The organism is Candidatus Erwinia haradaeae (genome assembly GCF_900698885.1).
In the GTDB taxonomy this organism is placed as follows: Bacteria; Pseudomonadota; Gammaproteobacteria; order Enterobacterales; family Enterobacteriaceae; genus Erwinia_E; species Erwinia_E haradaeae_H.
Genome location: NZ_LR217705.1, coordinates 403,701 through 519,043, shown reverse-complemented (window position 1 = coordinate 519,043; position 115,343 = coordinate 403,701). Strand labels below are relative to the sequence as shown.

83 protein-coding genes, 5 tRNA genes and 1 pseudogene (2 of these 89 cut by a window edge) are annotated in these 115,343 nt (G+C 31.8%); 31 read left to right on the top strand and 58 right to left on the bottom strand.

The window, feature by feature from the left end:
- From purK to ERCISPPS3390_RS01585, 11 genes are all read left to right on the top strand, one after another.
- A protein-coding gene (gene purK / locus ERCISPPS3390_RS01635; RefSeq protein ID WP_197095111.1) for a 5-(carboxyamino)imidazole ribonucleotide synthase crosses the window boundary here: on the top strand, positions 1-445 show its 3' end. 626 nt of this gene lie to the left of the window's left edge; only the last 445 of its 1,071 coding nucleotides appear in the window; its start codon lies beyond the left edge, outside the window; its stop codon occupies positions 443-445.
- 1,295 nt (positions 446-1,740) lie between these two features.
- On the top strand, positions 1,741-2,085 hold the full coding sequence (gene erpA / locus ERCISPPS3390_RS01630) for an iron-sulfur cluster insertion protein ErpA (protein WP_197095397.1): 345 nt from the start codon (positions 1,741-1,743) through the stop codon (positions 2,083-2,085).
- Between the two features lie 795 nt (positions 2,086-2,880).
- On the top strand, positions 2,881-3,561 hold the full coding sequence (gene minC / locus ERCISPPS3390_RS01625; protein WP_197095110.1) for a septum site-determining protein MinC: 681 nt from the start codon (positions 2,881-2,883) through the stop codon (positions 3,559-3,561).
- 47 nt (positions 3,562-3,608) lie between these two features.
- On the top strand, positions 3,609-4,421 hold the full coding sequence (gene minD / locus ERCISPPS3390_RS01620; RefSeq protein WP_197095109.1) for a septum site-determining protein MinD: 813 nt from the start codon (positions 3,609-3,611) through the stop codon (positions 4,419-4,421).
- Positions 4,422-4,424: 3 nt separating this feature from the next.
- Positions 4,425-4,697: a cell division topological specificity factor MinE gene (gene minE, locus ERCISPPS3390_RS01615; protein ID WP_197095108.1), complete on the top strand. Its 273-nt coding sequence runs from the start codon at positions 4,425-4,427 to the stop codon at positions 4,695-4,697.
- 180 nt (positions 4,698-4,877) lie between these two features.
- Positions 4,878-4,954: transfer RNA gene (locus ERCISPPS3390_RS01610), tRNA-Arg, on the top strand.
- Between the two features lie 78 nt (positions 4,955-5,032).
- Positions 5,033-5,108: transfer RNA gene (locus tag ERCISPPS3390_RS01605), tRNA-His, on the top strand.
- A 14-nt stretch (positions 5,109-5,122) separates the two neighbouring features.
- Positions 5,123-5,209, top strand: a tRNA-Leu gene (locus ERCISPPS3390_RS01600).
- A 55-nt stretch (positions 5,210-5,264) separates the two neighbouring features.
- Positions 5,265-5,341 (top strand) — tRNA-Pro (locus ERCISPPS3390_RS01595).
- A 216-nt stretch (positions 5,342-5,557) separates the two neighbouring features.
- Complete coding sequence (gene mtnN / locus ERCISPPS3390_RS01590) at positions 5,558-6,250, top strand: 5'-methylthioadenosine/S-adenosylhomocysteine nucleosidase (RefSeq protein WP_197095107.1); 693 nt, start codon at positions 5,558-5,560, stop codon at positions 6,248-6,250.
- A 342-nt stretch (positions 6,251-6,592) separates the two neighbouring features.
- Positions 6,593-7,387 carry a TatD family hydrolase gene (locus tag ERCISPPS3390_RS01585; protein ID WP_197095106.1) on the top strand — a complete coding sequence of 265 codons (795 nt, stop codon included), beginning with the start codon at positions 6,593-6,595 and terminating at the stop codon, positions 7,385-7,387.
- 307 nt (positions 7,388-7,694) lie between these two features.
- Here ERCISPPS3390_RS01585 and ERCISPPS3390_RS01580 read toward each other — a convergent pair.
- Positions 7,695-7,771, bottom strand: a tRNA-Val gene (locus tag ERCISPPS3390_RS01580).
- Between the two features lie 1,234 nt (positions 7,772-9,005).
- On the opposite strand from ERCISPPS3390_RS01580, the pseudogene ERCISPPS3390_RS01575 reads away from it, so the two are divergent.
- Positions 9,006-10,009, top strand: a pseudogene (locus ERCISPPS3390_RS01575) (rod shape-determining protein).
- 2,911 nt (positions 10,010-12,920) lie between these two features.
- Here the strand turns inward: ERCISPPS3390_RS01575 and ERCISPPS3390_RS01570 are convergent.
- Complete coding sequence (locus ERCISPPS3390_RS01570) at positions 12,921-13,778, bottom strand: biotin--[acetyl-CoA-carboxylase] ligase (protein WP_197095105.1); 858 nt, start codon at positions 13,776-13,778, stop codon at positions 12,921-12,923.
- Positions 13,775-14,815 (bottom strand): UDP-N-acetylmuramate dehydrogenase, encoded by a 1,041-nt coding sequence (murB, locus tag ERCISPPS3390_RS01565; RefSeq protein ID WP_197095104.1) that lies wholly within the window; start codon positions 14,813-14,815, stop codon positions 13,775-13,777. The genes ERCISPPS3390_RS01570 and murB overlap by 4 nt, the downstream gene beginning before the upstream one ends.
- 876 nt (positions 14,816-15,691) lie before the next feature.
- Here murB and tkt point away from each other — a divergent pair.
- The 5 genes from tkt (at position 15,692) to hemD (ending at position 27,306) form a co-directional block, all read left to right on the top strand.
- The gene (gene tkt, locus ERCISPPS3390_RS01560; protein ID WP_197095103.1) at positions 15,692-17,692 is read left to right on the top strand and encodes a transketolase; all 2,001 of its coding nucleotides are present in this window, start codon (positions 15,692-15,694) and stop codon (positions 17,690-17,692) included.
- 1,127 nt (positions 17,693-18,819) lie between these two features.
- Positions 18,820-19,995 carry a phosphoglycerate kinase gene (locus ERCISPPS3390_RS01555; protein ID WP_197095102.1) on the top strand — a complete coding sequence of 392 codons (1,176 nt, stop codon included), beginning with the start codon at positions 18,820-18,822 and terminating at the stop codon, positions 19,993-19,995.
- Between the two features lie 89 nt (positions 19,996-20,084).
- On the top strand, positions 20,085-21,164 hold the full coding sequence (gene fbaA, locus ERCISPPS3390_RS01550; protein WP_197095101.1) for a class II fructose-bisphosphate aldolase: 1,080 nt from the start codon (positions 20,085-20,087) through the stop codon (positions 21,162-21,164).
- A 4,451-nt stretch (positions 21,165-25,615) separates the two neighbouring features.
- Entirely contained in the window at positions 25,616-26,557 is a 942-nt protein-coding gene (hemC, locus tag ERCISPPS3390_RS01545) for a hydroxymethylbilane synthase (RefSeq protein WP_197095100.1), read from the top strand.
- Positions 26,554-27,306, top strand: a complete 753-nt coding sequence (gene hemD / locus ERCISPPS3390_RS01540) for a uroporphyrinogen-III synthase (protein ID WP_197095099.1) — start codon at positions 26,554-26,556, stop codon at positions 27,304-27,306. The genes hemC and hemD overlap by 4 nt, the downstream gene beginning before the upstream one ends.
- 3,250 nt (positions 27,307-30,556) lie before the next feature.
- On the opposite strand, the gene fre is transcribed toward hemD, so the two are convergent.
- Positions 30,557-31,258, bottom strand: a complete 702-nt coding sequence (gene fre / locus ERCISPPS3390_RS01535; protein WP_197095098.1) for an NAD(P)H-flavin reductase — start codon at positions 31,256-31,258, stop codon at positions 30,557-30,559.
- A gap of 36 nt (positions 31,259-31,294) precedes the next feature.
- Positions 31,295-32,785, bottom strand: coding sequence for a 4-hydroxy-3-polyprenylbenzoate decarboxylase (ubiD, locus tag ERCISPPS3390_RS01530; RefSeq protein WP_197095097.1), 1,491 nt, complete (start codon positions 32,783-32,785; stop codon positions 31,295-31,297).
- A 1,582-nt stretch (positions 32,786-34,367) separates the two neighbouring features.
- On the opposite strand from ubiD, the gene aceE reads away from it, so the two are divergent.
- From aceE to argS, 5 genes are all read left to right on the top strand, one after another.
- Positions 34,368-37,031, top strand: a complete 2,664-nt coding sequence (gene aceE / locus ERCISPPS3390_RS01525; protein ID WP_197095096.1) for a pyruvate dehydrogenase (acetyl-transferring), homodimeric type — start codon at positions 34,368-34,370, stop codon at positions 37,029-37,031.
- An 18-nt stretch (positions 37,032-37,049) separates the two neighbouring features.
- Entirely contained in the window at positions 37,050-38,585 is a 1,536-nt protein-coding gene (locus ERCISPPS3390_RS01520) for a 2-oxo acid dehydrogenase subunit E2 (protein ID WP_197095095.1), read from the top strand.
- Positions 38,586-38,739: 154 nt separating this feature from the next.
- On the top strand, positions 38,740-40,173 hold the full coding sequence (gene lpdA / locus ERCISPPS3390_RS01515; protein WP_231517352.1) for a dihydrolipoyl dehydrogenase: 1,434 nt from the start codon (positions 38,740-38,742) through the stop codon (positions 40,171-40,173).
- 204 nt (positions 40,174-40,377) lie between these two features.
- Positions 40,378-41,331 (top strand): thioredoxin-disulfide reductase, encoded by a 954-nt coding sequence (gene trxB, locus ERCISPPS3390_RS01510; RefSeq protein WP_197095093.1) that lies wholly within the window; start codon positions 40,378-40,380, stop codon positions 41,329-41,331.
- 629 nt (positions 41,332-41,960) lie between these two features.
- A complete protein-coding gene (gene argS, locus ERCISPPS3390_RS01505) occupies positions 41,961-43,694 on the top strand; it encodes an arginine--tRNA ligase (protein WP_197095092.1) in 1,734 nt (577 codons plus the stop codon).
- A 243-nt stretch (positions 43,695-43,937) separates the two neighbouring features.
- On the opposite strand, the gene folB is transcribed toward argS, so the two are convergent.
- Both folB and tsaD read right to left on the bottom strand, forming a co-directional pair.
- On the bottom strand, positions 43,938-44,345 hold the full coding sequence (folB, locus tag ERCISPPS3390_RS01500; RefSeq protein WP_197095091.1) for a dihydroneopterin aldolase: 408 nt from the start codon (positions 44,343-44,345) through the stop codon (positions 43,938-43,940).
- 688 nt (positions 44,346-45,033) lie between these two features.
- Positions 45,034-46,032: a tRNA (adenosine(37)-N6)-threonylcarbamoyltransferase complex transferase subunit TsaD gene (tsaD, locus tag ERCISPPS3390_RS01495; protein WP_197095396.1), complete on the bottom strand. Its 999-nt coding sequence runs from the start codon at positions 46,030-46,032 to the stop codon at positions 45,034-45,036.
- Between the two features lie 365 nt (positions 46,033-46,397).
- Here tsaD and rpsU point away from each other — a divergent pair, with 365 nt between their 5' ends.
- The 3 genes from rpsU to rpoD all read left to right on the top strand — a co-directional run bounded on the left by rpsU (position 46,398) and on the right by rpoD (position 50,646).
- A complete protein-coding gene (gene rpsU, locus ERCISPPS3390_RS01490; protein ID WP_197095090.1) occupies positions 46,398-46,613 on the top strand; it encodes a 30S ribosomal protein S21 in 216 nt (71 codons plus the stop codon).
- A 159-nt stretch (positions 46,614-46,772) separates the two neighbouring features.
- Positions 46,773-48,527, top strand: coding sequence for a DNA primase (gene dnaG, locus ERCISPPS3390_RS01485; RefSeq protein WP_197095089.1), 1,755 nt, complete (start codon positions 46,773-46,775; stop codon positions 48,525-48,527).
- A gap of 268 nt (positions 48,528-48,795) precedes the next feature.
- The gene (gene rpoD / locus ERCISPPS3390_RS01480; RefSeq protein ID WP_197095088.1) at positions 48,796-50,646 is read left to right on the top strand and encodes an RNA polymerase sigma factor RpoD; all 1,851 of its coding nucleotides are present in this window, start codon (positions 48,796-48,798) and stop codon (positions 50,644-50,646) included.
- 294 nt (positions 50,647-50,940) lie between these two features.
- Here rpoD and lon read toward each other — a convergent pair whose 3' ends face one another.
- Both lon and ligA read right to left on the bottom strand, forming a co-directional pair.
- Complete coding sequence (lon, locus tag ERCISPPS3390_RS01475) at positions 50,941-53,289, bottom strand: endopeptidase La (RefSeq protein WP_197095087.1); 2,349 nt, start codon at positions 53,287-53,289, stop codon at positions 50,941-50,943.
- A 2,376-nt stretch (positions 53,290-55,665) separates the two neighbouring features.
- The gene (ligA, locus tag ERCISPPS3390_RS01470) at positions 55,666-57,429 is read right to left on the bottom strand and encodes an NAD-dependent DNA ligase LigA (RefSeq protein ID WP_197095086.1); all 1,764 of its coding nucleotides are present in this window, start codon (positions 57,427-57,429) and stop codon (positions 55,666-55,668) included.
- A 692-nt stretch (positions 57,430-58,121) separates the two neighbouring features.
- On the opposite strand from ligA, the gene leuS reads away from it, so the two are divergent.
- The 3 genes from leuS to holA are packed head-to-tail and all read left to right on the top strand — an operon-like array spanning position 58,122 to position 62,350.
- Positions 58,122-60,704, top strand: a complete 2,583-nt coding sequence (gene leuS, locus ERCISPPS3390_RS01465; RefSeq protein ID WP_197095085.1) for a leucine--tRNA ligase — start codon at positions 58,122-58,124, stop codon at positions 60,702-60,704.
- A gap of 14 nt (positions 60,705-60,718) precedes the next feature.
- The gene (gene lptE, locus ERCISPPS3390_RS01460) at positions 60,719-61,252 is read left to right on the top strand and encodes an LPS assembly lipoprotein LptE (protein ID WP_197095084.1); all 534 of its coding nucleotides are present in this window, start codon (positions 60,719-60,721) and stop codon (positions 61,250-61,252) included.
- Positions 61,253-61,312: 60 nt separating this feature from the next.
- Complete coding sequence (gene holA, locus ERCISPPS3390_RS01455; RefSeq protein WP_197095083.1) at positions 61,313-62,350, top strand: DNA polymerase III subunit delta; 1,038 nt, start codon at positions 61,313-61,315, stop codon at positions 62,348-62,350.
- Positions 62,351-63,138: 788 nt separating this feature from the next.
- On the opposite strand, the gene dapE is transcribed toward holA, so the two are convergent.
- The 4 genes from dapE to ERCISPPS3390_RS01435 form a co-directional block, all read right to left on the bottom strand.
- Positions 63,139-64,266: a succinyl-diaminopimelate desuccinylase gene (gene dapE, locus ERCISPPS3390_RS01450; protein WP_197095395.1), complete on the bottom strand. Its 1,128-nt coding sequence runs from the start codon at positions 64,264-64,266 to the stop codon at positions 63,139-63,141.
- Between the two features lie 524 nt (positions 64,267-64,790).
- Entirely contained in the window at positions 64,791-65,765 is a 975-nt protein-coding gene (gene lpxM / locus ERCISPPS3390_RS01445; RefSeq protein WP_197095082.1) for a lauroyl-Kdo(2)-lipid IV(A) myristoyltransferase, read from the bottom strand.
- Positions 65,766-67,371: 1,606 nt separating this feature from the next.
- Positions 67,372-69,972, bottom strand: coding sequence for a type I DNA topoisomerase (gene topA, locus ERCISPPS3390_RS01440; RefSeq protein ID WP_197095081.1), 2,601 nt, complete (start codon positions 69,970-69,972; stop codon positions 67,372-67,374).
- 1,420 nt (positions 69,973-71,392) lie between these two features.
- Positions 71,393-71,794, bottom strand: a complete 402-nt coding sequence (locus tag ERCISPPS3390_RS01435) for a DNA polymerase III subunit psi (RefSeq protein WP_197095080.1) — start codon at positions 71,792-71,794, stop codon at positions 71,393-71,395.
- Between the two features lie 312 nt (positions 71,795-72,106).
- On the opposite strand from ERCISPPS3390_RS01435, the gene rsmC reads away from it, so the two are divergent.
- Positions 72,107-73,123 carry a 16S rRNA (guanine(1207)-N(2))-methyltransferase RsmC gene (gene rsmC / locus ERCISPPS3390_RS01430; protein ID WP_197095079.1) on the top strand — a complete coding sequence of 339 codons (1,017 nt, stop codon included), beginning with the start codon at positions 72,107-72,109 and terminating at the stop codon, positions 73,121-73,123.
- Between the two features lie 1,470 nt (positions 73,124-74,593).
- Here rsmC and ERCISPPS3390_RS01425 read toward each other — a convergent pair.
- Entirely contained in the window at positions 74,594-75,871 is a 1,278-nt protein-coding gene (locus tag ERCISPPS3390_RS01425; RefSeq protein ID WP_197095078.1) for a multifunctional CCA addition/repair protein, read from the bottom strand.
- Positions 75,872-76,968: 1,097 nt separating this feature from the next.
- Between ERCISPPS3390_RS01425 and sohB the strand changes: the two genes are divergently transcribed.
- A complete protein-coding gene (gene sohB / locus ERCISPPS3390_RS01420) occupies positions 76,969-78,000 on the top strand; it encodes a protease SohB (RefSeq protein WP_197095077.1) in 1,032 nt (343 codons plus the stop codon).
- A 532-nt stretch (positions 78,001-78,532) separates the two neighbouring features.
- On the opposite strand, the gene orn is transcribed toward sohB, so the two are convergent.
- The 42 genes from orn to ERCISPPS3390_RS01210 form a co-directional block, all read right to left on the bottom strand.
- Positions 78,533-79,078, bottom strand: coding sequence for an oligoribonuclease (gene orn, locus ERCISPPS3390_RS01415; RefSeq protein ID WP_197095394.1), 546 nt, complete (start codon positions 79,076-79,078; stop codon positions 78,533-78,535).
- A gap of 700 nt (positions 79,079-79,778) precedes the next feature.
- Positions 79,779-80,534 (bottom strand): class I SAM-dependent methyltransferase, encoded by a 756-nt coding sequence (locus ERCISPPS3390_RS01410; RefSeq protein ID WP_197095076.1) that lies wholly within the window; start codon positions 80,532-80,534, stop codon positions 79,779-79,781.
- A 7-nt stretch (positions 80,535-80,541) separates the two neighbouring features.
- The gene (gene prlC, locus ERCISPPS3390_RS01405; RefSeq protein ID WP_197095075.1) at positions 80,542-82,602 is read right to left on the bottom strand and encodes an oligopeptidase A; all 2,061 of its coding nucleotides are present in this window, start codon (positions 82,600-82,602) and stop codon (positions 80,542-80,544) included.
- 1,216 nt (positions 82,603-83,818) lie between these two features.
- The gene (gene hldE / locus ERCISPPS3390_RS01400; protein ID WP_197095074.1) at positions 83,819-85,255 is read right to left on the bottom strand and encodes a bifunctional D-glycero-beta-D-manno-heptose-7-phosphate kinase/D-glycero-beta-D-manno-heptose 1-phosphate adenylyltransferase HldE; all 1,437 of its coding nucleotides are present in this window, start codon (positions 85,253-85,255) and stop codon (positions 83,819-83,821) included.
- Positions 85,256-86,337: 1,082 nt separating this feature from the next.
- Positions 86,338-86,679 carry a TusE/DsrC/DsvC family sulfur relay protein gene (locus tag ERCISPPS3390_RS01395; RefSeq protein ID WP_197095073.1) on the bottom strand — a complete coding sequence of 114 codons (342 nt, stop codon included), beginning with the start codon at positions 86,677-86,679 and terminating at the stop codon, positions 86,338-86,340.
- A gap of 121 nt (positions 86,680-86,800) precedes the next feature.
- A complete protein-coding gene (gene rplQ, locus ERCISPPS3390_RS01390; RefSeq protein WP_197095072.1) occupies positions 86,801-87,172 on the bottom strand; it encodes a 50S ribosomal protein L17 in 372 nt (123 codons plus the stop codon).
- 23 nt (positions 87,173-87,195) lie between these two features.
- Positions 87,196-88,197 (bottom strand): DNA-directed RNA polymerase subunit alpha, encoded by a 1,002-nt coding sequence (locus tag ERCISPPS3390_RS01385; RefSeq protein ID WP_197095071.1) that lies wholly within the window; start codon positions 88,195-88,197, stop codon positions 87,196-87,198.
- Between the two features lie 23 nt (positions 88,198-88,220).
- Positions 88,221-88,841: a 30S ribosomal protein S4 gene (gene rpsD / locus ERCISPPS3390_RS01380; protein ID WP_197095070.1), complete on the bottom strand. Its 621-nt coding sequence runs from the start codon at positions 88,839-88,841 to the stop codon at positions 88,221-88,223.
- A 32-nt stretch (positions 88,842-88,873) separates the two neighbouring features.
- Positions 88,874-89,263: a 30S ribosomal protein S11 gene (gene rpsK, locus ERCISPPS3390_RS01375; RefSeq protein WP_157990345.1), complete on the bottom strand. Its 390-nt coding sequence runs from the start codon at positions 89,261-89,263 to the stop codon at positions 88,874-88,876.
- Positions 89,264-89,279: 16 nt separating this feature from the next.
- Complete coding sequence (rpsM, locus tag ERCISPPS3390_RS01370) at positions 89,280-89,636, bottom strand: 30S ribosomal protein S13 (protein ID WP_197095069.1); 357 nt, start codon at positions 89,634-89,636, stop codon at positions 89,280-89,282.
- Positions 89,637-89,768: 132 nt separating this feature from the next.
- Positions 89,769-89,885, bottom strand: a complete 117-nt coding sequence (gene rpmJ, locus ERCISPPS3390_RS01365) for a 50S ribosomal protein L36 (protein WP_197095068.1) — start codon at positions 89,883-89,885, stop codon at positions 89,769-89,771.
- 9 nt (positions 89,886-89,894) lie between these two features.
- Positions 89,895-91,226, bottom strand: a complete 1,332-nt coding sequence (gene secY, locus ERCISPPS3390_RS01360) for a preprotein translocase subunit SecY (RefSeq protein ID WP_197095067.1) — start codon at positions 91,224-91,226, stop codon at positions 89,895-89,897.
- A 7-nt stretch (positions 91,227-91,233) separates the two neighbouring features.
- Positions 91,234-91,668, bottom strand: coding sequence for a 50S ribosomal protein L15 (gene rplO, locus ERCISPPS3390_RS01355; protein ID WP_197095066.1), 435 nt, complete (start codon positions 91,666-91,668; stop codon positions 91,234-91,236).
- The gene (gene rpmD, locus ERCISPPS3390_RS01350) at positions 91,669-91,857 is read right to left on the bottom strand and encodes a 50S ribosomal protein L30 (protein WP_197095065.1); all 189 of its coding nucleotides are present in this window, start codon (positions 91,855-91,857) and stop codon (positions 91,669-91,671) included.
- Complete coding sequence (gene rpsE, locus ERCISPPS3390_RS01345) at positions 91,847-92,365, bottom strand: 30S ribosomal protein S5 (RefSeq protein ID WP_197095064.1); 519 nt, start codon at positions 92,363-92,365, stop codon at positions 91,847-91,849. Before rpsE ends, rpmD begins: the two co-directional genes overlap by 11 nt.
- 15 nt (positions 92,366-92,380) lie before the next feature.
- Positions 92,381-92,734, bottom strand: coding sequence for a 50S ribosomal protein L18 (gene rplR / locus ERCISPPS3390_RS01340; RefSeq protein ID WP_197095063.1), 354 nt, complete (start codon positions 92,732-92,734; stop codon positions 92,381-92,383).
- A gap of 9 nt (positions 92,735-92,743) precedes the next feature.
- Positions 92,744-93,277 (bottom strand): 50S ribosomal protein L6, encoded by a 534-nt coding sequence (gene rplF, locus ERCISPPS3390_RS01335; RefSeq protein ID WP_197095062.1) that lies wholly within the window; start codon positions 93,275-93,277, stop codon positions 92,744-92,746.
- Between the two features lie 36 nt (positions 93,278-93,313).
- Positions 93,314-93,706 (bottom strand): 30S ribosomal protein S8, encoded by a 393-nt coding sequence (gene rpsH / locus ERCISPPS3390_RS01330; RefSeq protein ID WP_197095061.1) that lies wholly within the window; start codon positions 93,704-93,706, stop codon positions 93,314-93,316.
- 29 nt (positions 93,707-93,735) lie between these two features.
- On the bottom strand, positions 93,736-94,041 hold the full coding sequence (gene rpsN / locus ERCISPPS3390_RS01325; RefSeq protein ID WP_197095060.1) for a 30S ribosomal protein S14: 306 nt from the start codon (positions 94,039-94,041) through the stop codon (positions 93,736-93,738).
- A gap of 14 nt (positions 94,042-94,055) precedes the next feature.
- Positions 94,056-94,595, bottom strand: coding sequence for a 50S ribosomal protein L5 (gene rplE / locus ERCISPPS3390_RS01320; protein WP_197095059.1), 540 nt, complete (start codon positions 94,593-94,595; stop codon positions 94,056-94,058).
- Between the two features lie 4 nt (positions 94,596-94,599).
- Positions 94,600-94,923: a 50S ribosomal protein L24 gene (gene rplX, locus ERCISPPS3390_RS01315; RefSeq protein ID WP_197095058.1), complete on the bottom strand. Its 324-nt coding sequence runs from the start codon at positions 94,921-94,923 to the stop codon at positions 94,600-94,602.
- 10 nt (positions 94,924-94,933) lie between these two features.
- Positions 94,934-95,305, bottom strand: coding sequence for a 50S ribosomal protein L14 (rplN, locus tag ERCISPPS3390_RS01310; protein WP_197095057.1), 372 nt, complete (start codon positions 95,303-95,305; stop codon positions 94,934-94,936).
- Between the two features lie 178 nt (positions 95,306-95,483).
- Positions 95,484-95,738: a 30S ribosomal protein S17 gene (gene rpsQ, locus ERCISPPS3390_RS01305; protein ID WP_197095056.1), complete on the bottom strand. Its 255-nt coding sequence runs from the start codon at positions 95,736-95,738 to the stop codon at positions 95,484-95,486.
- Positions 95,735-95,929, bottom strand: coding sequence for a 50S ribosomal protein L29 (gene rpmC / locus ERCISPPS3390_RS01300; protein ID WP_197095055.1), 195 nt, complete (start codon positions 95,927-95,929; stop codon positions 95,735-95,737). The genes rpsQ and rpmC overlap by 4 nt, the downstream gene beginning before the upstream one ends.
- The gene (gene rplP / locus ERCISPPS3390_RS01295) at positions 95,929-96,339 is read right to left on the bottom strand and encodes a 50S ribosomal protein L16 (RefSeq protein WP_157989073.1); all 411 of its coding nucleotides are present in this window, start codon (positions 96,337-96,339) and stop codon (positions 95,929-95,931) included. The genes rpmC and rplP overlap by 1 nt, the downstream gene beginning before the upstream one ends.
- 12 nt (positions 96,340-96,351) lie before the next feature.
- Positions 96,352-97,050: a 30S ribosomal protein S3 gene (gene rpsC, locus ERCISPPS3390_RS01290; protein ID WP_197095054.1), complete on the bottom strand. Its 699-nt coding sequence runs from the start codon at positions 97,048-97,050 to the stop codon at positions 96,352-96,354.
- Between the two features lie 18 nt (positions 97,051-97,068).
- On the bottom strand, positions 97,069-97,401 hold the full coding sequence (gene rplV / locus ERCISPPS3390_RS01285) for a 50S ribosomal protein L22 (RefSeq protein ID WP_197095053.1): 333 nt from the start codon (positions 97,399-97,401) through the stop codon (positions 97,069-97,071).
- A gap of 15 nt (positions 97,402-97,416) precedes the next feature.
- Complete coding sequence (gene rpsS / locus ERCISPPS3390_RS01280) at positions 97,417-97,695, bottom strand: 30S ribosomal protein S19 (RefSeq protein WP_197095052.1); 279 nt, start codon at positions 97,693-97,695, stop codon at positions 97,417-97,419.
- A 16-nt stretch (positions 97,696-97,711) separates the two neighbouring features.
- A complete protein-coding gene (gene rplB / locus ERCISPPS3390_RS01275) occupies positions 97,712-98,533 on the bottom strand; it encodes a 50S ribosomal protein L2 (RefSeq protein ID WP_197095051.1) in 822 nt (273 codons plus the stop codon).
- A gap of 21 nt (positions 98,534-98,554) precedes the next feature.
- A complete protein-coding gene (gene rplW / locus ERCISPPS3390_RS01270; RefSeq protein ID WP_197095050.1) occupies positions 98,555-98,857 on the bottom strand; it encodes a 50S ribosomal protein L23 in 303 nt (100 codons plus the stop codon).
- Positions 98,854-99,459, bottom strand: a complete 606-nt coding sequence (gene rplD / locus ERCISPPS3390_RS01265) for a 50S ribosomal protein L4 (RefSeq protein WP_197095049.1) — start codon at positions 99,457-99,459, stop codon at positions 98,854-98,856. Before rplD ends, rplW begins: the two co-directional genes overlap by 4 nt.
- A 12-nt stretch (positions 99,460-99,471) precedes the next feature.
- Positions 99,472-100,107: a 50S ribosomal protein L3 gene (gene rplC, locus ERCISPPS3390_RS01260; protein ID WP_197095048.1), complete on the bottom strand. Its 636-nt coding sequence runs from the start codon at positions 100,105-100,107 to the stop codon at positions 99,472-99,474.
- A gap of 29 nt (positions 100,108-100,136) precedes the next feature.
- Positions 100,137-100,448 carry a 30S ribosomal protein S10 gene (gene rpsJ, locus ERCISPPS3390_RS01255; RefSeq protein WP_072666160.1) on the bottom strand — a complete coding sequence of 104 codons (312 nt, stop codon included), beginning with the start codon at positions 100,446-100,448 and terminating at the stop codon, positions 100,137-100,139.
- A 329-nt stretch (positions 100,449-100,777) separates the two neighbouring features.
- Entirely contained in the window at positions 100,778-101,962 is a 1,185-nt protein-coding gene (gene tuf / locus ERCISPPS3390_RS01250; RefSeq protein ID WP_197095393.1) for an elongation factor Tu, read from the bottom strand.
- Between the two features lie 81 nt (positions 101,963-102,043).
- A complete protein-coding gene (gene fusA, locus ERCISPPS3390_RS01245) occupies positions 102,044-104,152 on the bottom strand; it encodes an elongation factor G (protein ID WP_197095047.1) in 2,109 nt (702 codons plus the stop codon).
- Between the two features lie 107 nt (positions 104,153-104,259).
- On the bottom strand, positions 104,260-104,730 hold the full coding sequence (gene rpsG, locus ERCISPPS3390_RS01240; RefSeq protein ID WP_197095046.1) for a 30S ribosomal protein S7: 471 nt from the start codon (positions 104,728-104,730) through the stop codon (positions 104,260-104,262).
- A gap of 131 nt (positions 104,731-104,861) precedes the next feature.
- A complete protein-coding gene (gene rpsL, locus ERCISPPS3390_RS01235; RefSeq protein WP_197095045.1) occupies positions 104,862-105,236 on the bottom strand; it encodes a 30S ribosomal protein S12 in 375 nt (124 codons plus the stop codon).
- A 135-nt stretch (positions 105,237-105,371) separates the two neighbouring features.
- A complete protein-coding gene (gene tusB / locus ERCISPPS3390_RS01230) occupies positions 105,372-105,659 on the bottom strand; it encodes a sulfurtransferase complex subunit TusB (protein WP_197095044.1) in 288 nt (95 codons plus the stop codon).
- Between the two features lie 7 nt (positions 105,660-105,666).
- Positions 105,667-106,026 carry a sulfurtransferase complex subunit TusC gene (gene tusC, locus ERCISPPS3390_RS01225; RefSeq protein WP_197095043.1) on the bottom strand — a complete coding sequence of 120 codons (360 nt, stop codon included), beginning with the start codon at positions 106,024-106,026 and terminating at the stop codon, positions 105,667-105,669.
- Complete coding sequence (gene tusD, locus ERCISPPS3390_RS01220) at positions 106,026-106,412, bottom strand: sulfurtransferase complex subunit TusD (protein WP_197095042.1); 387 nt, start codon at positions 106,410-106,412, stop codon at positions 106,026-106,028. Before tusD ends, tusC begins: the two co-directional genes overlap by 1 nt.
- 983 nt (positions 106,413-107,395) lie before the next feature.
- Positions 107,396-108,325 carry a bifunctional riboflavin kinase/FAD synthetase gene (gene ribF, locus ERCISPPS3390_RS01215; protein ID WP_197095041.1) on the bottom strand — a complete coding sequence of 310 codons (930 nt, stop codon included), beginning with the start codon at positions 108,323-108,325 and terminating at the stop codon, positions 107,396-107,398.
- 372 nt (positions 108,326-108,697) lie between these two features.
- Positions 108,698-109,300 (bottom strand): peroxiredoxin C, encoded by a 603-nt coding sequence (locus tag ERCISPPS3390_RS01210; protein WP_197095040.1) that lies wholly within the window; start codon positions 109,298-109,300, stop codon positions 108,698-108,700.
- A 1,677-nt stretch (positions 109,301-110,977) separates the two neighbouring features.
- Here ERCISPPS3390_RS01210 and fumC point away from each other — a divergent pair.
- Positions 110,978-112,366 carry a class II fumarate hydratase gene (gene fumC, locus ERCISPPS3390_RS01205; protein WP_197095039.1) on the top strand — a complete coding sequence of 463 codons (1,389 nt, stop codon included), beginning with the start codon at positions 110,978-110,980 and terminating at the stop codon, positions 112,364-112,366.
- A 153-nt stretch (positions 112,367-112,519) separates the two neighbouring features.
- Here the strand turns inward: fumC and glmS are convergent, their stop codons facing one another.
- Together glmS and glmU are read right to left on the bottom strand one after the other, a co-directional pair.
- The gene (gene glmS / locus ERCISPPS3390_RS01200) at positions 112,520-114,349 is read right to left on the bottom strand and encodes a glutamine--fructose-6-phosphate transaminase (isomerizing) (protein WP_197095038.1); all 1,830 of its coding nucleotides are present in this window, start codon (positions 114,347-114,349) and stop codon (positions 112,520-112,522) included.
- A gap of 154 nt (positions 114,350-114,503) precedes the next feature.
- A protein-coding gene (gene glmU / locus ERCISPPS3390_RS01195; protein WP_197095037.1) for a bifunctional UDP-N-acetylglucosamine diphosphorylase/glucosamine-1-phosphate N-acetyltransferase GlmU crosses the window boundary here: on the bottom strand, positions 114,504-115,343 show its 3' portion. It continues 534 nt past the right edge of the window; only the last 840 of its 1,374 coding nucleotides appear in the window; its start codon lies beyond the right edge, outside the window — the gene reads right to left on this strand; the stop codon is at positions 114,504-114,506.

The following is a 115,343-nucleotide window of genomic DNA, read 5'->3' as shown; positions in this document are numbered from 1 at the left end:
ATCTATGATAATGCATAAATTAGATTATATTGGCGTCATGACTATGGAATGCTTTGTGTCATCAGAAGGTCTACTCATTAATGAATTATCAGCACGCGTTCATAATAGTGGGCACTGGACACAAGATGCTGCCTCCATTAGTCAATTTGAATTACATTTAAGAGCTATTCTTAATCTTCCTTTACCTACACCGATAACATATATGCCAGCCGTTATGTTGAATCTTATTGGTATTAATTCTCGCATGTCGTGGCTTTCTGAACCACGACTTCATTTGCATTGGTATAACAAAACTGTTTGTCATGACCGTAAAGTTGGTCACATTAATCTAGTGGATGCTAGTCTGGTTGTACTTGACCAAATACTAAATTCACTTCTACCAACCTTACCGATAGAATATGCTAACCATATTATCTGGGCACAAAATAAACTATCTCAAAAATAGATTTATATCTAAACACAATTTATGATCAGAAGAAATTTATATGTTAATCTTATAATAATTTTATCATTAGTGTTTTCTATTTTGAGATATCTATCTCAAAATTTTATATACAGTTTTAGTAAACATTTTCGCAACCATTGCTTTCTATATTCTAGAATATACTCAATAAATTATATAATCTATTATTTAACTTTTATATCAAAACTAATTTAAAATGATAGAAATAAGAAAAATCAATTTTTACTAAAAAGTACAAAATTAATATTTAATATATTGCAAATTACACTATCTAGCACATAGATAGATACATCACAAAATGCAAATTAAAAAGCATCAACACTAAAACCGATATAGTTTGATTCCTATGCATTTTTCTATCTATTAATCAATTGTCTAATTGTCTAATTGTCCATGAGATGATCTTAATCATGAATTTTTACTAATAAGCGAATCTTTATAATAAATACAATCTCCTAGTATTTAAATTAAAGATCTTAATGTTCCGTAAAATTCTATCATCATATAAGATATCTGTGCTTACATGTAATATGTATACATCTATAAATTATGAAAAATCATAATCACTTTAAAATAAATATGAAAAACATATTAAAAATTAACAATATAAAGTTTAATATTTAACCTGAATATCTAAACACCTAAATTAGGATACAAGTTATAAGTAAATATTAACAGCCATGCCTTTTTATCTTAAAAACATTTCTAATAAATGTAATTACAGAACAATACCTGTAATGGCGTTAGGTCATTTTACGATTATTAAACTAACACTATATTAATTCTGACATTATTATTCTACACCACAATATCTAAAAAATAACTGATAAAAAGATATATACCTTGCCCCTAAAAGTATTACGGATAAATATAAAAAATACTAATTTCAGTAAAATATAAAATCTAAGTAAAATGCTGAATATCTTTCTGATAAAATAAACTAATAGTTTATTATCAACCAATTGATATCGATCATTCTTGATATATAAGTATATGTAACGTAGACAAAAACAGTTGAAATTGATAATATCATATCAAATATGTTATAAATATAATAAAAGATAGATCTTATCTATTATATATAATGCGATAAAGATATCAAAGATCATTGCATAATAAAGTTAACCAGTCCTTCTGATGTATTCTTTCAACTAAACCATCAGGCTTATATCAGCTAGCAAAGAAATACTCTAAGCTTTTACTATTCTATAGGTTAAGTTATTATAAAAAGTCATTATCTTTAATATCAAAGATCTTAGGTAATATTGGATTTAACAATGATAAATGATCAAGTCATACCTTTGCGTTTTTCTGATGCCGCAGCAAATAAAGTCAAAGATCTGCTTCTTCATCAAAATAATTCAAATTTAAAACTACGCGTGTATATTACTGGAGGTGGATGTAGTGGCTTTCAGTATGGGTTTACTCTAGATGATAAAGTTCATGATAATGATATCATAGTGGAAAAATTTGGAGTAATATTGATAGTTGACCATATGAGCCTCCAATATCTAATTGGGGGTCTAGTGGACTATATAGAGAATCTAGAAGGATCCCGCTTTGTAGTAAGCAACCCAAACGCAAAAATCACTTGTAGTTGTGGCTCCTCTTTTAACATCTGAGGTCATAATTAACACTAATATTAGCATACCATACTATATAGTCGTAATGGTCGTATGAAATTTTATCTACAATTATCCAATTTACTGATTAGATAGTAATCTCTTATGAGAAATATATAATGTAATAAATATTTCATTACGATACACCGAGTTCAACTGAATACATCAGGGCTATAAATCTTGTAATATATTTAAAATAAAAACCTTTAAAAATGAAGTTCCTAAAACTACAGAGTTGTTGCTTGTGATTAGAAATTACTATAATTTAAATAAATTAAGATGATTGTCAATTTATTAGCATAATACAAAATATTATTTTATTATTCCATATAGCTGGTCTTAATTAAGGATACAACATAAACATAATTATTAGAGCTTGAAAAAAACTACAAGGCCTACATTTTCTCATGTTATTACCTTTAAAAATTCTAGCTAAAATCATAATAAAATTTTGATAAAAGGAACATAAAATCTCTAATATTAATAAAATTAATATTATCTATAATTTTTATTAATACATAATTCTTAACGATTATACAACAATAAAAGTTAACCAAGAAAATTAATGATTTTATAATAAAATTATAGACACATTAAACAAAAAATATCAACGAAACTACATAAGAAAAGTTAATTTTATAAAATTTTCTTTTCTATTTTTCGAGTCTATATTTATATAATATTAAACATTATAATAAATACTAGCCATCATAATTAGATGCAACAAAATATATTTGCCATTTCTTTTATATTAAAGATTATTATATTATAATCATGATGAGAGCAAAAGTTCAGATGTCGCAATTACCAATTGATTTAAAAGGTAGCAGTTTTACATTGCCCGTATTGCATTTACATCACACCGACCCTTCTACTATACAAAAAGCACTTAGGGAGAAAGTTAGTCGTGCTCCTAATTTTTTTAACAATGCAGCAGTGATAGTAAATGTTTCAATCTTGACTAAAGAAGTAAATTGGCATGAAATACAAAAGGCCATTTTATCAACCGGTCTTTTTATTGTTGGTATTAGCGGTTGTCAAAATGAGCAGTTAAAAAACATTATTATACGCTCTGGTCTTCCTGTATTAAATTCTACTCAAGTACATACATCTATTAAAGAGAGCGTGATTCCTGCTGGGTCATCTACAAAAACCCGAATCATTTTATCTCCAGTGCGCTCTGGTCAACAAGTATATGCTGAAAATGCTGATTTAGTTGTTATTAATAGTGTCAGCGAGGGAGCGGAAGTGCTTGCGGATGGTAATATTCATGTTTATGGGATGATGCGCGGTCGCGCACTGGCTGGGGCAAGTGGAGATGACAGTTGTCAGATTTTTTGTACTAGTTTATTTGCAGAATTAGTATCTATTTCCGGTCATTACTGGATAATGGAACAGATACCAAATGATTCTATTGGTTGCGCCTCACGCCTATATCTACAAGATGGTATCTTGACTATTCAAAAACTCAACTAAGCAACTCTTAGTTACCTTGTCTTTAAGATTGTAAGGAAAACTTATATATGTCACGCATAATTGTTGTTACGTCTGGCAAGGGCGGTGTAGGAAAAACTACATCTAGCGCTGCTATTGCAACCGGTTTAGCGAAGAAAGGTAAAAAAATTATAGTCATTGATTTTGATATTGGTTTACGTAACCTTGATGTAATCATGGGGTGCGAGCGACGTGTGGTATACGATTTTATAAACGTTATACACGGTGATATCTCCTTAAATCAAGCTTTAATTAAAGATAAAAACACTAAAAATCTTTTTATTTTGCCTGCCTCACAAACCCGTGATAAAGATGTACTAAGTCGTTCTGGTGTAGCAAAAGTTCTAGAGGATCTGCACAATATGGCCTTTGACTTTATTATCTGCGACTCGCCAGCTGGCATTGAAACTGGTGCCCTAATGGCGCTATACTTTGCTGATGAAGCTATCATTACTACCAATCCAGAAGTATCTTCTGTGCGTGATTCTGATCGAATCCTCGGCATTCTCTCGTCTAAGTCTAGGAGAGCAGAAAATAATATAGAACCAATTAAAGAACATTTGCTGATAACACGCTACAACCCAAGACGAGTTAACTGTGGTGATATGCTCAGTATAGAAGATGTTCTAGATATCCTACGAATTCCATTAACTGGAGTGATTCCTGAAGATAAATCAGTATTACGCGCCTCAAATCAAGGTAAGTCGGTAATACTTGATCCTAAATCTAATGCAGGCCAGGCATATACTGACACTGTTGCTCGCTTACTTGGAGAATCACGTCCATTTCGATTTATTACAGAAGAAAAAAAAAGTTTTCTAAAGCGCTGGTTTGGAGAGTAAACCATGGCCTTTCTCAATTATTTTATATCTCGTAAAAAAAATACCGCTAGTATAGCAAAACAGCGTTTGCAAATTATTGTAGCAGAGAGAAGAAAAGGAGAGAGCGAACCACATTACTTGCCTCAATTAAAAATAGACTTATTAAAAGTAATTGATAAATACTTTGTAATTAATCCGAATATGTTAAATGTAAAGTTAGATCAAAAATATGAAGATATCTCTATTCTTGAATTAAATATTACATTTCCTGAAACAGATACAAAAAAAAATCTTTAGTTACGATTTCTTATGTTTAGGCTTTCTGTTGCGATTTTGATTTTCATCATGCCTAGAAAAAATATATATATTTTATAATAGAAAACATTTTTATTATTTATCAAAAATCTACATTACGAAATTTTATAAAAAAGTAGACAAAATAACTTCTAGCAAGTAGAATATTATTTTGTATATTTTGCACTCGTAGCTCAATTGGATAGAGCACTGCCCTCCGGAGGCAAAGGTTACAGGTTCAAATCCTGTCGGGCGCACCATCAAAATTATTCTTAAGCACTTAAGATAACCAGATAAACATTATATACTAGTAAGGCTAAAAATAATCCAGTTATTTGGTGGCTATAGCTCAGTTGGTAGAGTCCTGGATTGTGATTCCAGTTGTCATGGGTTCGAATCCCATTGGCCACCCCAGATTTATATCTGATGCGAAGGTGGCGAAATTGGTAGACGCACTAGCTTCAGGTGTTAGCGTCTTTAAAGACGTGAGGGTTCAAGTCCCTCTCTTCGCACCACCTAAACTAAATCGTATTTTATTCTATGATGATGACTTTATTAGCATCAATAACACGGCGAGTAGCGCAGCTTGGTAGCGCAACTGGTTTGGGACCAGTGGGTCGGAGGTTCAAATCCTCTCTCGCCGACCAATTAATGAATTTATTAATTCACAATATCTATAAAAACAGAAAATTAAAATTATCTAGGTAATAAAAATTACCTTTAATATTAAACTTAGTAATTTTAAAGAAACCTAACGGACAGATACCAAATAAAAAAACCTATCAGTGCTCATGTTAAAATAAAATATAAAAATCTTTATGATATCTTCACATTATAATAATAAGCCGGAGCAAAACATCGCTATGAAAGTTGGAATAATTGGAGCTATGGAAGAAGAAGTTAATATACTTCGTGATCAGATAAAAAAAAGAAGCAAGATGTATTTATCTGGTGCAGAAATTGATAGTGGGCTATTAGGTGGAGTAGAAATTCTTCTTATAAAATCAGGTATCGGCAAAGTTTTAGCAGCATTAAGCACTACATTACTAATTAACCTGTATAAAATCAATATACTTATCAACATTGGTTCAGCAGGAGGACTTCATCCTGAATTGAAAATAGGAGATATTGTTATTTCCAGTGCAGTCCAATATCATGATGTAGATGTCACAACTTATGGTTGCCAATTAGGACAAGTTCCAAATTGTCCATTTACATTTCAAGCTGATCATAATTTAATTACTATAGCAGAATCCTGCATTCAGAAGCTGAGTCTTTTTTCGATTCGAGGCATTATAGTTACTGGGGATACCTTTATTCAAGGAAACGAGCCACTTCAACGTATTCGATATTATTTTCCTAAAGCAATTGCAGTCGACATGGAAGCTGCTGCTATTGGTCATGTATGCCATCAATCTAATATTCCTTTCATTATTATACGTTCTATTTCTGATTTTTCCAATAAAAACTCACCTAGCAACTTTCATCGTTTTTTAAAAGAAGCCGCACAAAAATCCTCATTGGTAGTTGAAAATATATTAGCTTGTCTTATATAATACAAAATGGTAAGTTTAATATCTATTATTATTTCCTACAATTATAAACTAATTTTTGTTATATAACGATTCAGAAAAATAATGTTAAGATTATGATAAATATCATTTTACAATAAACTAATTAACTATATAACAAGAAAATATAAGAGTGATTAATATAAATTTTTAGTTCCTCATAACACTTATCTTTTATTATAATTCTAAATTAGATATATAATCTACTTATTTATCCTACAATCTATCTAAACACACAAGAATAACATGTTGTTAAATAATCATTAATTCTATTATATACATTCACCATTAATTTTTGTATGTGATATTTAAAAACAGGATATAATAATGTTTGATATTGGAGTTAATTTAACAAGTCAGGAATTTATCAAGGATTATGATAAAGTGGTAAAACGCGCACGTGAAGCTGGAGTGACTGGGATGATCATTATTGGAACGACTATGTTAAATAGTCGTCAAGCGATTATACTAGCTGAAAAAGATGTAGAATATTTCTGGTCTACGATTGGTATTCACCCTCATTATGCTAGCACATGGTCAAAAAAAATTCACTCTGAGATGCGTAAATTAGCAGTTGATCCGCGTATTGTAGCTATAGGAGAATGTGGGCTAGATTTTTATCGTAATTTTTCTACAAAAAAAGAACAAAGGTATGCATTCCAAGCTCAGATTGAGCTAGCAACAGAGCTTTATATGCCAGTCTTTCTACACTGTCGCAATGCTCATAAAGATTTTATGTCCATTCTTGCACCCTGGATTTCTAGTCTCAAAGCAACTTTAGTGCATTGCTTTACAGGAACGCAATCAGAACTGGAGGTTTATTTAGAGCATGATTTTTATATTGGCATTACAGGTTGGATATGTGATAAAAAAAGAGGGGAAGACTTATGTAAATTAATACCCCTAATACCATCTAATCGTTTAGTAATAGAAACAGATTCACCTTGGTTAATACCAAAAGATATTTTCCCTATGCCATCCTCTAGACGAAACGAACCTAGCTTTTTACCTCATATTATGCAAAAAGTTGCTATGTTACGTGGCGTAAATATCTCACATTTATCTAATACAACAACTTTCAATGCTCGTAAATTATTTAATCTCTCATCGAATATAAGATGATTTACTTACAATCTTCATGATATTTTTAAATGAATACTTAAGATTCTTCTACTATATAATAACTATTATTAAAAATGAATAGCTAATACCTTATTCAACCTAAAATATTTTGTGCTTGTTTGCACAAAATATTTGATTTTCACTATACATGTCAAGCACTGCTCTTATTGGTATATAAAAAAGCTATGTATATCTCAGTCATACCTGCTATGTTATAAAGATACCAATTAAATTCTGTCATTAATTATGAAAAACATAATATTATTATACAAATTATTGATTGTATCATATATTAATATAATTATTTTGGTGCGTCCGAGCAGACTCGAACCACTGACCCCCACCATGTCAAGGTGGTGCTCTAACCAACTGAGCTACGGACGCATTAAATAAAAATCACATACTTAAAAAATTTTCATAATAACGTTATTATAACGTTAGTTACATGTTAGTCTTAAGTATTATATCTGATAAATACTACAATATTCATTGTACTATAAATATTTTTTATAAAATATACCGGATTATTTATAGATTATAAAAATCTACAGAATTAATTCTACGCCTAAGTACTACTTTATACTAAATTAAGATCTTGTTTTATATGTATAATGGAATATAATTTTTACCAAAAAACTAAAACTAATTAAAGTTATATTAAATATCATTCATTTTATGTATCATATTACTAATATTAGTTATATTAATCAATCATACTACCGCAAGAAAGATTCTATTCCTAATAAAATAATAAAAAACTCAGATAAAGCTATGTATCTAAATAAGATTATTAAAGGGAAATCTTATTTAGATATAATTTTAAACAATATACTTTATAAGTATCTTCTAATTACAGTAAAAATTTATAATCAATTATTAATCGTTTATATAAATTGCTTGTATAGAAAAATTTTATACAAAAATCCTCATTACATAAAACTCTTGAGCGGAATAGAAAATAATACATCTACACAAACCATCTATCCTAAAATGTATCCTACTGTAGTTTACAGAAAACAACTCATCTATGTTGATGATATTAAAGTAATATGCATTATATTCACACACAATATATTATATATAATATACGCTATCTACCTAACTATATTTCAAACTAAAATTTTCAATATAATATATAGAACATAGATCTTCATGATTATTCTAGATTTTTAATTCTATAAAAAATTTTTTTGTATAATACCAATATTCTTTGATTCAATACAATCAAACTACAGCCCTTGGAATAACACTAAAACACCATGCTATGATATCTCTATCTATTAATACAATAGTTACATCGTATGTAATTTTTATTAAATCAGAATTATTGACACTTTTTTAACTTGATGACATCTAATTAATAAAATATTCTACCATAATTTCAATTAACCAACTAATACTACTAGAGTATAAATTTTTACATAAATCGTCACTTATCAAGGGATAGAATTTACTTCTAATATAAGAAAAATCTTATCGTAAAGATTAGTTTATGTCAGCTAAAAGCTTATTCAAAAACCTAGCTCAATACGATTGAGTTAGATTTTACCTTTAGTTTAAAGGAGAATCCTTATCGTATGCTCAAAAATTTCATGGCACATTTTCTAATAATTTATCCATTAATTTGGTTACTGTTAATATTCTACTATACATAAAGAAAGAAGGAATTTGACTTAATAAATCTTCTGTCGTTACTATTCGTCATAATTGCGCTGGATCACCTAAAAGCATGGTAAGTAATTAGTTATGACGAAAAATATTAAATTACACTCCTAGTAATATCAGCGTTATTCGCCTCATAAAAGATAAAGTAATGTTAATTTTTTTATTACCAAAAAAACAATTTTCTAATATTTTATTAAAAAAGTATATAGTAACAGTTTTTACGCTCTATCCAAAAAGCGCTTGTCTGCGTTCCAGCAGGAGCAAAGCAGATAAAGCATCATGCACAATTCGTGAATCTATATACCTAAGGCTCTAATGCACGCGAGGCGCTCTTGATGGAAAAGCCCATATCATCGGGGGCTATTGGTGCAGGACTAGCAGTTTCCGAGACAACTAGCTTTATGGTAATTGATACCAATGAGGGGCTGCTAAAGTTACACAGTCATCTCACTGAATGGTGTGGTATATTCCTCTTCTGTTCGTATTGGTGATGATTAATTTGATCAAACGATAATTAACTATTTTAGATGTCATTATGGTTCCTTAATTGACTAAGCTATTGCAGAACCTATTAAGCACTGCATTGGCTAAGCCTGCCCAGGAGATAGTGCATTAGAAATTGCAGTGCGTGGACGAAATCTAGCTGAGATATTTCAGATAATTTCACTTTACGCTCTCGAGAGATTTTAGAAGCCATGCAAAATCCGTTAATTGATATTGTTAGCTTCATTATGATTTCCCTAGAACAGTACTCAGCTAAACTAGCATTTTACATTTCTGAATAAGGCGTGGTCCTCTAACTGGTGGAGATTTTTATTTGTGTAACTTTAATTACTTGTTAATAAAGGCAACTAGAATTCCAATAATAATTTCAGAAAATCTGCTAGCTTATGTAGTACGGGTGCCTTAAAAACTTTAAAAATTATTAATATTTATAGCGGAGACTTATTTAGTTAATATTAATATACCAACACAGATTTAAACCACTATAAGTGATTATAGCGGTGTAACTAAAAACCTCTTCATATTGGTATGATATAGAGAACTATGTGTCATTAAATAGATAATTTTCAAAAATATTAATATTGAGTATTTTTAAAAAGTTAAGAATTAATAAGAATTTATACTATTTAACGAGCTTTATAATACACAAGAAATAAGCATATCTTTTTGATTTAAATAAGACAAAGTATAATTATAACAACTAATTTTTAATAGAATGCTCTCCTGATTATTCTAACACAGGAAGGTCATATATAATATATAAAATCTTATTTCTTGATTATTATTAATATATACTAAAATATATCTTTTTTTGAGCACTCTAAAACATTGAATATAATACTGATCAAGGACGTTCTGAATTTATAAACCAATGTTCACTAAAAATCCGTCTCTAAAATTAGAGTTCTTACTTTCTATTATTATAGAATAATAATAATTATTATATCTGATCATAACTTAATTTTTTTTTAAAAGTCTATATCTATATGGATATTGCAGTGAATCCATTATATTTTTTAAAAAATAGCCTAAAAAAATTTTAGATTGGATTTCTTTAGTCTTAACATCTCACAAAAAGTTATACTTAGAGAATCAAGCTATATAATATCAAATTATTGATATTAAGTCATATTTCTTAATGCTTGATCAAATAAAAGAAAATATTATGCCTAAAGAAACTTTTCAAATCTTATCCGATCCAGAACGCGAATAAGATGTTAATTAGAATTCTTTCGACTACTATTGACCCTTGTAGTAATTAAATAAGAATTAACAAAGACAGTATAAATAATGCGCATGAAGAGCAGGTAGTAATCAATAAGCAGGGAGATATTAGGAAAGTCTTAGCTTATTAGTCAGCTAAAATAATTAAGTTATGTTAATCTACGCGATCCATTAAACATAATACTTGTTAAAGTATTGCGTAATAGATTTTACGCCATTTCTTCTGGTGATAGCTACTGAACAAAATCTTCAAATAAAGCATTTTTCAAAATTATATCTGATATCCAGTGTGTTGGTATAGTAGTAACATATTGCATAGCTGATCGCTTTCCTGAAATGTATCCCGTCACCTTAGTATTTTCTGTTGTAGAAGATAGAATTATTCTTCTACAATTTTTTCACACATTCACTCTTAAAGCTGGAATATTTACAGTATCTTTTATTGCTCTCCAAAAAGTCATAATATAACATCTTAAAATATATAAAATATAACTTATCACAATCACTGCAGATATTTGAGGCTCTTGATATCTACACAATAAATAAAAAAACGAAGCGATAGCATATGTCATAGCTTCAGATAAAGAAAAAATATCTTAAATATGAAAATTATAAAAAATATTACAAATATTTCAGTTGTAAGATAAGTCAAACAGAAGAGGTCTATCTTGTAATACTATTAAAGTCCTGGCTATATAGTAATCTTTCTGTCTTTTTTCCGCCATATTATTACAGATTTTTCCTTGACATAAGAACTGATTGTTATTTTAACCATCATGGTTATTATTGATGATAATTAAACGAATTGTATTACTTCCATACCGAATTAATGTTGAAATAGGATTTGCGATGATTTTAAATCAATACTCTTTACAGATCCAGTCTCGGAGTCCGATCTTAAGCTTAAAGCATAATAACCTATATAATGACTTAAATTTTTTATCAATTTAAAACATAAAACTATATCAAAAATCCATATTAGTGATGACGATTACCTGAACTATGGATATACAAAATTTTTTCAATAGAGTTTTTAAAATTTGTCTAGCATTTTTAGAATGTATTTAGAGTGACCTAATAAATGGTATAGTTTGGCCATGGTTTTGCTTTCTTATAAGAAAAATCGATTATGTTTTTTCTGTTCTTTAAATAATAAAAGTATTTTATTATTAGCTTTCGCCACTATAATCCTATAAGTCTTATTTTATAAATTATAATTATAATTATAATTTATAATGATAGTTTTCAACTAACACTAATGTTTTTCAGAGTAAATGAACAAGTATGTCTCATATATACAGTTATATTAAGAATATATAAATAAATACTTCACAATATTATACTTAATTGTATTCACAAGTAATGGATAAATAATCCATTTTATTATTATGTAAAATACTAAACACCAATGATTATAAATCACAATCATTGATTATGATTTATGTGACAACATGCAATTTCAATTATTTTATGCTTTATCGTATATTCACATCTGGATATAATAATTAAGTTTGCATTTTTAATTTTCTTATAAAAATTATTCTAAAATAGGGATAATCAACGACGATCTGATTCTAATCCAGATACGTCAGTATCAGTTTATTTATTAAAACCTATATATTTTCGAAAAAAGTTTATTATAAATAAAATTCTGTAAATGATAATCATGAAATTATTTTTATTTTCCATATATTAATTATGCATCTTCTTGTTATATTGGGGTATGATAACTAAAAGGTATATGTAGCATACAATATATCAAACACTTTTAAGTAACATGATCAGTTTAATAATAAAATAATTAGTAAAAATGAAAATTTAAATACTATAGAAAAGCAAAAATAATCCTTGATGTAAATAAAGACAAAAGACTCTATATTATATATATAGGAACACGGCATTCAACACAAAATAAAAATTTTATTAGTCACTTCTTTATTCTTTTATATAAACTAAATTTTTAATATGTAACGTATAAGATAGTTATCAAAGCCCTAAGTTCTGTTTTAAATAAAGAGCTAAACAAAATTCAGTCTAAAGCTTCCCGTAAAATATCTATATGATTTCGCTAAAGTTAAATAACAATATTTTTATCTAACTTATTTTATGTAATCGGTAGATAATATTATGCATCATGCATCTAGTGATCAATTTTAGTATGCGCTAGAAAATCATTAATAAAATTATCCATATACACAGTAGATTCATGACCTATAGTCATCCCATATCGCTCAAATTTTGTTAACGCTATATACATTATATTCAGAATACTCACTAATAAGGAATTTTTATCTATAGACATTCCTGTTTCTTGTAAATCTATCCAACTATTTGCAATTAAAATGCTATTTGCTAGTTTTTTCATTGACAAATTAATACCAGCACCTATTACTACATCTAATACATTTTCAGTTTTAGTTTTAGTTTCTACTAAAATCCCAGCTAATTTACGATCATACAAATAAATATCATTAGGCCATTTTACCTTAATATCTAAAACACCTTTTTGCTTAAGAATCTTTGCGATAACAATGCTAATCAATCGACTTAAACCTATTGTAGGTACCATTAAACTCTGATCTAAACGCCAGTACATTGAAAAATATAAATTAGATCCAAAAGGTGAAAACCATTGCGCTCCGTGTTTTCCTCGACCATTCTTTTGATATTCAGCTGCACAAGTATCACCTGATTTTAAATCAGATACAGTATCCAATAAATATTGATTAGTTGAGTTAATAACCGGTATGACTGATAAACGAGCACCCAGTAACTCTTTATTAATTTTTTGTTCATTTAAAAGTTGCATTGAGCATGCAAATCTATAATACTCATTATCTAATATACAAATATTAATATTCCATTCTCTTAACATTGATATAAGATAAGGAACCTCCGAGCAGCTTATACCCATATAATAGGCAAGCTGGATTTTTGAGTACACTTTACCATCTGATAAAATTTTAATTAGCTTGATTCGTAAAGTGCAATCTTTCATGCAATCACCTCTACAGAATCTATTTTTCCTTGAGCAGAGATGAAACAAACCTCTGGCTCTAACCAAATATTAAATTTTTCCCCTACACGTCGGCGAATAATACGAGCTAAATTTACGATATCTTGACTACTGGCAGCGCCAGTATTAATGAGAACTAGCGCTTGTTGATCATGAACAGCTGCACCACCAATGCGATACCCTTTGAGTTCACATTGATCAATTAATCCAGCGGCTGATAAAACTACATCGCCATTACTTCTTAAGTGGTATGGTATTTTTGGATATAGTGTTAATAAATCAAATGCAGTCGGCGATGTCACTAGAGGATTTTTAAAAAAACTACCAGCATTACCAAGGTATTTTGGATTAGGTATCTTACTGCGGCGTATTTTACAAACAGCATGAAAAACCTGCATCGGTGTAACTGTTTTCGGGTTAAGCATTTTTAATGCACCATAACTTAATACAGGCTGCCACTGTTTTATTAATTTAAAACCAACAGCAGTAATAGCATAATGATTTTTGTAGCGATGCTTAAAAACACTGTCACGATATCCAAAACAGCACTCAGTAGCTTTAAGTCGTTGATGTGATCCGTCATTTAAAAAAATAATATCTACATACTCACAAACTTGTTTTAATTCAACACCATAGGCGCCGATATTTTGAATTGGAGCCGAACCTACACAACCGGGAATCAGTGCTAAATTTTCTAACCCAGCTAAACCTTTATATAATGTTGTTTTAACTAACTGGTGCCAGTTTTCTCCAGCCCCTACATGCAGCAACCATGTATGAGTTGTTTCTGTAAAACGGATACCTTTTATACGGTTAATGAAAACTTTTCCCTGAAAATCTTGTAAAAAAAGCACATTACTCCCTTCACCTAAAAGCAATACAGGTTCATTTTGTCTAATGTTATTGTCCCGACTATTACAAAAGAAAGAACTTACGTTATGCACAATAGTCACGTGATTAGCATAAACATCAATACCAAATGTATTCCAGGGTTTTAGTGAAGCTCTTTGAAAAAACATGCCAAACCTTTCTGTAATTAAACTAATAGAGAAAATGCGCTTTTAAAAAAAGTGATAACGCTATTCTTTTCAAGATAATTAACTTGTAACAATATATTAGTAATATTACTGTATTAGCAATATACTGTATATAATATCACTAATAATATAAGGATTAATTAATTACATTTTTTGTTATACATCACAGTGCCTACATTAAAGATATCAATATTTGTTATACACATACAAACAAACATAAATATATAAAATTTTCAAATATTTTGTATAGAAAAAATATTATTACTATGTAACACGCTAGTTCTCATCGATCATCTTAAGAAAAGCTTCTGATATAGGAAAAATCCTATCTTATAATTTTTCCATCCTACAATTACTAGAAGCAAAATATTAACAAAAGATAATTATAATATATCAGAAGTAAATACACGGATGTTTCTAAAAATATCTACGTTTGTGTCAGATTATTTTACAAAAACAAACAATAATATTAAACAATCTAATTAAATACATTAAGAAACCTATTTCAAGACAACATAGATATTATTTAGTAATTACTCTTTTAGATAATCTTTTAGATAAAATAGATTTTTCTTTTTGATTTAAAATGCTTATCTATTATATGTATAATACTTCAGTATTCGCGAATAAAAAGACATATTATAAATAATAATACATCCTAAATTTATTTATTTGACAATAATTTGCTTATACTATTAATGGTAGATTGTAATATCACTAAATCTGTTATATTCTTAATATTTTATATGTTTTATATGTTCCTGGTTTAATAATTCTCTTTATTAACTTACTTGAATCTGTGTAACATGAAAAATCAATTTAAGTGCTAAGTAACATTCAATGTAATTTGGAGTAAGAATGTATTCTCGTAAAGAAATGGCCAATGCTATTCGTATATTAAGTATAGATGCAATACAAAAAGCTAGATCTGGTCATCCAGGCGCACCGATGGGTATGGCTGACATTGCAGAAGTTTTATGGCGTGATTTTTTAAATCATAACCCCATGAACCCATCTTGGGTTAATCGTGATCGCTTTATTCTTTCTAACGGACACGCTTCTATGTTACTTTATAGTCTACTGCATCTTACTGGCTATAACTTACCAATGAGCGAGATAGCTAATTTTCGTCAAGTACATTCAAAAACTCCTGGTCATCCTGAATATGGGCACACCATAGGTGTGGAAACCACTACTGGGCCCCTTGGTCAAGGAATAGCTAACGCTGTAGGTATGGCAATTGCAGAACATACACTAAGAGCTCAATTTAATCGTCCTGGTTATAACATAGTAGACCATTATACCTATGTCTTTATGGGTGATGGTTGCATGATGGAAGGTATTTCTCATGAATCTTGTTCATTAGCAGGTACTTTAAAATTAGGAAAATTAATAGTAATTTATGATCAAAATAATATTTCTATTGATGGAAAAATCACAGGTTGGTTTACTGATGATACAGCGCAACGCTTTAAATCTTATGATTGGCATGTACTGCCTAATATAGATGGTCACGATCCCAATATAATTCATCAAGCACTTAAAGAAGCTAAAGAAATTGATAATCAACCGTCCCTTTTAATGTGCAAAACTATTATTGGGTTTGGCTCTCCAAATAAAAGTAACACGCACTATGTTCACGGATCACCGATCGGAGAGAAAGAAATTGCGCTGACTCGTAAACAATTAAATTGGAAATATGAACCATTTAAAATACCACAATATATGTATGAATCCTGGGATGCAAAAGAGTCTGGTCAAAAAAAAGAGGATTTATGGAATGAAAAATTTTTAGCTTATTCAGATGCTTTTCCTGAATTAGCGAAAGAATTTCAAAGACGAGTAAATAAGAAGTTACCATTAAATTGGAATTGTAAATCACAAGAATTTATTAAAAACTTACAAAATAACCCAAGCAATATTTCTGGTCGCACAGCTTCTCAAAAAACTATTGAAGCTTTTGGAACATTATTACCAGAATATCTCGGCGGCTCTGCTGATCTCACACCTAGTAACCTCACAATGTGGTCTGGATCAAAATCTATTAATAAATATATAACAGGTAATTACATACATTTTGGAGTGCGTGAATTTGGAATGACTGCTATTGCTAACGGAATCTCTTTACATGGTGGATTTTTACCATATACTGCTACATTTCTTATGTTTGTTGAATACGCTCGAAACGCTGTACGCATGGCGGCATTGATGAAAATCCAACATATTATGATTTATACCCATGACTCCATTGGAGTAGGTGAAGATGGTCCAACGCACCAACCCATTGAACAATTAGCAAGCTTACGTTTCACACCGAATCTGAGCACCTGGCGCCCTTGTGATCAAGTAGAATGTGCAATTGCATGGAAATATGCAGTAGAGCGTAATAACGGACCGACAGCATTAATTTTATCACGCCAAAATTTACCACAGCAAACGCGAACAACTGCACAGTTATCTAATGTTTTTCGCGGTGGTTATATACTAAAAGATTGCCTTGGTTCTCCGCAAATAATTTTTATAGCTACTGGATCTGAGGTGGAGTTAGCGGTAATTGCACATAAACAGTTAACAGAGGAAGGATATAAAGTACGTGTCGTATCCATGCCATCTACTGACACCTTTGATATGCAAGAATCTGATTATCGTGAATTGGTATTACCAAAACATATTACGGCACGTATAGCAATTGAAGCAGGTATTGAAGGCTTTTGGTCAAAATACACTGGACTTGATGGTATCATTATTGCTATGACTACATTTGGTATATCAGGACCAGCCGTAGAATTATTTTCATTATTTGGTTTTAATATTCAAAATATAATCACGAAAACTAAAAAATTATTGTCACTCTCTTAAGCATAAAATCAATCAGAATATTCTTAATCTCAATACATCTCTAAATATAAATTTTTCTTGATTTTTTCTCTATTTTCTTTTCAAGAATGTACAGTAACGCCAATATTTTAAATATGCTAAAACTTAAATGCTATAATAAACTACTATGTAAAATTTTATAACTCACTCCTAACGAAGTGACAGATTCTACGGATGTTACTTAATATTATCTTATTCCATAGTACAAATTTAATAAATGTTAATAGTGCTGTTTTATATTATTTTTAAAATAAAACTATTTCTGTTATAATCAAAAAATACCTGATAGATATCTCTGTATATTGCATCTTATCCATAGTAAGGCTAACACTAAAAGTATGAATAATATTCTTAGTTTTTTTAAAAAAATACTCTTATAACTTTAAGATGATCTAAATCTTCTCTATAAGAGTAGATATACTTAAAAGAGATTAATATCTTTATAGATTTATTAAAAATTTTCAACTTCTATATCGGTATATATCATTAGTTTAATTCTGCCAGAAATAGGAAAATCCAGCGCCCTTCTTAAGAAATAATCAATAATATGGATTATTTTTACAAATATTTGTTTTTCTTGAGCTACAGCAATGCATCGACAAATATAATCCATCTCTTAGTTCTATCTACTTACTAGATGTATTATACATAACTTATTATAATCAATTATTTATAGAGTATAAATTAGTAGTTATCTTGATCGTAAATTAGAGCAATTATGTTACACATTGATATTTTATCATGTAATAGTTAAGACTGAAATTGTATTGATGTAATATTTTATTGACTAAAATCATAAAAAATAGTTTCAATGCTATTGATAAAAAATTATTTTAAAAAATTTATAATATTTACTCAAAAATAACATAGTCAGATGACCTATTGTTAACCAAAATATGGATTCGCGTAAAAATAGTAAAAATAAAAAAATCAGTATCTAAGTATCTATTAAAAATAATCAAGTCTCTTTATATCTAATTTTCATCACTGCTTTACACAATGATTAGTCATATTTCTTATATATAATGGTGCATAATAATTATAATGATTTTTTTTTGACCAAATATAGTTATGTATAATTATGTAATTAACATTGTAAGGAGGTTTTTATGTCCATTATTACTATGAATGAGCTAAATCTGATAGGCAAGCGCGTTTTAATACGTGCCGACTTGAATGTACCAATCCAGTCAGGCATTGTAACATCTGCTGCGCGCATTCGCGCAGTACTGCCAACAATTCAACTAGCATTAAAAAAAGGCGCTAGCGTTATAATTGCCTCTCATCTTGGTCGCCCTACTGAAGGAAAATATGATAAACATTTCTCTCTACTACCAGTAGTAAACTATCTGAAGTCAGAATTCGGAAAAGATCAGGTCACATTGAACGCAGACTATTTGAATGGTATCCACTCAGAGAAAAAAACTATTATTGTTTTAGAAAATGTTCGATTTAATAAAGGAGAAAAAAATAATGATCCGCATCTGTCACGTAAATATGCCGCGCTATGCGATATATTTGTAATGGATGCTTTTGGTACAGCGCACCGAACAGAAGCATCAACATGCGGGGTTAGTCAGTTTGCATTAACATCTTGCGCGGGACCACTATTATTAGCAGAACTAGAAGCGTTAGAAAAAGTCCTCACAAATCCTGCACGTCCAATGGTAGCTGTAATTGGCGGATCTAAAATATCTACGAAGTTTGATATATTACGCGTACTAGCTAAAATTTCAGACACTGTCATTGTTGGCGGGGGTATCGCTAATACTTTTATTGCTATAGATAATCAGGTAGGGAAATCACTCTATGAACCAGACTATTTACCGATTGCTAGAACACTGCGTAATAATTTTTCTATATCAATACCTATAGACGTTCGTGTTAAAACAGGATCCTCTAAAACTTCTATATCTGTCATAAAAAAAATCTCTGAAGTGAAAAAAAATGAAGAAATTTTAGATCTTGGGAATCAAACCGAACTGTTAATGGTTAAATTATTAAAAAGTGCAAAAACTATTCTCTGGAATGGTCCTGTTGGTTTATTTGAGCATCCTGATTTTCGTCACGGAACAGAAATAATTGCACATACTATTGCAGATAGTAATGCATTTTCTATTGCAGGTGGAGGTGATACACTAGCAGCGATCGATTTATTTAAAATTCAAGATAAAATTTCATACATATCAACTGGTGGTGGTGCATTTTTACAAGTTGTGGCCGGTAAAGAACTACCCGCAGTTTCTATTTTAAAAGAACGTGCAAATAATCTCTCTCATAGGTAGTACATATACTTGAACATTTATTTTAATTTTTATTATGGTAATAATATATTATTAACGCCTAGAAAAGATATGCATTAGGAGAAATCAATATGTATAAAATTTTGGATTTTGTAAAACCAGGTGTTCTCAATAGTCACGACGTACAAACAGTTTTTCAAATAGCAAAAAAAAATAACTTTGCATTGCCTGCTGTTAACTGTATAGATACATGCTCTATCAATGCAGTTTTAGAAACAGCTGCAAAAGTAAACGCTCCCGTAATTATTCAGTTTTCTTATAATGGCGCGAAATTTATTTCCGGAACAGGATTATTATCGAAAAACGCGCACAGTTCAGCTATTTTAGGTGCCATTGCAGGTGCAAATCATGTACACTTAATGGCTCAACACTACGGTATACCGGTGATTTTACATACTGACCATTGTGCTAAAAAATTATTACCATGGGTAGATGGGCTTTTAGACGCGGGTGAGAACCATTTCAATCGCACTGGCAAACCCTTGTTTTCTTCTCATATGATTGATTTATCTGAAGAATCTTTAGAAAAAAATATTGATATTTCTAGTAAATATTTAAAACGTATGTCAAAAATTTCTATGACCTTAGAAATTGAGCTAGGATGTACTGGCGGTGAAGAAGATGGAGTTGATCATACTGATATAGATAACTCTACATTGTACACCCATCCAGAAGATGTTGAGTATGCCTATAATGCGCTCAGCAAAATCAGCACACATTTTACCATAGCGGCTTCATTTGGTAATACCCATGGTGTTTATAAACCTGGTAATGTAAAATTAAAACCAATAATTCTTCGCGATTCCCAAGAATTCATTCAGAAAAAATACAATTTACAACATAATCCACTAAATTTTGTATTTCATGGTGGTTCTGGATCGTCTGTTATTGATATTCAAGAATCTATCCGGTTTGGGGTAGTAAAAATAAATATCGACACAGATGCGCAGTGGGCGTCTTGGCAAGGTGTTCTTCAGTATTATACTAATAATAAAGATTACTTAAACAAACAACTTGGAAATCCTGAAGGAAATGATCAACCGAATAAAAAATTTTATGATCCACGAAAATGGTTACGTGCTTCACAAACTTCTGTAATTAGTAGACTAGAGCAAACATTTAAAGATGTAAATTCTATCAACGTACTATAAATAACTTAATTATTAATCAAAACAGTACGTATATATTTCTATATTATGAAATAAATATAGTTCTTGATTTAAAATATTTTACAAAATGAACACGTATAAAATATATACGTATAACAATTAACTATATCTAGAGTATTAGATGAATTCATGTTCAAAAAATCTCTCAATATAATTTAGTATTTGTAATACAATAACTCTATGTTTATAAAACATACAGTTTTTATGGCTTTTTCTATGAAAGCCTTTCAAGCATTCGTTATTGATGCAACACTGCTATGAACAGCATATTACATATCGATCACATACTGCATCTATAAAACTACATACATATTTTAGATAAAAGCTAAGTGCGTAACACATACTGTTACTAAAACACATATAGACAAAAACAATGCCACTTAAATAAAAAAATTAGATTTTATTATATTCTTAATATTTAAAATACAGAATCATTTGAATCTGATATTCTAGAATTTTGATTCGAAACATCCAATTAAAATACACTTAATAATCATAAAAATAAATCATTATTTCTATAATCTTGATAAAACTATAAACATATCAAATAAAAACAATTTACATAATATCGATGTTCATCTTAAAAAGATGGGCATATAAAACCTCTTCATCTGATATATTTCACGATAAGGTAACAACAAAAATAATAAAAATTTTTATCCTTAAATCTCTAACAACAATTAGAGATCATCTAATCTGATATTACTGATATTAACAATACAAAGCTAAATATTAGGAAACCGTATATATTAAAATTATTTTACTAACTATATTTAAAATAAAATTTAACTAGTTTGGCGTATAACATACTATATTATTAGATAACATTACATGTTATCAATTTACGCCTTTAGTAAACTACAATCAATCTAGGTTAATAATTATAAGCTTTTATTATAAAATAGTTAAACCTTTATTAACATAATCGTATTTGGTATATATGCACTAAGAATACCTTGCAAAACAAAATCTATCTATAAAATCGTATCTAAATACTAAGCACTAATTCTATTATATGTGTATGATGTATTATCAAACTCAAATTAAGCGTAATGTCGATTATAAATATAATCTAAAAAAATGCTAAAAACTTTATCTAGGATTCATTTCATATTTTATAAATAACTTTCATATATCTTGTATTATACGACCAGTGATATACTGATATAACTTAGAAAATTACCTAGAAAAATATTAAAATTAGCAATATTATACAAATTTGTTTCATATATTAATGAAAAAATATAAGTATAAGTTATATTTCCATCAAGCATATTTTAAAATGTAAATTTATAAGCAAAATACTCAATCATGTGATATAGACCTTAAATGAATTACTTGATATTCAAAATATATTTTTTATTATAATATATTTTTGGAAATCATTTTCTTACATAATAAAAATTATTTTAAATCTTTTTAAATCTTACATAGGATACTTTTTAGATAAAAATATACTTATTATACCAACGCTTACGTAACAGATCCATTCATATACGAAGGGTATCCATTTTCCTGTCTAAAAAATTTTTAATGATTGGGTAAGTAAGTTCACTCGAACCGTGTCTTTTAAAATTTCTTATTAAATACCAACAAAACCTACTACATAAGACTCTATGACAAGATGATAAGGTTTTATCTAATCGAGGCTTAAAAACACGCAAAAAACATACTTAAAATAGGATCACTGCCATAAAAAATAATATGCGCTTATATTGCAAAAACTAATGGCTTACAATTGAACTCCGTTTAACTCATTAATAAAAGCTGTTTTATATTATCCACTGATATTATATAATATAGATTACTAATCAATACCACCCCATATAAAACACTAATCTCAGAAATATAAATGACATATACATTTTTTCTTCTTGACATAAAAGGAGATATTTTTTGACGAACCATTTCTCTTCTAATACACACAGATATTATTTTATCTAAAATTATATGTAACAGCATGCAATCTATTTAGCTACTAACACAGCTATTCTGTTTATTTGTTAGACCGTGAAACTTAATCAAGCTGATAAAAAACGAAATTAATTACTATATTTTAGTACTTTATCACCATTAGCACTCAAGATTTATCAATAAAACTCCACATCAGAATCGACGGACGGATTAATGATTAGTAACTAATCAAAATCTATTCTAGAATGGCGATTAAAAAAGCGGCGAAGTAAGTCTGGAAAAATAAATATTTAGTACGATCATTTTAACAAACATAAAATCATTTCCAATACTATGTATTTTTAAAAATAAATTTTCAATATATTCAAAATCTTTATGACTTAATCAGTAAGCACTGAATCTTTCTTGTTAGAGAAATTAAAATCACACTATCACTGATAGTGATACATAAATTCAATAATTTATCCAACTATAAAAATAGTTTTGTATAAATTTATTAGAAACATCAGGCGAACCTTTGAGACCGCACCCAATAAAACCAGTAACTATAATAAAAAAAAATAGTATTTTAATTATTTTTATTGCCATAATCTAATTGATTTTTCCCCTGTCTAATATTTAGATTATTTGCATACTCTTAAGTTACATTTAGAACTTAATAAAATTGATAATAAAATCCTGTAACAAAAAAGACTAAATGCATGTTTTACAATAAAAAATACAATATAAAATTTTTAGAAAAAATACTATGTATAATTTTGTAAAAATTTTCTACAAAAAACTAATATAAATACATATTGTACGTATTTTATTTTCAAGAATACAGAAAATAATTGCTAATATTTAAACGTATGAATATAATTCTAATGAAATTAATGTTTTAATCCTGAGAAATAATAAAAATTTTAATATGTTCAAGTAACTTACATTATAATTATAATATATACCTAAAACATCAAGCTGAATTTTACCATAGTAGTTATAATAGACGCATTAATAGCGCTACAGAAAGAAAGATCGTCTAATTACCACATATTATGCATTATAAAATATAACATAAAAGCTTTCTCTAAAGATTTAAAAGATTCCCATTATTCTTAATATATATATCTAGAAGTAATCATTATAACATAAGAAATTATAAAGATTAAGTTCAATATAAATTTACCTCTAATAAACAACTAATATTACTTTTAGCATAAAGGTTTTAATTATATTAATATACAGGATACATAACATTCTAGTTAAGTTAAACATCAAAGAAATTTAGAAAGCACCTTTTGTTCTATTAATTTCTTATGCATTATAGATGAGCTTGCGCTAATTAAATAACTCAAATTACAGTATCAACATTTAATTCGTTTTCAATCTTTTAGTTCAACGTAAAGTGTACTGCAAATATATATTTCATATACTCACATTATTATCTATATCTAAATATAAAACCTAACTATTATTAACCGTACAGAATAAAAATTCGCATTAAAATAACTTATAGAAGTGATTGATAATATCATTGAAGAATATATAGTTAATAATAATTATAAAATAATTAAAGATCATAAAATAACAACTTTTTATTTTATAATTAATCGTTTCAGAGTAGTGGATTATATCCTATATATAATAGAGGATTACATCCTAAACTATCGAATATTAATTGTGGCAATATATTCTACAAGAATCTTAAAATATAATTTTTATATAAAATAAATAGATTAGATAACTTTGAGTTACTATTCTTAGTATTAATTAAGAAAAATTATAAAAATTAAAAAATCTAAAACAAAATAACAAATTATCTCTTCTTAATATAGAACATAGAAAAGTACCTATTTAATGAAATTCTTAATCAATGTTTCATTTCTATATAGAATAAAGATAAAAAATATTGAAAGAAAATCAAACTTATTCAGTATAGTAATACTTACTACTATTTTACCTTATTCTAAAAATATATTAATTATATTATTTTTTAAGTAAAATACTACATGAGCATAAGAGGATAGATTAATAATCTCATGCCAGATAAAATAACCAATAAAATACCTAATAGATACACATCTAACTATCATCCCATTTCACGATACAATAGAAATATAATATGTAAATGATAATATATACCTACATTATAATTTATAATGATTGTGATTTTCATTAACACCAGATTAGATAGAGTAGATTCTTTGCTATTTTTATAAAAATTCTATATGTTATAAATAAAAATCAAACTTAAACTCATTTGATTGGTTTTAAAAATAACGAGCCAATCTCTATTAACTCAGATTATTTCACCTCTCTTTTACTTTAGATTTTAATGTGGCTGTAATAGTTGATTGAACTTTTCATATTAATATAAAGTTATTGAAGAATATATACGCTATTTATGAAATAAATTTTGTTTGCTAAATATCGGCACTTTCAAATTTATTGAATACACATATTCTACTCTCTTATCGACTAGTAGTCCTGTTAAAAATTGGTGATGTCATAAGTATTTGATTTTAATGGTATCAAACATGTCAGATAAAATTTTTAAAATTATTACAAGACAGAGTCCGTTAGCCTTATGGCAAGCGCAACATGTTCAAGAGAATTTACTTTTACATCATCCAGGTCTTTGCGTAGAACAGGTTCCGGTTATGACACGCGGGGATCTCATGCTTGAAACCGCGCTCACCAGGATGGGTGGTAAAGCAATATTTGTAAAAGAATTAGAACGCGCTATATTATTAGGCCATGCTGATATAGCTGTGCACTCAATTAAAGATATCCCGATGACTTTTCCGAAAGGATTAGGCTTAGTCAGCATCTGTGAGCGTGAAGCAGCGCATGATGCATTTGTATCAAATAAATATTCATCTATAAATTTACTGCCACCCAATGCAATTATTGGCACATCAAGCTTGAGGCGTCAGTGTCAACTACATTCGCGGCGTCCAGATCTATTAATACAAATAGCGCGAGGAAATGTAGGAACCCGTCTAAGTAAACTAGATGCTGGCCAATATGATGCTATTATTTTAGCTGTAGCTGGATTAAAAAGACTAAACCTAACTCACCGTATTCGACAAGCCATACCGATAGAAGAGTCTCTACCTGCCGTTGGTCAGGGGGCAATAGGAATCGAGTGCCGACTAGATGATTTGAGCACAATAAATTTACTTACCGCTTTAAATCATCCTGATACAGAAGATCGTGTAAAAGCAGAGAGAGCCATGAATGCTCGGCTAGCAGGCGGTTGTCATGTACCTATAGGTAGCTATGCTGTATTAGAAGGTGATACACTCTGGTTACGCGGGCTGGTAAGTTCATTGGATGGGACACAGATAATACGCGGAGAATATCGAGGATCTCGAGTAGATGCTGAAAAAATTGGTACATTATTAGCAGAGAATTTATTAAATAGTGGAGCTCGCGAAATCCTTGATTCTATAACTCGTGGAACCTTATTAGCATGAATATCTTAGTTACTCGCCCAACACCATCAGCAAATGAGCTGGTTGGATATCTTCGAAGGCTAGGAAGAGAAGCTTGGGCTTTCCCACTTATAGAATTTTTTCCTGGATCTCAGCTCAGAACACTTCCTATGCGACTTCAAGCACTGGGCAAAGGAGATCTAGTCTTGATTCTTTCGCGAAATGCTATTCATTATGCTGAACTTATTTTAACAAGTAAAGATATATCATGGCCTAAAATATTAAACTATTATGCCATTGGACGTAGTACAGCCATAGCATTTCATGCTGCCACTGGATATAAAATTTTCTGCCCAAATCAACAAGAAACTAGCGAAACACTTATCCAGGCTTTATCTGCACAAGCTATAAAAGGTAAAAATATTTTGATTTTACGTGGTAATGGCGGAAGAAATTTACTTCAAAATACTTTGCTAGGCTATGGCGCACAAGTGGAACTAATTGAATGCTACCGACGTTGTGAGAAATTCTATCATGGTGAAAAAGAAGGAAAACGCTGGCGTCAAAAGGGAATAGATACACTAATAGTAACTAGTGGTGAAATGTTAATGCAATTACACTGTTTATTTACAGATACAGATAGAAAAGAATGGTTACTAAAATGTCGACTGATAGTTGTCAGTGAACGCTTAAAGATCTTAGCTAAGATACTCGGATGGAAAGACATTTATGTTTCTCATGGCTCAGATAATAATACATTATTAAACTTTATTTTGACTTATACTTATTGAAGGTCTCTTAAAAGTTTTAAAAATCTATAAATATTTTTATAAAAATATTTATAGATTTTTATTATTCGCACTGAATAGTACATTTACTTATCACTAACATCAGAATACATTTTATTTAATTTAGAAGGCTAACTGTAACTAATCTAAACATTTATTACAAATACCACAATGTAATTATAATATCAATTTTAAAAAAAAGGAATTATGTATCAATTATATCAATAATTCAATATTTGAACCATTTAAGATCACTATTATCAATACATTATTTTAAATTTTTACTTATCTAAACCATTAAATTTATTTTACTTAATACCTATTATATCTAATATACATGAAAATACTTTATATTTCTATTTATATTCACATACACATACTATCCTTATATGCTCTAACAATAACTCACGAAAAGTAATTTCTATTAAAAATAGAGAATTACTGAGTATAAATTACTAAGAAAAAACTTAGAAGTACCAAATACATGTTTAAAAATCAATAACTTATATTAAATTATCCCTTAGTATAGCTAAAAAAATTTTATATGAATATCGATTCTTACCCTTATATAACCATAAGGTATAATATTAAATAAAATTATATATGTTTTTAGTAGTGCTCTTTTGATTAATGCGATCCTTATTTATTTTAATCGTTATATTAATCTATACATAAAATATCTGTATATAGTCTAGTGTTCTATTATAGAATAGTGTTATTTATTAACACTTTTACCATAAATATCAAAATATATAATCAATAAAAATATATATTTTTGTTGAGAAAAGTGAATCCTAGTAATGCTATTAATATTAGTAAAAATGAATATCATAATGAAGCATGTCATCAGTAATAGTGTTACACACTATTACTGATGACATGCTTCAATCTAAATAAATAAATTATTATTAATATATCATCTTTTTATATAGATTGCTTAAAACAAGCTGCATAATATTAAGCTATGATAAGACCTTATCAAATAAGTTTTCGAACACCTCGTCTCACAAATCATTTTGTTTGTCTTAGACACTTGCCTAATTGTTTAGGTATTAATTAACCTAAATAAATGCATCTATGTAAAAAAATAAAATTAAATCTTTCTTAAAATGTTCTATAAATTTTCTAAAAAAAGAGTTGAGAAAATAAAAAACTATAAAAATATAATATTTTAGAATAAATATAACAATCGTTAACTTAACCAAATTATCTCATTTGCTATAAACAATTGTAAAATTTTTAGATGATTGACCCGTGCAAAAAATCTAATAGTTTTCGTATAATTTTTAGATAACACCTTATCCAAATGCTTTCATGTGATATATAAGCCTATTGAAATTAATAGAAAAAATAAAAGTCCAGAATATTTAGTTATGCTTTCATGAAGATCAGGTATTTACCCCATTGTATTTTCGGCTAAAACTACTTAATTTTGAACGTATTCAGTGAAGCACCTAAATAGACTTCGATGAATCAATTTATTTTACTCTAGTATTTAAAACGTACTAACTAGAATTTTTCACTATATACGCTGTATAAAAAATACTTTTATCTTAACTAAGATAAAATTTTTAGTAAAATATAATTTTATTATCTCTTATTTAGAATCATTAATAGTATTACTGTAATTCTATACAGGTCTTAACTATTATGAAGTCAATATCCCTATCCAAGAGCCTCTATGTATAATTTTTTAGAAATACCGCAGCTTTTACTTTTATGCTGACACTATACTTTATGTTAAAAATAACAAAATTATTTGTATATTTTTATATTAAAACTCATTCAAATGATTACTATTACAGTATGTTAATGAAAAAATTAATATACAAAAAAACTATAAATCTAATATTATACTATATTTTATTATTTACATATAGTATTTTAAAAAAGTCTTTATTCATTTCTAATTTCATCTAACCATCACCACTCTGCTATGGTGAATTTGTTCTCGATATTGTATTAAAGATTGGTTATTTATAATAACAAAATACTCCTAGCTAACATGCGAACCATTATTTAGCCAACCCTTAGATCATCAGTATATAATAGCTTCATTTGTTATAATTAAAAAAAATACTTTTCACTGAAAATATTATTTCTACGTACTTCCAATTACATATCATCTGCAGGTAGTATTGAAAATATTTTATATCCAGCATCCCCAATGAATTCAGAACTTTACTAACAGAACTAACGTTACCGTTTCTATTATTGCAATAACTTACACCACCTGCATACATATAAGATTGTAGTATCACAAGAAATTATTAAAAATATTTTGCTTTTTCCACTTTTTATTGGTATGCTAACTAATTTTTATTTATGATAAGTAAAAATGTGAATCCCTCTGATGTCTATGCAGATACATATCACTATTTTAGTTTACTGAATCTAACTAAACTGAAGAGTATCATCTTATAGAATAAGTTTAACTAATCTAAAATTAAACGCAGTAATATTTTTATTAGTATTACATCTCTATGATATCTTATAATGAGTCTTGGAAATAATTTTTATTATTCGATATACCAAGTATATAACATACCCATCCAAAATTTAGGATGGTAATTATAATTCAGAAAAACAAAAATTAAAATAATAAAATTTTGTAAAAATTTACAGAATATACAAATACACCATATTTTATATTCAAAAATTATCTACTCAACATAGATCTGAATAAATTTTTAAATCATCGGTCATCAATAGTATTCTATTTATACAGATTGATAATCGGTATAAAAAGATACATCTATTATTAATCCATAGCTCAATCCAAAACTCTTGATAAAATTAGATGTCGTACCATTATTACATGTTATGATCTTAATACGTAGAGATGTAGAGAAAGTTCTCTCTATCTTATTAACGACAATCTATTAGAAATAGATTAATCTATCCTTATTAGTTGAGATCAATATATTCTTGCGATCTTTGGTGACAATAGCCTTATTTGTCAATTGCCTCTAAATTAATCTAGTTTTATGGCTAATATCATCTTTTTCTATATACACATGACATGCTTGAGATACTTATGAAAGTGTTTTACATACCATATTAAAAATAACATATAACATGACTTTACAAATAATTCTGATTTTATTATATAAGCTATACATCTAGTTATGCACCAAATATTTCTAAATATAGGATAATTTTCTTTATATAAAAATTTGTGTTATTCATTAAAGTATTACAGAGCACCTATTTAATAGGTTAACTTAAAAATATAGATTTTTTGCTTTGCGTATTAAATAAATGCCAAAGCATCTCCAAAAATAAGTGATGAATTAGCTCCTCGTTCTGCGCAAAGGCATATATACGCTTTTTTGACCATATTCACAGGCCCCGCAATATATATAGCATGTCCATATAAAAAACTATAATCCTTCATGACAGCACTTATAACAGTACCCTCTCGACCACAAAAGCCATATGTAGGTCTCTCAAGGACAGGGAAAATCTTTAAATGAGAATACTCGAGCAGTAATTTATTGAGACTGTTTAGCTCATAAAGGTGCTGGATCTCACGTCCGCCCCAGTACACAGAAATACACCTATCCGATTTACGTGCAAGTGCTGTAAATAAAATAGATCGGATATAAGAAAAACCTGTCCCACCTGCAATCAATATCAATGGAAAATCATCTTCCTCCCTCAACCAAGCACGACCATGGGGCATGTCAACAATAATCTTTTTATTATTCTGTATATACTCTATCGCTGATATAATAGAAGAATTCAGCTCAGTACCTCCGATATGCAATTCAATGACATCTTTTTCCATTGGTGTTGAGGCAATAGAGAATGATAAGTGAGCATGATCTTTTATTTTCAGTGTTAAATACTGACCTGCACGAAAAACAACATAAGACTCTGGAGTTAATCGAACGCGATATATAGTATTAGTTATTGCCTCTACTGAGGCAATTTTACAACTTAAAGTTGGCACTAATTCCTCTGTCAAGTAATGATAATATTATGACTATTAATTGTAATAGAGATTAGTATTTTTTAATATATTTAATTCATTCCACAGTGCATCAATGCGAGAAGTTACAACAGGATCTTGTTTAATAGGAGACCCCCATTTACGTTGAGTTTCCCCCGTTAATTTATTAGTAGCATCTATTCCTATTTTTGATCCAAGACCTGATACAGGCGAAGAAAAATCAAGATAATCAATTGGTGTGTTATTTATAATAACTACATCGCGAGCTGGATCCATACGAGTGGTTATTGCCCAAATAACATCATTCCAATCTCGAGGATTAATATCATTATCACATACAATAATACATTTAGTATATATAAATTGGCGCAGGCATGACCAAATGCCCATCATTACAAATTTTGCATGTCCAGGATATTGCTTTTTAATAGTCACTACAGCTAATCTATAAGAACATCCTTCTGATGGCATATAAAAATCAATAATTTCTGGAAACTGTTGCTGAAGCAGCGGTATAAATATTTCATTGAAAGCTATAGCTAAAATAGCAGGCTCATCCGGAGGGCGGCCAGTGTAAGTAGAATGATAAATGGCTTTATAGCGTTGCGTTACATGAGTAACGGTAAATACTGGAAAACTATCCACTTCATTATAGTATCCAGTATGATCTCCATGAGGTCCTTCTAGAGCCACCTCTCCTGGTTGAATATATCCTTCTAATATAATTTCTGATCTGGCTGGAACTTCTAAATCATTTGAAATACACTTTACAACTTCAGTTTTATTACCACGCAGCAAACCAGCAAAAGCATATTCTGATAATTTATCCGGCACTGGAATAACAGCACCTAGCATTGTTGCCGGATCAGCGCCTAATACTACAGAAACTGGAAATCGTTTTTTAGCATGAACATGACACCATGCTTGAAAGTCTAATGCACCGCTACGATGTGGTAACCATCGCATAATTAACTTATTTTTTTCAAGAACCTGTTGGCGATAAATAGCTAGATTTTGCCTTGTTTTATGTGGACCACGTGTTACCGTTAACCCCCAAGTTACTAATGGCGCGACATCATTTGGCCAACATCTCATAACAGGCAGACATCTTAAGTCAACTTCTTCATTTTGCAAAATCTGTTGTTGACAAAGCGCAGTCTGAACGCGTTTAGTTGGCATATTAAGAACTTGCTTCCACTGTGGTATGTTCTTTAAAAAATCACCCAACCCTTGTGGCGGCTCCGGTTCTTTAAGAAAAGCCATAAGCTTTCCGATATCGCGTAAAGAATACTGATCAACCTGCCCCATTCCCAATGCCACGCGACCTAATGTCCCAAATAAATTACACAGCACTGGCATGGTATATCCTTTCGGGTTTTCAAAAAGCAATGCCGGACCATGCATACGTAAGGTGCGGTCAGAAATCTCAGTCATTTCGAGATTAGGATCAATTTCTTGTTGAATACGTTTTAATTCTCCACGTTCTTCCAGTAGAAAAAGAAAACTTCTTAAATCTTTATATTTCATAATTTTCCAATAAAATACTACTTGGTAAACAGTGATAAATTAAAGTATCCACCACAAAATACATAAGGTATTTATAAAATTTATAAAGTTTTCATATTAAAAGTAATTAAAAATCCCATCCCTTAAAAAATTTTATACATCAATATATACTTAAATTTATTAGGTAATTACATGCCTGTAATCCTATACCTATAATAGTACTATAATAGTACATTTTTTAATTTGAAAGAGCTGTAATCTTTTATAAACTACTCTCTAATATCATAGATTGCTTATTAATGATACAATATCATAATACTGGTTTTTTTAAAATAACCCATATTACTGTAACTAACTAAATAATTATAATGAACACATGTAATCGATAAATCATAAAATAAAAAATTAAAAATAGATAATAATTTAAAATTATACTAAACCTTCTTAATATACAAATATATCTTTAAAATTTTAAATAATCGAGAATAGATAACTAATGTAAAAAAATCTAAACAAAATTTTTCTAATTATAAAACTACTATCATCTAAAGAATATCGTTAGAAAACATTGCTCTTTAATAAAATTAAAAACTGTAAAAATATCTATAAAGAACACAAAGATTTAATAAAGTACGCAATGCATATAAACTGATATAATCTTTATTACTAAATTTTAGTTATGGCATGTAGAAAAACTATTGAACAAAAATATACAGTTTACACGATAACTGAGGTACAAAGCACTAAACCAAGCTTAATGAAATATAGATAAATACATATTGTATTATTTATAACCATGAAGGACACCTACCACTCATCTATAATAGGCACATAGGAAATGCATCATACATTAAGAAGATACTCAGAGAGTATATTCAAGCTAATAGTAACTTATATTACTAATACCTTTATGAAGTACGCGGATATAGGCACAATGATACATGAGAGTATTAATACAAAAATTTTATATAACCTAGAGAAATCTATAAAGATTTTCTTTTTTTAATGCTATTACTATTATTTTTTACGTCAAAATGCGAGGAATGCTTGCGCTTTTAAATAAAACCTACGCTACTAAGATATTTAGAATAGATAGCACAAAACCAATTAAATATTTCAATGCATCACAAATAAGAAAATAAATAAGTATTTATTTAAATAAAATTATTTATTTGTATAGATCAAGGGTGAGTAATTAACTAATATTTTTAGATGAACAGATTATTTTTCAATTCTATAATCTTCTTAGTAATTTTACCATATTACGTCAATATACTATATTACAATGACGACTAACATCATGAAATGGACTATATCTTTAATAATGTGCCTGTTAAAGCGTATAGAGACACTATATAAACACCAAAGAGCCCCATATGAAATAAGATAAAGATAATTCCATTTTAAGTTCGGTCCTACTAAAGATCACAACGAATTATGGCAAAAGTAGCGCTAGTAATATTTTATTATCTATTTTTTCTAAAAATGGTTTGCTTAAATATCATCACACAGGATCCATCCTATCTTCATGCGTTAATCTAAGTTAAAATCAAACTATAATGTTTAACTATTTAACAGATGAGGTATAACAGGAAATACATCTATGTCAAAACATCTAAATTATGATTTAGATCCAATTGAAACCCAAGAATGGATAGATTCAATTGAGTCTGTGATTCATGAAGAAGGCACAGAACGTGCTAAATACCTAATCAATGAAGTGCTAAAGGCTGCCAGTAAGAACGGAATTCAAACCAATGCTCATGCATGTGAAAAAAATTATATTAATTCTATTGCTCCAGAGGATGAACCAGAATACCCAGGTAATACGATTTTAGAGGATCGTATTTGTTCTGCTATTCGTTGGAATGCAATCATAACCGTGCTACGCGCGTCAAAAAAAAACTTAGAATTAGGCGGTCATATTGCATCCTTCCAATCTGCAGCCACTATATACGAAGTTTGTTTTAATCATTTCTTTCGTGCATGCAGCACAAAAGATGGAGGTGATCTAGTTTATTTTCAAGGTCACATATCTCCAGGAATATATGCCCGTGCTTTTTTAGAAGGTCGGATCACTGAAAAACAAATGGATAACTTTAGGCAAGAAGTTAATGGAGAGGGGTTGCCATCTTATCCCCATCCTAAACTTATGCCAAATTTTTGGCAATTTCCAACTGTTTCAATGGGTCTAGGTCCTGTGGCAGCGATATATCAGGCTAAATTTTTAAAATATCTTCACCACCGTAACCTGAAGGATACATCGTTTCAAACTGTTTATGCGTTCTTAGGAGACGGTGAGATGGATGAACCAGAATCCAAAGGTGCTATTACCATTGCAAGCCGGGAAAAATTAAATAACCTAGTATTTATTATTAATTGTAATTTACAACGCTTGGATGGACCAGTAACGGGGAATAGCAAAATTATTAATGAACTTGAAGGGGTTTTTGCTGGAGCTGGCTGGGAAGTCATTAAAGTTATTTGGGGAGGGGGCTGGGATCAGCTATTGCATAAAGATGCTAGTGGTACATTAATCCATTTGATGAATGAAACTATTGACGGTGATTATCAAACTTTAAAATCTAAAAATGGTTCTTATATACGTAAACATTTCTTTGGAAAGTATCCTGAAACCAAAAAACTTGTAGAAGATATGACAGATGATGAAATCTGGAATCTTAACCGAGGTGGTCATGATCCAAAAAAAATTTATGCGGCACTCAAAAAAGCACAAGAAAACAAAGATAAACCAGTTGTTATTCTTGCTCATACAGTGAAAGGTTATGGAATGGGTGAAACAGCTGAGGGGAAAAATATTGCCCACCAAGTAAAAAAAATGAGTATAGACAGACTGCGTTATATTAGAGATCGTTTTCAAATTCCAGTAGATGATGAAAGTATTAAATATTTACCTTATATAACCTTTAAAAATGACTCCGATGAATATAAATACCTCCACGAGCAACGAAAAAAACTAGGTGGATATCTACCTATGCGTCAAGCCACTGCTTATAAAGAATTAGAAATACCACCATTAGAAGAATTTCGCTCGTTATTCATTGAGCAAAACAAAGAAATATCCACTACTATAGCATTTGTGCGCATCTTAAATATTTTATTAAAGCATGCAAGTTTTAAAGAACAAATAGTGCCTATTATTGCGGATGAAGCACGTACTTTCGGAATGGAAGGCTTGTTTAGAAAAATTGGGATCTATAACCCGCATGGACAACAGTATAATCCATCAGATCGAGAACAAGTAGCTTACTACAGAGAGGATAAAAAAGGGCAGATCCTTCAAGAAGGAATTAACGAAATAGGTGCAGCTTGCTCATGGTTAGCGGCAGCGACATCTTATAGTACAAATAATATGCCCATGATCCCATTCTATATCTATTATTCTATGTTCGGCTTTCAGCGTATTGGAGACTTATTGTGGGCAGCAGGTGACCAACAAGCCCGTGGATTTCTGATTGGTGGCACTTCAGGTCGTACAACTCTCAATGGTGAAGGATTACAGCATGCAGATGGTCATAGTCATATCTATGCTCTGACCATTCCAAACTGCATATCCTGGGATCCAGCATATGCTTATGAAGTAGCGGTGATCATTCATCATGGCTTACTGCGTATGTATGGCAGTGCACAGGAAAACATTTACTATTATATTACTACTATAAATGAAAATTACCATATGCCTAGCATGCCATCAGAAGTTGAATATGGCATCTGCAAGGGTATATATAAACTAAATAGCAAAGAAGGATCTGCAGGAAAAGTGCAGTTATTAGGATCAGGTTCTATGTTACAATACGTATGTCAAGCAGCAGATATTCTCAAGAGAGACTATAATATAGGATCTGATGTTTATAGTGTTACCTCATTTACCGAACTGGCTCGTGATGGTCAGTGTTGTGAACGATGGAATATGTTACATCCATCTAAAACACCACGAATCCCATATATCACTCAAATCATGAATAATGCACCTGCTATAGCATCAACTGACTATATGAAGTTATTTGCTGAACAAGTTCGAAATTTTATTCCAACTGATAATTATCGGGTACTGGGTACAGATGGGTTTGGTTTATCAGATAGTCGCAAAAACCTACGTTATCATTTTGAAATTGATAGTACTTATATAGTAATTGCTGCGTTAACTGCATTGGCTAAAAATAATACCATTAATAAAAAAGAGATATCAGTAGCTATTACAAAGTTCAATATTGACGCTGATAAAAGGAATCCATATTTGCTTTAATTTAAGAGGTAATACAAAATGACTATTGCAATTTCTGTTCCTGATATTGGGGCTGATTTAGTTGAAGTAACTGAGATCTTAGTAAAGATTGGTGATGTAATTGAATATGAGCAACCGCTATTAGTTATCGAAGGCGAAAAAGCTTCTATGGAAATACCCTCTCCACAATCTGGTGTAGTAAAAGAGATTCAAGTCAACCTAGGAGATAAAATACATACCGGAGAGATCATAATGATCTTTGAGGTTACAGAGGAAGCCAGCGCCGGGGAATTTTTAAAAAATCATTCCACAAAAACAAAGATCTTACCGACGACAAGCTCCTATACAGGTCTGCATTTACCAGAACTTCATGATAATGCAGTTAAAGTTATTAAAATCTTAGTTACCGTCGATCATAATATTAGCGCCAGAGAATCAATACTTCTAGTAGAGGACAATCAGAAAGAGTTAATAGAAATCCAATCCCCTATTTCAGGAAGAGTATACGAGATAAAAATCAAACATGGGGAGATAATTTCAATTGGTATGCTTATGATGATCGTTAATATTGAAAATATAAAAGAATCTTCTTCATCAGAAAAAGGATTAACTCACTCTATACATAAAACCACATTTATCAAAAATCAAGCATACATTCATGCCACACCTTTTATTCGACGTTTAGCTAGGGTATTTAATGTTAATCTTGATTATATAAAAGGCACTGGATATAAATCAAGAATTTTACAAGAAGACTTAATGCAACATATACAACATACAACACATAATACTTCAAATGCTAATAAAATCATCACAGTTAATAATATAGCACAAAATATAGCGCCATGGCCCATAATTGATTATACATCATTTGGCAAAACTAATGAAATATCCATGAGTCGTATCCAAAAAAAAACTGGTGCAAATCTAAAAAGAAATTGGCTCATGATTCCACATGTTACCCATTTTGACAAAGTAGATATCACTGATTTAGAAGAATTCCGAAAAAAACAAAACAGTATAGCACTTAAAGAAAATCTAAACATAAAACTTACCCCCCTAGTATTTATTATAAAAGCTGTTGCTGTGGCGCTCAAAAAAATGCCACGCTTTAATAGTTCATTATCTTTAGATGAACAGAAACTGATCCTAAAAGAATACACCCATGTCAGCATAGCTATCGATACCATAGATGGCTTAGTAGTCCCGGTCCTTAAAGATGTCAATAAAAAAGGTATTATCGAGCTGTCTCATGAGTTAAGCAATATTTCTACAAAAGCACGTAATAATCAGTTAACTGCAAAAGAAATGCAAGGAGGTTGTTTTACTATTTCTAGTATTGGTCGTTTAGGAACAACTCATTTTACACCTATTATCAATGCACCAGAAGTAGCTATCCTGGGCATTTCTAAATTTGTAACAGAGCCTGTCTGGAATGACAATAAATTTATACCACGTTTAATTATGCCAATTTCTTTATCTTTTGATCACCGTGTAATTGATGGGGCCGATGGCGCACGATTTATTACTATACTCAATAAGACAATATCTGATATTCGCTATCTAGCAATGTAAATCTATAATTAGATATGTATCCATCATTAATATACATTGTTTGTACACTGCATTATGTAATCACTGAATAACAGATCATAATTTTTAAGCATAATAAAAACATAATTATTTATAATCATATCATAATCAGATTATCCAAGAATATTAGGAGGTTATAATGACTGATCACATTCAAACTCAAGTTGTTGTTATCGGGGGTGGTCCTGCAGGTTATTCTGCGGCATTTCGTGCGGCAGATTTAGGTTTTCAGACAACTATAATAGAACATCAAAAAAATTTAGGTGGAGTTTGCCTGAATGTAGGTTGTATTCCCTCTAAAGCTTTATTGCATGTTGTAAAAGTACTCAAGGAAATAAAAGAACTTAAAAATAATAATATAGTTATTAGTGATCCAAAAATAAATCTTGAGGCAATGCGTAACTGGAAGCAAAAGGTTATCCACAAATTAAGTAGAGGCTTATCTAGTGTTGCAATCAAGCGTAAAGTACCTATAATACAAGGTGTTGGTAAATTTAGTAGCGCTAATACACTAGAAGTTATTGCACAAGATGGTTCGTGTACTACTATTACTTTTAATCATGCAATTATCGCGACAGGTTCATCGCCTATTAAAATATCAGGTGTTCCATATGATGACGAACGGATTTGGGACTCTACCTCTGCACTTGAATTAAATTCAATACCAGAGAGACTTCTTATAATAGGTGGTGGAATTATAGGTCTTGAAATTGCTTCAATTTATTATGCTCTTGGATCAATAATTGAAATTATTGAAATGTCCGCGCAATTAATTTCTCCTGTAGATACAGATGTCATACAGTTCTTTACTCGACATATTTCTAAACAATTTAAGATCATGTTAGAAAGTCAAGTGACATCTGTTACAGCGGAAAAAGATGGTATATATGTAACCATGACAGGCAAGCAAGCACCTATAGACACACAGCGTTATGATGCGGTTTTAATAGCAGTTGGTCGCTCACCAAATGGTAGAAACTGTGGAGCAGAGAAGGTTGGCATTCAAGTAGATAAAGTCGGTTTTATTTCTGTTAACAATCAAATGCGCACTAATATTCCACATATTTTTTCTGTTGGTGATGTAGTTGGACAACCAATGCTAGCACATAAAGGAATGCATGAAGGTCATATTGCAGCTGAAGTTATTTTTGGAAAAAAATATTATTTTGATCCAAAAGTTATTCCATGTATTGCCTATACTGATCCAGAAATAGCTTGGGTTGGTGTAACTGAAAAAGATGCTAAAGAAAAAAACATTTCTTATGAAGTCTCAACCTTCCCCTGGTCCGCTTCAGGTCGAGCTCTTGCATCTAATTGTACAAATGGTATCACGAAACTAATCTTTGATAAAAAAACGCATCGTGTTATTGGTGGTGCAATTATTGGAAGCAATGGCGGTGAACTCTTAGGTGAAATTGGTTTGGCTATCGAAATGGGATGCGATGCAGCAGATATCGCACTAACCATTCATGCACATCCCACTCTGCATGAGTCAATTGGTCTCACAGCGCAAGTATTTGAAGGTAGTATCACTGATATCCTGAACCTGAAATGCAGTACAAAACTTTAGTTAATGACACTAACGTAGTGAGCTATTATAAATTATGAGCTTATCATACCAGAAAAGTTTTTATATAGCATAATTTTCCTAAAATGCCATACATTTTTAGCTATATTCAGCTGAATAATACATTAAGTTTCCAGAATACTTACACTTTTAATGATTGTTCATGAACCCAAGTATTGCACTAGTAAAATAACGAGGATAAATGATATGAGTGATCTCACGCATAGTCAATTATTAATTTTGGGCTCAGGTCCAGCTGGTTATACTGCGGCTATATATGCAGCACGCGCTAACTTACATCCAGTATTAATCACAGGTATAGAAAAGGGTGGGCAATTAACCACTACAACCGATGTCGAAAACTGGCCGGGTCATGCTTATGATTTGACGGGGCCAGCCTTAATGGATAGAATGCATGAGCATGCACTAAAATTTAATACTCAGATAATTAATGACCAAATTATGAGCGTTAACCTCCATAAAAAACCTTTTTTATTACATGGTGAGAAAAATCGATATAGCGCTAATGCACTAATTATTGCGACTGGTTCTTCCGCTCGTTATCTCGGGTTACCTTCAGAAGAGGCATTTAAAGGACGAGGTGTATCTGCTTGCGCAGTTTGTGATGGTTTTTTTTATCGCGATAAAAAAGTTGCAGTCATTGGTGGCGGTAATACCGCGATAGAAGAAGCATTATATTTGACTAATATTGCCTCTGAAGTTCATCTTATTCATCGTCGAAGCACTTTTCGTGCGGAAAAAATTCTTGTAGACCGTCTCTACAAAAAAATTAATCAAAAAAATATTTTTCTGCATGTTAATTATACTTTAGACTTGATATCAGGTGACCAAAATGGCGTTAATTTATTACGATTGCGCTCAACTCAAGGGACTTTAACAAAAAATTTAAAAGTTTCCGGTGTATTTATTGCTATCGGTCATACCCCAAATACAAAAATATTTGATAATCAACTATCCTTGCATGACGGTTATATTCAAGTGCAATCAGGCATGTATGGCAATGCCACACAAAGCAGTGTGCCTGGCGTATTTGCTGCTGGTGATGTGGTAGATCATATTTATAGACAAGCTATTACCGCAGCAGGAAGCGGATGTATGGCAGCACGTGACGCTGAGCGTTATCTGGATGAGATAACATAAAACTCATTACGTGACCAGAGTTTTAATTTTTTTAGGTCGAGGATCCATTTCAATAATGCATAAAGATTCTCTAATTTATTAAAAATATTATAGTCACTAATTTCTGTAAACTGTTATTATTTTACATTAGTTACTAATGTATGCATATTATATTATATGATATATAATCATAAGAATAATGGTTATAAACCATATTACTTTTTTATTTTCACGAGTTATAACCTATACAAATATTATTTACAATCGATATCAAAACATGCACAGTGAATCATTTTAAATATCTACTTCTCTAGTCATTAACATCGACTAACTTAAAATGTCTAAATAATTCTTCTTAACTTTGCAACATACTAAAACAAGATATGTAATATACTATTACAAGTTTTAAAAAACCCTGTCTATATGCATATATAGACAGGCTAATATGATAGTTGCGGGGAAAGATTTTTATTGTTTATTGTAGAAGCTCTTATATAATTTATCTTGTATATCTGTTGATCTAATAGCATTTTAGAAATTTATTTTATAAAAGACCTATAATAGGAGCATGCAATGATATTTTTTATAGTCTCTATCTATAATAGAGACATTAAAACTACTATAACCGATCAATATCTTAAGGTAAAATAGTGAACATTCAGAGTTTTCTTTCACAAAAAGTTAGTCAGGCTATGCTTTTATCAGGTTTACCAGAAAATTATAAACCTCAGGTTTATCAGTCGGAACAAGTAAAGTTTGGTCATTACCAAGTAAATAGCATGATGGCATTAGCAAAAAAGTTGCATCTATCACCAATAAAACTAGCAAAACAAGTTTTAGAAAAGTTAGATCTCCACGGGATCGCCCAAAAAGTTGAAATCATAAGCCCAGGGTTTTTGAACATTTTTCTTGAACCAAAATGGTTAGCCCTACAAATTGATGATGTATTAGAAAAAGATAAACTTGGTATTACACCTATCAAAAAACAGACTATTGTTGTAGATTACTCCTCACCAAATGTAGCCAAAGAAATGCATGTGGGTCACTTACGCTCCACTATTATTGGTGATGCCATGGTGCGTACACTGGAGTTTCTTGGGCATCATGTAATACGTGCCAATCATATTGGAGATTGGGGTACTCAGTTTGGCATGTTAATTGCTTTTTTAGAAGAAAAAAAAATTAAAAATTACGAAAAAATTACTTTAAGTTATTTAGAGATTCTATACTGTAAAGCCAAACATGCATATGATGAGGATGTAAAATTTGCTGAACGTGCTCGCGAGTATGTTGTAAAACTACAAAATGGCGATGATTATTGCCGCAAATTGTGGAAACAATTAGTACATATAACCATGACACAAAATCAGGCCCTCTATGATCGCATGAATGTTACACTAACATCTCAAAATATAATGGGTGAAAGTTTATATCAAAATATGATGTCAGATATTGTATCTGACCTCAGGTCTAAGAAACTTGCAGTACAAAGTCAAGATGCAGTAGTAGTCTTTCTAAATGCAGAGCGCGATAAGTCTAGTGAGCCGACAGGGGTCATTATTCAAAAAAAGGATGGCGCTTATTTATACACTACAACTGATATTGCTTGCGTTAAATATCGTTGCGAAACTCTACACGCAGACCGCATCCTTTATTATATTGATTCGCGTCAAAAGCAACATTTAGCTCAAGCGTGGCAGATCGCTCGAAAAGCTGGTTATGTTCCAGAAAGCGTCCAACTAGAACACCATATGTTTGGGATGATGCTAGGTAAAAACGGAAAACCTTTCAAAACTAGAACCGGTAATACTATTAAGTTATCTTATTTACTAGATGAAGCTATAAATCGTGCTACTAGATTAGTATTAGATAAAAACCCAGAAAAAACAAAACAAGAATTACAAACCACAGCGGAGATTATTGGTATTGGATCAATGAAATATGCCGATTTAGCAAAAAATCGCACCACAAATTATATTTTTGATTGGGATAGTATGCTATCTTTAAAAGGTAATACTGCTCCATATATACAATATGCTTATATTAGAGTATTATCAATATTTCGTAAAGCAAACATCAATCTAAAAAAACAACTAAACGGATCTCTATATCTTTCAAGTAATCATTCAGTAGAATTAGCTCTTAATCTATTACGATTTGATGAAACAGTAAAAAAAGTTGCTCGCGATGGAATGCCTCACATAATGTGCGCTTACTTATATACTTTATCTTCTAAATTTTCACAGTTTTATGAAACTTGTCAAATTCTTGAAGAAAAAGATAAAAAAATTAAACAAAGCTATTTAAAATTAGCACAGTTAACAGCAAAAACTTTAAAACAAGGATTAACTCTTTTAGGTATTAAAACTGTAGATCACATGTAAATAAATAACTCAATCAACAAATATAGTCAGTTTTTGTTTTAATTTAATATAGGTTCATTAATAATCCAAAGCACTTATTAATAATCAATCATAATTAGACTCTACAACAAGAGTGCCTGTTAAGTCTCTGATCGTTGCAATAGCATATCTATGATTCGCATGTCTAATCTTTTCAAAGATATAACCTAATATGGTCAGCTGCCCAATTCTATAAGATGTAGAATAAAAATTCTACACTGATCATTATACACCTGTATTAAATTTTCTATTACTGCAATGAATGCATGTGATAGGCTTTGTAATAAATCCACGCTCAATCACAACACCAACTTGTTCTGCCTGTTCTACTGCGCTTGGTTTGCTAACTTTAACACGAACCCATAAAGACGAAAATGTATTAAGTAATAAGGTCGCCACTTCCTCTGCTACACGCTCAATTAGTAAAAATTGCCCACTACTCACAAAAGTTATGACAGCCTCTGCTACACTAGCATAATTTAAACAATCTTTTATGTTATCACTAATACCTGCTTTACTGACATCTAATCCTATTTGAAGATCAAGCAACAATTTTTGCGGGACAACTTTTTCCCAATCATAAATCCCAATAGTGGCGATCACACTGAGTTTATCAATAAATATTATATCCATAATATTTCTCTTTCATTGTATAGTAACCAATTATATTAAGTTTAGTATGTCTTCAAAAATAGCATGCATAAATATAGAAACGATACTATCCGTTACTTTGATATATTTTAATATACAAGGATTTAAATAACTATGAGCGGTTAGATAAAATTAGAACGCAGGTACATACTACAAGAATTGCTAAAATTCTCAAGAAATAAACACAAACATCTATTAACAATAATATATATAGTTCTATACAAAAGAATATAATAAATATTAAAATTCTATTTAAATGAAAATTTCATCTTTATCATTAAGGATCAAAGCAAACTGTTCATATTTTAAATATTTAAATAAGCAATTTCACTATATTCTTATGAAACCTACTGCTTTAATGTATTTAAGATAAAATCTTATCTATTTATTACCACTCCTATTCCTTCATATCTTGATTTATTTTAAAAAGTTAATTTTAAAAACATCTTATTTTAATATCATATATCATTCTATGATATAATCATCAATCTGTAAGTATTCCAAAGTAGTTAGGAAAATCATAAAATAACATAAGCTTATTTCTTTCTATTATAATATATAAGATTAAAAATCAGCGATTTTTAATAAAAGCTTATTATACAGGCTATTTTTAAAAAATATCACCAAAATAAAAAAACCTCTAAAGAAGTGTCATTATATACTAAAATAGTTAGGATAATGGCCAGCGAGGATACACTGCAATATCAAGTGAAGCATGTTTTGCTCTCTTAAGACGAATCGAACCAGCATATGCAATCATTGCTCCATTGTCTGTACAAAATTCAGGGCGAGCATAAAAGACCTCTCCATTACGTCTTTTCATCATATCTGCTAATTTTTTTCGTAATAAAAAGTTGGCACTAACCCCTCCAGCAACGACTAATCTTTTAAAGCCACTTTGATCTAAAGCGCGCTGACATTTAATAAGTAATGTATCGACTACCGCATCTTCAAAAGCACAAGCAATATCAGCACGGACTTGCCGCGTATTGGCATTATTATAAATAGTCTGAGCTGCAAAGGTTTTTAAACCAGAAAAACTAAAATCTAATCCAGGTCGATTGGTCATCGGTCTTGGAAAAATAAAACGTCCACGTACACCATGTTGAGAAATTTTAGATAGTTCGCGACCACCAGGATAGCCTAATCCTAATAATTTAGCGATTTTATCAAACGCTTCACCTGCTGCGTCATCAAGAGACTCTCCTAGTAACTCATAACAACCCATTGCAGTGACACTAATCAACTGCGTATGACCACCAGATACTAATAAAGCAATAAACGGAAAATCTGGGGGATTTGTTTCCAACATTGGCGAAAGAAGATGTCCTTCCATGTGATTAATAGCAATAGAAGGAATATTTAAAGAAAATGCTAACGATCGCCCAATGCATGCCCCTATTAGTAAAGAACTAACTAAACCAGGGCCTGCGGTATAAGCAACTGCATCAATATCCTTTACTGTTAATTTAGATTCTTGTAACGTAGCCTTTATAAGTGGCACAGTTTGTTGAAGATGATGGCGGGCAGCTAGCTCAGGAACTACACCACCATAAGTCTCATGAGCCTTCGATTGAGTATGCAATTGATTTGCTATTAAACCTGCATGAGAGTCATAAATAGCAATCCCCGTTTCATCACAGGATGTTTCAATACCAAGCACGCGCATTAATTCCACCTTATACTGACAATATATAATAGTACAAATGATTTTCCTGTAAACATGATGTTAATTAGAACATGCTGCCAATAACTTAAAAGTATGCTACTATATAAGATTATTAGATTAATTAATAATTAATCATATTAAAAAAATACCTTAAATTCTTTAATCTATTATCGCTAAAAATTAATGAATAGTATAGAATCTCACCTAGCTGTTTGATTAAAACCCAGTCTATTTATTATTCATTTCATGTTATACTTCTTTACAATACAGGTAACACTAGGGTAAATTTAAATATTTTATTATAAAACATATTTTAATTGGCCAAAAAGCCAACGAAAAACTACATGCTTTAACGTGAGGGTTGCATGCCAGTAATAAAAGTACGTGAAAATGAGCCATTCGACGTAGCACTACGTCGTTTTAAACGCTCCTGTGAGAAAGCAGGGGTTTTAGCTGAAGTTCGTCGTCGTGAATTTTATGAAAAACCAACAACTGAACGAAAACGTGCTAAAGCATCTGCTGTTAAACGCCATGCAAAAAAATTAGTACGAGAAAATGCACGCCACACTCGTCTTTATTGACAGCTAAAATGATTATACCAGTTTGATAAAATAGTTACTTATTAATGTGGCCGTGTTTTCCTATTAGAAACGCGGCTTATTTTTATTGGTTTTATACTCCGGAAGTTGCAACTTATTTCATAAGTCAAATGAGAACATCATAAACATTAATAGGATATCATGTTACAACGTATTCCACCTGAATTTATAAGGGACCTTCTAGGACGTACAGATATTGTTGATCTTTTCAATACTCGTCTTACATTAAAAAAACAAGGTAAGAATTACTATACACACTGTCCATTTCATAAAGAAAAAAACCCTTCTTTTATTGTGAATGAAGAGAAACAATTCTATCATTGTTTTGGTTGTGGTGCGCATGGAAATATAATTGATTTTCTCATGAAATATGATCATTTAACATTTATTGAAAGCATTGAAGAACTAGCAGCTAATTGTAATCTACCAATACCATATGATAAAAATAATAGTGTAAAAGTTTTTTCATATACTCACCACAAGCATTTATATAAATTTATGCAGGATTTATGTCTTTTTTATCAAAAAATCTTAGAACAGACATTATCATCAGTAGCAAAAAATTATCTTGAAGCACGCGAAGTTAGTCAGATAGTTATTCAACGTTTTTCTATTGGATACGCCCCACCTGGATGGAATAATTTATTAAAATATTTTGGAAGTAACGCATTATATCGTCAATTATTGCTTGAGACTGGAATGCTTATAAAAAATCTTCAAGGACATTCTTATGATCGATTTCGCGAACGAATTATGTTTCCTATTCATGACAAACTAGGTCGGGTAATTGGTTTTGGAGGACGAGTTCTTGATAATGGAACACCAAAATACCTCAATTCACCAGAAACTGTAATCTTTCATAAAGGCAATCAATTATATGGTTTATACGAAACACTAAGGAAGAATTCTCAACCTTCAAAATTATTAGTTGTAGAAGGATATATGGATGTTCTGGCGTTATCTCAGTTTGGAGTAGATTATGCGGTAGCATCCTTAGGTACTTCTATTACAGATAAACACATTCAGACATTATTTCGTGTAACACATACAGTGATCTGTTGCTATGATGGAGATGATGCTGGACGTCATGCCGCATGGCGCATGCTAAAAACCGCACTACCTTATATGCACGACGGTTATCAATTACGGTTTATGTTTTTACCTGACAAAGAAGACCCTGATACAATCATACGTAAAGAAGGTCAAAAATTATTTGAAATGCGTGTTCAGAATTCCGTTCCTATGTCAACATTAATTTTTACCACATTAATTTCACAAATTAATCTATGCGATCCAGAAGGACGAGCCAGACTTAGTACTTTGGTGTTACCTCTCATTCAAATGATACCAGGAGAGCTTTTACGCATATATCTACTGCAAGAGCTAGGTAATAAGTTAGGAATAATTGATGAAGGTCAGTTAAATAAATTTTTATCACAAAAAAGTAAGAATACACAACCTATTTTTACACGCTCATTTTTTGAAAAAAACACTACTATGCGCATATTAATCGGTTTATTAGTCCAAAATCCTACTCTATCTAATATCATACCACCAGTAGATGGACTAGAAAAAGCAAAAATACCAGGTTTAAAGCTTTTTCTTCACCTATTAAATACTTGCCTTAGTTGTCCTTCCTTAACAACGGGGCAACTGTTAGAAGTATACCGCAATACAAAATTTATCAAACACCTTGAAAGACTGGCAATCTGGAACCACATGATTGTTGATGAACAAATAAAAACTATGTTTTTAGACGCTTTTTATAATCTTTATCAACGATCTCAGCAACTAAAACTGGAAAAGCTTATTGCTCTTGATCGTGTCAATGGTTTAAATAGCCAGGAGCGTCGTTCACTATGGGCATTAAGTCAAGCTATTAAGCTTACTACATAACTAATTTGTCAAATACTTTTCTATAATAGAAAAGAGAAACATTCCACAAATGATTCATAATGGCACTACTTTATATTCGTTCTCTTGATAACACAGAGAGTAATTTAGCCATTACTCACATAAAACGTTAGTATTTTTACCAATTAAATTAAAAATGTATAATCTCTTTAACAGGGTCTTACTATCATAATTACAACCCTAACACTATTACTCTTGGCAGATAGCCGTCCAAGATCAATCTAATTTTTAGAAGTATGGATACAACCTTATGGAGCAAAACCCACAGTCTCAGCTTAAATTACTGGTTACACGTGGTAAAGAACAAGGATATCTAACCTATTCTGAGATCAATGATCATCTGCCTGATGATATCGTAGACTCCGATCAGCTCGAAGATATCATTCAAATGATTAATAACATGGGAATTCAGGTTGTAGAAGAAGCACCTGATGCCGATGAATTAATACTAAACGAAAACAACAACGATACTGACGAAGATGCTGTGGAAGCAGCCGCTCAAGTTCTATCTAGTGTTGAGTCTGAAATTGGACGTACAACTGATCCGGTGCGTATGTACATGCGTGAAATGGGCACAGTTGAACTGTTGACACGTGAGGGTGAAATTGATATTGCAAAACGCATTGAAGATGGAATTAATCAAGTGCAATGTTCTGTTGCTGAATATCCAGAAGCAATTACATATCTTTTAGAACAGTATGAAAAAGTTCAATTAGACGAAGCCCGACTCTCTGATTTAATTACTGGATTTGTTGACCCAAATGCAGAAATAGATGTACCACCTACTACCACTCATATTAGCACGGATCTCCCTGCAGAAGAGGTCAGTGAGAATGAAGATGATGATGATGATGATGACTCTGATGATGAAACCTCAGATGATGAAAATAACATTGATGCTGAATTAGCACATGAAAAATTTAACGCTCTGAGAAATCAATATGAAATAACTCGTACTGTTATTAAATCTAGAAGCCGCAGTCATATTAATGCTCTTGAAGAAATAAAAAATCTCTCTGATGTATTTAAACAGTTTCGACTAGTCCCAAAGCAATTTGAATTACTAGTAAATAATATGCGCATCATGATGGAACGCGTACGAACACAAGAGCGTCTTATTATGAAACTATGTGTAGAATGGTGTAAAATGCCTAAAAAAAGCTTTATTGCTCTATTTACCGGTAATGAAACAAATGATAATTGGCTACAAACCGCAATAACCATGAATAAACGATGGTCAGAAAAACTCAAAGACGTTTCAAATGACGTAGCATATAGTCTTAAAAAACTTCAAGAAATTGAACAGGAAACTGGCTTGACTATTGAGCAAGTAAAGGATATTAACCGTCGAATGTCTATTGGTGAATTAAAAGCACGACGAGCTAAAAAAGAGATGGTGGAGGCAAATTTAAGACTAGTAATTTCTATTGCTAAAAAATACACTAATCGCGGTCTACAATTTTTAGACCTGATTCAAGAAGGTAATATTGGTTTAATGAAAGCAGTGGACAAATTTGAATATCGTCGCGGTTATAAATTTTCAACCTATGCTACATGGTGGATTCGTCAGGCGATTACTCGATCTATTGCCGATCAGGCACGTACAATTCGTATTCCAGTACATATGATTGAGACCATTAATAAATTAAACCGTATTTCACGACAGATGCTACAAGAAATAGGTCGCGAACCAACACCGGAAGAATTAGCTGAGAGAATGCTTATACCTGAAGATAAAATCCGAAAAGTGATGAAAATTGCTAAAGAACCAATATCTATGGAAACCCCAGTTGGGGATGATGAAGACTCACACCTTGGTGATTTTATTGAAGACACTGCTTTAGAGCTTCCTCTGGATTCCGCAACTTCTGAGAGTCTGCGTGCTGCAACATATGATGTATTAGAAGGGCTCACTGCACGTGAAGCAAAAGTTTTACGCATGCGTTTTGGAATCGATATGAATACTGATCACACATTAGAAGAAGTTGGAAAACAATTTGACGTCACTCGAGAACGTATTCGTCAAATTGAAGCAAAAGCATTACGTAAGTTACGTCATCCAAGTCGATCGGAAGTTTTGAAAAGTTTTTTAGACGATTAGGCTTATGATGTTTTTATTACAGTATATGTAATATATTGTTATCATCTAGAATAGTAATTTATATATATAATTCTGAGATGAAATGCGTTATATATAATTTGATCTATACTATTTAATAATCTTATAAAAAGACTAGAATTAGGACAGAACAAAAAAATCCTAATTCTAGTCCTGCACAAGATCAGAGATCATTCCTAATAGACTTATCTATTGAGTAAAAATATAACCTATTACTGCATTAAAAACTACAAAGTCATCAAAAAAATATAGTTAAATAACAATATACCGTATCTATTATGTAGATAAAGGAATAGGTATTTTAAACTGTAGTGACAAATCTAGTACTTCTTCAATACATGTGACAGGATGAATAGCTAAATTAGAAACAATATTATCTGGGATATCCTCCAGATCACGTTTATTTTCCTCTGGAATTAAAACTGTTGTAATACCACCGCGACGGGCCGCTAATAGTTTGTCTTTTAAGCCACCAATAGGTAATACTTGACCACGTAAAGTGATCTCACCAGTCATAGCAACATCAGAACGTACTGGATTACCAGTTAAACATGAAACAAGCGAAGTACACATTGCAATACCTGCGCTAGGACCATCTTTAGGTGTTGCTCCAGTTGGAACATGTACATGAATATCTTTTGTTTCATAAAAATCATTTTTAATACCTAATTTTGACGCCCGAGCACGAACTACTGTTAACGCAGCTTGAATCGACTCTTGCATAACTTCACCTAATGATCCTGTATAAGTGAGTTTCCCTTTACCAGGTACGCAAGCTGCCTCAATCGTTAGTAAGTCACCGCCGCCAAATGTAGTCCATGCTAACCCTGTTACCTGCCCTACGCGATTATGAGAATCAACACGAGTATAATCATAACGCTGGACACCAAGATAATCTTTTAAATTATCAGGGTTGATTGAAATCTTTTTGATAGTTTTATCTATAAGAAGCGTCTTAACCGCCTTACGACATAATTTTGATAGTTCTCTTTCTAGATTTCGCACACCAGCTTCACGTGTATAGTACCGAATAATACTAATGAGTGCGCTTTCATCAACAATTAATTCATCTTTTTTTAATGCATTTCTTTCGAATTGCTTAGATAACAAATGCTGCCTAGCAATATTCAGTTTTTCATCTTCTGTATAACCAGATAACCAAATTACTTCCATACGATCTAATAGTGCTGCTGGAATATTCGTTGAATTAGAGGTTGCGAGAAACATGACATCCGAAAGATCATAATCAACCTCTAGATAATGATCATTAAAAGCAACATTTTGTTCTGGATCTAGTACTTCAAGAAGCGCTGAAGACGGGTCACCACGCATATCCGATGACATTTTATCAATCTCATCTAGTAAAAATAATGGATTTTTTACTCCTGTTTTAGTGATCTTTTGAATAATTTTTCCAGGCATAGAACCAATATAAGTGCGACGATGACCGCGAATTTCCGCTTCATCACGCATCCCGCCTAATGCCATTCGTACATATTTTCTTCCAGTTGCTTTAGCAACAGACTGACCTAGAGAAGTTTTACCTACTCCTGGAGGACCGACTAAGCAAAGGATTGGTCCTTTTATTTTACTAGCCCGACTCTGAACAGCTAAATACTCCAGTATTCTGTCTTTCACAACAGTTAACCCAAAATGATCAATATCTAATGTTTCTTGTGCTTTTTGCAAATCTTTTTTCATCTTGCTACGATTGTACCATGGAACTTGTATCATCCAATCAATATAGCTACGAACGACAGTGGATTCTGCCGACATAGGTGACATCATTTTTAACTTGTTCAACTCGGCTTCAGTTTTTTCTCGCGCTTCTTGTGGCATTCTAGCTCGGTCAATCTTGCGTCTCCAGGCTTCATTTTCGTCAGGTGTATCCTCTATATCACCAAGTTCTTTTTGAATTGCTTTTATCTGTTCATTTAAGTAATACTCTCGCTGACTTTTTTCCATTTGTTTTTTTACACGAGCGCGAATACGTTTTTCAACTTGCAGTAATTCCATCCCTGATTCCATCATAGCCATTAAGTATTCTAAGCGTTTACTAACGTCTGACATCTCAAGAATAGACTGTTTTTCAGAGAGCTTTAATGTCATATGAGCGGCAACAGTATCAGAAAGACGCGCAGCATCATCAATATTATTAAGTGACGTTAATACTTCAAGTGGAATTTTTTTATTAAGTTTTATGTACCCCGCAAATTGATCAATTGCGGAACGTACTAGCGCTTCTTGTTCTTGCGCTTCCATTACTGAAGATACTAAATACTTAGCTTTGGCTGTAAAATAATCACCGTGATCACATAAAGTGGTAATCTGAACGCGTTGTAATCCTTCAACTAAAACTTTTACAGTACCATCTGGTAATTTTAGTATCTGTAAAATAGAGGAAACGGTTCCAACTAAAAAAAGGTCCTGAATGCTAGGTTCATCCGTTACAGATTCTTTTTGAGCAACGAGAATAATCTTTTTGTCTTGATTGATGGCGGTTTCTATACAGCAAATGGCTTTTTCACGTCCTACAAATAAGGGAATAACCATATGAGGATAAACCACTGCATCTCGTAACGGTAAGACAGGGATTTCGATGAATTCAGAACACTCAGGATTCATAAAGCTCTCTCTTATTTTCATTTTGGCCAAGGTGAATCAGGCCTCATAATTTTCAATAAATATTGTGGAATAAAATAGTAAGTTACTTGTGATAATAAAAATAAATAATATATAAATATATATGTATATCAAAATAAATACATAGCGTAATTTTTATGTAGAAGACATAATATTCCAAAAGTCATTTACAGTCATCATGCAGATATTTTTATAAAATTATATTTTTGTGTAAAATAAATAATTGAGAAAAATTATTTTACTTTTAATAATATTAATCTGATTGAATATTATTTATATGCTATGTATTTCTATCATTTTTCTTCTATACGATCCATGCATAATAAAATCTGATAGAATGATTCTATATTTTAAATGCTTCTATATTTTAGAAAATGATAATTTTAATATTATATATCATAATATAGACTACAATAACACATATCATCAAAATAAATTACAAAAAATAAATTGCAAATAATATTTTCTTTTTAGAAAAATCAAACAACAATACTTCTATCACATGTGTAATTATTATTATTTTTTACTAAAACATGAAAGCTATAAATCTATTCTACTATAGTCAACATGAAAAACTTTGTTTTAATATAGTTAGATATATAGTTAGATATTGAGTAGTAATTTTATGTCATTTTTTATTTTATGGGTTTTTGTATAAAAACTAACCACTAGCTTAAGCTTACACTATTCAATGGCAACTATATTCTATCAAGTTATATTAAAGAAAGCATGTAGTTCCAGTTTGCACATGTAAGTAATCCATGCTTCTTCTTTAGAAGAAAAACCAATATATACCCTTCGATTATATAAAAATAATATGTTCATGTATCGCATAAAATATAAGGGACCATAAAATCTGGCTCTTTAAGCATTAAATTTAAATTTTTAAAAAATTATTTTTTTAGGATAATGCGCTTTCTTGTGCTTCGTATAATAACTTGTAAATAAAGTGGACTTGTAAACACATAAAGCTAATAAATTACTTACATAGTAAAAATATAAAAATCTATACTAATCTAAAGTTATTTATAAAAATGATTTAAATCAGATTCAATTCTTTATATTGATTTATAAATAAAATATTAAATGTTATTTATAATAAATAATACGATTTATTAGACAATCAAACAGTAATCCTTTTACCAGATACTATGATTTTTTTATCAATGTCATTATATTCTTGATTGTTTATGTTGTAATTTTTTATTTTGAAATAACTAGTGAATTTTTAAATAATTCTCTGTAATATGCAAAGCTAAAAATAAAACATAATAATAACAAGATTAAATTTCATTAATACTCTAAAAAGAGGATTTTATTAGAATATTAATGAGAACTTATTATATAAATAATCATTTATATGCTTATTACTGCCATAATAAATTTAATAGAAATTATTAATATTTCTTAATCAGAATAAATTTACATTAAAATTAAAATTATTAATACAATATGTCAATCACTCTAAAAATATTTAGATTTAAGTTGCTTGATTTTTTTAATATCACAGTGAGAATAATATTCTTGAATATATAAAAGTATTAATATAAGAGCTTTAATGATTTTGATTGATAATATGACTCTATGAACACTTATTTTACTTATATCTCTTAAAATGGCATAAAATTAAATAACAACAAAAAAGGATACTTATAAGTTTAAAAATAAAATCTAAACTATGATAAATGAAACCTCTCTTAAATTACAAAATCACAAATCAAAACTTATTATTAGGATCTAATCCCATTAGAAGCTTGGAAGATAAACAGTAAATCACTATATATTATTCATGCTATTCTCATAACATGTACATACAGAGCAAATATAATATTGTTAAGTAACTTAATAAGTTAATTTATTTTTAATAAATACTAAAGCTATATATTCTTTTAAAGAAAACATTTAATATCAAATAGCTATAATATTTTAGCTTTATTGATAAATCTCTAGCAGATCAGAATAGATCTCCATATATATGTGCATGCAGTACATTTTTCATGCATTCTAGTTTTTTAGAAAATACAAAATTTATTTGAACATGCAATACTCAAATAAGATTTATCTATACTAGGTAGCTAGAGATAATATCTCTATAATTAGAAATATACTCATAATTCTGATAGTTCATTAAACATTAATAGATAATTATAAATCAAAACTAGACTTATTGCTTTCTAATCTTGTGTATTTTTTTTAAAACACGGATAAATTGTATACAAAGATCTTATGATGCTTATCTAGCAATTGCGATAGAAAAATACATTCTAAACAAGTCATAAATAATATGCCAACTATTATAGTTTAATAGCAAAATTTTATATTATTTTTTCTGTATTTTCTATATTTTATAGATAATTACTACCAGTAAATCCCAACTTCTACCACTAAAACACGAATAATCTCACGATTATTTACGTCATTAAGAAACTCTTTTAAATAATGTGCAGCTGCTCGACCAATACCGCGCACTGAACTTAATGTATTTAAATCAGCTGAAAGAAGAGAATTTAATGTAACAAAGTGAGATGCAAGATTTTCTGCTGTCACTAATCCAATTTTACTTATCCCTAAAGCGTATATAAAACGTGTAAAAGTAGTTTTTTTCGAGATACTCAGTGCATCTATTATATTCTGTGCTGACTTTTGTCCAATACCCTCTAAACTAGTAAGTTGATCTATTGTAAGCATAAAAAGATCAGCTGGATTATTTATATACCCTTTATCCACTAACTGATCAATTATTGTCTTACCAATGCCATTAATATTTAACGCTTTTCGAGAGGTAAAATGCCTTATAGCACTTTTACGCTGTGCAGGGCAAGATAAACCACCTGTACAGCGTGTAGCTGCTTCACCTGATATAAACTTTATCTCAGAACCACATCCTGGGCACTTTTTTGGAACAGTAATACTTTTTAAAACTAAATTACTATTAATGTTAGATTTTACAACACTAATTATTTGTGGGATGACATCACCAGCCCTACGAATAACCACGTTATCTCCAATTTTTAATCCAAGTCGATCAATTTCATACATATTATGCAAGGTTGCTCTACTTACAAGCACTCCTGCAATTCGGATGGGTTCTAATTGTGCAACCGGCGTAATAACTCCGGTACGACCAACTTGAAATTCTACATTATTTAATCTAGTAATAGCTTCTTGTGCTAAAAATTTAAAAGCTACTGCCCACCTTGGAGCATGCGCAGAAGAACCTATTTTCCTTTGTAGTTCTAAATCATCTACCTTAATTACTATCCCATCAATATCAAAACCAAAAAATGGACGATTTATTTCCGTATTATGATAAAATTTAATTACTTCTTCAGAAGAATAACAAAGACGCGTATAATCACTCACCGGTAATCCCCAAGCCTTAAAATATTGCAAACAAGCTATATGACTACACGGCATTGATCTACCTTTAAAAAAGCCCAATCCATAACACATAAAGGTTAGAGGACGTTTGGCTGTAATGCAAGGATCTAAATTACGCAAAGAACCAGAAGCAGCGTTACGCGGATTAGAGAAGATTTTATTTCCATCTCTATAGGCTGCTTGATTGATTTTTTTAAATCCTGAATGTGACATAAATACCTCTCCGCGCACTTCTAGATAAGCTGGGATATTATTACCTATGAGATATTTTGGAATAATGCCAATAGTTCTAATATTAGCAGTAATATCTTCTCCAATCAGCCCATCACCGCGAGTAGATGCCCGAACCAGGCTGCCATTGATATACAATAAGCTGACTGCTAAACCATCTAGCTTAAGCTCACAGCATAATGTAATGTCCCTACTAAGGTTCAATCTTTTTTTCAACCGCTGATGAAAAGCGAGATAACCGTTCTCATCTGATACAGTATCTAGAGATAACATCGGAATTTTATGATTAACTTGTTTGAAAATACCACTTAAAGAAGCTCCACCCACACATTGGGTTGGGGAATCCTGAGTGAGAAGATTAGGATTTTCGGTCTCTAATTTACGAAGAGTCTCCATCAGACGATCATATTCTACATCAGGTATTTCGGGTTCATTTATCACATAATATTGATATTGATAATTTCTGAGAAGAGTTTTAAGATAAGTAATAGTTTTTTGTACAGATTCCATACAATAGCATCCTAAAAGATACCAATTCATATGTTAAAATAAAATAAAAAATATTTATACTAATCATACAATTTTGATAATTATTTATTATACAGAGGCTATATTTTATAATGCCATAACCTAACTATTATTTCATACCTAATGAATATATCATTATCACCCATACTAGCATGATATACGAATTGTAACATATATCACTACTCTATTATCTAATTTATACGTTGTATAAACACAAAATCATAACTTATTAGTCAACGCAAGATACTAAATATTACATGATATCATTTTATTTCCTAAAAATTATATAAAAAACAAGATAGTTTAAATGGAATTTTAATATACTTGAATTATTTTATTAATTGGTCATACTATAATAGATTTATTAATCTACTGATAGTTCTAATATGGAAATCTCATTTTGCTGAATAAATAATTATAAAATAAGATACAAGAAATATAAAAACCACTCATAAAGAAAAAATATTAACAATCACAATAAATACTTGTCTAACAATAAAATATCCACTAAGTTCTAATACACTCAAGCAACCTTTATCTACTGATAATATGCCTCATTAAAATGTTACTTTAACCACTCACAAACATCAGTCGCGCTAATTTTTAGATCAATAAGATTTATTATCTATATCGCACAATAACAATTATTTTCATAATAAAGGATCACTAGCTCCATGAAAGAGCAATATCACCCCCAAGAAATAGAGGCCTATGTTCAAAAATACTGGGATCAACAAGAAACATTTAAGGCAACCGAGATTGAAAATAAAGAAAAATATTACTGTCTCTCCATGATTCCTTATCCTTCTGGCGCTTTACACATGGGGCACGTACGAAATTATACTATTGGTGATGTTTTATCACGTTATCATCGCATGCTAGGTAAAAACGTATTACATCCAATTGGGTGGGATGCTTTTGGACTTCCAGCCGAATCTGCAGCACTTGAGAATCATACACAACCATCATCTTGGACTTATTCCAACATTAACCATATGAAACATCAATTAAAATCACTTGGTTTAAGTTATGATTGGAGTCGTGAGATTACCACCTGTCAACCAGATTATTATCGTTGGGAACAATGGTTTTTTATTCAACTTTATAAGAAAGGTTTAGTTTATAAAAAAACTGAACCAGTTAATTGGTGCCCTCACCATATGACAGTATTGGCTAATGAGCAAGTTATTGATGGTTGTTGTTGGCGCTGTCATTCTCTTGTTGAGAATAAAAATGTCCCACAGTGGTTTATGAGAATCACAAATTATGCTGAGGAATTACTAAATAGTCTTGAGACTTTAAAGGAATGGCCTGAAAATGTTAAAACTATGCAAAAAAATTGGATTGGGCGCTCTGAAGGGGTAGAGATTGATTTTAAGGTTGTAGATAACACTGAAATAATCAAGATATATACTACGCGACCAGATACTTTAATGGGGGTGACATATATTGCCTTAGCAGCAAATCACTCAATAGCTAATTTAGCTACTATTCATGATCAATCCATAGCAAACTTTGTGAATAAATATTGTAAAACTAAAATATCTAAAGCGGATAGTGCAAAAATTGATAAAATTGGCGTGTTGACAAAACTGGTAGTAAAACATCCTCTCACGGGAGACCTATTACCGGTATGGATATCAAATTATGTAATAATGGAGTACGGCACAGGTGCTATCATGGGAGTACCAGCCCATAGTCAAAATGACTGGGAGTTTGCTCAAAAATATAATATACCTATTCAATCTGTTATTCTATCTACTGATAATAGCATTCCAGATCTTACTCAGTGTGCAATGACAGAAAAAGGCACGCTATTTAACTCTGGTGAATTTAATGGTCTATCATATGAAAAAGCTAGTATTATGATAGTTAATACAATAACTCAAAAAAGCATAGGAAGGCGAAAAATAAACTATCGCCTAAAAGATTGGAGTGTATCACGTCAAAGATATTGGGGCGTGCCAATCCCAATGATTACTCTAGAAGATGGTGAGATTTTACCTGTTTCAAATAATCAACTGCCAATTCTTTTACCAAAAAAAAATCTCTCTAATTATGTTACTAATTCTATAAAAATTAATGAAACATGGGCTAAAACCATCGTAAATGGTAAAAAAGCCTTTCGCGAGACTGATACTTTTGATACCTTTATGGAATCCTCCTGGTACTATGCGCGCTATACTTCTGCTAACTATGAAAAAGGAATGTTAGACCCAGCCTCTGCTAACTATTGGTTACCGGTAGATTGCTATATAGGAGGAATTGAACATGCTACTATGCACCTTCTTTATTTCCGTTTTTTTCATAAACTTTTGCGTGATGCCGGACTAGTAAATTCTAATGAACCTGTAAAACGTCTTCTGTGCCAAGGCATGGTTCTATCTGATTCTTTTTATTTTACCAGTAACCGAGGAGATCGTCGTTGGGTATCCTCTTCCAATATCATTATTGAGCGTGATCATAACGGAAAAATCCTACATGCTATAGATACAAATGGTAATAAATTAGTTTATGCTGGTATGACTAAAATGTCAAAATCTAAAAAAAACGGTATTGACGTAAAAACAATGGTAGACCGTTACGGCGCTGATACTATTCGATTATTTATTATGTTTGCAGCACCGCCAGATATGAGCTTAGAATGGAAAATTACAGGGGTTGAAGGAATGCAAAGATTTTTAAAACGGATATGGAAACTAGTTTGGCAGCATACTATGCTAGGTATTCCACCGATTCTTGATCATCCTGTATATCATTATGAACAGAAAATCTTGCGTCGTCATTTGCATCAAACAATTAGAAAAGTATCAAGGGATATAGGACAGCGTCAAGCATTTAATACAGCTATTTCTGCTATTATGAAAATAACAAAAAAAATGATAATTGCACCACAAAAAACGGAAACAGATCGCATGTTAATGCACGAAGCGCTTATCGCTATAGTTCGCATGCTACATCCTTTTACTCCTCATATTACCTTTATACTATGGAAAGCCCTTGGAGAAAAAGAAGATATAGATTATGCGCCATGGCCTCAAGAGGACAAAATTGCTACAATTGAAGAGAACCAATTAGTGGTTATCCAGATTAATGGTAGAATGCGTAGTAAGATGATACTAGAAAAAAACTTAAAACAGAAAGAAATACAAGAACGTGCTAAAAAAGACCCTGTAGTTCTAAAATATCTCCATGGCGCTCAAATTAAGAAAATTATTTATGTACCAGGAAAAATACTCAATTTTGTACTTACTTAAATTAGAGAGGTATTTTGCAAAAATTACTAGTTTCTTTGTTTTTTTGTATTTTTTTATGGAGTGTAAATGGATGTGGATATCATCCATATCACGCTACTGCAATGCCATCTGAAATGAAAACACTTGTTTTAGACACCGAGGATCCATACGGTCCTCTGGCTATGACATTGCATGAAGCACTTCAACTACATGGTATACATGTAATTAAAAGAGAAAGAAAAAATACAAAAATATCCTCCATACGATTACAAAAAGAGGAGATTACTCGCAATACGCTTTCGATTTTTTCAGATGGAAAAACATCTGAATATTCAATTATTATGACTATTTTCATACAGATAATTATACCTAATAGAGGCATATATCCAATAACATCAACGGTATCTCGCTCGTTTTTTGATCATCCATATGCTCCTTTAGCAAAAGACACTGAGCAAAGTATTATGATTAGTGACATGAGAATGCAGGCAGTAGAAAACTTAATACATCAATTTTCACAGACCTACTATACGGCAGATCATACTGCTATTAACTTACATGATAGCTAATTATTAAAAATATTTATTTTATGCCTATTGGGTATCATCAACACAGAAAAATCACAACCCATGCAAAAAATTTACCCCGAACAACTTGACGCTCAACTTACTAAAAGCTTAAAAACGTGCTATATGTTAGTTGGAAATGAACCTTTTTTGTTAGAAGAAACGAAAAATATCATTCACGCAGCCGCTCAAAAACAAGGATTTACAGCCTATCTCAAGATTGAATTAAATAACAAGACAGATTGGCAGAATATTTTTACGATTTGTCAATCATTTAGTTTATTTAAAACCCGTCAAATATTTTTACTTATATTTCCAGATTGCGATCTAAATTCTTTTATAAACACGCAACTAGTACAACTTTCTCACTGCATGCATACTGATATCTTGCTAATACTTCAAGCTTCCTCGTTCTCTAAAAAACAAAAAAATACTATATGGTACAATAATTTATCTGTAAATGCAGTAGAAGTTTCATGTCACACAATGGAGTGCGAAAAATTATCTCTTTGGGTATCATCTAGAGCAAAAAATTTAAATTTAAAAATAAATGACGAAGTGCAACAACTATTATGCTATTCCTATGAAGGTAATTTGCTAGAATTATCAAAAGTATTAGAGCAAGCCTTAATATTATGGCCTAATATCCAAATCACTACAAAACATATTAAAAAAATCATTCATAACTCAGCGCATTTTACTATATTTCATTGGTTACACTCCGTTCTTGCAGGAGATGGTAAGCGAGCAATTTATGTCCTGCATAAAATAAGTTCGGAAAATACTGAGCCAATAATTCTGTTACGTATACTACAGCGTGATCTAATATTACTTCTAATTATAAAAAGAAAAATAACAAATACTCCATTACATACTATATTAAATCAGCATCGAATATATCAACAGCACCGTACTTATTTAATTCTTGCTGTCCAACGTCTTGCCAATATAGATTTTTTATGTATATATCATCTGATGAGTAAAATAGAACTAAAATTAAAAAAAAATTTTAACCAAGCAGTATGGTTAGAAATAGAAATTTTAACAATGGTATTATGTGGATTTCGTCATCCATTACATATTAATGTAAACTCACTATAATTATTAGATGAATAAGTTATTTTTATAAAAAATGATACTTAAAAGTATAACAAAAAATGCTATAAAAATTTTTATTAATTAAGATAAAGCTTATAAAAAATAAAACATTAGTAAAAATTAACTACTCTAAAAAAATTAGACACTCAGTCTGACACTGAGATTATTATAGATTTAATCTTAACAAGACAGATAATTAATATTTGTCCAGATACCCCATTAAGATAATCTGTTAATAAACTATAAAATAATTTGTGAATACTTTTATTTTTAAAAATGATATAATAATCATGGATGGAAAGGTAATTCCACTGTGCAAAAAAATTTTTTAATACATACTCTCATTGAGTATAGAAAGAATTTATACTTATTTAAGTTTTGAAAATCTGTCTCGAAAACCATTTGAAAAAAAATTAACTATCAGTATACACACAATAATTTTAGTTAATTACTTTATTTTCCACTTTCCTACACGATTTTTTATGTATTTATCCATACTCAAAAGACAACTAATGATACATAGTACAATTAACGTAAATATGCTAAAAACAATCTTTCATCAAAAGAAGTAAGTAATAAAAAAATTAAAATACTATATAAATAGTATTTTTATAAAATGAAGTATTTTAAAAGATCATCATCTTAACAATAATCTATAGATGCATAAATCTAGCGCTTTTAATATTTTTTAGCCAAGCCTTTTCCAATATCTGCAAGTAATAAAAAAACTAATCATTGATAGCATCACTAAAACTATCTATATTGTTTTATTAACGCCATTATACTCTCTATTAAATAATAAGTTGCTCCATAATACGCTGATACATTTTACTTAACACTTGCAAGTCTGATGCTTTAACACATTCATTACTTTGATGGATAGTCGCATTTACCAACCCTAACTCTACAACCTGAGCTCCCATTTTTTTAAAAAAATATCCATCGGAAGTTCCACCAGTTGTTAATATTTTTGGAGCGCTATTTGTATAATACTCAACTGTTTTAACAACTACATCTATCAAGTCACCGTTGAGGGTTAAAAATGGTTTTCGAATACTCTGCCACGTAATATTATAACGACAATCGTATCGGTTACACAAATCTTGAACGCGTTGTTGAATTAATATTTCTGTAAGTTTTGGGCTAAATCGAAAATTCAATTTAATAAAACAATCTCCTGGAATAATATTACTTGCACCAGTTCCAGCCTTTATATTAGAAATTTGCATGCAAGTTGGTGGAAAAAATTCACTTCCTGTGTCCCATTGGGTTGCGAGCAACTCATGAAGAATTGGGATAGTATGATGTATTGGGTTATCAGCAAGATGTGGATAAGCAATATGCCCTTGGAGGCCTTGTATATGAATATTTGCAGTAATTGATCCACGACGACCATTTTTTATTACATCACCTACTGTTTGAGTGCTCGTTGGCTCCCCAAGCAAACAATAATCTAAAGTTTCATGACGTGCTATTAATTCTTCAACCACCTTCACTGTACCATTTTTACCACTACCTTCTTCATCTGAAGTGATCACAAATACTAGCCGCCCCTTGTGCATTGGGTATATCGTTAAAAAACGTTCAGCCGCAATAATCATGGCTGCCAGAGCACCCTTCATATCAGCAACCCCGCGACCAAATAATATACCATTCTGCATGGAAAGCTCAAATGGAGGGTGTATCCAATATTGTAAATCACCAGTTGGTACTACATCAGTATGACCTGAAAAAGCTAAACTTTTACCATGACCACGCCATGCCCAGAAATTTTTTGTATCCCCAATATTCATTGATTCAATTACAAAACCTATCCTCTTGAGACGAGAAATTAAAATCGCCTGACAACCAGCATCATCCGGGCTAATAGATGGACAGGAAATCAATTGTTTTGTTAACTCAACAATTGGACAGCTAATCATATATAAAATGCCCTAAACAGTAATTTAACTAGTGAATTTATCTAAAACGTGAATAAATTAATGAATAATATGCACATAATAAAGTGTAGTGTAAGATATACTTCATCATATAAAACAATACAGCTTATGTTTGATGCACTATTCATGATACTTAGAGAAACCTCTTAATTATTGTTTAATTGTATTCAACATATATTAGTTCTTCCTCATATAGGCTTTATTAATATTTTCCTAGAAAAAACTCTCTAACATTAAAAATGCTTAATAATAAATTAATCCTGATAGGATTCATGGAAATACAGTTTTTTTAGATATCTACCAAGAATATCCTTAATATTTATCTCTTAAGACTATATTCATAATTATTCACCTAATTTCTCTGTATTAAGCAGTACATAAATGGTCAAATTTATACTCTATCTATTTCTAGAACCAAATATTATTTATAATTAAAGCAATAGAAATAAAAAACCATTACTATATACTAATATAGCGCTTTTTTGTATCTTAAAAATTAAAATTTATTTCTTAGGATACAGATCTGGACGCTCATATGGCTCTTGATCACCTGGTTTACGTGTTTTTAATAATTTTAATATCCAGGTGTACTGCTCTGGATTAGGACGTACTAATACTTCAACTTCTTCATTTAATCGCCGCGCCTGTTCAATATTATCAATAACAAGAAAATCTTTTATTAAGGGAGCTCTTAGATAAATATCTAGAGAATGAGTCTTACTATCATATACTGGGAAAAGCGGTACAACTGTCGCGTGACAAACTTTCATCATGCGACCCACAATGGGCAGGGTAGCTTTATATGTTGCAAAAAAATCTACAAATTCACTCTTTGCCTCTCCATGATCCTGATCTGGAAGATAATAACCCCAATACCCCTGACGAATAGAGTTAATAAAAGGTCGTATCCCATCATTACGAGCATGCATACGTGCACCGCATCTGCATCGCACTAAATTCCAAATATAATCAATAACTACATTACTTTGATGATGAAACATGGCTGCTATTCTTTGACCTTCAGCTGCCAATAGCATTGCTGGCAAATCTACTGCCCAGCTATGAGGTACAAGTAGTATAACATTTTTTCCAGTTTGACGTAAATCATCAATAATATGCCTTCTATGCCAATGAATACGAGATTTTGCTGCATTTGGTCTAAGCGCCAACTCAGCCATCATAGCCATTGCCTGTGACATGGTAGAAAACATAGAATCTACAATTTTTTCACGTTCTGATTCAGATTTTTCCGGAAGACAATAAAGCAAATTAATCAATGCCCGACGTCTAGCACCTATAGCTAACCTACCTGTTATCCGCCCTAATGTACCTAAAATTGGATCACGAAAACATACTGGTATTAAAGTGAAAATAGATAACACAACGATACCTAGCCAAATACCCCAGTATCTTGGTAGTAAAAATGATTTGTGAAAAACAGGAATAAACTGAACGTGACTTTGTTTTTTATTCTCCATGCACTGACTCTAAAATAATAATCAACGGATCATGTAAAATAAGATGCATAATCAATCACAAAACAAAAATGAATAATAAAAAAATTCACAAAATAAATATGCTTATGTTTTATTGAAAATATTTTTTAAACAGATCGTTATTGAACGATTTACTGTATCTTTTTTGATGTATTATTAGTAACAACATACTAATTCATGCTTATCTATAATTCTGAAAAATTTAAATTATATCCTATTTTTGCAAAATACATATCTACTAAAAAATAAAAAATATTGCATAAATCTACACTCTACTGTTGCTCTGGTAGAGTAAAATTTTTAAGAAAATATCAAGTTATTTTTCAACATCATTCAAAAATAATATACAGAAATCCAAATGGTAGATATACTTATCATAGTATAAAACATTTAGTATGTTATTATTACTATATGATAGCGTCATTAAGAAATTTATGATGTTGATATCAACTTGCGTACATCATCTAGGTATGTAGCAATATTTCAGAAAACCTTTATCAACACATATTTTACTGACATAGTATAGATATCATATAATTTTATTTGTTAATCTTTTTTGTAAAAATTAATTTTCCGATATAATTAATGATCGATCCTAATCTAGTATCTACATAAAAACTATCTAAATAATGTAAGGTGATTTCTTAAATTTATTATCTCAAATGCTTTGATTCTAATCGCTGATGAAATTTCTATTAAATATAATATCTATAAGATACCTGTTGCGTATTACATACTATATCATCTGATAACATCCATAATAGATATTATCTATATTAAATATTCTTCTGAGCTATTATTGAAAAATTTTTGATAATAATTTTAGTGTTTACTCAGAATCTTAACAAAATCGCTAATTTTATATCTCTCCATACATTGATTACATTTTAATTATTTATATTTTAAAAATCTTTGTCTATCTAGATCTAGCTAATATCTAACTATAAAACGTTTTATTCTTATTATCAGTGTTTAATCTAGCACGATATTTTATCATGATCACCCTTAGATTGCTTAAGTATATCACTCTGTGAATTTATCACACTTAATACGATGTTCACACGCCTATATTAGTTCTCTGATTATATTTATCATGTAGTGCATTACTTATAGAAATGATATGTTAAAATTAATACATCATGAAAAGATTTAATCTTCTATTCATTAATAGATATAAGATTAATTACTATTTATCATAAAGTCACCGTACATATAACCTGTATTATTTACTCATATATTAACCCTATCCCCCCCGCGGATAGATGTACTAAAAAATATCTCTATGTAAAAAACTGTTAGAACGTTTTATTCTATCAAGAAATTCTTCATTGTGAAGCTACTATCTACCCAAAACCTCATAACTTATATACAAAATACTGACAATCATTATAGGTTATTAGGTTCATTATACATTACCTAATATAACGCTTAATAAATCTATAAAGATATCCGTCAGGTAGTAATCTAATCGTTTGCATTTTTAAAATTTCATTAGATCTGATCTTATTCTGCTCTAGAATAAGTTGATTGCTGATAATATACTAAAAGTGTTTTTTCATAATGAATAAAGTCTGCATAAGATACGTAACTATCTTTGAAACTCTTCCCATTGACCATTAATAAAATATGCAAACCAGCCAGTACTTTTACCATCTTTTTTGGTGCTCACGTACTGTTTTTTAGTTTTTCTACTAAAATGTATTGTTGCTATATTACCATCTGGATCCATCGTAGGTGCATTAGCTAAATATAACCATTTTTCTGGTAAAATATCACGATAACGTTGAAGCTCTACCACTTGAGGGGCTCTGGTCTCACGTGATTTAGGAAACGTATTAGCCGCTAAGAACATTCCAGAAGCCCCGTCACGTAAAACAAAAAAAGCATCTGACTTTGTACACATTAACCCTGGTAAAGGCACTGGGTCTGTTTTTGGTGGGGCGATATCACCATTACGCATTATTTTTCGTGTATTTTTGCAATCATGATTAACACAAGCGACATATTCCCCAAAACGACCTAATTTGATAAACATATCAGCGTTACACTTTTCACATTGCATAACAGACTTAACATAACTTTTTATGTTAAATTTACCGCATTCGATTTCATAACCATCACATTCAGGATTGTCTCCGCAAATATGCAGTTTGCGCTCATGATCTATAAAGTATACGTCCATAGCTACACCACACAACTTACAACGACGTCTTGCACATAATATATCTGTGTCATTATTATTGTCACTTGACATATTTAGTAATGCAGAATTATCCTGAATAAGATGAATAGTCTGTTTGCAGCGTAATTTTGGTTCTAAAGTATATGCACAGCATCCAAGAAAGACGCCAGTTTTAGCGGTACGAATATTCATCTGTCGTCTGCATGACGGGCATTCAATAGAAGTATTTACTATTTTATTAGGCCTCATCCCACCCTGCGTAGGATCTCTTTGCGCTACTGTTAACTGCTCTCGAAATTTTATAAAAAAATCATCCAAAACCATCTTCCATTCTGCTGTATTATTTGCCACCTGATCTAAGTTGTCTTCCATGTGCGCAGTAAAGTTATAATTCATTAAGTCAGGAAAATTTTCTATTAGCCGATCAGTGACTATCTCACCTATTTTGTTAGCGTAAAAACGACGAGAATCGAGTTTCACATATCCACGCTCCTGAATAGTGGCAATGATAGATGCATAAGTTGAAGGACGACCAATTCCACGTTTTTCTAGTTCACGTACAAGCAACGCTTCATTAAATCGAGCGGGAGACTGCGTAAAATGTTGATTAGGCAAAAGTTTCTTTAAGCTTAATTCACTGCCGACTACTAATTTCGGAACAATCTTTGCTTCATGATCCTTTCTCAGAGAGGGTATTACTTTCATCCAACCATCAAAGAATAGAATGCGTCCATTGAGGCTCAATTTAAAATCTTTCGCTTCTACAATTAAAGTTCGAGAATTATATTGTGCAGAGACCATTTGACAAGTAACAAACTGACGCCAAATAAGCTGATATAACTTTTTTGCATCAGCTGACATATTTTGTAATTGCATGCTCAGAACTTTTACATCTGATGGGCGAATAGCTTCATGAGCTTCATTCCCATTTCCTTGAATACGGTATACTCTCTCTATTTTTGGAAGATATTTTATACCAAATTTCTCTTTAATATAACTTCGAGCCATAACAAGTGCATCCTGACTGAGATTGGTCGAGTCAGTTCGTATGTATGTAATATACCCCGCTTCATATAATCTTTGTGCCATCATCATTGTACGTTTTACGCTAAAACCAAGACGTGTACTAGCAGTCTGTTGTAGTGTGGAAGTAGTAAATGGGGCTCCTGGTTTCAAGGTAATCAATTTCTCTATACAATCTTTAACAATAAAGCTAGATTGAGATAATAGAATGCTAGCATTATCAATCTCAGAAAGATTTATAGGGCAAAAAGATTTTTTTAGATATTGCGTTACCTTCATTTGAAAAATGATATCATCGGAGGTTTTTAAAAAGGCATGAAGCGTCCAATATACCGTAGGGATAAAAGCTTTAATCTCACGCTCACGCTCAACAACTAGACGCACTGCTACCGACTGAACACGACCAGCAGACAGTCCTCGTGAAATTTTTTTCCAAAGAATCGGTGAGATCATATAACCAACCACGCGATCCATAAAACGACGCGCCTGCTGCGCGTTTACACGACACATGTTTACGACGCCTGGCCGACTAAAAGCTTGAGAAATAGAAGATTGAGTTATTTCATTAAACACCACACGACTATAACGTGATTGCTCACCGCCAATAATTTCTTTCAGATGCCATGCAATAGCCTCTCCTTCACGATCCAAATCAGTTGCAAGATAGATATGATCCACCTTTTTAGCAATTTCTTTAAGCTCTGATACAACCTTTTCCTTACCTGGCAAAATGTAATAATTAGCCTCCCAGTTATCAAAAGGATTTACCCCCATACGACTAACTAAAGACGTTATTTTATTTTTTTTTATCTTTGTATGGTTGCCACCAGTTATGAAATCAGTACTTTTGTAAAATGACGAGCCATTAATAGGCAAATCACGAATATGTCCCACACTGGACTTCACTATGTAGTCGCCGCCAAGATATTGATTAATCGTTTTTGCTTTTGCCGGAGACTCAACTATTACTAAAGCTTTACCCATAGTCATTTTCGCCCAATGATAACTTTATGAAGTTATGTATACCATTGTATAAAGTTAAACAGTCTATTTTAAGAGTAGCTTTACTACATGGAATGATTGTAAACCACTTGATTTAATTCTTAGTTTTGATGCATGCACTTTACTATTCAGTAAGCATATCTACATCTCTGATACAGCACGAACATTATAGTTATTCCGGCCTGTCCCGTTTTGAAGCGTTACTCTAAAATATCAGATATAGTAACCTAAATAATAAAAATCTTAAATATACTACTTAAATATACTAGTATTAAGAGAGTACATTCAGGACTTTCTTTTGCTTTCTGTAGTTTTATGTACAAAAATATATAATATAACTTATTTATACGATATAATTAAACATAGTATTGGTCTGAGTTGATCTTGTATACTTTACTAGTATAACTCTACTGTGCAACATACCATGCATTTTGTCTATATAAGAAAATAGATAAAAGTCCTATACTATCTACAAGATAGATATGCAATCTAAAAATAATCAATAAAAATAAAATATATACATTCTAAATATGATATACTTAATTTTTTCTATCATAAAATATAAAATAAAACAATTTGAGAGTTATTTAAAATAAAGTGTTTTTTTATAAAAAATTTATACAGTATCTATATTTAATATATTTATTTCAGTAAATATTACATGTAATATATGTAATAATAATATATGTAATATTTCATATATATAAATGAACTAATAATAAAAATAAACAAAATATATAATTATATTAATTTTACCTATGAAATATATGCCATGATTTGCATTTAATAGTAACTATTTCTATACAACTACAGTCTTTAAATAAAAAAATAAAAAAATCCCATTAATAATCTTTTATAGATACTTAAAAATAAACCTTAATTACTATAAAGCAAATCAACATTATGTGTATAACTATTTATTTAATTATATCAGGAGATAAACAAGAAATAGTTTTCTAATATTGAAAATCATTAAATAAGTATGTATATATCTTGCAGTCACATAAACACTCACAGTTTAGTAAAAATGCTACGGATATATCTGAGAACTAGGAAATATATTATACGCAGGTGTACAATATAGCCTTATGATAATAATATAAACATTTGTATATTCATACATAAGACATTGATTAAGAATACCTAAATTAGATCATATAAAAATCTATTAGATTTATATAATCTTGTAAAAAGATATCTATTAATAAATTAGCATTCTTCTCTGTAGAAAGTATATTTTGATTTAAAATACCCACTACTCTATCAGTATATACAAATAAACTGCAGGGGGTCTTTATTTTTACTAGCAGAGCAGCCACTCTTTTATGTTTTAGTAAACAATCCAAGTTATATTCAATCTATATAATGACATTATCTTCTATGCATTATTTTAAATAAAACTCTAAAGATCTAACTGATATTGATATATTTGCTTCCAAAGCGCTCGTTTAGCGCTTGGATTATAACGCAGCTCTGATAATATAGGTGAGGTAATTTGAACTCCGGTAAAAAGTTTAGAAGATTTTACGCCTAGAAGCCATCTATGGTGATTAGAATCTTTTGGTAAAAATAATAACTGATTTTTAGTTAAAATCTGCACTTGTATGAATTTTAGATGTAAAGTTCGTAATACATCTACTACTAGTGAATCTGTTAAAACAGGCGGTCTATCTGAAACGATAACTAAACGAGTTTCTACAGGAAGTTTAATCACTATATCCCCTGCCAAGACATACAGGCGCTTCAATGTATACTGAGTAATACCTATTTTTTGTAGCAACTCATCGCGACGTTTTATAAACATACTGATTACCTATCTAGTAACTCAATCCTAACGCTATTCATTAAGCATATTACACAATGAATGAAGATAAAAATTTTATTTATGACGATTTTGTAAAACTTTAAAAATACAATAAATATACCATAGTTTCCTCTAGAAAAATACCAAGCTTGTATTAATGATTAGTAAAGTGATAAATTAAATTCAGTATTAAAGAGGATTAAAATAATATCTTATTATATAATATTATGCATATAATAACGATCAATCTATTAACCAGTCTGTAAAATATAAAATTATATAATTACAGCTATGAGGCACTAGAACGCATTAATGTCTATTCTTAGTTCAGCTAGCATGATGCTATTACGACATCATAATAAATTTACTAAACGACGTATAGTGTTTTCTGGCAATCTACAAGACACTTTATCTGTTCAACTAGAAACAGAGAGTAGTTATATACACACCCAACAATATCATCAATGGGAAACTCTTAATCAAATATTACAAACCAAGGTTTATTTTAGCCTATTACCCATATCAAGCATCTTAGATAATTGTGATACTCTCATCTATTATTGGCCAAATAATAAAAAAAAAGCGCAATTTCAGTTACAAAATCTATTATCTTTACTAAGATGTGGAAGTGATATTTTTATAGTTGGGGGGTATTCTAGTGGCATACGCAGCGCTCACGGCATGGTTAAAAATTGGGTCAATATGATCAAAATTGATAGCGCTCATCGTTGTGGTTTATATTATGGCTCTCTTGCAAGAAATTCATATTTTAATCCATCTGAATTTTGGCATGAACATTTAGTAGAAGGAATAACGCTTAAAAGTTTACCGGGGGTATTCGGATATAATGGTCTAGATAACGGAACTGAGCTTTTACTATCCACTTTTAGAGAAGACATAGAAGGGAAAATTCTAGATATTGGCTGCGGTACAGGTGTAATTTCTGCCATTATAGCTAGCCGTTCCCCATCAGCTGATATTATCTTAACTGATGTAAATGCGGCAGCCCTTGCCGCCAGCAAGGCTACACTATTATGCAATAACCTGAAAGGAACCGTCTTAGCTAGTAATGTTTATTCTAAAATCACAGGATGCTTCAATATGATTGTAGCCAATCCGCCGTTCCATGATGGATCAAAAGTAACATTAGATATTGCGCAAACATTAATTAAAGATGCACCTAATTTTTTATATAAAGGAGGTGAATTAAGAATTGTTGCTAACTCTTTTCTTCCTTACCATCATATGTTGAATAAAGTATTCGGTCATCATAAAGTGATTATATATAACAAATATTTCAAAGTTTATAGTGCTATAAAAAATAATTAAATCACTTAATCTAAACACTTTATTTGCACAAGCGCATCTACATACAAGAGCTCATTCTCAAATAATTATGTTTTTGCAATCACATTAATTACAATTATAGTTCTAATTTAGACAAAAACTTATATCTAATATAATTACCTAATGTTCGTTATTTTCTCCCGAAATAAGACTTCGATAATTATCAGTTGCCAGATTATTTATCAGAACTAAAAATTTTAGCATAATTACAGAACTCAATGATCTAAATCATTAGGTTCTCTATTATCTACCTCTCTACTCTTTAATATTAGAAGGTTTCTAAAATATCTTATCATATCATATAATGCACTTATGGTTTTTCACATAAAATAAATTGGTTTTTATTATCACAAATAATATTAAATTAATAAAATTAAGAATCTTTCTTAATCTCATAAGTATATGAGACCTTATATATATACATAAAATATAACTTATCTAATTTGAACTATCTAGAAAATAAACATCTGAATAACTATAGACTCCATAAACATTCATGCAGAGACATATAGTAACAATTGACTAAATTCTAGAATAATTCTTCGGTTATAATTTTTAAAATTATATAAATACATGTATGCGCTAAGCTATGAATAGAGTCACTAATTCACGTAAATATTCTATAATGATCTTCTATAAGAAGATATTCATCTAATACATAATACATAGATTATATTATTTCAATAATTTTATTAAAAATTACACATAAAATATATGCACAAAAATATAAAATGTTTTAGTGTATGAAACTAATACATATTAAAGTTAATATATTATATTTCCATATATCATATTTATAGTATATATTACGAATATATTCGAGCAACTATAAGACGATCTAAAAATAGAGGCGGAACCTTTATTAGATCACGATGACAAAGATGTCTCTTTGAGACAAACATACATACACTATATGTAAAAACTTTAATCATCTGACAGGTTACTAAAATTGAAAGAATTACCATAATTTAAGCGCTACACTTACTAACTAAAGTAAGTAGGAATGTTTAATATGTTAAACGTAACATTTTATAAAAATCATTAAATATATTGATATATAAACAACTCTTCTAAAAAATCCAATAAGCACAATAAAAATTAAGTTTAATTGAGACAAAATCAAAAACTTTTTACAAAAAGACACAAATTCAAATCATTAAATTTTATTCTAATCTTTTAAAATTCTATTTACTATTTTCAATAGTAACCTTTATTTAGTTTTTAACTTACCACAAGTAACTTATCTAGTTTGCATTATTCTAGATTTATTCGTCCTGTGTGAGTAATCAAAAAAATTTTATTTTATCGTATAAAAACATAATAACATAAAATCTTAAATTTCAAGTCGCTTTATTGTATTTATTCAATAAATAATTATCAAAGAGTTTATTAAAGAGTTTAAAGTATCTTGTCAAGAGTATATATCCATAAATTACAAACTAACATCATATGTTATTTATTAACATGCACTGCTGAATTTAGTAAAGTTTTTAAAATACTTTTATAAGAATTTTGCCAGATAGTTAAAGCAGAAATCCGACGTCTGTAAAGCTCTTCACATATTTTTTGTCCTATAAATCCCGCAGAGATCACGGCCTGAGTAGATACATTTTGGGCAACTTTCCATGCATTATAAAAATGCTCTCCCTTAGAAGAAAGATTATCTAAACATGCCCCATATTTACTAGAATCAGCATCGACAATGCACGCGATCTTTTCCACGCGACATGGTTTTCTCCAAGCATCTATACGATTAAACAGTGTTATCAATTCCTCAGGAGAGGAAAGATGAATTTTATTAAATGCACTATAAAATTCAGATACTAATAATGCAAGATCACGATGTTCTTTTGGAAGCTTTAGACTGTTACAAAAAATTGAAATTATCCTAGTACCTATTTTATCACCTTTGCTATCATTAGAGGCATTATCTGGTATGATTATAGATTTTTTTAAATCATAGCATAAAGCAGCAAATCGGATATCAACTTCTGAGCGATTTTGTGCCACTATAGATAATGTCAAAAAAACATTTTTTTTATTAGTGGTAATCAAAGAATCTTGTTTTTTTTTAGTAAAAAGAGAGCAGTATGCAGAATTTAATTCAGGGAATAGTTCATTTAGAGCACCGCAATCCTTTAAAACCTGCAAAAAAACCTGAGGATGATGCGTCTTAAAGGCAAGATCCATCTCTCTCCATATACGCTCTCGAGAAAGAGAAGATAATTCTCCGCTATGTACCACCTTCTTCATTAAAGTCCATGTCTTTTGAGCAATTCGAAATTGTAAATTAGTAAAATACGCAGAAAAACGAGCTACACGTAATACACGTAATGGATCTTCACAGAAAGCGGAAGAAATATGACGTAGTTTTCGATTCTGAAGATCAATACATCCACCATATGGGTCATAATATACACCATATTTATCCTTTGCAATAGCATTAATAGTCAGATCACGACGAGCTAAATCTTCCTTTAGGGTAACATCAGGTTTCGAATAACAAACAAACCCAACATATCCTCTTCCTGATTTTTTCTCAGTACGAGCTAATGCATATTCTTCACGACTAATTGGATGTAGAAAAACTGGAAAATGACGGCCAACTTTTTTATAGCCTAATTGAAGCATTTGATCAGGGGAGCCTCCTACCACTACCCAATCCTTATCCTTCACTGGTAAATCTAATAGTGCATCACGAACAGCACCACCAACTAGATATATTTCCATTCTCCTGCTCCAAAAAGATAAAATTAATTATTCATAGAATAATTTAACTAAATTCATAAGAACTTTATTAATTTAATAACGTTCAGAATTTTTCTTTTACGAAATGAAGATTTCAACAGAGAAATAAGTAATTTATATTCTACATATAATCTGAAATTTCTGGAATGATCACATAAATAATCTTATAAAAACTACCTCTAAAATAAAAATTATGAGTAGCTTATGAAACTATCTACCTATATGCTTCTTTATTTGTTTTTATCTCTGCAATATATCTGGTGTCATAATCAACATTATCTATACTTAATTAATGCTGAGTAAATCTTAAATGCTTAGTAAGCTACTCTCAATAATATAGATGATGCAAACACTCTTTTTACAGCTGTTTTTATAAAAGTTCTTTTAAAATTTTATTTTTTAATAAAATTAAAACACAATATCTAATTGTTATATCTACGTGAAGATATGTAAAAATTTTTATAATCAGTGTATATAATAGCTAATTATACCATATAACTAGTATCTTAACTTTTTAACATAAAGACCATAATTACCATAAATCATTTTATAATATGTGCAAATATATATCATATATAAATATCATGTAATCAGCTTAATATAATATAAATTACTGAATTATTTTGCAAAAATCTAATAAAATCATCTGTGTATAAAAAATAATACTCTCATTAAATTTTATATTAACACCCGTATCTCTTACGTGGTAAAATACAAAACCTAAAACCTATTGACTTATAACTAAAAGTATCGTCATATAATTAATATTTAATGTGATAAATATTAACCTAAACGAAACAATAGACCCAACCCTAATTATGAAAATTTCAAAAAATTTCCTATATACAGATCAGATGTCTATAACTACAAAAAATTATATATTAAACATGATAAATTAATATATTATTAAATAAAGGTTTCAAATAAAAATATAGATATAAAGATACCTATTATGTTATGTACTGACTATAATCTAAAATATTTTTATATCTTTTAAAGAAACTGTAAAAAAAACAACTTACTATCAAATATACAATAAACTCGATAGACCTTTCACATCTTATTTTGAGGCGGATCAAGTGGATTTACTTTCTTTTTATGGACTCTTTCTTGCTAAAATTATTACTGTAGTGATAACATTAATAATATTATTAGTCATGATTCCTAATCTTACTAAGCGTGGTAATACTAGAGCCGGAAAACTAATACTAACTCGATTAGATACATATTATCTTGAGATACAAAATAGAATAAATTTAGAAAAAATGATGCCTTTAGAAAAAAAATTATGGAAAAAAGAATATAAAAAGAAAGAAAAAAAGAAACAGAAAGAACTAAAACAAAAAAATAAAGCAGGACATGCTGCAAACAAAAAAAAACCAACATTATATATACTTGATTTTATAGGTAGTATAAATGCTAAAGAAGTATCCTCATTACGACAAGAAATCTCTGCAATTATATCTGTTATTGAGACAGGCGATGAAGTATTATTACGTCTTGAAAGTCCTGGCGGAGTAGTACATGGCTATGGTTTAGCTGCATCACAACTTCAACGATTACGACAAAAATCTATTCCACTAACAATTTCTGTAGATAAAATTGCTACTAGCGGAGGTTATATGATGGCATGTGTCGCCAACCATATTATTGCCGCGCCATTTGCATTAATTGGCTCGATTGGTGTGGTAGCACAGATCCCTAATTTTCACCGTCTTTTAAAAAGAAACAAAATTGACATGGAACTTCATACCGCTGGAGAGCATAAGCGCACTTTAACGTTATTCGGTGAAAATAGCAAAGAAGGGAGAGAAAAATTCTGTGATAATTTAAATCAAACGCATTTATTGTTTAAGCAGTTTGTGCATCAAATGCGGCCACAATTAAATATAGATATCGTATCAACCGGAGAACACTGGTATGGTAGCCAGGCACTAGAAAAAGGGTTAGTAGACCGAATTACTACTAGCGATGATTGGATCATGGATAAAATCTCAGAATATAACATTCTAAATCTTTGTTATATTCAACAAAAAGGAATTTTAGACCGTTTTAATCATAGTATATACCATAGTATGACCCAGATCTTGGAGAAATTTTTAAGACGATAATCACGTAATGACTTTTATGCATGATAATATCATTAATATTTTTCTTACTTAAAAAATTCTTTTAATATAGTAAAAATCCATTCAATCTAAAACGAATAAGACTATTACGGTAAAAGCTATACAAAAGATTATTTATCTATAATCTACAATTGTAATTTATTTTAAAAATGTTCACTTAGTAATATCAAAATATTTTAAGATATAATATCTTAACATTATATCTTAAAATATAATTTTATATATAGTGACACTATCACTGTATAACCACAAGAAAATATATAGCGCTTAATTAACTCTCGATAGTATTATATTAACTATTTTGGATTGATGATAACATGAAATACTAAATTTTATCCACAATATTCAATCTAATGATCTCTATTCTTATATAGAAACTTACAAAGTATCAGCGATTTTATATTTAAATCTATCCTATCATAAGTAAATCAATTTTCTACGTCATATAAAAAATCTAAAAATTTACTAATACTAATTAGATATATTTATTAAAATTATGATAAGGATCAAATCTTTAGAGCTGTATAAAATTCTGACGATAATAGACTAACTCTGCGATAGAGTCATAAATATCATCTAGTGCTCTATGCATACCTTGTTTTTTAAATCCTAATAGAATTTCTGGTTTCCAAAGACGCGCTAATTCTTTAAGAGTGCTGACATCCAAATAACGATAATGAAAATAATTCTCTAAATCTGGCATATATTTAAACAAAAAACGACGATCTTGAGCTATACTATTACCACACATAGGTGAACATTTAGCTGGTATCAATGTTTTTAAAAACTTTAAAATTGAAATTTCAGCAGAACGTTCGCTTTCCTGGCTATTCTGTACCCTAGAAATTAAACCACTAGCAGTGTGCGTCTTTATATTCCATTTGTCCATTAAGCTAAGAAACTCCATTGATTGATATATCGTACAAACCAATCCTTCAGAAAGAACTTGTAGGTCCGAATTTGTTACAAGTATGGCAACTTCAAGAATGCGATCTCTTTCTGGATTTAAACCAGTCATTTCCAGATCAATCCATATTAAGTTATTAATATTCAAAATTATAAGCACTCTGATTAAGCATGTTAATTATTTAAATAGATGATACATATATATTCTTTAAAAAAGATACTTATTGATCAATATACTACAAATAAATCATGTGAAACTATCTCTGAAAAATGTTAAAAACTGAAAAAAATAAATCATAATTTAGTAATTTATTGTTCTGTATAGATTGTTTTTGTTCCAAAAAACATTTTTTAATCATACTATGGCTATAGAGCTCCCTATAAAGAAAACTCTTCCAACTCATGAAAATATCTAATATTTGTGGATATATAATCTATAAAAACTAAATAAAATAAATAAACAGAACATACACAGAACATAGATCAAGTGTTATTAGACAACACACTTTTAGTGATCTTATTACATCTCATAAAATAAATTACTATGCTTTATATATTTTCAAAAAATCTTCGATGATCTATCTTTATATAGAGATCTTTCTCTTACACAAGAAACACATCTGCATCTTATAGATTCAGATGTGTTTCTTGTGTCATTATCCAGAAAATCCATAGATGCACTATTACACTAAAATTTTTTATCAAAACGAAGATATTAGAAAAATCATATAATTATATTAATGTATATACATCAACATATATGGATATATAAAGCAAAGATTAATTTTTAATAAAAGATAATCTACAATAAATGTACTGGTGGATACACAACAATGAACTTATCAAATACTTGATTATAAACTGCTAGAAAAATAAATGTCAAAACGATGTTTTTTAGTTTTTATAGATTTATCACTTATCATTCCTGCTAATGACTGTGCATAATGTGGACGCTTCACCACTACACGATCTTTTGCAAGAGCAAGCGCAGGTTTTAATAGACTATCTGCGTCTTCATCTAAACCTACTAGGTGTTGCAAAATGCGCATTTCTTTTTTTACTAAAGCACTTTTCTTTTTTTTAGGATACATTGGATCAATGTATACTACATCTGGTTTTGGATGGATCGTGCTAAAAACTGATAAATTAGAAAAATTTAATAAAATCAAACGCTTACGTAACCATGATCCAATCTCTAAATCAGCATAACCACGCCTTAAACCATCTTCTAATAACAGTGCAATCACTGGATGACGTTCTAACATCTGAACTTGACAGCCACATGCTGCTAATACAAAAGCATCGCGCGCCAATCCTGCGGTAGCATCTAATATACTTGGATAATAATCTCTCTTTATACCTACAGCTTTTGATATAGCTTCTTCAACTCCTCCACCAAAATTACGTCTATATGATTGCGTTCTAGAGGAAAAATTCACTAATATACCACCAAGTAAAGGTTCATTTCTCTTTTGTAGTTCAAGATGAAATGGTTTCTTTACTAAAGCCATTAGTGTATTGTTATCATGCTCTAGATTCCATCGAGCGGCTAAGGTAGACAGATTATTTTTATTTATTACACCTGATTCATCTAATAAGCAAATACGCATAAATAACTTATATTGTTCTATCTATAGATGTTATTCCATATTGCTTTAGCATTGCATCTATTGTTGGTTTGCGGCCACGAAAACGATAAAACAAAGTTATTGGATTTTCAGACCCACCACGTGTTAAAACATTATCTAACAGTGAGTTTCCAGTATCGCGATTTAAAACGCCCTCTCTCTCAAAACGAGACCAAGCATCTGACGCTAAAACATTCGCCCATAAATAACTATAGTAACCTGCCGCATAACTACCAGAAAAAATATGATTAAATGCATTAGGAAAACGACTCCATTTTGGTTCCAACACTCCAGATATCTGATATTTTATATCTCGAAATAACTCTATAATTTTTACACCTTTATCTTGATCACATTGCATATGTAAATGAAAATCAAATAAAGAAAACACTATTTGTTTTTGCAAAAATAACGCTATTTGATAGTTTTTTACTGCTAATAATTTATTTAAAAATATTTTTGGTAATGCTTCACCAGTTCTATAATGGCCAGAAATTAACGCTAAAGATTCTGGTCTCCAGCACCAATTTTCCATTAATTGACTGGGCATTTCAACTGCATCCCATGGTACACCATGAATACCAGAAACACCACGTGTCTCAATTTGTGTTAACATGTGATGCAAACCATGACCATACTCGTGAAATAGCGTAATTACTTCTTGATGAGTAAAAAGCGCCACTTCCCCGTCATATGGACGATTAAAATTACAAGTTATGTAAGCTATTGGTTTTTGTAAAGTACCATCTAATTTACGCATCTGGCTAACACAGTCATCCATCCATGCACCACTGCATTTATGATCTCTCACATACAGATCGAGAAAAAAACTACCGCGCATAATTTGATTTTCATCAAATAACTCAAAGAATCGAACATCCCTATGATATACCTCAACATCATAGCGCTCTATGGTCGTAATACCATAGACATTCTCAACTATTTTAAAAAGTCCATTAAGAACCAAATTTTCTGGAAAATAAGGGCGTAATTGTTCATCAGAAATATCATACAAACTCTGCTTTTGTTTTTCACTGAAAAAAGCTATATCCCATGGTTGTAAATCGTTAATGTTATATTCTTTTTTTGAAAATATTCGCAATTGCTCCAATTCTTGTTCTGCTTTTGAACGTACGCATTGCGCTAAATCATTAAGAAAAAGAATAACTTGATCTGAATTTTCTGCCATTTTCGTAACCAATGACTTCTCAGCATAAGAAGAAAATCCAAGTATTTTGGATAATTCATGGCGCAAAGTTAATATTTCATACATAATTGATGTATTATCCCACTTACCAGCATTTGGGCCCTGATCAGAAGCACGAGTTAAGTAAGCGCAATAAATCTCTTCACGCAACGCTCTATTATCACAGTAAGTGATCACGGGTACATAGCTAGTTGCATCTAATGTTAAACGCCATCCATGCTGGTTTATAGCTTTTTCTTTTAACTGCATAGTTTTTAAAATGCTATCTGGTATACCGGTAAGCTCATTCTTATCTGTAATGACCTTACTCCACCCCATAGTAGCATCGAGAACATTGTTGCTGTAAGTTGCAGAAAGCACCGACAAACGCGTGAAGATTTCCTTATAGCGACTCTTTTTAGTTTTAGACAAACCTACTCCACAAAGCTGAAAATCTCGAAGAGTGTTATCTATAAATTGTTTTTGTTCGATATTTAACGATTGATAAATAGAAGTATTATCTCTCAGTGTAGAATATGCTGTGTATAGCGCTTCATTTTGGCCAACCCAAGAATTGTATTCAGATAACATGCATAAAACTTGCTCATAAGCTGAGCGTAATTCTGGATTATTTTTTACTAAATTTAAATGGCTAATGGGGGAAAATACACGACTGAGATAATCATCTGCTTCCATTAAAGGCTGCGCTAAATTATCCCAATCATACGGACCGCGTTGACCTACTATTTTTTTTACTACTTCTCGACACTGGTATAAAACACACTTGATCGCTGGAATTATATGTTCAGCTTTAATAGAACAAAAAGGAGGCAAAACAAAAGAAGTAAGTAAAGGATTAGTCATTATACAACCCTGATATTAGGAAAATCATTCATAATTTATCATTCAACAATACATGATAGTATTATAATTAATATTATTTAGATAAAAGTTGCAGCTAGAGCTTTAAAAAAGATCTTTGAAAGCTCTTGTACTGTACATATTTTTATTGTTTTATACAAATAAAGCATTTATACTACTATTTATAATAATTTGATAAATATTAATCTATTAATTTTTCTGCATAATCCACTTCATAAATTTAATATAAATAAATTTTATTTTTGTCAATAAAATTTCTGCAGTTATAAAAATAGATTTTTAGCTGTATCATCTCAGGTTAAATATTTTGTTAACGATGTTTTAACTTTGTTATCTGATAATATTCCTATTAAATAGTCGTCTATTTTAATTACATATTCTAAGAATCTATATAATAGATAATAGAAAAATTACAGCTAAATATACTTTATAATATATCTATATTAGATGCAATTTTGTTTTTATTTTTCTATAAATATGATCTGTTTAATCTACATTGTAATTTATAGATACCCTAACTTCATTAAATAATGAATTTAACCAATGTTCTCAATAAAGTCTCTTCTAAAATAAGAAGTGCTATCCCAATACCTAGTGTAAATTTTTGCATGACATGTATGATAATACATTAGCATTTTAAATTCTTAATATAATATTTAAATATTTAATATGCATACACATCTATAATATACAGTACAAATTTTTTATCTTCAAGAAAACGAACTTACTTTTATCGTATTAATTCCCCTATACAAATATTTAATACCCTATGGTGCATTTAGGCGATAACTCAACTAATATATTATAGATAATAAAATAAATTATAAAAACGTACACATATTTTCTATGTAGCCAAAAATATTTAAATTAAACCAGGACAGTGTATTTGATAGTTTCAAGATACTATCTATAAATAAAAAACATTTCTATATATCATAGCAATAAAAATTTTAATATTTTAAATATTAAACAAACATGCTGACAATTTATTAATAAACTTTTTCATGGTTAAACTTATATAACTAATAAGCACAAACATGTTAAGTAACTACAAAACTGATTTGTATAGATTAAGAAAAATACACTCACTTATTCGAATATAATCTCTATACTCTAAACTCCAAAACTCTGCATAATATGTTGGAACTATAGAAAAGTTCTAGTTAATAAGATTTTTTTAAAATAACACTACATCTATCTATATAGATTGTGAAATAATTTTTTTAATAATATTACTTGTAGTAATGCCATCTTTTAAATTTAAAATTCGCACATCTCCGCCATTAGCCAGAACCTCTTGACTACCCGCAATGTCCTTCAGTTTGTGTTGGTAATCCCCGCCTTTAACTAAAAAATCAGGTAATATTCTTTTAATAATTCTCCGAGGAGTATCCTCTTCAAAACTAACCACCCAATCTACCATTTCAAGGGCGCTTAAGACACTCATTCGATTCACTAATGTATTCACTGGTCGAGATATTCCTTTAAGACGACTAGTTGATGCATCACTATTAACTGCAACAATGAGTCGATTACCTAGCTTTTTGGCACTAACAAGATAAGAAATATGTCCGGCATGTAAAATATCAAAAACACCATTAGTCATTACTATTTTTTCACCACATTGCCTAGCTTGATTCACTGCAGTAATCAACTGCGCTTCATTTACTATTCTACAACTCCTTTCGGATCTGTTTACCATTGCTCTATTAAGCTCTTCTGGAGAAACCGTTGATGTACCAATTTTACCGACTACTACGCCTGCTGCCTCATTAGCAAGAAAACAACTCTCTTCAAGAGTTCTACCAACCGATAAAGCACTTGCTATAACAGCAATAACTGTATCTCCAGCACCAGTTACATCAAAAACTTCCTGCGCTTTAGTGGGCATATAACAAGGTGATTTTTCAGGTTGTAATAAAGTCATGCCATGTTCTGAACGAGTAATTAATAACGCGGAGATAGAATACTGTTTTAATAATGTCATACCTCGCTTAATAATATCGCCTTCATTTGAGCATTTTCCAACCACTTGTTCAAATTCATGCAAAGTAGGAGTGAGAAGAGTAGCGCCGTAATAACGGGAAAAATCTTTACCTTTAGGATCTACTAAAATCAGAATATTTAATTGACGTGCTAGATTAATAATGCTTTTGACATTAGTCAGCGCCCCTTTAGAGTAGTCAGATAAAACTAATACATTTACCTGTGGTAAACAAACCTTAATGCGATCATCAATAAGAGAATGATCAATTTCTTTAAATTCTTCTTCAAAGTCTATACGAATTAATTGCTGATTACGTGAGAGTATGCGTAATTTAATCATTGTAGAACAATTGGAATGAGAGATTAGATTGCAATATACATTTCTATTTGCTAAAGATTCCATAAGAACTTGAGCTGCATCATCTTCTCCAATTAAACCAATCAGATAAGATTTAGCACCAAGAGTTGCTATATTCATAGCAACATTCGCGGCACCACCTGGAAACTCTTTCACATTACTGACTTTGACTACTGGAACCGGTGCTTCAGGAGAAATTCGATAAGTTGAACCATACCAATAACGATCTAACATTACATCCCCAACGACTAATATGCTTGAATCATTAAAGTCAAGCAAAGTATTTTTCATTTAGAAACTCCACGCTAGATTCAGCTTAATTGCATCTCAATAAACAAAGTAACTGTGAGCCAACTAAGTGCTTTTCAACAAAATAGAAAAATATAGCCATAACCCATCAGCGATAAGAACTACTTAAAATATCACCCATCAACAATCTACCTTTATAAAATTTAAGGATAGAGTATAATAAACAACACTGTTATTAAAATATAAAAAAATTTTAAAATCTAAGTGAATCATTATCTAAATTTTAATTGATATATCTGGCAAATCCCTAGAATTTATAATTCTATTCATTTTTATTATTTTGAAAAGAATCTAAAAATCCTGTAAAATTTGATATTTATTTAAAACATAAAGAACTAAAACCATGATAGCTTTCAGTCTATTCATAAAAACACAATAGAATGAAATTTATCAAGATACTAGTTATATTGAGAGTGGACTTTTATGCACACCTATAAACAAATGAATTACTGAGTCCAATAAGACTATATAAATTAACACTACATAAAATTTATCAATTTTATGCCTATCTGATAATTTTTTAAAAAATAAGAATAATTTAATGGCTCACTAAATTATTATTCAAATTATTAATCTATGTCGGAATATTAAAATTAAGTGATACCTAGTAATTCTTTCAGATACAGCTATTAAATGGTTTACACGATCTGGTAGATATTATTCTCAAAATGAGTCGAAATTAATATACTTAACCACTATATTAATAAACCTTAACTTGTTTTATGTTGTATGCTTTAGATTACTTTATCTCTGTTAGAATAATTAGAAAAAATTGAACATCTAATCGATCTAGTATCTTCACTAATACCTAAAAATAAAAAAATCAAAATCTTTAGAAAAAATTTTATATCTATAAATACAATATTTAATTTTATTAGTCATGATTTATCATCAGAATAAGATTTGATTACTATCAATTCTAATATGTATTGTAAAATTTTCTATTTATTCAGATAAAAATATTGTTAGCTTTATACGCTAACTAAAAATATAAAATTGTCTAATGTTCTTTATGCTCTATTAGAACACAAAAAACTTTCAATTATTAGAAATTTGATTAATCATTATATACACCTTACAGGTTTAGGAAGTCCAGCAATTTTGGTTGCTTGTTTTGCTGGACCTTTCGGAAATAGCCGAAAAAGATAACGACTATTTCCGTATTCTTGCCCATACTGTTTAGATAAAGCCTGAACTAACATACGTACTGTTGGAGATATATTAAATTCTAAATAAAATCTTCGCACAAAATCAATAATTTCCCAATGGGTAGAACTAAGCTCAATTCTTTCCTCTTGTGCTAACTCTTCTGCAAGATCTTTATTCCAATCTTTTACAGATATTAAGTAACCAGATTCGTCACGCAAAACTTTGATTCTAGTATTTTTTAGCTGACCATGCTTCATTATAAATGCTCAATTATTTACATTTACATTAATAGTTTATGTTATACTTTTGGTAAAATTAGAATAATTTTGTATCAAAAACTATTATCTTAAAAATATTATCCATAATATAAAAAATAATTCAGTCTGCTCTTTTAGGACGATCCAGAAGCTCAATATATGCCATTGAGGCATTGTCACTTAATCGAAAACCACACTTTAAAATTCTTATATACCCACCTGATCTATTTATAAAACGTGGACCAATTTTAGTGAATAATTTTGCAACTATCTCATGATTTCGAATACGAGAAAATGCTAAACGACGATTAAAAACGCTATCTCTCTTAGAGAGAGTAATCAAAGGTTCGAGCATACGGCGAAGCTCTTTTGCTTTTGGAACAGTTGTTTTAATAAACTCATACTGTATCAAAGAGATAGCAATATTTCGAAACATAGCCTTACGATGGCTTCTGTCACGATTCAGTTGACGACCACTCTTACGGTGTCGCATAACTTCTCCTTCTCAATAAGAGCTTAATTTTTAATTAGGTTATTTATTATTAATTCTGGGGGCCAATTTTCTAATCGCATACCTAGGGATAAATTACGGGTTGCTAACACATCTTTAATTTCCGTCAAAGACTTCTTACCAAGATTAGGAGTCTTCAAAAGCTCTACCTCTGTACGCTGCACTAGATCACCAATATAATGAATAGCTTCCGCCTTTAAGCAATTAGCTGAGCGAACTGTTAACTCTAAATCATCCACTGGCCTTAATAAGATTGGATCAAATTCTGGTTTTTCTTCTTGGATTTCAGGATGACGTACGTCACGCAAATCAATGAAGGCTTCTAGTTGTTCTGACAAAATAGTAGCTGCTCGTCGAATCGCCTCTTCTGGATCAATAGTTCCATTTGTTTCAATATCTATTACTAATTTATCCAAATCCGTTCTCTGCTCTACACGTGCTGATTCAACATTATAGGCTATACGATCCACTGGACTATAACAAGCATCAACTAATAGTTTACCAAATGTGCGCCCATTTTCTTCAACATTTATACGAGAAGAAGCAGGAACATAACCACGACCACGCTGTACTTTCATGCGCATATTAATACTAGCGTTCTCATGAGTTAAGTTACAAATTAAATGTGTCAAGTGCACAATTTTAAAATCTTCGTGATGAGTAATATCGTCAGCCGTGACCGGACCAATACCAGATTTACACAACGTAAGAATAACCTCATCTTTTCCATATAGTATAATTGCTAATTCTTTTAAATTTAAAAGAACCTCAAGAATATCTTCTTTGACGCCTTCTTTTGTACTATATTCATGCAATACACCGTCAATTTCAACCTCTGTAACCGCGCAACCAGGCATTGATGATAATAAAATACGGCGAAGTGCATTACCTAATGTATGACCAAAGCCACGCTCTAATGGTTCGAGGGTAACTTTAGCGCGTGTTAAGCTAACTTGCTCAATATCTACTAGTCGCGGTTTTAAAAATTTAGTTACAGAACCCTGCATTATGTCCTCTCTTAAATACTACCTTACTTAGAGTAAAGTTCTACAATAAGGTGTTCGTTGATGTCTGCAGTAAGATCAGTACGTTCCGGAATATGTTTAAATACCCCTTCCATTTTTGTAATATCAACCGCTAACCACGTTGGTTTTTCACGCTGATTTGATAGCTCTAGCGCAGCTTTGATGCGAGATTGTTTTTTTGCTTTATCTCGAATACCAATAACATCATTTAATGATACCTGATAAGAAGAAATATTTACTACTCGGTGATTTACCATAATTGCTTTATGGCTAACTAATTGTCGCGCTTCAGATCGTGTAGCACCAAAACCCATGCGATACACTACATTATCTAAGCGACCTTCTAAAAGCGATAACAAATTATCTCCAGTGTTACCTCGCAATCGAGCGGCTTCTTTATAATAATTGCGAAATTGACGTTCTAATATTCCATACATACGACGAACTTTTTGTTTTTCGCGTAATTGAATTCCGTAGTCCGATAGACGTGTTTTATGGGCCCCATGCTGACCCGGGGCTTTCTCTAAATTACATTTTGTATCAATTGCACGCACACCAGACTTAAGAAATAGGTCTGTGCCCTCACGACGACTAATCTTTAGTGTCGGACCCAAATATCTTGCCATTTTCTTTCTCCAATCTTTCTTAAAAAGAAATTTTATACTCGACGTTTCTTGGGTGGACGACAACCATTATGTGGGATTGGGGTTACATCGGTAATATTTGTAATACGGAAACCAGCGGCATTCAAAGCACGAATAGTTGATTCGCGACCTGGACCAGGGCCTTTAACCATTACCTCTAGATTTTTAATACCATAATCTTTTACAGATTCTGCACAGTGTTCTGCAGCAACTTGTGCAGCAAATGGCGTGGATTTACGAGAACCACGAAAACCAGACCCACCAGCTGTTGCCCAACCTAGTGCATTACCCTGACGATCTGTAATAGTAACAATAGTATTGTTAAATGAGGCATGAATATGAGCCACACCATCAGAGAGTTGTTTTTTTGCTCGCTTACGTGAACGAATTGGTACCTTAGTCATTATTTAATTATCCAGATTATTTCTTGATTGGTTTACGCGGACCCTTTCTCGTCCTAGCGTTAGTCTTGGTTCGTTGACCACGAACTGGAAGACCACGACGATGACGCAATCCACGATAACACCCAAGATCCATAAGACGCTTAATACTGATGGTAACTTCTCGACGCAGATCGCCTTCAACAATAAATTTTGATACTGCATCACGAAGCATGTCAAGTTTCTCTTCGGTTAGATCACTGATCTTAACATGTTCGGCAATACCCGTTGATCTGCAAATAAACTGCGAACGGTTTTTGCCAATGCCAAATATCGCAGTTAATGCAATTACGGTATGTTTTTGATCAGGAATGTTAATCCCTGCTATACGGGCCACTATGCACTCCTATATATTACGAACTAGTGTATTTTATCCAAAAGCCCATTTTAGAATACTTCTATTAGAACATATAGTCAACATACAAGTATCTAAATCAGTTTAATCCAATTAAAACATTATAAAAATTAATTACCCTTGTCGCTGTTTATGTTTAGGATCAGTGCTACAAATCACACGGATCACTCCATTGCGACGAACAATCTTACAATTACGACATAATTTTCTAACAGAAGCACATACTTTCATTTTACCCTCTTAACGACTATAACCTTTTAAGTTTGCTTTTTTTAATACAGACTCGTATTGATTGGACATTAATAGAGTTTGTACTTGCACCATGAAATCCATGATTACAACTACTACAATTAGTAAAGACGTACCACCAAAATAAAATGGAACTTTCATTGAGTTACGTAAAAACTCTGGAATTAAACAAATAAATGTAATATATAAAGAACCTATTAATGTTAATCGACTCATAACCTTTTGAATATACTTTCCAGTATGCTCTCCTGGACGAATCCCTAAAATAAATGCACCACATTTTTTTAAATTATCTGCTGTTTCACGTGGATTGAAAACTAGCTCTGTGTAAAAAAAAGAGAAAAAAATAATTAATGTTGCATACAGCAACACATAAAGCGGCTGTCCAGGTTGCAAAAAAAGTGAAATTTTCATCAATAAACCAGACCCAATACCATCACCAAACCACGATATCAACGTTGCTGGAAGCAAAATCAGGCTAGAGGCAAAAATAGCAGGAATAACTCCAGACATATTAACTTTTAAGGGCAAATGTGTGTTATGTGCAGCGTAAATTTTTCGACCTTGCTGACGCTGCGCATAATGCACAACAATTCGTCGTTGACCGCGCTCAATAAATACAACAAATAAGGTAATAGAAAACACTAAAATTGCCAATAATATTAAACCAAGAATATGTAACTCACCTTGTCTAACTTCTTCAAGAGTATGCCCAAGCGCAGATGGCAAACCAGCTACGATACCTGCAAAAATTATCATAGAAATACCATTACCTATGCCTCTTTCTGTAATTTGCTCACCTAACCACATAAGAAACATAGTTCCAGTTACTAAACTAATCACAGCAGTAATAAAAAATCCAAGTCCTGGATGCAGCACTAAACCCTTCATTCCTGGCATATTCGGCAAACCTATAGCAATGCCAATTGATTGAAGTATACCGAGCGCTAAAGTAGCGTAACGGGTATACTGACTAATTTTCCGACGACCAACCTCTCCTTCTTTTTTTAGTTCAGATAAAGTAGGGTTAACTATTGTTAATATCTGAACAATAATCGATGCAGAGATGTATGGCATTATCCCTAAAGCAAAGATGGAAGCGCGACTTAACGAACCTCCAGAAAACATATTAAACATGTCAATAATAGTTCCACGCTGCCTCTCAAGAAGATTGGAGATAATAGTCACATCAATTCCTGGGATTGGAATAAAAGAACCAATACGAAAAACAATCAGCGAACTTATAAGAAAAGCTAATCTAATCTTTAGCTCACTCAAGCCACCTTTTGTACTTTGAAAACCAAGTCGTGATTGCTTAACCATCGATGAGTTATGCCTCAATTTTTCCGCCAGCAGCAAAAATTAACGAACGAGCACCCTGGGTTACACGTAACCCGCGAATTGTAATAGCCGTCTCAATGCTACCAAAAAGTATCACTTTTGCAAATTTAGTTTGCATACTAATTAAACGCGCTTCTTTTAAAGTATGAAGGTCAATAATGGTACTTTTGATCCTATTTAAATCAGATAGACGTACTTGCGCGGTAAATCTAGCTTTACGAGATATAAAACCAAATTTTGGCAAACGCCGGTATAAAGGAGTCTGACCACCCTCAAATCCGCGATGCGCGCCACTACCAGCACGTGATTTTTGCCCCTTATGACCTCGTCCAGCAGTTTTGCCAAACCCAGATCCAATACCTCGCCCTAAACGTTTTGCTACATGTTTAGAACCTTTAGCTGGTGATAAGGTATTTAAATACATTTACCCCCCCTCCACCACTTTAATCATGTAGGAAATAGCTCGAATCATACCTCGGATAGCTACCGTATCTTCACGATATACAGTGTGACGAATTCTCCGCAGACCTAAACCAAGTAAAGTAGCCTTATGTTTAGGCAAACAACCAATCGCGCTACGCGTTTGAGTAATTTTTATCATTTTAATCGCCATGAGAACTATCTCCAAGAATACTTTCAATAGATTTACCACGTTTAGCAGCAACTATTTCTGGAGATCTCATTCTCATCAAGCCATCTAAAGTAGCACGTACTACGTTAATTGGATTTGTGGAACCATAAGCTTTAGCTAACACATTATGAATACCAGCCACCTCTAGAACAGCACGCATTGCACCACCAGCAATAATACCAGTTCCTTCTGATGCTGGTTTCATAAATACACGAGACCCCGTGTGAGAACCTTTAACAGGATGTTGTAACGTGCCATGGCATAATGCAAAATAACTCATATTTCGTCGAGCTTTTTCCATTGCTTTTTGAATTGCGGCCGGTACCTCACGCGCCTTACCATAACCAAACCCCATTCGTCCATTACCATCTCCAACAACAGTAAGGGCTGTAAAAGAAAAAATACGCCCACCTTGAACAGTTTTAGAAACACGATTTACCGAGATTAGTTTTTCCTGTAGTTCACTAGATTGTTTTTCGATATGTGCCATCTTACACCTTATGCCTTAAAACTGTAAACCAGCTTCGCGAGCAGCGTCTGCTAACGCCTGAACACGACCATGATATTGAAAACCAGAACGATCAAAAGCTACACGTGTTACACCCTTCTGAATTGCACGCTCGGCAACCAGTGCGCCAACGGTGACTGCAGCGTCCTTGTTTCCAGTGTATTTTAATTTTTTACCAACTGATTTTTCTACTGTAGAAGCGGCTACTAAAATTTCAGAACCATTAGGAGAAATAACTTGTGCATAAATGTGACGCGAGGTACGGTGTACCACCAAGCGAGTAATACTAAGCTTTTTTAATTGATAACGTGCACGAGTTGCTCGTCGGAGACGAGCAGATTTTTTATCCATAGTATTACCTTATTTCTTCTTAGCCTCTTTGCGACGCACAATCTCATGCGTATAACGAATCCCCTTACCCTTATAAGGTTCAGGAGGACGATAAGCACGCAGATCGGCGGCAACTTGACCAAGTAACTGTTTATTTGCGCTTTTTAGTATAATGTCAGTTTGACCAACACATGTAGCGACAATACCCTTTGGAAGCACATGATCGATAGAATGAGATAAACCTAGTGATAAATTTAATCGATTTCCTTTTAAGGTAGCGCGATAACCCACACCAACAAGCTGTAACTGTTTAGTAAAACCTTGAGTCACACCTATGACCATCGCGTTCACTAGAGCACGAGCAGTACCTGCTTGGGTCCAGCCATTAATAAAACCTGGCTGTGGCGAAAAAATTAGGGTATTGTTAACCTCTTTTACCAATACAGCTTTATTTAACGTATGCGTTAACTCATCATTTTTTCCTGTAATAGTAATGACCTGATCGTCAAGTTTTACCTGTACATGAATAGGAATACTTACAGGTGCTTTAGCAATACGAGACATTTTCAGTCCCTCCAACTAAGCTTACGCTACATGCAATTAAGCTATGTAGCAGACAATTTCACCGCCGAGGCCTGCTTGACGAGCTGAACGATCTGTCATCACCCCTTGAGAAGTAGAAATAACAGAAACACCTAACCCTGCCATAACTTTTGGCAATTGATGTTTTCGTTTGTAAATCCTTAATCCTGGACGACTCACGCGCTGAATGCTTTCAATAACAGACTTTCCTTGAAAATACTTTAAAGTTAACTCTAGCTCTACCTTAATATCATTTATGATAGAATATGTTAAAATATATCCTTCCTCTTTTAGGACACCAGCAATAGCTAATTTTAATTTAGAAGAAGGCATTCTAACCGAAATTTTATTCGCTGCTTGGCCGTTACGGATACGGGTTAACATATCTGCAATTGGATCCTGCATGCTCATCTTTTTTACTCCTAATATATAACCAATACTTACCAGCTAGCCTTTTTTAAACCAGGCACTTCACCGCGCATAGCCGCTTCGCGCAATTTTATACGACTTAAACCAAATTTACCAACATAACCATGAGGCCGACCAGTCTGACGACAACGATTACGCTGACGAGAAGGACTGGAATCACGAGGTATATTTTGTAATTTTAACATAGCATCCCAACGCTCTTCCGCAGATGCGTGAACACTAGAAATAATATCTTTTAATATTTTACGCTTAGAGCGATATTTTTTGGCCATTTTTACGCGAACAACTTCGCGTGCTTTTAATGCTTTTTTAGCCACAAGAGCGCCCCTTATTACTTGCGAAATGGAAAGTTAAATGCAGATAAGAGCGCTTCCCCTTCAGCATCAGATTGTGCAGTGGTAGTAATACTGATATCCATACCACGAATTCGATCGATTTGATCATAATTAATTTCTGGAAAAATAATCTGCTCTCGAATACCTATATTGTAATTACCATTTCCGTCAAAAGATTTAATTGATAAACCTCTAAAATCACGAATGCGTGGAATAGCAATAGAAACTAGACGTTCAAAAAATTCCCACATACGTTTACCACGCAGAGTTACTTTACAACCAATAGGATAACCCTGGCGAATTTTAAAACTGGCAATAGACTTACGTGCTTTAGTAATCAAAGGTTTTTGTCCAGATATAGCTGCCAAGTTAATCACTGCATGATCTAATAATTTTTTATCTGAACTTGCTTGACCTACACCCATATTTAGAGTAATTTTTTCAATTCGTGGCACACGCATGACAGAGTGATACCCAAAATCAGTCATAAGTTTTTTCACCACTTCCTTTTTGTAAAAAGCATATAATCTTGCCATTGAACTACTCCATATTATTTATGGTTTTGCTGTTAGATTTAAAGAAACGAACCTTTTTTCCTCCCTCAAATCTAAAACCTACTCGATCAGCTTTGCCAGTGTCTGAGTTAAAAAGTGCAACATTAGATATCTGTATTGCCGCTTCTTTTTTAACAATACCACCTGGATTATTAATAGCTGGAATCGGCTTTTGGTGCTTAATAACTAAATTAATACCCTCGACAAGAATTTTACCACAGACTAATACATTTTTTACTCTACCACGCTTTCCTTTATCCTTTCCACTTAATACAATTACTTGATCATTACGCCGAATTTTAGCGGCCATTTTTGGTTCCTTAGAGCACCTCTGGTGCTAAAGAGATAATCTTCATGAATTTTTCACTGCGCAATTCACGAGTTACGGGTCCAAAGATTCGCGTCCCAACTGGTTGCTCATTGTGATTATTCAAGATCACACATGCATTTCCGTCGAATCGAATGATAGAACCGTCTGGGCGGCGCACACCTTTTTTGGTGCGAACAACTACTGCTTTCAGCACGTCACCTTTCTTAACCTTACCACGCGGAATAGCTTCTTTAATGGTAATTTTAATAATATCGCCTATACCTGCATAGCGTCGGCGAGAACCACCCAGAACCTTGATACACATTACACAACGCGCGCCAGAATTATCGGCAACGTGCAACATACTCTGTTCTTGGATCATTTTAATACTCCGCTAATTTCAACTATATACTTACATAACCACCGAACTCAGATTTTATTAAGTTTTTTATAAAATACCAGAATAGTATAACACTGCTTCTATTATATATATAGAAATAATAAACGGCTCTCTATCGGAGCCGTTTCTCTTTAAATATGAGGTATATGGTGGCTTCCTATTAAATAATTGCTTTCTCTACAACGCGAACGAGAGTCCATGACTTGGTTTTTGATAATGGACGACATTCACGAATACTCACAACATCGCCAATCTCACATTCATTATGCTCATCATGCACATGTAATTTAGTTGTACGCTTTATGAATTTACCATATATCGGGTGTCTTACAAACCGCTCAATAACCACGACAATTGATTTTTCCATTTTGTTACTCATCACTCTACCTTGCAAGGTACGCATTTTTTCAGTCATGATAATTTCGCCTTGTGAGTCAGCTCAGTCTTTACGCGTGCAATATCGCGGCGAACCTGCTTAAAAACATGAGTTTTTTTAAACTGACTGGACCCTGATTGCATACGTAGATTAAACTGTCGACGTAAAAGGATCACAAGTTGGATATGCAGATCTTCAATGCTTTTTTCACATAGATCTATAGCTTTCATTACATCACCGTTTTAGTTACAAAGGTGGTTTTAATGGATAATTTTGATGCTGCTAATTTGAAAGCCTCACGAGCAAGTTCTTCTGAAACACCACTCATTTCATATAAAACCTTGCCTGGTTGAATCAGCGCTACCCAATATTCTACATTTCCTTTACCTTTGCCCATACGAACTTCTAGTGGCTTTTCAGTAATTGGCTTATCTGGAAAAATACGGATCCAAATTTTTCCCTGACGCTTCATAGCACGAGTCATTGCGCGACGTGCCGCTTCGATCTGACGGGCAGTTAAACGACCACGATCAACAGCTTTTAGACCAAAAACACCGAAGCTAATATCTCTACCTTGCGCTAAACCACGATTTCGACCTTTTTGCATCTTACGGAATTTTGTGCGCCTTGGTTGCAACATCGGCGATTCTCCTTACTTACGGATTTTACGCTGTTTCTTTTTAGGCGGGGTAGCTTGTTCCGGTTGTTCAATCGCGGTCATACCACCTAGAATCTCACCTTTAAAAATCCATACCTTAACCCCAATAACACCATAAGTAGTGTGAGCCTCGGAGGTATTATAATCAATATCCGCCCGTAAAGTATGTAATGGTACGCGACCTTCGCGATACCACTCAGTGCGTGCAATTTCAGCACCACCTAGACGACCACTTACCTTAACTTTGATCCCCTTTGCACCTAAACGCATTGCATTCTGCACAGCTCGTTTCATAGCACGACGAAATATTACACGACGCTCTAATTGTGCCGCAATATTGTCAGAAACTAACTTAGCATCTAGTTCTGGCTTACGCACTTCAGAAATATTAATCTGTGCAGGAACACCAGCAATATTTGCGATAACTTGGCGAATTTTTTCTACGTCTTCACCTTTTTTACCTATAACAATACCAGGACGAGCGGTATGAATAGTTACGCGGATACTTTTAGTCGGTCTCTCAATTACAACACGAGAGACTGATGCTTTCACTAGTTCTTTCATAAGAAACTGACGAACTTTAAAGTCGCTATCTAAATTATCAGCAAATTCCTTGGTGTTAGCGAACCAAGTAGAATTCCAAGATTTCACGATACCCAATCGCATACCATGAGGATGTACTTTTTGACCCATTTCCTACTCTCCAGAGTCTTATCGATCGGATACGGCCAAAGTAATATGGCTAGTTCGCTTTAAAATGCGGTCCGCACGACCTTTTGCACGAGGCATAATACGTTTCATACTGGGACCTTCATTAATAAATATTTTTGTAATAATTAAATTATCAATATCAGCACCCTCGTTATGTTCTGCATTAGCAATGGCAGATTCTAAAACTTTCTTAACTAAAATCGCGGCCTTTTTATTTGTATAGGTTAAAAAGTCCAAAGCTTTTGAAACTTTTTTACCTCGTATAATATCGGCAATTAAACGAATCTTTTGCGCAGAAGATCTAGCGTGTCGTTGTTGTGCAATACATTCCATCTTTATCCTCCTATTTTAGCGTTTTTTGATTTTTTTATCAGAAATGTGACCGCGATAGGTACGAGTAGGAGAAAACTCACCTAATTTGTGACCAACCATCTCATCAGACACAAATACAGGAATATGTTGACGACCATTATGAATTGCAATGGTTAAACCAATCATTTTTGGAAAAATTGTCGAACGACGTGACCAAGTGCGCACAGGCTTTCTTTCTCCGGTTACTAAAGCTTTTTCTACCTTCTTTAGTAAATGTAGGTCAATGAATGGACCTTTCTTAAGAGAACGTGGCATGGTTTATCCTTTAAATTTATTTACTACGGCGACGCACGATAAATTTATCAGTACGTTTATTTCTTCTAGTCTTTTTACCCTTAGTTTGCCAACCCCAAGGAGAGACGGGATGCTTACCAAAGTTGCGACCTTCACCACCACCGTGCGGATGATCAACGGGATTCATGGCTGTACCACGAACAGTTGGACGAATACCTCTCCAGCGAGCAGCGCCTGATTTACCTAAAACACGAAGCATATGTTCAGAATTACCGACTTCACCTAAAGTAGCGCGACAATCTATCTCCACTTTGCGCATTTCACCAGAACGCAAACGTAACGTCACATAAGAACCTTCACGGGCAACGATTTGCACATAAGACCCAGCTGATCGTGCAATCTGCCCACCTTTCCCGGGTTTCATTTCTACATTATGCACAGTAGATCCAACTGGGATACAACGCATAGGTAATGTGTTACCAACTTTAATCATAGCTCCAATACCAGATTGTATTTGATCGCCAGATGTTACCCCTTTAGGTGCTAAAATATAACGACGAATACCATCTTGATAAAGCACTAACGCAATGTTAGAGGACCGGTTTGGATCATACTCAAGACGCTCAACAAGTGCTGGAATTCCATCTTTGTTCCGTTTAAAATCAATTACGCGATACGCCTGCTTGTGTCCGCCACCAATATGTCTAGTGGTAATACGGCCGGTATTGTTACGACCACCAGTTTTGGTATGTTTTTTTACAAGAGAGGCGAATGGTTTTCCTTTATGTAGCTCCGAGTTGATTACCTTAACCATATGACGACGACCAGGAGATGTCGGTTTACATTGCACAATTGTCATTATTATTCTGCCACTCCTTCTTTATTCAGTTCCACCTACCAAGGCTACATTTTGACCTGATTTAATAGTGATATAAGCCTTTTTCCAGTTTTTACGATGACCAATACGCTGTTTATGACGTTTACATTTACCTTTTACTAATAATGTATTTACACATTTTACTTCTACTGAAAAAATCTTCTGTATAGCCGATTTAATTTCTAATTTACTAGCATCTGTGGAAACCTTAAGAACAATAGTATTATTTTTTTCCATTGCAGTAGAAGCTTTCTCAGAAATATGAGGAGTACGCAATATTTTTAACAAGCGTTCTTCCAAATTCATATAAACATCTCCTCTATCTTCTTCATTGCATCAGCGGTAATTATAACTTTTTTGTAAGAAATTAAGCTAATTGGATCAATACCTGCCGCATGACATACCTTAACTGTATGTAAATTACGTGAAGCAAGAAGTAAATTCACCTCTATAGAATAGAGAACAATTAATACATTGCTTAAACTCATCTTTTGAAGCTTATCAAGAAGCAGTCTAGTTTTAGGTTCTTCGATTAAAAATTTCTTAACAAGAAGTAAACGATCTTGACGTATAAGCTCGGACAAGATACTTTTCATTGCACCACGATACATCTTTTTGTTAATTTTTTGGCTATAATCTTTAGATTTAGCAGCAAAAGTTATACCACCAGAACGCCAAATCGGACTTTTAATGGAACCAGCACGAGCACGACCCGTTCCTTTCTGGCGCCATGGTTTTTTTCCTGATCCAGTTACCTCGGCTCGAGTTTTCTGTGAGCGAGTACCCTGACGAGAACCCGCTGCATATGCAACAACTACCTGGTGCACTAATGCTTCGTTAAAATTACAATTAAAGGCAGTATCAGAAACAGTTAGCACCTCTTGTGCATCGTTTAATACTAATTCCATTTCTATACCTCTTTACCCCTTTACAGCTGGTTTAATGATTAGATTACTGCCAGTGGCACCAGGAACAGCTCCTTTCACTAGAAGCAGATTTCGATCAATGTCAATACGAATCACTTTCAAGCTTTGAATAGTTACACGTTGATTTCCCATATGGCCTGCCATTTTTTTGCCTTTAAATACTTTTCCTGGAGTCTGATTTTGCCCTATAGATCCAGGAACACGATGGGATAATGAATTACCATGCGTCGCATCTTGCGTGCGAAAATTCCAACGTTTAACAGTACCAGTAAAACCTCTACCTTTAGAAAAACCAGACACATCAACTTTTTTTACACCAGAATTAGACAAAATCTGAATATTAATGCTCTGCCCTATATTAAATGATTCCACTTTAGAAGTTTTTAATTCCCACAAACCACGTCCAGCTAAGATACCAGATTTCGCAAAATGACCTGCTTGAGGTTTAGTAATCCGATTTATTTTTTTTATACCAGTAGTTACTTGAATAGCAGTGTAACCATCTGTTTCAATTTTCTTCACTTGAGTGACACGATTTTCTTCTAACTGAATTACAGTAATAGGTATAGAAAGGCCCTCTTCTGTAAAGATTCGGGTCATCCCAATTTTTTTTCCAACGAAACCAATCATTTTGACCCTCTTCCTGCTGGATATGCAAACTAACCTAGACTAATCTGCACATCTACACCGGCAGCTAGATCTAGTCTCATCAATGCATCTACTGTTTTTTCAGTAGGCTCGACAATATCAACTAAGCGTTTATGCGTGCGAATCTCATACTGATCTCTCGCATCTTTATTAACATGAGGGGAAATCAGGACAGTAAAACGCTCCTTACGCGTTGGTAATGGAATAGGACCATGTACTTGTGCGCCGGTTCTTTTAGCCGTCTCTACGATCTCTAATGTAGATCTATCTATTAAACGATGATCAAAAGCTTTCAGACGGATACGAATTCTTTGGTTCTGCATTATACCAGAACTCCAATTATCTATAAAAAAACACTATGACTAATCTTTTGTTTGATTAGTATGTACATGTAATCTTTAGTTATAAAAATACAGGTTATAAGTGATATGTATTAGTAGTGATATATTTCTTTTAACACCATTTTTAATATTAATCAGTACAATATTCTTAATATTAACATATTATATGATGTATACATACAAAGCAACTGCAATATTTCTTATCTATATATTCACTCTAATTTATAAAGCAACACATCAGAGATCAGTGGATTATATTTATTCTCTACAGATCTCTGATTAAATTTTAAAAAACTAATTAGAAACAAAATTCAACAGATTACTTTAGAGACAATTCCAGCTCCAACAGTACGACCCCCTTCACGGATAGCAAAACGCAATCCTTCATCCATAGCGATTGGATGAATTAAGGTTGCTTTTATCTTGATATTATCGCCTGGCATAACCATTTCAACCCCATCTGGAAGATCTATGGTGCCTGTTACATCAGTGGTTCGAAAATAAAACTGCGGTCGATAACCTTGAAAAAATGGAGTATGACGTCCGCCTTCTTCCTTAGATAAAACATAAACTTCTGATTCAAATTGAGTATGAGGTTTAATAGTTCCAGGCTTAGACAAAACTTGCCCTCTCTGAATATCTTCTCTCTTAATACCACGCAATAAAATGCCGCAATTTTCTCCTGCCCGGCCCTCATCTAGAAGCTTACGAAACATTTCCACACCCGTGCAAATTGATTTTACAGTATCTTTAATGCCAACGATCTCTACTTCATCTCCAACTTTAATGACTCCACGTTCTACACGACCAGTAACTACTGTACCACGACCAGAAATGGAAAAGACATCTTCAATGGGAAGTAAAAAATCTTGATCAATCGCACGCTGAGGTTGAGGAATATAATTATCTAAATGATTAGCTAATTCGATAATTTTAGCTTCCCATACGGCATCACCTTCTAGAGCCTTTAACGCAGAACCATAAATAATTGGGGTAATATCACCAGGAAAATCATACTGAGATAAAAGATCACGAACTTCCATTTCGACCAGCTCTAATAATTCGTCATCATCAACCATATCACATTTATTCAGAAAAACAATAATATATGGCACCCCCACCTGACGACCAAGCAGAATATGTTCACGAGTTTGAGGCATTGGGCCATCCGTTGCGGCAACGACTAAAATCGCCCCATCCATTTGAGCAGCACCAGTAATCATATTCTTGATATAGTCAGCGTGCCCAGGACAATCCACATGCGCATAATGTCTTTTGGTGGTATCATATTCCACATGCGAAGTATTGATAGTAATACCACGCGCTTTTTCTTCTGGTGCGTTATCTATCTGATCAAATGCACGCGCAGTACCACCATACGTTTTAGCTAACACAGTTGTAATGGCTGCAGTTAAGGTGGTTTTACCGTGATCAACATGACCAATAGTTCCAACATTTACATGCGGTTTAGAGCGTTCAAATTTTTCTTTAGCCACAACAATATTCCTTACTTTCTGTACCATCACGATACTTGGTGGGGATAATTAAATAATATTCAATAATATAAACCCAGAAATTTATTTACCACGAGCTTCGATAACAGCTTGAGCAACATAATTTGGGGCTTCAGAGTACTTTAAAAACTCCATAGAGTACGAAGCACGCCCTTGAGTTTGTGAGCGTAGATCGGTTGCATAACCAAACATTACAGATAAAGGTACCTGAGCGCGAATAGTCTTACCAGTATTAGTATCTTCCATGCCCTCAATAAGACCTCGTCGACGATTTAAATCACCAATAACATCACCCATATATTCTATCGGAGTTTCTACTTCAACTCTCATTACTGGCTCTAATAAAACAGGTTTTGCTTGATTAAATGCAGATTTAAAAGCTAAAGAAGCAGCTAATTTAAAAGCTAGCTCAGAAGAATCAACATCATGATATGAACCGTAATGAAGGCGTACTTTAATATTCACCACTGGATATCCAGCTAATGGACCAGATTTTAGTTGTTCTTGAATACCCTTATCTACAGCTGGGATAAATTCTTTAGGGATAGAGCCACCAACAATATCATTGACAAACTCATAACCTAGACCACCCTTTTCTAGAGGGCCCATATCAATTACGATATGGGCAAATTGACCACGACCACCTGATTGCTTAATATACTTACTCTCGATATCAGTCACTGTTTGACAAATGGTTTCACGATAAGCTACTTGAGGTTTACCAATATTAGCTGAAACATTAAATTCACGCTTCATCCGATCAACTAATATCTCTAAATGTAACTCTCCCATACCAGCAATAATAGTCTGAGATGATTCTTCGTCGGTCCATACACGAAATGAAGGGTCTTCTTTTGCTAAACGACCTAAAGCTATACCCATTTTTTCCTGATCAGCTTTAGTTTTTGGCTCAACCGCTACAGAGATAACTGGATCAGGAAACTCCATACGCTCTAAAATAATCACATTATTCACATCACATAAAGTATCACCGGTCGTAACATCTTTCAAACCGATAGCGGCAGCAATATCACCCGCATATACTTCTTTTACCTCTTCGCGCTTATTGGCATGCATTTGAACAATACGACCTAAACGTTCGCGCTGTAATTTTACTGGATTCATTACTGTATCACCGGACCTAACAACACCGGAATACACACGAAAAAAAGTTAAATTACCTACAAATGGATCCGTAGCAATTTTAAAAGCCAATGCTGAAAATGGCTCATTATCATCTGAGTAACGTGCCACTGCGGTGTTCCGTCCATCATCTAAAACGCCTTTAATTGCAGGCACATTAGTGGGTGCTGGGAGATACTCAATAACAGCATCTAACATTGCCTGAACACCTTTGTTTTTAAAAGCTGATCCACATGTTACAGGAATTACTTCATTATTAAGGACACGTTGACGCAGAGCATCCTTGATTTCTTTTTCAGTTAATTTTTGACCACTGAGATATTTATCCATTAATTCTTCGGAAGCTTCAGCTGCAGACTCAAGTAGTTTTTGATGCCACTCTTCCGCCAGTTCTTTCATGTCCAGAGGAATTGTCTCATATGTAAAAGTCACGCCCTGATCAGTATCATTCCAATGAATAGCTTTCATTTTTACTAAGTCAATAACACCAATAAATGTTTCTTCTGCACCAATAGCTAACTGGATTGGTACTGGATTTGCTGAAAGCCGTACTTTAATTTGATTGACAACTTTTAAAAAATTCGCACCCATACGATCCATTTTATTAATAAATGCAATACGTGGCACTATATATTTATTAGCTTGACGCCAAACCGTTTCAGATTGTGGTTGCACACCTCCTACCGCACAATAAATCATAACTGCACCATCTAGAACACGCATTGAACGTTCTACTTCAATAGTGAAGTCAACATGCCCTGGAGTATCAATAATGTTAATGCGATGAGACGAAAATTGCTTAGCCATGCCAGACCAAAAAGCAGTTGTAGCTGCAGAGGTAATAGTAATACCACGTTCTTGCTCTTGCGCCATCCAATCCATAGTAGCTGCACCGTCATGAACTTCACCAATTTTATGGTTCACACCAGTGTAGAACAAAATACGTTCAGTGGTTGTCGTTTTACCTGCATCGATGTGCGCACTAATACCGATATTACGGTAACACATTATAGGTGTATTACGAGCCATATGATTCCTCTGAGTCTCTGTTGTTTTAGTCAACACGGTAAACAAATCAGCTATTTATTCAATTATTTATTAAATTATTTAATCTCTTTGATCACGTTTATGTAATTTTACCAACGATAATGAGCAAATGCCTTATTAGCTTCAGCCATACGATGAACATCTTCACGTTTTTTTACTGAATTTCCTTTATTATCTGCAGCATCAGCCAATTCATTTGCTAAACGTAGCGCCATAGATTTATCACTGCGTTTACGAGCCGCCTCAACAATCCAACGCATTGCAAGCGCATTCCGACGTACAGGGCGAACTTCTACAGGTACCTGATATGTAGACCCACCAACACGTCTAGATTTTACCTCTACGATCGGACGAACATGATCTAAGGCATCTTCAAATATTTCTAGCCCCTGCCTACCAGAACGCTGGATCACAGTCTCTATCGCACGATAGACAATGGTTTCAGCAATAGATTTTTTACCATCAACCATAAGAATATTGACAAACTTAGCTAGTAGCTCAGAGCCAAATTTTGGATCAGGTAAAATTTTACGCTGACCTATAATGCGACGACGTGGCATAAGATGCTCCATTATTCATTCATAACACTGAAAAACTCTTAGGTTCTTTAAAAACTATATGAATTAAGTAACCATTTACATTATTAATAAAATTTAGACTTTCTAAACTCTCACAAAAAATTATTTAAAAATTAAGATTTTGGTTTTTTTACGCCATATTTAGAGCGTGCCTGCTTACAATCTTTAACGCCAGAGCAATCTAATGAACCACGTACAGTATGATACCGCACACCTGGTAAATCTTTTACACGACCACCACGAATTAAGATCACAGAATGTTCTTGAAGATTATGACCTTCCCCCCCAATATAAGAAGTCACTTCAAACCCGTTAGTTAAACGAACACGGCATACTTTACGCAAAGCTGAATTTGGTTTTTTAGGGGTAGTGGTATAAACACGAGTACATACGCCACGTTTCTGAGGACATCCCTCCAACGCAGGCACATTACTTTTTACAACTTTTCGTACACGTGGTTTTCGCACTAACTGGTTAACTGTTGCCATAACTCACTCCTAGACTTCTGGATTTTTCTAATACCAGCAATTTTTCCTTATGACTGGAAAAATTATACTAAGTTAAAATTTAACACTTAATACTATCAAAAGTCAAGAAATAACAAAAGAACCACCATATGTTATTTACCATGCTATTTGCTGAAGATTTTTTATTCTTAGTTGTATAAATCCATCATAATTAACAACTCGTGCCCGCGAGGAGATATATATTAGCAGACCACGAGCAATAAGATCCTCCCTTAAAATGTATAAGGTTATCTTCATGCTTAAAAGCTCTTGAAGAGTATCAGACCCCTGCATACCAGAAAGAACACCATCCTCTAATAATAAAACGTCATCCCCTGCTGAAATAAGGCGTAAAATAGCTGGAAAATCACAATAAGAAGGTGAGCGAGAGATGGTATGTAACATGATAATCCTAGAAAGTAATCACTTGATTATAGTGATTTAATATAATACGTAAATCTCTTGGAAGTAATATGTCCACTTTTATAAGAAACTGGTTCTTAGCTAGTATGCCACGCTCTTCTAGCGCTGCTGCACAGACATAAAACTGTGTTATGTCATATAAAGGAAGGACGCCGAATGTAACACTGTAATTACGTGCTAGAATAACATCGCTATTTTGTCCTGGCAATAATTGTAAGACGCCATCACTAACAAAAAATAAGCCAATTTTTTTAGTTAGCGTTAATGCCGCTAAAACTGCATCTAAACCTTCACGTCCGGAACTAGAGCCATGCGGACACTGTGTAAAAATAAAAGCAATATCATTCATTAAAATTTTACTATTCGATCAGAAGTGAGCACTGCTTCTACTAATGAGACTAAACCGGTCAATTGAAAACCTGTAGCTAAATTATCTTTTCCTAGGCCAAGCGCTAATGATTCTTGTTGATTACAAACACCACGCCGTAATGCCGCAGAAACACAAATATTCAGAAGAACACCATGTTTCTGATGTAATTTTTGCCACAAATTAGTCAAGTTAACTTCGTCGCTAGCAGGGCAATGCAATGCGTTGGCATTCATAACACCCTCGCTATAAAAAAAAATACTATCAAGAGTATGATTGTTAGCTATAATTGCATTAGCAAATAACCAAGCACTGCTAGCATTTTGAGTTCCATAAGCCGGCCCTGTAACCATAAGGCAAAAACGCATAATTACTCCTTTGTTGGAGTATGTAAATCTTATATACATATCTAAAATACTGGGGGTCTATGCAGACCAATACCTTTAGAAATCTTAAATAAGTGCACATACCAACTTTTCTTCTTTAGATAATATCAGCAGTACTACTCTCTAGGTATTTAGGTATCTATGTATCTATAAAAATAGATTTTTAACATTAACTAAATCATATCTCATATGCAATACATAAAAATATTTTAAACTATTTTAAAAACGCTATATCACTATCTAATATCATAAAATAAATAGAGTAGATTCTAAATTACTACCTTAGTTTATGCATACAACATTTAGCATTGAAAATTTTTTATTTACTGCAAACTTTATAACACTATCTCACAATATTACGTTTCCGTTAATAACGCATATCAATCTTGTCTATAAACTTTATATTAAAAATATATGCTTGAGAGTTGCTCTGATTGGATGATTGGATAATCTCTAATAAAAGTAAAATTTTTTTTTCTTTTCTAAGAATTAAAATGTTATTTAAGAACAATTCTTAATGACATAGTGCGATTACCAATCAGATAAATATCATATATCTTTATTCTGAATTTCACTAAAAAATTTATATCCCGCCATTAATTTTTTCTGTGAAAAAATTAATGTTATTCAATTCAAATAGTATTTTTATACTAAAAATAAATAAGATTTTATTTAAAATAAAAAATTACTTTCTACTTTTTCAAAAAACTCTATATATGTATTTTAATTTGTATCATACAATACTTTATACTCTTTATACTATTCTTACAAAGAATAATATCAGTTAATATTTGATATAGCTTTATCTTTATATATAAAAGATGTTCCGAAAAAATCTTTTGAAGCGCTTTTATTTTTTTTATCAAAATTGTTGATAAAGATCTTGTTTTTAAAATAAAAATGATTACTTTACTAACATTGATTATATAAAAAATTTAATATAATATAACTTTAATAAATGTAAACTATTTCTGATCAAAAAAATTTCTAGCAACTATTACATCATTTTGAATTTGTTTTTTTAACGCAGACAACGAATCAAAACGCTTTTCATCTCTTATTTTATAAAGAAAAATTACCTCAATGTATTGACCATACAGATCAATGGATGCATCTAATATATGCACTTCTAATTGTGTATACGGTTGCTTTAATGTTGGACGCATTCCAATATTTGCCACACCACGAAACACTTGATGATTCAATGTTTTAACACATACAACATATACTCCCATTATCGGCGATATGGTACGAAATAATGGTATATTAGCAGTAGGAAACCCAAGAACACGACCAATTGAATCTCCAGACACTACCCTGCCACACATACTAAACGGGCGCCCTAGTAATATTGTAGCTAAAGATAAGTTATTTGTAGCTAACGCTTGACGTATTGCGGTACTACTTATACGTTGCTTATTGTTCAATAACGTCTGTGCGACAAAAATCTCAAAACCATAGCGTATAGAAGCATTCTTTAATAAAAAAAAATCACCGCTTCGTCCTGACCCAAAGCGAAAATCATCCCCTACCGCTAGTAATGTTATACCCAGTCTATTTATTAATAAATCGATAATAAAATTATGCGCACTTTTTAAGGCAAAATTATGACTAAAACGAGTACATAATACTAAATTTACTCCAGAATTTTTCAGATAACATAACTTTTCATGTAATCTAGTTAAACGGGGAGGTGCTGCCTCCAAGGAAAATCTTTCTAATGGATGAGGCTCAAACAACATAACCATTACCGGAACATTACATTGACGTCCTTTTCTGCACAACTGTGCCAGTAGTGCCTGATGCCCTCGATGTACACCATCAAAGTTACCAATAGTTAACGCACAACCACGCTCTTCTGCCCTTAAATTATGTATACCACGTATCAACCGCATAATTATCTCAAATAATGCAGAAAAATAGAAAAAAATGATCATTCTATAGAAACTTGACAGGCTATTGTCTTATTACTAACTTGAACAAGATGAAAGCTTTTATTATGTGAACTTTTATCAGGCAAAAAAAAGAAATTTAAATTAACTGAGAAATATCAAATGAGTTACTAGCTTTCAAGAAAAAATACAGCTAGTAACTTCTAGGATTACATAATAAAATATAAAAAATTATTATTCTTAAGTATTAATACTCAGCAATAAAATATTTTAAATGCTAATACTTCACCGATAAAATTGACTTTTTATCAGAAAAATATCATAAGCACTAATATATAATTGTTCTAGTACTTTAATGACAACATTATGCGTGTATTATAATTGATCTATATGCGTAGTTAAATATTGAGAAATCCCATCAGGTGATGGTAAGATCCCATCTTTACCTTTTTCCCATTGCGCTGGGCACACTTCTCCATTCTTTTCATGAAAATTAAGTGAATCAACCATACGTAACATTTCATTAATATTACGACCTAATGGTAAATCATTTACCACTTGATGTCGAACTATACCAACCTGATCAATTAAGAAAGAGGCGCGCAATGCTACACCGATTTTAGGATGCTCAATACCCCAAGATTTTTGGATTTCACGCTTGATATCGGCAACCATAATATACTGAATATCACCAACTCCACCACGATTAATTGGTGTTTTGCGCCATGCATCATGAACAAATTGTGAGTCGGCAGATACACCAATAACCTCTACATCACGTTTCTGAAATTCTTGATACCTTTTATCAAATGCAATAAGCTCAGATGGACATACAAATGTAAAATCCATTGGCCAAAAGAAAAGTACACACATTTTTCCATGAATGTGTTCTATAAAGTTAAATCTCTCTATGATATTACCGTTTCCCAAAACAGCAGCAGCAGTAAAATCAGGGGCTGGATGTGTCACTAAAACCATGATTAACTCCTAAATAAAATTCTGAGAACTCAGAGGTAAAATATCTCATTAACATCTCATGAACAGTTACAATCATCTTGCAAACCGTGTCAATTCTGCGAGTTATAAATTATATGCCTGATTAATTATAATTAATCAGTTAAAATTAAAAGCATCAACTATATCAAACTCATTTTACTTTACTCAAAACAACACTTACAGCTCTATTTAATGTTCAGTATGAAATATAAATGTCTGGCACTTGTACCTAGTATTTAATGTGTAGTGGTTAATGATATAAATCATTATAAAACAGAGCTTATTATAGAGCAATGTTTGCAATGATTTGAAATAGTAACTCAAATTTTTATGATACTTTTAATATAATTACTCTACTCTAACATAGAGCATTAGAAAGAATTAGATAGCAAATACCAACCATTTTGTGATATATCTTACTGAAAAAAATAATTTTCTTCTAAAATCTACACACTCAAACCAAATAAATAATGTTCAAAACAGTATAAAAATTAACATTTAAGTGATATAGAAACTTCGTAGTATAAAAACAAATACTCGTATTATAATGCGATAGATCTTACATATGGTCTTAGTTTGATATTATATTTATAAATCATAAAAATAAGCATAAAGATCTTTTTAAATTAGTTATAGATCAATCTTCTCACAAGACACTACTTAACAGCATATTATAATTTATCATGATTACATCATGATAAATTATGCACAGATTCTATATTTTAAGGTCCAGCCTTAACTAATAATCAATCATACTGATAAATAAAATATGTTTTATTTTATATACTATATTTTTCATGAATTTATCCGAGACTGTCAATAAAAATCTTGCTTAGCCTATCATTCTTGAAACTTATTCTGCTAAATAATATCTATCCTTAGAATTAGAATTCTTAGCTCATTCCATTAGATCAAGCAAGCTTTCAGTTTCTATTCTAATAAGTTTTTTATTACTTTTGCGTTCTTAAAAATATCATCTAAATAAAAAATCAATAATAATAGATCTATATTTCCCTAAATGCATTGAAAATACAAAAACTAAAAGAAATCCAGATAATTTATAAAAATGATGAACTAATCTTACCATATTAAATATAAGATTAAAAAAAATTTAAACAAAATCAAAAATAAAAATCATAACTATAAATCATGCTTCTATAAATGGTTCTTTAATAAGAGCATTTGTATGTTTATATTTTTTATATTATACGCTATAATTAAATATTATATAGCTATAATTAAATATTATATAAATAATATATTTTTATCATAGCATATCTAGATATTTTTCATGGAAAACAAAGCGTACTACCTTGATCGCTTATCTCTTGTGATATCAATCATCTATAATAATTTTTTTATAATTCAATAAAATTTTTATGCAAATTAATTATTCATAACAAAAAATAACTACTAAATAGAAAAATTTATACATCCTGGTATTTATTTCAGTCAATATAAATCAACACTTATCTAAAAATCGAAATACAATGAAAGTATCATAAAAATATCATTTTTAGATGGTAGTATACATAAATATACAACATATCATGCTGATAGACCTATTTTAAGTAATTACTATCTAGTAAGCATAACATACATATAATTCTAATCGTCTACCGTAATTACTATATTTTTCCTACCTATGTGAGGATAAAAATGTATAAAACCCGCATTGAACAGGACTCTATGGGTACTATCGAGGTTCCTATAAATCAGCTATGGGGTGCACAAACACAGCGCTCTCTAAAATATTTTTGCATCTCCACAGAAAAAATGCCAGAAGAGCTTTTATATGCCATAGCACTTACCAAACGTGCAGCTGCAAAAGTTAATCAAGAACTCGGTTTAATAAGGTCTGATCACGCAGAAGCTATTATATTAGCAGCTGATGAAGTACTGGCCAAAAAACATTATCAGGCTTTTCCGCTCTCTATTTGGCAAACCGGATCTGGTACTCAAACAAATATGAACATGAATGAAGTGCTCGCTAATCGCGCCAGTGAGCTCCTTGGGGGTGGGCGTGGCATTTCTCGCTTGATTCATCCGAATGATGAAGTAAATAACAGTCAGAGTTCTAATGATGTCTTTCCGACTGCCATGCATATTTCAGCGGTGCTAGCTATAAAAAAAAATCTAATCCCAGCAATAAAGGCCCTCCATACGACACTATACCATAAATCTAAAGCCTTTAAAGATATTGTAAAAATCGGTCGCACTCATTTACAAGATGCTACCCCATTAACTCTTGGGCAGGAAATTTCAGGCTGGAAATCAATGCTTAAGCACAATCTAGTCCACATTCATAAAAGTATACCTCATTTATCAGAACTGGCAATAGGAGGCACAGCTGTAGGTAACGGTCTCAATACTCACCCTGAATATACCTTTCGTATGGTCAATGAAATTATCGCGCTAACCAAAACAAAATTTATTACAGCACCAAATAAGTTTGAGGCATTAGCAACTTGTGACGCTATAGTCCATGCTCATGGTGCCTTAAAAAGTCTAGCGGCTTCTTTAATGAAGATTGCTAACGACATTCGATGGTTGGCTTCTGGTCCAAGATGTGGCATTGGTGAGATTAGTATTCCTGAAAATGAACCCGGCAGCTCTATTATGCCAGGTAAGATAAATCCCACTCAGTGTGAAGCGGTAACCATGATATGTTGTCAAGTGATGGGAAATGACGTAGCGATTAACATAGGCGGGGCATCAGGTAACTTTGAATTAAATGTCTATAGACCAATGGTGATATATAATTTTTTACAATCCTTACGAATATTATCTGATGGTATAAATAGCTTAAATCAGCATTGTGCACTAGGTATCCAACCTAATCATCATCGCATTAGTAAATTACTTGATGAATCATTAATGCTTGTAACAGCTCTTAGCGCGCATATCGGTTATGATAAATCAGCAAAAATTGCTCAAAAAGCTAATCAAGAGGGATTAACATTAAAAGAATCTGCAGTAAAACTTGGCTTTTTAACAGAAGCTCAATTTGATACCTGGGTTAAACCTGAAAAAATGGTAGGTGTTTAGAGTGCTTACTATCAAATATAACTATATTACTTTTATACAAAAAATAAATTGAAATGTTTCGAATAATAAAACAGCTCACTGTGTTAAATGATGAGTATCGAATAATTATCTAGTGATACTATGATTTTCTTTAATTTTAGAAAAGATGAAGTATTATTCCACTGTTACTGATTTGGCTAAGTTACGCGGCTTATCTAAATCAGTGCCTCGTATAAGAGCAATATAATAACTTAATAACTGTAATGGCACAATATAGACAATAGGTTCAAGTACTGCTGGAATATGAGGTAAAGGAACAATATGTATGTTATTACTACTTGAAAAATTAGAGATAGAATCAGTAAAAATATATAGCAGCCCACCTCTAGCACGCACCTCTTCAATATTAGATTTAAGTTTATCTAATAGTGTATTCTGTGGTGCAACTACAATAACTGGCATCTCAGAATCAATTAATGCTAATGGTCCGTGTTTTAACTCACCAGCAGCATAAGCCTCAGCATGAATATAAGAGATTTCTTTTAATTTTAGAGCACCCTCCATAGCTATTGGATACTGTTCCCCCCGCCCAAGAAATAAAGCATGGTTTTTATTAGAAAAATTCTGTGCTAATTTAGAAATGAGTTGATCTTGCAATAATACCTTTTCAATACAACCTGGAAGTATTTGTAGAGCATTAACGATCTCTCTTTCTACTTTTGAAGTCGCACCTTTTAAACTGCTAATTTTTGCTACTAAAATCAACAAAACCACTAATTGAGTAGTAAAAGATTTAGTTGATGCTACCCCCACTTCTATTCCCGCTTTCGTCATGAGAGAAAAATCAGATTCACGCACTAAAGAAGAAGAAGATACATTGCAGATAGATAAAGATCCTAAATATCCTAAATTCTTAGATAAACGTAATGCTGCTAATGTATCAGCCGTCTCACCAGACTGAGACAAAGTAATAAATAAACTATTTTCTCGTACTACTAATTTTCGATAACGAAATTCAGAAGCAATCTCAACATCACAAGGCATATTCGCTAGCGACTCAAACCAATAACGAGCAACCATACCAGAATGATAAGAAGTACCGCATGCCACAATCTGTATATGCTCAACTTTTTCTAGAAGAGCATAGGTCTGATCATTAAACTCCGAAAACTCAACAAAACTATTATTATGACGACCACTTAGCGTATTTTTCAGAACCAAAGGTTGCTCATAAATCTCTTTCTGCATATAATGACTATATAAACCTTTATTTCCTGAATCATAATGCGTGTCTAATTCTATTTCGCGCCGCTGTGCAATATTATTGCAACGATCCATAATTTTAATACCATAAGAGCTAATTTGCGCAATATCTCCTTCTTCTAAATATATAAACCGACGCGTCACTGACAATAACGCCATAGGGTCCGAAACAATAAAATTTTCACCAACACCACAACCAATCACTAAAGGACTACCAGAACGAGCAGCAATCAATCTATCAGGAGAGCAAGTGTCTAATATTACCATCCCATAAGTACCACAAAGATCTGGAATAATACGCTGCACTACTGCAAGTAATGAACCCCCTCTTTGTTGCTCCCAATGCACTAAATGAGCTACTACTTCCGTGTCAGTCTCTGAAAAAAAAGTATAACCCCGATCCCGTAATTGGTCACGTAATAGCTCATAATTCTCAATAATTCCATTATGCACTACTGCAATATTAGTAGATATATGTGGGTGAGCATTACTTTCCTCTGGTTTTCCATGCGTAGCCCAGCGTGTATGTGCAATACCAGTCTCTCCTAAAAGTACAGCATGTTCTGCTGCGCAGACTAAATTGTTTACTTTTCCAACGCAGCGTAAACGGTTTGCCTTTCCGGTAGAATTAACTACCATGAGACCAGCAGAATCATAACCACGATATTCAAGATAACGAAGCCCTTCAAGAAGAATTTTTGCAATATCCCGCTGGGAAACAGCACCAATAATTCCACACATAGTTATGAGTTCCTGATAGTATTATTAAGTAACCAGATATTTTTAACCTGATATTCTCAGGAGATTTAATTGCACCCTCAATATTATAATAAATGATCATGATAGTAATATATTTAGTAGATATTCTCTAGATATGAAACGTGCAATCTTAAAATTATTCTTCTTTCTTCTTCAACCGATTCCAATTAGAATTAAAGATCTGCTTTTTTTGATCATACACCAACCCAATATCGGAAATATCTCTCATAATGGTAGTACCAGCGGCAATAGTAACGCCAGATGATACCTGAACCGGAGCAACAAAACTAGACCCGGAACCAATAAAAACATCATCACCGATTATAGTCTTTGATTTTTTAACACCATCATAATTACAAGTAATAGTTCCTGCTCCAATATTAACATTTTTTCCGATCTCTGCATCACCAATATAACTTAGATGCCCTGCTTTGGAACCTATCCCAAGATGTGAATTTTTCAATTCTACAAAATTACCGACATAGGAGCCCTCTTCTAATTTACTTCCTGGACGTAAATGAGCAAATGGGCCAATGATAGACCTTGGTCCTAAGTAAGAATCTTCAATAACGCTATAAGGATAAATCATACTATTATCAGATATAATGCTATTTTTAATTAAACATCCACTACCAATAGTAACTCCATTTCCAACAACTACATGTCCTTCAATAATTACATTAGAATCAATAACGATATCACAACCATGTTTAAGCGTGCCACGTAAATCGAAACGATTTAGGTCTTGCAGCGTAACACCTTCTAGAAGCAATTGTTTTGCCTGTTCAATTTGGTAGAGACGTTCTAACTGAGCAAGCTGAAGGTGGGTGTTTATTCCACCTGCCTCGATATTGTTCACAGGATGCACTGAAACAATGGGGCAATCTTGCTTGTGAGCTATCGCGATAATATCAGTTATATAGTACTCACCGATTGCTTTGTGAATAGTAAGCTGGCTTAGCCAACGCTTTAAATC

Bases quoted from the DNA above. Each gene is read 5' to 3' on its own strand.
- tusD (WP_197095042.1), bottom strand. From the start codon at position 106,412: ATGCGTTTTTGCCTTATGGTTACAGGGCCGGCTTATGGAACTCAAAAT.
- rpsH (WP_197095061.1), bottom strand. From the start codon at position 93,706: ATGAGCATGCAGGATCCAATTGCAGATATGTTAACCCGTATCCGTAAC.
- rplC (WP_197095048.1), bottom strand. From the start codon at position 100,107: ATGATTGGTTTCGTTGGAAAAAAAATTGGGATGACCCGAATCTTTACA.
- rpsU (WP_197095090.1), top strand. From the start codon at position 46,398: ATGCCAGTAATAAAAGTACGTGAAAATGAGCCATTCGACGTAGCACTA.
- lpxM (WP_197095082.1), bottom strand. From the start codon at position 65,765: ATGGAGAATAAAAAACAAAGTCACGTTCAGTTTATTCCTGTTTTTCAC.
- trxB (WP_197095093.1), top strand. From the start codon at position 40,378: ATGAGTGATCTCACGCATAGTCAATTATTAATTTTGGGCTCAGGTCCA.
- rpsD (WP_197095070.1), bottom strand. From the start codon at position 88,841: ATGGCAAGATATTTGGGTCCGACACTAAAGATTAGTCGTCGTGAGGGC.
- rplW (WP_197095050.1), bottom strand. From the start codon at position 98,857: ATGAATTTGGAAGAACGCTTGTTAAAAATATTGCGTACTCCTCATATT.
- ERCISPPS3390_RS01210 (WP_197095040.1), bottom strand. From the start codon at position 109,300: ATGGTTTTAGTGACACATCCAGCCCCTGATTTTACTGCTGCTGCTGTT.
- minE (WP_197095108.1), top strand. From the start codon at position 4,425: ATGGCCTTTCTCAATTATTTTATATCTCGTAAAAAAAATACCGCTAGT.
- hemD (WP_197095099.1), top strand. From the start codon at position 26,554: ATGAATATCTTAGTTACTCGCCCAACACCATCAGCAAATGAGCTGGTT.
- rpsK (WP_157990345.1), bottom strand. From the start codon at position 89,263: ATGACTAAGGTACCAATTCGTTCACGTAAGCGAGCAAAAAAACAACTC.
- holA (WP_197095083.1), top strand. From the start codon at position 61,313: ATGCAAAAAATTTACCCCGAACAACTTGACGCTCAACTTACTAAAAGC.
- secY (WP_197095067.1), bottom strand. From the start codon at position 91,226: ATGGTTAAGCAATCACGACTTGGTTTTCAAAGTACAAAAGGTGGCTTG.
- ERCISPPS3390_RS01425 (WP_197095078.1), bottom strand. From the start codon at position 75,871: ATGGAAATATATCTAGTTGGTGGTGCTGTTCGTGATGCACTATTAGAT.
- ERCISPPS3390_RS01555 (WP_197095102.1), top strand. From the start codon at position 18,820: ATGTCCATTATTACTATGAATGAGCTAAATCTGATAGGCAAGCGCGTT.
- rpmD (WP_197095065.1), bottom strand. From the start codon at position 91,857: ATGGCGATTAAAATGATAAAAATTACTCAAACGCGTAGCGCGATTGGT.
- hemC (WP_197095100.1), top strand. From the start codon at position 25,616: ATGTCAGATAAAATTTTTAAAATTATTACAAGACAGAGTCCGTTAGCC.
- fusA (WP_197095047.1), bottom strand. From the start codon at position 104,152: ATGGCTCGTAATACACCTATAATGTGTTACCGTAATATCGGTATTAGT.
- rplF (WP_197095062.1), bottom strand. From the start codon at position 93,277: ATGTCTCGTATTGCTAAAGCACCTGTAAGTATTCCTATTCATGTACAG.
- rplV (WP_197095053.1), bottom strand. From the start codon at position 97,401: ATGGAATGTATTGCACAACAACGACACGCTAGATCTTCTGCGCAAAAG.
- rplQ (WP_197095072.1), bottom strand. From the start codon at position 87,172: ATGCGACACCGTAAGAGTGGTCGTCAACTGAATCGTGACAGAAGCCAT.
- ribF (WP_197095041.1), bottom strand. From the start codon at position 108,325: ATGCGGTTGATACGTGGTATACATAATTTAAGGGCAGAAGAGCGTGGT.
- hldE (WP_197095074.1), bottom strand. From the start codon at position 85,255: ATGAAAAATACTTTGCTTGACTTTAATGATTCAAGCATATTAGTCGTT.
- ERCISPPS3390_RS01520 (WP_197095095.1), top strand. From the start codon at position 37,050: ATGACTATTGCAATTTCTGTTCCTGATATTGGGGCTGATTTAGTTGAA.
- ligA (WP_197095086.1), bottom strand. From the start codon at position 57,429: ATGGAATCTGTACAAAAAACTATTACTTATCTTAAAACTCTTCTCAGA.
- rsmC (WP_197095079.1), top strand. From the start codon at position 72,107: ATGTCTATTCTTAGTTCAGCTAGCATGATGCTATTACGACATCATAAT.
- murB (WP_197095104.1), bottom strand. From the start codon at position 14,815: ATGTTTTTTCAAAGAGCTTCACTAAAACCCTGGAATACATTTGGTATT.
- ERCISPPS3390_RS01570 (WP_197095105.1), bottom strand. From the start codon at position 13,778: ATGAAAGATTGCACTTTACGAATCAAGCTAATTAAAATTTTATCAGAT.
- tkt (WP_197095103.1), top strand. From the start codon at position 15,692: ATGTATTCTCGTAAAGAAATGGCCAATGCTATTCGTATATTAAGTATA.
- rplD (WP_197095049.1), bottom strand. From the start codon at position 99,459: ATGGAATTAGTATTAAACGATGCACAAGAGGTGCTAACTGTTTCTGAT.
- ERCISPPS3390_RS01385 (WP_197095071.1), bottom strand. From the start codon at position 88,197: ATGCAGGGTTCTGTAACTAAATTTTTAAAACCGCGACTAGTAGATATT.
- fumC (WP_197095039.1), top strand. From the start codon at position 110,978: ATGTATAAAACCCGCATTGAACAGGACTCTATGGGTACTATCGAGGTT.
- lon (WP_197095087.1), bottom strand. From the start codon at position 53,289: ATGAATCCTGAGTGTTCTGAATTCATCGAAATCCCTGTCTTACCGTTA.
- folB (WP_197095091.1), bottom strand. From the start codon at position 44,345: ATGGATATAATATTTATTGATAAACTCAGTGTGATCGCCACTATTGGG.
- rplX (WP_197095058.1), bottom strand. From the start codon at position 94,923: ATGGCCGCTAAAATTCGGCGTAATGATCAAGTAATTGTATTAAGTGGA.
- minD (WP_197095109.1), top strand. From the start codon at position 3,609: ATGTCACGCATAATTGTTGTTACGTCTGGCAAGGGCGGTGTAGGAAAA.
- rplE (WP_197095059.1), bottom strand. From the start codon at position 94,595: ATGGCAAGATTATATGCTTTTTACAAAAAGGAAGTGGTGAAAAAACTT.
- rpsL (WP_197095045.1), bottom strand. From the start codon at position 105,236: ATGGCAACAGTTAACCAGTTAGTGCGAAAACCACGTGTACGAAAAGTT.
- rpsG (WP_197095046.1), bottom strand. From the start codon at position 104,730: ATGCCACGTCGTCGCATTATAGGTCAGCGTAAAATTTTACCTGATCCA.
- rpsE (WP_197095064.1), bottom strand. From the start codon at position 92,365: ATGGCACATATCGAAAAACAATCTAGTGAACTACAGGAAAAACTAATC.
- erpA (WP_197095397.1), top strand. From the start codon at position 1,741: ATGATAAATGATCAAGTCATACCTTTGCGTTTTTCTGATGCCGCAGCA.
- rpsJ (WP_072666160.1), bottom strand. From the start codon at position 100,448: ATGCAGAACCAAAGAATTCGTATCCGTCTGAAAGCTTTTGATCATCGT.
- rpoD (WP_197095088.1), top strand. From the start codon at position 48,796: ATGGAGCAAAACCCACAGTCTCAGCTTAAATTACTGGTTACACGTGGT.
- rpsQ (WP_197095056.1), bottom strand. From the start codon at position 95,738: ATGACTGAAAAAATGCGTACCTTGCAAGGTAGAGTGATGAGTAACAAA.
- rplO (WP_197095066.1), bottom strand. From the start codon at position 91,668: ATGTATTTAAATACCTTATCACCAGCTAAAGGTTCTAAACATGTAGCA.
- glmS (WP_197095038.1), bottom strand. From the start codon at position 114,349: ATGTGTGGAATTATTGGTGCTGTTTCCCAGCGGGATATTGCAAAAATT.
- rplN (WP_197095057.1), bottom strand. From the start codon at position 95,305: ATGATCCAAGAACAGAGTATGTTGCACGTTGCCGATAATTCTGGCGCG.
- aceE (WP_197095096.1), top strand. From the start codon at position 34,368: ATGTCAAAACATCTAAATTATGATTTAGATCCAATTGAAACCCAAGAA.
- ERCISPPS3390_RS01395 (WP_197095073.1), bottom strand. From the start codon at position 86,679: ATGAAGCATGGTCAGCTAAAAAATACTAGAATCAAAGTTTTGCGTGAC.
- topA (WP_197095081.1), bottom strand. From the start codon at position 69,972: ATGGGTAAAGCTTTAGTAATAGTTGAGTCTCCGGCAAAAGCAAAAACG.
- ubiD (WP_197095097.1), bottom strand. From the start codon at position 32,785: ATGAAATATAAAGATTTAAGAAGTTTTCTTTTTCTACTGGAAGAACGT.
- rpmJ (WP_197095068.1), bottom strand. From the start codon at position 89,885: ATGAAAGTATGTGCTTCTGTTAGAAAATTATGTCGTAATTGTAAGATT.
- tusB (WP_197095044.1), bottom strand. From the start codon at position 105,659: ATGTTACATACCATCTCTCGCTCACCTTCTTATTGTGATTTTCCAGCT.
- ERCISPPS3390_RS01410 (WP_197095076.1), bottom strand. From the start codon at position 80,534: ATGCGTATTTGCTTATTAGATGAATCAGGTGTAATAAATAAAAATAAT.
- minC (WP_197095110.1), top strand. From the start codon at position 2,881: ATGTCGCAATTACCAATTGATTTAAAAGGTAGCAGTTTTACATTGCCC.
- rplP (WP_157989073.1), bottom strand. From the start codon at position 96,339: ATGTTGCAACCAAGGCGCACAAAATTCCGTAAGATGCAAAAAGGTCGA.
- ERCISPPS3390_RS01585 (WP_197095106.1), top strand. From the start codon at position 6,593: ATGTTTGATATTGGAGTTAATTTAACAAGTCAGGAATTTATCAAGGAT.
- prlC (WP_197095075.1), bottom strand. From the start codon at position 82,602: ATGACTAATCCTTTACTTACTTCTTTTGTTTTGCCTCCTTTTTGTTCT.
- tusC (WP_197095043.1), bottom strand. From the start codon at position 106,026: ATGAATGATATTGCTTTTATTTTTACACAGTGTCCGCATGGCTCTAGT.
- rplR (WP_197095063.1), bottom strand. From the start codon at position 92,734: ATGGATAAAAAATCTGCTCGTCTCCGACGAGCAACTCGTGCACGTTAT.
- rpmC (WP_197095055.1), bottom strand. From the start codon at position 95,929: ATGAAAGCTATAGATCTATGTGAAAAAAGCATTGAAGATCTGCATATC.
- tsaD (WP_197095396.1), bottom strand. From the start codon at position 46,032: ATGCGCGTGCTTGGTATTGAAACATCCTGTGATGAAACGGGGATTGCT.
- ERCISPPS3390_RS01435 (WP_197095080.1), bottom strand. From the start codon at position 71,794: ATGTTTATAAAACGTCGCGATGAGTTGCTACAAAAAATAGGTATTACT.
- leuS (WP_197095085.1), top strand. From the start codon at position 58,122: ATGAAAGAGCAATATCACCCCCAAGAAATAGAGGCCTATGTTCAAAAA.
- rplB (WP_197095051.1), bottom strand. From the start codon at position 98,533: ATGACAATTGTGCAATGTAAACCGACATCTCCTGGTCGTCGTCATATG.
- dnaG (WP_197095089.1), top strand. From the start codon at position 46,773: ATGTTACAACGTATTCCACCTGAATTTATAAGGGACCTTCTAGGACGT.
- rpsS (WP_197095052.1), bottom strand. From the start codon at position 97,695: ATGCCACGTTCTCTTAAGAAAGGTCCATTCATTGACCTACATTTACTA.
- mtnN (WP_197095107.1), top strand. From the start codon at position 5,558: ATGAAAGTTGGAATAATTGGAGCTATGGAAGAAGAAGTTAATATACTT.
- rpsC (WP_197095054.1), bottom strand. From the start codon at position 97,050: ATGGGTCAAAAAGTACATCCTCATGGTATGCGATTGGGTATCGTGAAA.
- fbaA (WP_197095101.1), top strand. From the start codon at position 20,085: ATGTATAAAATTTTGGATTTTGTAAAACCAGGTGTTCTCAATAGTCAC.